Consider the following 113323-nt stretch of genomic DNA (forward strand, 5'->3'; position numbering starts at 1 on the left):
TGAAAACGGCTCGCTGATGGCCTCTTCACCTTTGAAGGCCAGCACCGAGAAGGGCTGGTCGTTGCCCATGAGGGTGAGCTCGAAGCGGGTTTGGCGGGTAAAGGTGGACATCCGAGGCTCCTCTGAAACAGAGGGCTGAACGCTACCGGATTAATCCAAGGATCACGTGTAGGACGATTCTGACTGTCTTAAAAGAAAAGGATCACCGTGTGGCTGGTTATTGTTCGCCGCGCTCCTGCGACGTCCAGCGATCAGCCGCCGCATGATCGCTGGCACGGCCCTCGACCCAACGCGGGCCTTCGGCCGTGTGTTCTTTTTTCCAGAACGGTGCACGGGTTTTCAGGTAGTCCATCACAAAAGCACATGCATCGAACGCCGCTTGACGATGGGCGCTGGCCACCCCGACAAACACAATGGGTTCTGCGGGTTGCAGTGCGCCTATGCGGTGCAGTACTTCGAGTTTGAGCAACGGCCAGCGTTGCCCGGCCTCAAGGACAATCTTGCCCAGCGCTTTTTCGGTCATGCCGGGGTAATGCTCCAGAAACATGCCCGCCACGTCGTGCCCGTCATTGAAGTCGCGCACATAGCCAACAAAGCTCACCACGGCGCCCACACCCGCGTTGGCGGCATGCAGGGCGTTGACCTCAGCCCCTGGATCGAATGCCGCAGACTGGACTCGAATAGCCATGTTCAGCCTCCCGTAACCGGCGGAAAGAACGCCACTGTGTCGCCGTCTGTCAAAGGTTCATCGAGCCTGCACAAATCTTCATTACGTGCACACATCAGGTTCGACTCAGCCAGAACACCCCACACGCTGCCGCGCTGCAACAGGTGCGAACGCAGCGCTTCAATGGACGAAAAAACACCCTCGATCTGTTCACGGTCCAGCCCCAGGGCTTCACGGTAACGGGCGAAATACATGACGTTGAGCTTCATGACGCATCGGCCTTGAAGTGCCCGCTCTTGCCGCCACGTTTCTCCAGCACCTGCACACTTTCAATGGTCATGCCGCGGTCCACGGCCTTGCACATGTCATACACGGTCAGTGCCGCGACACTGGCGGCCGTCAACGCTTCCATCTCTACGCCGGTCTGCCCCGAAAGCTTGCAGCGCGCCACAATCAACACGGCATCATTGCCTTGTGCGCTGAGTTCAACCTTGACCCCGGTCAGCATCAACGGATGGCACAGAGGAATCAGGTCAGAGGTTTTCTTGGCCGCTTGAATACCCGCGATACGGGCTACGGCGAATACGTCGCCTTTGGGGTGGCCGCCACTGACGATCATCTCCAGGGTTTCGGCACGCATGCGCACCACGGCTTGCGCCACCGCCTCGCGAAAGGTCACGGCTTTATCGGTGACATCCACCATGTGGGCGCGGCCTTGTGAATCCAAATGAGTCAGCACTGGGTTACTCCCTTCAAGTGCGCTGATTGTAAACCTGCCTCCACACGATGCGCACGCTCGATTGCCCGGCGGCCTGTAGGCCATAGGGTCCGAGGGCTACAGCCAGGCAATCGACCTCACGAATATCGCGCATTAGAACAAAGAATTGGCCCTGTTTTTATATTCGCCGTACAAGATTAAAAAAAAGGACGGCACGCACCATGAGTTTACTTGTATCCATTGCCTTAAGTTTGCTGGCGGGTTTTGCAGTGCCCTTGCAAGCCGGCACGAATGCCAAACTGGGCGTGTTATTAGGTCACCCTTTGTGGGCCACGGCCGTTTCATTGGTGGTCAGTTGCATTGCTGTAATGGTGGTCATGCTGATTTTCAAAGTGCCCCGCCCCACGATTGGCGCATTGCAAGAAGGGCCATGGTGGATTTGGTTTGGCGGTATTGCCGGTGTCTTGTATATCACCGCCGCCCTGATATTAGTGCCAAAGCTCGGTGCACTTAACTTCATCATGGCCGTCATTATCGGCCAGTTGACCATTTCTGTGATCATTGATTACTTCGGATTAGTGGGCTTACCCAAACAACCGCTCAATGTGCAAAAGATGATTGGCATCAGCGTTGTACTGGCCGGCTTTTTAATTGCGGTACGCAGTTAATTACCAACACGTGAAAACAGAAAAAGTTTATCCACCGGCCTCCCTCAGGGGTCGGCATTTAATAACAGTAATCACATTTAATAGGTGAGCAATGAGTTCTTTTACCGCGTATGACGCCATTGGCGATCGCTTTGAAGCGTTTACTGACACCGCCTCCCAACGTTCGGTGGAAACCGAAACGTTCTTTCATATGGTGGGCGATGTAAAAGGCAAGTCCGTTTTGGACCTGGCGTGCGGGTACGGTTATTTTGGCCGCGAGCTGTATCGCCAGGGCGCCTCTCGAGTGGTGGGTGTTGATATCTCGCCCTCAATGATCGAGCTGGCCCGCAAGGAGTCTGCGCGCAACAACGAAGCCATTGAATTTCACGTGGCCAACGTCTGCGAGATGCCGGTGATGGGGCAATTTGAGCGTGTCACCGCCGCCTGGCTATTCAACTACGCCCAGTCACCCGCCGAACTGGAAGCGATGTTCAAAGCCGTAGCTCGGAACATGCAGCCCGGCGGCAAGCTGATCGCCTACACCGTCGACCCGAGTTTCCGCCTTGAAGACGGTAACTTCACCCAGTACGGCGTCCATGTCAAAAGCGAAAACCCGCACGAAGGCGGATTTCGTTGCCCCTCTGAATTTGTGACCACACCACCGAGCGAATTCACTTTTTACCGTTGGAGCCACGAGGACTACGAACGGGCCATTCGCAAAGCAGGGTTCAGCGACTACCACTGGCAACGCCCGTTGATCTCCAAAACCAATCGCCAGAAATTCCCTGAAGGTTACTGGGGTGACTTTGAGCGCAACTGCTTGCAAACCGGTCTGGTCTGCACCCTCTGACACCCTTTTCATTTGTATTGGAGTTCCACGTGGCTAACACATCCAAGGCGTTCCCTCACTGGCCGGTGTTTGACGGCCCGTTGACAGCGCAAATGACTGATCGCCAATTAATGGGGCTGGGAACGCACTTCCAGTCCGGCCTCAATCTGGCCTTGCCCCTGGCCGAGTGGCAACAATTGACCCAGGCGCCAGCCAGTGTGCTGTGCCGTCGCGTGGAAGACCCACAATCGCCGTTGCCACTGCGATTGGCGGCCGGCCGCTACCTGGCCGAGACGATAGACCCGCGCCTGGATGTGCTTAACCCGCCGATGATCCGCATTGAAGGCGGCTGGATTGACACCGGGCTTGATGAAGCCAAGGTCGACAGCGTCATGGACAGAATGCAGGGGCTGGGCCTGGATCGCAGCTGGATCGAAAAGGAAGTGCCACGCCACACCGTGCAGTTGCAGCCCTACGCCATCGGCAAATACCCGGTCACCAACCTGGAATACAAAGCCTTTCTCGAAGATTCGCTGGAGCCGCGCATACCGGGTAACTGGGCGTTTGGCCAATTCCCGGTGGAGCGGTCGAATCACCCGGTATACGGCCTCAGTGCACAAGACGCGGACGCTTATGTGGCGTGGCTGAGCTTGCGTTCAGGTCGCACCTTCCGCCTGCCCACCGAAGCGGAATGGGAATTCGCTGGCGCCGGACCGGAGAACCTTGAGTTTCCATGGGGTGAGCAGTTTCTGCCGGAACACGCCAATACCGCCGAAATGGGCATTTTCAACACCACGCCAGTCGGCATGTTCCCGTTGGGCGCATCGCCATTCGGCTGCCTGGACATGGCAGGCAACGTTGAAGAATACGTGGCCGATGACTACGCGCCCTACCCTGGCGGCCAAGCCATCAGCGATGACCTGGTCACCGTGGTAGGCGCGCATCGCATCGCGCGCGGCGGCAGCTTTACACGGTTTCGCGACTTGGCACGCAATTGCCGTCGGCATGGCAAATACCCGCGCGAGATTTATGTCATGGGCTTCAGGCTCGCTGAAACGCTGTAACCATAACTAATAAAAAACCGTTAATTAGAAAGGAACTCTATGAACCCGCTGCGCGTTAGAAACCAGGTCGATATTCACCTGAATGAAACAGGTATCCCCGGTACGTTTTACAGCTTTACGGGGCTTGAGGCCGATAAGGAACATATTGTTATCAAATTGGGCCCGGCGTCGATCAACAGCCCACTGGTGCGTTTGCACTCTGAATGCCTGACCGGGGACGTCTTCAGTTCTCAGCGCTGCGATTGCGGCCCGCAATTATCCGAATCCATCGAACGCATGCACGAAGAAGGCGGTTATTTGATTTATCTGCGCCAGGAAGGCCGCGGAATTGGTTTATACGCCAAACTCGATGCCTATCGCCTGCAAGACACGGGCATGGACACGTTTGAAGCCAACCAACATTTGAACTTTGGTGAAGATGATCGCGACTTCACGGAAGCGGCCAATATGTTGAAAGCGCTAGGAGTGCAACATTGTCGGGTCATCACCAATAACCCGGAGAAAGTGATTGCCCTGCAAAACAATGGTGTGCAGGTGGATGACGTTATACCCACGGGTGTATTTCTGACCCAACACAACCGGCCTTATTTACAAGCCAAGATCAATAAAAAGAATCACCACATCAACTTGTTCAAATAAGTCCGCGCCTTAAAACACCCTCGATTTCTACCGCATGGGCATCGGCGCGCGGAATTTGCTGTGCTCGCCAGCCCCGGTAAACGGTCTGTTTTACATGAGTGGATGACGCACCTTTAAATAGTCAGGATGAATAAACATGAAGCACTTCGGCCCGATCAGCGGTATCGCCACGTTTAAAGATTTTTATGTCGCCACTGCCGGTTATGACAACCAAGTCATCCTCTGGGACGCCAAGACCAAAACCCCGATTCAGCGTGTGGTGCATGACCACCTCGCCAACCAGTGCGCGTTCAACCCCACCGGCACCCTGTTGGTCAGCGCCAGCAGTGACTACACGGCCCGCGTCTGGGAAGTACCGAGCCTGCGCATGAAAGCGGTGCTGATCGGCCACGATGACGACATCGAAATGGCCGCGTTCTCGCCGGACGGGCAAACCATCGCCACTTGCTCACGCGACCATACGCTGCGCATTTTCGACCTCAATGGCCGCACCTTGCGCATCCTCAAAGGCCACACCGCCGATGTCATTTCGGTGTGCTGGGCCGCTGACGGCGCCACGCTGGTCTCAAGCAGCGACGACGGCTCGATCCGCCGCTGGGACGCCATGACTGGCGCTCAACTGGAAATCATCGACCTGGGCGGGGTTGAAACCGACACCGTGGCCCTGTCGCGCGACGGCATCATTTTCGCTGGCGACGATGAAGGCAAAATCTCGTTGATCAGCGCGCAAGGCACGTTCCTGCAACCGGCCCACACCGCCGGTATCAAGCGCATCATCTGGGATGACACCCAGCGCCTGTTGATCAGTCTTAGCTATGACCGTTCCGTGATGCTCTGGCACCTGAACAGCCAGAACCGGCTGGAAAAAACCGCCGAAACCTCCCTGCCCAGCATTATCTGGCCGCGCAGCTGCGCCCTGCTCGGTACAGACCGTATTGCGTTCGTGACCTTCGGCTCAAGCTATGCGACCTGGAACTTCCGCACTCAGGTCTGGGATCTGGACGGCATCGAACCGGCCATCAGCCTGAACGCCGTGGCACTGGTCAACGATGACATCTTCAGCATCGGTGACGCGGGCATCCTGCACGTCAACGGTGTGGCCAACACCAAGGCTGGCAGCTTGTGCAACTTCCTGCTGCCGTTCGGCGACAGCGTGCTCACTGGCGGCCAGATGGGCACGGTATTCGACGCCCGCACCGGTCAAGCAATTTACCAGCACCGCTCACCCCTGAACTGCGGCACCACGTTCATCAAAGACGGTCAGTTGCACGCGGCCATCGGCACGTACACCGGTGAAGCGCTGATATTCAAACTGGATAATCAGCAGCCCGTCTTCCTCACAGAAGTGGCCATGCACGACAACGCCATCAAAGGCATTGCGGCCGACGAAACCTACATCTTCAGCGTCTGCGCCACCGCGGCAGCGGCGTTCTTCAACATAGATGACTTCACTGAACACACGTACCTGGACAAGGCGCACGACCGTATCTCCAACGGCTGTACGCAAATTGAGGGTGGATTCGCCAGCATCGGCCGCGACCTCAAACTGCGCCTGTGGCGCAATGGCGAGAGCGAAGTGTTCGAAACCCCGCACAACCATTCGATCAAGTGCATTGCAGTTTCCAAGGACCAGAACCTGATCGCCACCGGCAGCTACGGCGGCACCGTCGCCCTGTTTGATGTGCGCAGCGGCCAGTGGGAGAAGTTTGAAAAACCGACCGCCAGCGGGATCTCCTGCCTGACCCAGGCTGCTAACGGCAATGGCTTTCTGGCCAGCGCCTACGACGGCCGCATTTACCCGATCACGGCCAATGCAGGCAGGCCGCTGCTGTCATGACCTATTTCACCGAAGTCGACTTTCAGCACATGCAACACGCGCTGTCGTTGGCTGAGCGTGGCAGCCACTCCACATGGCCCAACCCCCGGGTGGGCTGTGTGATCGCTCACGGCAGTTGTGTGGTGGGTGAAGGTTGGCATCGGCGGGCCGGTGGCCCGCATGCCGAAGTGTTTGCGTTGCGTCAGGCGGGAGCCCTGAGCAAAGGGGCGACTGCCTACGTCACGCTGGAGCCGTGCAGCCACATTGGCCGCACGGGGGCCTGCCATCAGGCGTTGATCGAAAGCGGTGTCAGCAAAGTGATCGTCGCCCTTGAAGACCCGTTCAAACAGGTCAACGGTCAGGGGATTGCCGCGCTGAAAGCCGCCGGTATTGAGGTCAGGGTGGGGCTGATGCGCGAGGCCGCGAGTGAGTTGAACCGCGGCTTCCTGTCCAGCATCGAGCGCCAGCGTCCTTGGGTGCAGCTCAAAATGGGCATGAGCCTGGACGGACGCACAGCGCTGGGCAATGGCCGTTCGCAGTGGATCACGGGGCCCAAGTCGCGTGCCGATGTGCAGCAGTGGCGGGCCCGCAGTGCCGCCATCATCACTGGCAGCGGCACCGTGCTGGGGGATGATCCGCTGCTCACGGTACGCCAGCTCTCATCGCCCGAAGCCGTTGCGCCGCTGCGCGTGGTGCTCGACAGCGCCGCACGTGTACCGGCCTGTGCGCAGGTGTTTAACGGCAACGCACCGAGCCTGCGTGTGGTACACCACGACACGCCCCTGCCCGTGACTCAGCCCCCTGACGTGCTGCGCCTCCACGGCGATAGCGAAGGGCTCGACCTGCATGAACTGTTGAGTCAGCTCAGCCAGCGCGGGTTACACGACGTCATGGTCGAAGCAGGTCCGAGGCTGGCCGGGGCATTTCTCAACGCTGGTCTGGTGGACGAAGTATTGCTCTACATGGCACCCAAGCTGCTGGGCAATCTGGCACGGCCGTTGGTGCACATGCCGGAGCTGGTGCACCTTGAGCAAGCGCTGAACTTTACCCTGTTCGATGTCACGCAATTGGGTCAGGACCTGCGCCTGCGCTTGCGCCCGGCTCAGGTCGCGGGGGCCACATGAGCAACCACGTGCCGCACTTGCTCGCGCAGCCACATATGCGCTGGGTCTTCGCCGAAGCGGTTGTGCCAGATCTGCACAAACGGGAACGGCGGAATCGGCAACGGCGGGCTGAGGCTAACCAGCTCTTCGTCCAGCAGCGCGTTATGCAAGGTACGGGTGGCCACCGTGAGGATCAGATCGGTATTACTGATCATGCTCGGCGCCGTGCGCCAGTGCGGCACACTGACCGCGATGCGGCGCTGCAAGCCCTCGTCGCGCAGCAGGCGATCGATTTCACCGTTCGAACAGCCGTCCACCGAGACCGAGATATGCGGGCGCAGCAAGTAATTGTCCAAATCCAGCAAACCGCTGGCCGGCAACGTGCTGCGATCCAGCAGGCAGGAAAAGGTTTCTTCAAACAGCACTTCACTGGAGATGTCGGCACTGAGGTTAGGAAACACCCCCAGCGCCAGGTCGATCTTGCCTTGGGCAATTTGTTCGAACATGCCGTGGCGGCTGTCCTGGGTCACGACCAGCGTGGTGTTCGGCGCTTCGGCGCGCAGTTGCCGCAACAGCTTGGGCAATACAATCGCCGCGCCGTAATCGGACATCGCCAGGCGAAAGGTGCGATGAGAGTTGGCAGGCACAAAGTCAATCGACTTGCCGAGCAGGATTTCAATCTGGCTGAGGATTTCCTTGAGCGGTGCCTGAAGGTTTTGCGCCAGTGCACTGAGTACCACTTCGCTGCCCTGGCGGATCAGGATCGGGTCGTCGAGCAACACCCGCAGTTTACTCAGCGAGTGGCTGATGGCTGGCTGGCTCAAGTGCAGCCGTGCCCCGGTGCGGGTCACATGCTTTTCGGTCAGCAATGCGTCGAGCACCACTAACAGGTTCAAATCAATATTGCGCAGTAAAACCATGACCATCCTGTCATTCACAAATCCGGGAATACCTTCCCGATACGGAGCGCCCCATGCTTCAACTCAAACGGATTATTGAAACCGCTCTTTACGTGAAAGATCTTACAGCAGCAAAAGATTTTTACTACAAAACCCTCCATTTGGAGGTGATGGTTGAGAGCGACGTGTTGATCGCGTTTAACGTAGGCGATCTCAACACGCTGCTGCTGTTTAAGCGCGGGGCGTCACTTGAGACCAAATACCTGAGCGGCGGCGAAATCCCCCCGCACGATGCCCACGGCAGAATTCACGTGTGCTTCGCCATCGACGCCGACGACATGCCTCGCTGGAAACAAAACCTGGCCGACAGCGACGTGGCCATCGAAGGCCGCACGCAATGGCCCAAGGGCGGTTCGAGCATTTATTTCCGCGACCCGGACCATAACCTCGTCGAATTGCTCACGCCGGGCTGTTGGCCGATTTACTGATTGCATCTTTAAGGAAAAAGACCATGCCTCACGTCGTTGCAAAAACCCGTCCGCTGATCCGGCACAAAACCCTCTGGGCCCTGATTGCTCTGGTGCTTGCGGGCGTGGCATGGGCGGTGTGGCGTTGGCAACAACCTGCGGCGGCGGGGTATGTCGCGGCACCGGTAAAAGTGGCAGTGGCGCCGGTCAGTCGCCAGCCCTTCACCCGCTATCTGGAAGCCATCGGCGAGCTGGAAGCCGTGGAACAAGTCAGTGTCCCGGCCGAAATCGGCGGCCGTATCGTTGACCTGCCGATTGAGTCCGGGCAACGGGTTGAGCGCGGCCAGGTGCTGGTACGCCTCAACGATGCGCCGGAACGCGGGCAACAGGTGCGCCTGCAAGGTCAGGTGGACAACACCCGTGTGCGCCTTGATCGCCTGAAACAACTCATTCACTCCAACGCGGTGTCGCGCGAAGCCCTGGACGATGCCCAGGCCGAATACACCACCGCACGCGGGGCCTTGCAGGAACTCATGGCCCAGATTGAACAGCGCACCATTCGCGCGCCATTTGCCGGAACGCTGGGTATTCGCAAAGTGCACGTGGGCCAATATGTGAACCCCGGCGATACCCTGATTAACCTGATCGGTAACAAGGGGCTGTTCGTCAACTTCAGCGTGCCCGAACAAGCCTTGGCGCATTTCAAAACCGGCAGCCCCTTGCAGATTGAACTCGATGCCTTGCCCGGCCAAGCGGTCACGGCAGTGGTCAGCAGCGTCGACCCGTTTCTGGACCGCACCCGCACATTGAGTGTTCAAGCGCGCCTGCAAGCCCCCCCCGCGTCAGCACTGCCGCGCATGTTTGCGCGGGTGCGCCTGCCCCAGGCCATGCCGGAAAACACCTTGAGCCTGCCAGAAACCGCCGTCACCTACAGCGCCTATGGCGAAGACGTCTACGTGGTGCAACCGGCACATGATGAAAAAAGTGCGCCGACGGTACGCCGCGTGTCGGTCAAGACCGGCGAGCGCCGCGATGGATGGGTGGTGATCGAAAAAGGCCTGTCGGCCGATGATCAGGTCGTGACGTCGGGCCAGATCAAGCTCAGTGATGGCGTGAGCATCGAACCGGTAACCAGCACCGCTCTGGCCGCCGAACCAGGAGCGCAGAAGTGAAATTCACTGACATATTCGTCCACCGCCCGGTGCTCGCCCTGGTGGTCAGCCTGATGATCCTGCTGGCCGGACTCAAAGCCTGGATGGGCCTGCCCGTGCGCCAGTACCCGCTGCTGGAAAGCTCGGTGATTACCGTCAGCACCGATTACCCCGGTGCGCCCGCCGAGTTGATGCAAGGCTTCATCACCCAACCGATCAACCAGTCGCTGGCATCAGTGGAAGGCGTCGATTACGTCAGTTCATCGTCGGTGCAGGGCCACAGCGTGATTACCCTGCGCATGGCGCTCAACGAAGATTCGGCCAAGGCGCTCAGCGAAGTGATTGCCAAGGTCAATCAGGTCAAGTACCGCCTGCCCGAGCAAGCCTATGACCCGGTCATCGAGCGCTCGGCCGGGGACTCCACGGCTGTGGCCTATGTCGGTTTTTCCAGCGACACCCTGTCCGCCGCGGCCTTGACCGACTACCTCAGCCGCGTGGTGCAGCCGTTGTTTTCCACCATTGAAGGGGTGGCCAAGGTCGACACCTTTGGCGGCCAGCGCCTGGCCATGCGCCTGTGGCTCGACCCGCAGCGCATGGCGGGCCACGGCATCAATGCCGAACAGGTGGAACAGGCGATTCGTGCCAACAACTTCCAGGCCGCACCCGGGCAGATCAAAGGCCACTACGTGGTGTCCTCGATTCAGGTCAACAGCGACCTCAACACCCTCGATGAATTTCGCGACATGGTAATCAGCAACCGTGGCGACCACCTGCTGCGCCTGCGCGACATTGCCGAGATCGAACTGGGCTCCGCCGCCTATGAAACCAGCGCCCTGATGGACGCCAAACCCGCGGTTCATCTGGGCCTGTACGCCACGCCCAAAGGCAACCCGCTGCTGATCGTCGACGGCATCAAGCGCCTGCTCCCCGACATCCAGAAAACCCTGCCGCCCGGTGTCGACGTGGCGCTGGCGTTCGAGACGGCGCACTTTATCGAAGCCTCGATTCTGGAGGTGATCGAGACCCTGCTTGAGGCGATTCTGATCGTGGTGGTGATCATCTTTCTGTGCCTGGGCTCATGGCGCACGGTACTGATCCCGATCCTCAGCATCCCGTTGTCGATGCTCGGCGCGCTGGCACTGATGGCCATGTTCGGGTTCAGCATCAACCTGCTGACCTTGCTGGCCATGGTGCTGGCCATCGGTCTGGTGGTGGACGACGCCATTGTGGTGACCGAGAACATCCATCGCCACATCAAGGAAGGCCGGGCGCCGCTTGACGCTGCGTTGGTCGGTGCACGGGAAATCGCCTCGCCGGTCATCGCCATGACCATTACCCTGGCGGCGGTGTACATGCCCATTGGCTTGATGAACGGCCTCACCGGCGCGCTGTTCAAGGAGTTTGCCCTGACGCTCGCCGGAGCGGTGCTGGTCTCCGGCGTGATCGCACTGACCCTGACCCCCGTGATGTGCGCCAAACTCCTGCCCCCCGGTCAGAGTGAAGGGCGCATGAGCCTGTTGGCCGAGCACTTCTTTCATCGTCTGTCGCGGCTCTATCAACGTGGGCTGGTGCACTCGCTGCGCGCCCGCGGCGCGGTACTTGCGTTCGGCCTGCTGGTGCTGCTCAGCCTGCCGCTGCTGTACGGCCACGCGGACAAGGAACTGGCGCCCAATGAAGATCAGGGCAACCTGCTGCTGGCGATCAAATCCCCGCAGCACGCCAACCTCGATTTCGTCGAGCGCTACGCTTACCAACTGAGCGACCTGCTGGCCAACATTCCGGAAACCACCAGCACCTGGATCATCAACGGCACCGACGGCGTTGCAGCAAGCTTCGCCGGGATCAACTTCAGCGAATGGGGCCAGCGCGACCGCAGCGCGGCGCAGATCCAGAACGAGTTACAACAACAGGTGGACGCCGTGGAAGGCAACTCGATCTTTGTCTTCCAGATGCCGCCCCTGCCCGCCTCCACCGGTGGTTTGCCGGTGCAACTGGTGATTCGCAGCACCGAGGATTACCGCGCGCTGTATCAAACCATGCAGGACATCAAGCAACAGGCGCGGGCCAGCGGCCTGTTCGCGGTGGTCGACAGTGATCTGGATTTCAACAACCCGGTGACTGAAGTGCGCATCGACCGCAGCAAAGCCAACAGCCTCGGCATTCGTCTGCAAGACATCGCCAGCACACTGGCGGTGCTGGTGGGCGAAAACTACACCAACCGCTTTGGTTTGCAGGGCCGCTCCTACGACGTGATCCCGCAGACGCAAGCCGAACACCGCCTGACCCCGGACGCTCTCAACGGCTTCTACGTCAGCACCGACAGCGGCGTGCAAGTACCACTCTCGACCGTGGTCAGCCTGCACAGTGACATCCAGCCCAACCGCCTCAAACAGTTCAACCAGCAAAACTCGGCCACCTTTCAGGGCATCCCGGCCCCGGGCGTGAGCCTTGGCGAAGCAGTGGCTTTTCTGGCCAATCAGAGCGCGCAATTGCCCGCCAGTTTCAGCCACGACTGGCAATCGGACTCGCGGCAATTCATTCACGAAGGCAACGCGCTGATGCTGACCTTTGTGTTCGCCATCATCGTCATTTATATGGTGCTGGCCGCACAGTATGAGAGCCTGCGCGACCCGCTGATCATCCTGATTACCGTGCCCCTGTCGATCTGCGGCGCCCTGATCCCGCTGGCGCTGGGTTGGGCGACGCTCAACATCTACACACAAATCGGCCTGGTGACGCTGATCGGTCTGATCAGCAAGCACGGGATTCTGATGGTCGAGTTTGCGAACGAACTGCAACAGGCCAGCGGCTGCTCCCCAGCCCATGCCATCATCCGCTCGGCACGCATCCGCTTGCGCCCGATCCTGATGACCACCGCCGCCATGGTCGTGGGCCTGGTGCCGCTCCTGTTTGCCAGCGGCGCAGGGGCCAGCAGCCGATTCGGGTTGGGGATCGTCATTGTGGTGGGGATGGTCGTGGGCACGTTGTTCACGCTGTTTGTATTGCCGTCGATCTACACCCTGATCTCAAAACGGCACACAGCACCGGAGCCCTACGGGATATCGCTGGAAAAAGCCCCCTACGGCAGGCCTGAAACCCTGTAAAAAGCCTGCGAACCAGGGCCAGCCCGCGCTGGCCCACCACCGCCGCTACACAATCGACTCGATATCAAAATCGTAGGGCTTGCCGATGACGTAGCCGCCGACCAGCGCTGCGATGGCCTGATCATTAGGGTCGATCTCCGCGACGCCGCGCCGGGTGGCTGGGTAGGCCGACCGTTTCGCGACCTCCGCTTTACTTGGGACGGGGAGCTCGGCGGGTTCGCCTTTGAGGATGGCGATCAGGTCTTCGGTCGTGGCAGTGGCTTCGCTCAGCAGGGGCGCCAGCGGCAAGGCCTGGGCGGCTTTGACGGCGCTGGCCGTGTCTTTGCTGAAGGCGCGGATTGAGGTCAGCCCTTCAACCATGGGCAGGGCGCGGCGCGTCACGGTGTCAAACGCGCTGATGCTCGGGAAGCCCACTTTGCCGCGAAACACCGGGGTGCCGAGGGTCGGGATCATCAGCCCCATCAGAAAGCGCGGGTCATGGCGTTTGACGCTCAGGCCGATGCTGGCCACGGCCACCGCCACGCCCACCACGCGCTCAGTGGTCACCAGCAGCGTCAATTCATTGTTGGACTCGTTGTCGAAAAAAATGCCGCGGTAACGGAAGTAATCACTGAACAGCTCGCGTTCATTCAACTGCGCGTTCATGAACCAGGCGCGGGAGTCATGCACATGCTCATCAAACAGGCGGATGATCGGCAACACACGGTCGTTCAACGCCTTGCCATCATGACCAAACAGTTGCCCATAGCTGATCTCTCCATCCCTGCGCATATCGGCATAGTGCTGCGCTTCATCCTGCTCATTGGTCATGTAGACCAACCCGCCGAAAAACGTGTTGCCAAGCGTTCCAAAACTGATTATCTCGCTGAGGTTCAGGTTCCACTCCGGCACGTAGTCGCGTCGAAAATCGGCCATGGCATTGCGCAATTGCCGGTAATCAAGGGACGGTTCGTACACCTTGCTGGTGTTGAACCTCTGCACGGGCGTGGTCTTGCTGCGTTCCTCGTACTGCTTTTTGATGGCTTCGTTGGCTTTTTTTTCGGCCTGCTGGACCTCGGTCCAAACGGGAGCAGGCGCGCCCGCCAGCGCGGCAACATCTTCCTTGAGTTGCATGGCGTGCAACGCGTTGAAAGCATCGGCCTCGTCAGGGTTCATGTCTTTGGTCGGGCCATCCCTCATCACATCGCTGTAAGACTGCGTATCCGTGGCCCGGCCCTTGGCATAACGGCTGATCCGCCAACCGGTGATCAACCCCGCCTCGCGCCTCATCACCTCCTCCAGCGGACCATTGTCCATGGCATTGAGCCAGGTGTTGAAACGGGTGATGACGGTGGGGCCTACGTCGAATTCAAGATAAGTAGGGTCACTCATAACCAGCCAAGGTCGTTCTTTTTTTAACTTTTCAGTGAAGATTTTACTGGGGGCCTGCAACGGCGCCCCGACCTTATAGGCCTCGTCATACATGTGGTGCAAAGCAATCTGCGACACCACTTCATGCCCACCCTCCGACGCCCTCCCCTGATCGCCGGGCGGGTAACCGCCGCCCACATCGGAGTGCATGCCGGGGTAGATGTACTCCGCCGTGCCTGCGCGATAAGTGGACGGGCACATCGGATCGTCCGGGTCGGCTTTGCGCCGAATGGAATCCACCGGGAAGCAACTGCGCTGTTCATGGGCCGCCACCATGTGCACGCAATGCTCAAGGAAGGCCTCGTCATCGCTCAGGCGCAGGCTGCCATCGGCCCACCCCATGTGCCCGGCGGCAAAGGGCACCATATACGGTATCCCCACCGACGCCACGGTATCGAACAGGCCCATGAACACGATCTTGATGGGCAGGCCAGCGAACAGGTAGCACGTGCTGCCCTCCACCTCGACCTTGGTCAGGGCTTCCAGCCAGTTGGCAAACGTCCGCGCCTGGGCTGCGCCACGGGAAAAGCCATACACAAACAAACGCACGGCTTTTATTTCAGCAATGGTTTTAGACGTGTGTGCAGCGTCAATCTGGCTTTTGAGTTCGGCCAGCGGGGCGGCCAGTACTTCCTGGCGGCGGGTATAGCTGTTTTTGAAAAGCGAAACGCCGAGTAAGTCTTCGGTGAGGCTGGTGCCCATATCTTTAACAAGGTTGTAACTCTCTTTTATGGTCAGAGGTTTTTGGCCGCACGCTTTCTTTAGCGCATCAATCAAGCGAGTAATGCCCCAATTGATTCGATTCTCACCGCCAACCGCCGTTTTCAGGCCGTCACTGTTGGGTTCAAATTCATGTATTTCCTTGAACTCGGTCCCGACACCTTGCATGTAATAAGCATAAAACCCCTCTCGCCTCACCACTTCATCTTCAGTACGGCCCAAACTCGCGTGGTAAAGACGCGCCACATTGGTTGTGGTGGAAGGCGTGGCCAAACTGTCGGACGGCTCATGGTTGTTCGTACCGTCAAAACACAGGCTGATCGTCACAATTTTCATGCACGGGGCGCCCGCGTACGCGTGCCCCGCAGCCCAAGCCGCACTCATCGCTGCTTGCTCAAAACTATGGAAGGCCGCTTGTTGCTTTCGATAATTGCGCAACACATCACCCGGCGTTTTTGGCAGCAACCCGTCTTCCTTGAAATAAGGCGTAGGGCTCATAAATTCCGGAGCCGGTTTTTTGGAAGATGAATTCATGGTTGTGGACATGTGGCGGGCTCCTGCATTTTTTGAGGGAAGTGAAACGGATAATCAGGACGACCCGGATAAGTCGCCCCAGCAGAAACGGCTACTTGGTTACAAGGCAGGAAATGCACATTTACAATTCCTAAATCCTCGTACTGCGCAACCGGCACAACGGCACGATGATGGGTGTACTTCGCTTCATGCGCTCTGGCTGCTTTGCGCCAAGCATCAGAAAACGGTGGATCAGGCCAATTGACTGAGTCATACGGATTCGAATCCTTCTCCCACTCAACTACCACCGTCAGCCCGGGGTGCCATTTCACAGGCAGCGACGCGCAGCAATTCTGTTTGCCGCCGCCGCTATAAGGGCTGATGTTCGGTCCGCCGCCCCGATTCACAGAAAACCGGTTAATCGCCGCAGAGGTATGGCTATAACCCTCAATGGGTGCACCCAGACGCACGGGCTTTGGCGGTGTGCAGCCCTGCAACGAAAGACCGCTGACCAACGTCAGCCACAGGACTCGGATCAGGATTCTGGACATGTGGCGGGCTCCTGCATTTTTTGAGGAAATTGATAAGGGTAATTGGGCGTTCCGGGCATCATGAGCCCGGCGGTAACTACCACTTGGTTGCACGGCAAAAAGTGCACGTTCACGACTCGCAACCGTTCATACCGCGCAACAGGCACAACCGCACGATGATGGGTGTAACGCGTTTTGTGTTCTTCCATGCGTTTAGTCCACGCATCAGAAAATATCCGTTCAGGCCAGCGTCCATAGGCATACGGATCAGGATCCTTCTCCCACTCAACCACCACCGTCAGCCCGGGGTGCCATTTCACAGGCAGTGACGCGCAGCAATTCTGTTTGCCGCCGCCGCTGTAAGGGCTGATGTTCGGCCCGCCCGCCCCATTCACAGAAAACCGGTTAATCGCCGCCGAGGTATGGCTGTATCCCTCGATGGGTGCACCCAGACGCACGGGCTTTGGCGGGGTGCAGCCTTGCAGCGCCAGGTAGGTGATCGCCAGGATCCAGGCTGTGCGTGTCATGAGGTGGCCTCGTTGTCGCTGAGGCTCAGGGGACGCAGCTCACTCAGTGCACTGACGATGAAGGTTTCATGCTGCGGCTTTTCCAACTGCTGACGACTGAGGTCCAGGTGGATGCCCGTCAGACAACGAATCAGGGATTCATGGGAGGTGAACCCATAGTGAGGCGGCGTGCAGTCGTTGTTTTTGATCCATTGGAGGGCCGCGCTCACGGCGTGCAGGTGCTCGATCTGCGCGTTGCTCAGGGTCAGGCAGGTCAGGCCGTTGTGGCCTCTGGGGTTGATATCCAGGCCTGAGAGCGAGGCTTTTTTGCCATCGTGGTCGATCCAGTGCCAGCGGCACACAGGCCCGTGGAATGGCTTGAGTTGCTCAGGATCAAGCTGCTCACAAAAAGGCCTGAACAGGCGCGTGTCGTAGTAGCGCAACACACCGCTGTGGGTGCCTTTATTCCAGGTCGCTTGGGTGGCGCCACGCAAGTGCGCGGTCAGCTTGTCGAAGGGCCAGCGGCTGATCAGGGCCAGCACACCGAAGTGCGCGTGCACGGCAGTGAGCAAGTCAACCGCCGCCGCATACTGCGCTTGATTGCCCAGGGTAATGCGGACTAATGCAGGCCCCTGGTGGGCCAACGCCTGCTCCGGCGTGTGCTCAAATAGCCAGGCGAATTCCGGCTCAGGGGCCTGTTTCAGTAGCGGCAGTAACAGCAAGTCAGGCAGGACGGCACCGTTTAGCAGCAGATCCAGATGCTGGATGCCCGTCGTGCGCGCCTCGTCCATCAAGTAATGCAGCCAGTCTTTTGCGGTCAATATCATGGCTTTCTCTTCTCTTATTGTTTTTGCTACAGACGACTTAACGCGCGACCAACACCTCGGCCCTGGCCTGCGCGGCGAGCAAACAGTCGTGGCAGACCGGTTTAGGGGGAAAAGGCGTTTCAGGTTGCCCTGCCGCACGCGCTGCCGGATCACGCGACTGTTCTGGCAAAGAAGGGGCCGCCGATAACCCGAGCAGCCCTGGCAGCAACGGGGCGGCAGCCGTGCCGCTGGCAGGGGCTCCGCCGATTTGGATCGGTGTGCTGCTCAATATCCCCCCGCCGCCAATGACAATGTGTTCCCCGCCCGCTTTCAGGGTGAGGCTCGCGCCTGCGTCGAGAATCAGGTTGGCCCCGGCCTTGATGTGCACTTGCTGCCCGGCTTCGGCCACCAGCACTTGCCCCACACGGGTGTGGCTGCTGTTGGCGACGTGCAAGTAATCGTTGGCTTTGAGTTCGACTTTACGGTCGGCGGCCACCGTGCGGTGGTCTTCGCCCTCCAGCACCACGATGTTGTTGCCCATGATGGTTTCATGCCGCTCGTTACCGACCTCAAGGCGGCTGTCATGCTCGATCTTTTGTTGCATGTCGCGCTGGGCACGCAGGTAGATCAGCTCCCGGCCCGCCCGGTCTTCGAGGTGCAGTTCATTGAACCCGGTGCTGTTCGGTGAACTGCGACTGCGCAATACGGTGCGGGTTTTGTTGGCGGGCAAGGGATAAGGCACCGGGTTAAGGCTGTTGGCCAGGCAACCGCTCACCACAGGCTGATCCGGGTCGCCCTCAAGGAACGTGACCAGCACTTCCATGCCGACACGCGGGATCGTGACGCCGCCGTGGCTGCTGCCCGCCCAGCTGGAGGCTACGCGCAGCCAGTAGCTGGCCTTGTCATCCGCCTTGCCTTCGCGGTCCCAATGGAACTTGACCTTGATGCGCCCATGGGCATCGCAATAGATCTCTTCACCTGCCGGCCCGGTCACCAATGCGGTCTGGCTGCCCAGCACCCGGGGTTTGGGGTAAGCCTGTTTGGGGCGATAAAACACATCCCAAGGGGTGGCCAAAAAGGTGTTGCGATAGCCCTGTTCGAACGCGTCGGGTTCTGGGGCGCTGTCTTGGGTCATGTTTTCTTCCAGCACGTGCGGCTGATAACCCTGATGGTGAATTTCAGTGAGCAACCACAGGTCGTTCCACTCTTTGCGCGGGTGCTCGGTAAGGGAGAGGAAGTGCCCCGTGACCAGCGTCGGCTGATCGCTTTTGCCCTCGGCCTGACGGTAGTCGGCGCGATGGCGCTCAAGGGCGCGCTGGGTCAAGGGCTTGCCACGTTTTTGCTTTACGAACAGCCCTGGGTAGTCGTAGTCCTCCAGATCGGGCTGCGGGGTTTGCGCTTGCGGACGGTGGTCGGCTTCAATCTGAAAACCGGCTTTCTCGAAGTCGTAATCCCGGCGAGTAACGCGGCTGGGGCGGGTTTCAAAACGCACCTTGAACTGTTTGATCACAGGCTCATCCGCCACCATGCCGCTGCCCTGCACGTAGGCCGTGGGCTTGGGCAGTCGGGGGAAGACGGTCTGATTGTCACCGAACACCAGCAAGTGGGACTGTTCGCAATGCTGAAAGTGGTAGTGAATACCTTCTTCGTGACAGAGCCGCTGAATGAAGTGCAAGTCTGACTCGTCGTATTGAACGCAGTACTCACGCGGCGGGTAGCTGGCATTCAATTGAAACTGATAGGTATCGCTTTGAATACCGTGCTCTTCAAGTACGCTGGCAATGATCTGAGCCACGGTGCGCTGCTGAAAGATCCGCTGATTGGTGCGATGGCGCAGGTATGCCAAGTGGGGCACCAGCGTCAGGCTGTAACGGGTAAGGCGCTTGCCCGACTCGCCTTGTTCAATGCGATAAATCTGCCCGTGAATGCCGTTTCCATGGCGGTTGAACGCCAGAAATGCCTGCTGGTGGAGCAAGCGTTCAAGGTCAAGATCGGCGCGTTCGCTGACGAGCTCAACAATGATTGCAAAGGGTGAGCTGATCGTCTCCTGCCCATGAAATTTGAGGACACGCAGATCCTGATTGAGCCCTTTGATGGTGAGCGTAAATTGCGTTTCGTTGGCTGGGCTGAACATCCATTACTCCTCGGGTGAACACCTTAACGTTAGGAACGGCCACCCTCGTGTTGAACGAGGGTGGCCTTCAGGCAGCAGGTCGGTAGCAACCGACAGGCGAACACCCGGCATCGGAACCCAAACATCCCGACACTTTTTGGCTGAAGCCCAGCCCCGAGGACTGGTTTTCATCAGCGTCCTGACAGGTCGCGCCCAATGAATCTGCGGCACACGCAACGGCAGTCATTCGTCTGAGTCGCAGGCCCCGTGAAGGACGTGAAATCCGGCTTCGCCATGAACGTTCTCCTTGCTGAAAACAGGCACTTGAAAGGCCACAATGCCGGACAAGCGCTGAATCGATTAATCAAGGTTCGTGCCAGCTTTTAAGAATTCCTTTTAAAGCAAATACATAGCGAAACAGGTTTTTTGAGAGGGTGTTTTGGGGGCCAAAAACAGGGAAAAAGTGCGCAAGAAGTTGCGCAGTGCTGTGCAACTTCTTGCGCACTCCTCTACAGACCAATGGGAATGTGGGCCGTAGCAATGTATGCACAGGGTTATCCACAAAACAGTGCGCAACTTCTTGCGCACTTGACCATTTATCGCTAGCGGATTGGAGGGGTAGTTTTGAAACAAAACGGGCGGCCCATGGCCGCCCGATTCAGGGGTGAAAAGACAGGTTTACAAGTGCGATTCTGCGTACTCGGCAAGTATCGAACGAGGCACCCCTTGCAGGGCAATGTGAACACCGTTAGGGAAGTCTTTGAAACGCTCCGTCAGGTAGGTCAGGCCCGAACTGGTGGCCGACAGGTAGGGCGTATCAATCTGTGCCAGGTTGCCCAGGCACACCACTTTCGATCCCGCGCCTGCACGGGTAATGATGGTTTTCATCTGATGTGGCGTCAGGTTTTGACATTCGTCGATCAAGATCAGGCTTTGCTGGAAGCTACGGCCCCGGATGTAGTTCAGGGATTTGAACTGCAATGGCACCTTGCTCAGGATGTAGTCCACGCTGCCGTGGGTGCTTTCATCGTCCATGTGCAGCGCTTCCAGGTTGTCGGTGATCGCCCCCAGCCAAGGCTCCATTTTCTCGGCCTCGGTGCCGGGCAAGAAGCCGATCTCCTGATCCAGCCCTTGCACGCTGCGGGTACAAATGATCCGCCGATACCGCTTGCTGACCATGGTTTGCTCAATCGCTGCGGCCAGCGCAAGGATGGTTTTACCCGAACCCGCCGCGCCCGAAAGGTTGACCAGGTGGATGTCAGGGTCAAGCAGTGCATACAACGCCAGCCCCTGGTAAATGTCACGCGGCTTGAGGCCCCAGGCCTCCTGATGAAGCAGGGGCTCCTGGTGCATGTCGAGAATCAGCAGGTGGTCCTTGCGCACCTCCTTGATCCAACCCACGAAGCCTTGTTCGTCGATGATGAATTCGTTGATATGGACCGAGGGCAGGTTTTCGATCAGTTGCACCTGATGCCACGTGCTACCGTGCCCCTGACGGGTTTCCACTTTGCTGACGCGGTCCCAGAACGAGCCGGTCATGGTGTGATAGCCGCGTGACAGCATCGACACGTCGTCCACCAACTGATCGGTGCTGTAATCTTCGGATTCAATCCCGCAGGCCCGGGCCTTGAGGCGCATGTTGATGTCTTTGGTGACCAGCACCACCTGAATCTCGGGCGAGCGGGCGTGCAAATCAATCAACTGGTTGATGATGATGTTGTCGTTAAGGGTTTCAGGCAGCAGCGCGTTGGGTTCTCGGCGCTTGTTCATCAGGATCGACAGAAAGCCTTTGGGGCCACTTTTGCCGCGCTGAATAGGCACGCCCTTTTCAACGTCTTCGGGCGATGCCACACCCAGTACCTGATCAATCAAACGAATGGCCTGACGGCATTCCGCTGCCACCAGTAATTTGCCGGTTTTGAGTTTGTCGAGCTCTTCGAGCACCGTCATGGGGATCGCGACGTGGTGCTCCTCGAAATTCAGCAACGCGTTGGGATCGTGAATCAGAACATTGGTATCGAGTACATAAAGGATTGGCTGGTTGGAGGAAGGCGTACGTCCGTGATCATCCATACTCGGTCACCTTTGTGGGAGCCATTCGACGCAATACCTCAACAGTGCTGCGCCTCGATATGACGGCCTGATCACCTGCCCGATGGTGTCCTGAAAAGACGCCACCTGTGTGGCAGGTTTCGGCGGTCTGTCTTCGTAATACTCCAAAACGTGTGACAAGAAAAAGTCTTTTTAGCGCGCAGGCATTATTTTTTCCTGAATGACGAATAGCCCTTGGCGCAATGCCAAACCGCTACTAGGCTTAGGAATTACCTGATATAGCGCCACCCTTTTCAGGCATCCAAATGGATGCCGCCCTGCACGTGCTGCAGCTCTCTGTGATCGACGCCAAACACGCCAAATCGACTATTGAGGCCATCGTCAAAGACGCTCTGGTTGCGCAGGTTGAATACTTGCGCGTGGGCAGCGACGTCGCACGTCGCCTTTTGCAAGCTCACCGCCCGCCTGTAGAGGCCGGCCTTTGCTGGCGTCTGCTACTTGCCGAAAGCTGTGCAATCTTCCCACCCGATGCCGCTCTGTGCCGTGGCTTTCATGAGCCAGGGCAAGGCGGTACGCACCTTGTTCTGTGTGTCATGGAAGGCAATCACACCGTGACGCCAGAGCAGCATCAGGCTTAACACCCGCTGCGCGGACTGCTCGGCACTCAAACTGGACGCCATGTCCTGCGAATCGATATCCCACAGCGCCACACGCAACCCCTGGGATTGAAAGAAAGGCCCGCTGTCTTCACGACGCTGCCCATAAGGCGGTCGAAACAAAGGCACATAACTGTCGGGCACTGCCCGCTTGACCAGCGCAGTGCTGCGCAGGATTGAATCTTGCCAATCGTTCCAATGGCTGTGCGAACGGTACTCCCACCCCTGAACGCCAACGCACTGCCCTTTATAGAGCGCTTGCAACTGCTGTTCGGACTGTTTGTTCAACCGTGCCTGCACGCTGTTGCCCAAGACAAAAAATGTCGCGCTGAGGGACTGTTTACGCAGGTAGTCGGTGAGCCAGTCCGTGCTGCCGGGCAGCTGGGTTGGGCCGCTGTCGAAGGACAACATGAACAGCCGGTCATTCATTGCCTGGCCATTGAGTTCATGCTCGCCGTAGAAGGCAATCTCACTGCCGGTCTGCGGGAACAGCGCGGCAAGACGCAACTGCTCGTCCAGGTAGTTGCGATGAAACTCGGCACTCGGCTCAGCCCATTTCACGTAGAACGAGTCATCAGCGATTTCAAATTTGCCCGCTTGCTCGCGCAGGCTGTCCATGCCGTCAACGTAATAACAGAACGATGCGTCCTGATCGCAGCTTTGCTGGGCCAGGTTGTAGTTGGCCAACAACCGTTGCCACATGCGCTGACGGACGGTATCAATCGCATCCATGTTGATGATCTTCAACCCCAGGCGCTGGCTGAGCGCACGTTCATCCAGTGTTTCACTGGTTAACAGCGCATGGGCGAAGGTGAGTATTTCTGCCCGCGAAGCCACATCGAACAGTGCCGGGCTGATTAACGACTCTGGCCACGTGCTGCGATCCAGCGTTGCTGGCTCATTGGGCGCCGCCACCGTGCTCAGGCACACCAGCCAGGCCGACAAGAAAAGAGCAATACGCACGAATCAATCCCCCTGTAAAAACTGTGCGCACTATAACCTGCTGCCCAACAAATGCCTGTTGATACTCGGCCACTGTCGTCGCTGCCAAGCCCTGCACGATTGCACCACTGCCCCTTCCTCTGCGGCATGCGCGTTCTATCGGCGTCATAGGTGGAGTCAAATCGCCCAACCCCCTAGAATCCCCCGACGCTTAAAGGAGACGACCCCATGCTGATGGTGATTTCACCCGCTAAAACCCTCGACTACGAGACGCCGCCGGCCACCCAGCGCTTTACCCAGCCGCACTACCTGGATCATTCGCAGGCGTTGATCGGCCAACTGCGCGAACTGAGCCCGCAGCAGATTGGCGAGCTGATGCACCTGTCCGACAAGCTGTCCGGCCTGAATGCCGCGCGCTTCGGCAGCTGGACACCTGCTTTCACCCCTGAAAACGCCAAACAAGCGTTGCTGGCATTCAAGGGCGATGTGTACACCGGCCTGAATGCCGTGGATTTCAGCGAGGCGGATTTTGATTACGCGCAAACCCATTTGCGCATGCTTTCAGGGCTATACGGGCTGCTGCGCCCGTTGGACCTGATGATGCCGTATCGCCTGGAGATGGGCACCAAACTGGCCAACGCCCGGGGCAAAGACCTGTACGCCTTCTGGGGCACGCGTATCAGCGAGTGGCTCAATGAGGCGCTGGCTGCCCAAGGCGATGATGTGCTGCTCAACCTGGCGTCCAATGAGTACTTTTCGGCGGTCAAGAAATCAGCCCTGAACGCGCGCATCATCAACACCGAATTCAAAGATTTGAAAAACGGACAGCACAAAATCATCAGTTTTTATGCCAAAAAAGCCCGCGGCATGATGAGCCGTTTCGTGATCAAGGAACGCATTAACACCCCCGAGCAGCTCAAGCAGTTCGATGCTCAGGGTTACTATTACAGCGCCGAACAATCCAAACCCGATCTGCTGGTTTTTTTACGCGACCACGCCCCCGAATAAATCCCGCCTTTTTGACGTTCCCCGGGCTAACCGGGGAGCGCACTGCGATGTGACCCCCTTCACACTCTGGCGCAAACAGCCAAATATTTGACGCCAAAACTACGTCTTGAAATCTCTATGAACATAAATTCACTCGACAGATGTGACTTTTTTTCATAGTGGCACCTAATTTATTTACCCATAGTGGCAATTAACTATCCCCGCCGATGAACGCCTTGTAACTAAAGGGTGAAACCTTAAGTGCTATCAATATGGAACCAGTGCCATCACTTTTCATTTTGTTAAATTTCGTTGAAAACGGGATGAACGGCCCGGAACTATGTCCGAGAGCACTGCTCATACAACCCGTAACGATTCTTACAGATTTGTGAGATATCACTTACACAGATAAAACCAACTTTCTGGTGTTATCCGTATTAACAAAGCCCAGGCAAAGGTGACTGAAGCAGAGCTATAACCCTTTGTTTTAAAAGGCTAAAAAAAAGAGAGCGCGCGGCGCCAGGCGCCCACCCAAGGCCGTCCCCATCATCTGACAGGCCTTACTGATAGTGATGAGTTGCACTTTAAATGTGCAACTTCCAACAACTTAAAACTTAACGATGCCTGCACACGGCATTACGGCTTTTATGTGCCGTAGTTCCGAGTGCGCCCACACTTTAAGTCCGGCTATTAAATGGCCTATACAAGACAGAGGTAATTGCGATGCGCATCAGCATATTTGGTTTGGGTTACGTTGGCGCAGTGTGCGCCGGTTGTTTGTCCGCCCGTGGTCACGAAGTGATCGGCGTAGATATCTCTCAGGACAAGATCGATCTGATCAACCTCGGCAAGTCGCCTATCGTGGAACCGGGCTTGGGCGAATTGCTTGCCCAGGGTATCCAGAATGGCCGCCTGCGAGGCACCACCAACTTTGCTTCGGCAATCCGCGAAAGCGACCTGTCGATGATCTGTGTCGGCACCCCGAGCAAGAAAAACGGCGACCTGGAACTCAACTACATCGAAGCCGTGTGCCGCGAAATCGGCGCCGTGTTGCGCGACAAGACCTCGCGTCACACCATCGTGGTTCGCAGCACCGTGCTGCCGGGCACCGTGAAGAACGTGGTCATTCCGATCCTTGAGGAGTGCTCGGGCAAGAAAGCCGGTGTCGATTTCGGCGTCGCGGTCAACCCGGAGTTCCTGCGAGAAAGCACCGCCATTGCCGACTACGATCAACCGCCTATGACCGTAATTGGCGAGTTCGATAAAGCCTCCGGTGACGTGTTGCAATCACTGTACGAAGAACTCGACGCACCGATCATCCGCAAGGACATCGAAGTCGCTGAGATGATCAAGTACACCTGCAACGTGTGGCATGCCACCAAAGTCACCTTCGCCAACGAAATCGGCAACATCGCCAAAGCCGTCGGCGTCGATGGCCGCGAAGTGATGGACGTGGTGTGCCAGGACAAAACCCTGAACCTGTCGCAGTACTACATGCGTCCGGGTTTTGCGTTCGGTGGCTCGTGCCTGCCTAAAGACGTGCGCGCACTGACCTACCGTGCCAGCTCGCTGGACGTAGAAGCGCCGCTGCTCAACTCGCTGATGCGCAGCAACGTGTCGCAAGTGCAAAACGCTTTCGACATCGTCGCCAGCCACGACAAACGCAAAGTCGCCCTGCTCGGTTTGAGCTTCAAGGCCGGCACCGACGACCTGCGCGAAAGCCCGCTGGTGGAACTGGCCGAAATGCTGATCGGCAAGGGTTTTGACCTGAGCATTTACGACACTAACGTCGAATACGCCCGTGTCCATGGTTCGAACAAAGACTACATCGAATCCAAAATCCCCCACGTGTCGTCCCTGCTCAACTCGGACTTCGACGCCGTGATTAACAACAGCGACGTCATCATCCTGGGCAACCGCGATGAGAAGTTCCGCGCGCTGGCCGAAACCGCGCCACATGGCAAACAGGTCATCGACCTGGTGGGCTTCATGTCCAAAGCCACCTGCACCGTCGGCCGTACCGAAGGCATTTGCTGGTAACAACAGCGCTATAGCCGCTGACGATTGAAACGGGCTGCGATCTTTGACACTTCGAAAGATCGCAGTCTGCGCCAGCGACTACACGCTCTGCGCATCACAGCCTCCATGCTCAAACGGAACCTCATTATGCTCAGGCTAAAACACGGCCTTCTCCAAGCCGCCGGTTGGCTGTTTTACCTCACGCTGTTGATGGGCCTCGCGCTGGCGTTGCCGACATCGACCTTCGACTCCGAGTCGAAAAACTTTATTTTCCTGATTGGCGCCGTGGGTATCTGGCGCTATTCAATGGGTGCCACGCACTTCCTGCGCGGCATGCTGTTTTTGTATGTGGTGTACCCGCACCTGCGACGCAAAGTTCGCAAGCTGGGCAAAGCAGCAGACCCGTCCCATGTGTTTTTGATGGTGACCAGTTTCCGTATCGACGCGCTGACAACGGCGCAGGTCTACAGTTCGGTCATTCGCGAAGCCATTGAATGCGGCTTGCCGACCACGGTCGTGTGCTCGCTGGTGGAGATGTCCGACGAGTTGCTAGTCAAGAGCATGTGGGAGCGTCTTAACCCGCCTGACCGCGTCAAACTCGACTTCGTGCGCATCGCCGGTACCGGCAAGCGTGACGGTCTGGCCTTTGGTTTCCGCGCCATCTCGCGGCACATGCCGGACAGCCGTGCCGTGGTTGCCGTGATCGACGGCGACACCGTGCTCGCCCCCGGCGTCGTGCGCAAAACCGTGCCCTGGTTCCAGCTGTTCGGCAATGTCGGCGGCCTGACCACCAACGAGTTCTGCGAAGTGCGCGGCGGTTACATCATGAGCGAGTGGCACAAGCTGCGCTTCGCCCAGCGCCACATCAACATGTGCTCCATGGCCTTGTCCAAGCGCGTGCTGACCATGACCGGGCGGATGTCGGTGTTCCGCGCCAACGTGGTCACTGACCCGGACTTCATTGCCGATGTGGAAAGCGATTCGTTGCAGCACTGGCGTCTGGGCCGCTTCAAGTTTTTGACCGGTGATGACAAGTCCAGCTGGTTCAGCCTGATGCGCCTGGGGTACGACACGTTCTACGTGCCGGACGCGGCCATTCACACCGTGGAACACCCGCCGGAAAAGAGCTTCATCAAGGCCAGCCGCAAACTGATGTTCCGCTGGTACGGCAACAACCTGCGGCAGAACGCCCGGGCGCTGGGGCTGGGTGTCAAGCGCCTCGGCCTGTTCACCAGCGTGGTGCTGTTTGACCAGCGTGTGTCGATGTGGACCTCGTTGCTGGGCCTGACCGTCGCGCTGATTGCCAGCTTCAAATACGGCATTACGTTCCTCATCGCCTACCTGCTGTGGATCGGTATTACGCGCCTGATTCTGACCCTGCTGCTGGCCTGCTCCGGCCACAGCATCGGCCCGGCCTACCCGCTGATTCTTTATTACAACCAGATTGTGGGTGCGCTGGTGAAGATCTACGTGTTCTTCCGCCTCGACCAACAATCCTGGACCCGTCAGGACACCAAATTGACCCGTGATCTGGCCAGCTTTCAACGTTGGTTCAACACCTGGTCGTCTCGAACCATGACCTTCTCGGCCGCCAGCATCTTTGTTGCCGTGCTGCTGACGATGGTCTGACCCGACTCGATCGAATTAACCAGGAACAAGACCTTATGAACTCTCAAGTAAACACCAACGTTGTCCACGAATCCGAAGCCCAGCGTCAGCACGCACGGGTCAAAATCCCGGCCAAGCTGCGTTTTCTCGGCAAAGACCGCACACCGATGGACGTCAGCATCATTGACCTGTCGGCCGGTGGCCTGAGCTTTTACGCCGCCAATCAAACACTCGCCGTGGGCGAAGTGCACAAGGGCCGCCTGCAGTTTGTGATCGACAACCTTGAGCTGGCGATGGACGTGGAGCTGCTGGTACGTAACGTTGACCGCCAGAGCGGACGCGTCGGCTGCCAATTCCAGAACCTCGATCAACAGGACATTTCCACCCTGCGCCACCTGATCACTTCGCACCTGAGCGGTGACATTGTGACCATGGGCGAAGTGCTCGCCACCCTGCAGCGCGACAACTTCACCAAAGCGCGTAAGGTCAAGGATGGCGGCAGCGGCATGACCCCGTTCGCACGCATGAAAGCCGTGGTGCTGAGTGCGGGCGTGTTTGTCGTCGGGCTGGTGGCCTTCGGTTTTATCGTCAAATCGGTCTACGGCCTGTACTTCGTCACCCACGCTCAGTCGGCGCTGGTCAGCGTGCCAGGCATGAACATCACCATGCCCCGCGATGGCACCGTGCAAAGCCTGGTTAAAGACGACAACCTGGCGGCCAATGGCGCGCCGATTGCGACGTTCAGCACCAGCATGCTGGATGTGCTCAAAGGCCATCTGGACGAAAACCAGTTGCAACCGGCCAATATCGAAACCCTGTTTGGCAAGCAAATGACCGGCACCCTGACCTCGCCGTGTGATTGCGTGGTGGCCGAGCAAGTGGTTGCCAATGGTCAATACGCCAGCAAGGGCGACGTGATCTTCAAATTGGTGCCGCGCACCAGCGAGGCCAACATTGCCGCACGCTTCAGCTATCGCCAGTTTGGCGATGTGCTGCCGGGTACCCGCGTGAACTTCCAAGTGGCGGGCGAAGACTATCAGCGCACCGGCAAGATCATCAGCAGCACCAGCCTGAACAGCGAGGACCTGTCCTCCGACATCCGCGTCCAGATCAAACCCGATGCCCCGCTGGACAGCGCCCTCGCCGGCCGCCCGGTTGAAGTGCGCAGCGATCGCGGTCCGTCGATGGACTGGCTGATCAGCAAAGCGTCGGCAGCAGGTCTGTAACCATGAAGAACGCCTTCCCTACGCTTTGCCTGCTGACCCTCGCCCTCGCTGGCTGCTCCGGCCTGCCCGATCAGCGTCTGGCCAATGAAGCGCTGAAAAATGGCGATACAGCCACCGCCCAGCGCAACTACCAGGCGCTGGCAGACTTGGGTTACACCGAGGCGCAGGTCGGCCTGGCCGATATCTGGATGGAAAGCCGCGACGCCGAACAGCTGAAAAAGGCCGAAGCCACCTACCGCGAAGCGGCGAAGACCTCGCCCCGCGCTCAAGCTCGTCTGGGTCGTCTGCTGGCCGCTAAACCCGGCGCCAGCGACGCCGAGTTGCACGAGGCGCAAGCCTTGCTGCAACAAGCGTTTGCCAGTGGCGACGCGAATAGCCTGACGCCGTTAGCGATGCTTTACCTGCAGCACCCGCAGAGCTTCCCCCAGATCAATGCCCAACAGCAGATCAGTCAGTGGCGCGCCGAAGGCTACCCGCAAGCCGGTCTGGCCCAAGTGGCGCTGTACCGCATCGAAGGCACCTACGATCAGCACCTGGATGAAGTCGAGTCCATCTGCCGAAATGCTTTGGCCACCACCGACAGTTGCTACGTCGAGCTGGCCACGGTGTACCAGAAACAAGGCAAAACCGAGCAACAGGCCGCGCTGATCCAACAACTGCAAAGCGCTTACAACCGAGGCACGGCCTCCGCGCAAAAAGTCGACGGCGTGGCCCGTGTTCTGGCCGACGCCAGCGTCGGCACGCCGGATCCCGAGACGGCCCGTTCGCTGCTGGAAAACATTGCCCCGGCCTACCCTGCCGCTTGGGTCAGCCTGGCGCAGTTGCTCTACGACTTCCCCGATCAGGGCGACGTAGCACAGTTGCAGCAATACCTGGACAACGGCCGCGCAGCCGACCAGCCGCGCGCCGAACTGTTGCTGGGCAAGCTGTATTACGACGGTAAATGGGTGATCCCCGACGCGCAAAAAGCTGAAGCGCATTTCCAGCGCGCCGTGGACAAGGAAGTGGCCGCTGACTACTACCTCGGCCAGCTTTACCGTCGCGGTTATCTGGGGCAGGTGTACCCGCAAAAAGCCCTCGACCATCTGCTTAAGGCGGCTCGTAACGGCCAGAACAGCGCCGACTTCGCCATCGCCCAGTTGTTCTCCCAGGGCAAGGGCACGCAGCCCAACGCCGTGAACGCCTATGTGTTCAGCCAACTGGCCAAGCTGCAAAACACCCCGCAAGCCAATGAACTGGCGGCCCAGCTCGACGAGCAACTGCCCGCCGATCAACGCGCTGCGGCTCAGCGCCTGCTGCAAAAAGAAAACGCCTTGCGCGCCACCCTGAGCCAGAACGCTCTGGCGGTACAGACGCTGGCCGACGAAAACGGCGAGGAAGCCCTATGACCCTGAATCCTTTTGTAAAAGCCGGGATCGGCCTGACCTTCGCCCTGTTGTGGTCATGCCCGACCCTGGCGGCGCTGACCGATGAGAAAAACTTCGGCCTTGAAACCAAGATCACCGCGCAATCGGAAGACGACCGCGACCTGGGTACCCGCAGCGGCGGCGACGTCAACGGCATCGGCCTTGACCTGCGCCCGTGGGTATACGGCGAACGCGGCAACTGGAGTGCGTACGCCATGGGGCAGGCAGTGACCTCCAGCGACATCATCGAAACCGACACCCTGCAACAGTCGGATACCGAACAAAACAGCAGCAGCGACGCTCGCAAACAGGACAAAAGCTACCTGGCCCTGCGCGAATTCTGGGTCGGCTACAAAGGCTTAACGGCCTACCCCGGCGAACAGCTCAAATTCGGTCGTCAACGCCTGCGCAATGACGATGGCACCTGGCGCGACACCAACATCGAAGCGCTGGCCTGGACATTTGATACCACCTTGCTCAAGGCCAACCTCGGCGCCGCCGAACGTTTCAGCGAATACCGCACCGACCTGACCGAGCTGGCACCGCAAGACAAGGACCGCCTGCACCTGTTCGGTGATATTTCGGCGCAGTGGACGCCCGGTCAATGGGTCGGCCTGCGCGCCCATCACACCCATGACGATGGTTCACTCAAGCATCAGGGCGAAGAAGTCGACGCGCTGGATAAAACCCAGAACGGTGACCTGACCTGGCTCGGCCTCGAAGCCAACAGCGACGCCTACAACTACCGCAACACCAACACTGTGAATTACTGGGCCAGCGTCACCGGCATGAGCGGCAAGCGCGACAAACTGGCCACCTCAAGCGTGGACGGTCGCAACATTGCCGGCGCTAAAGCCAATGACGACGTGGACGGCTGGGCCACTGATCTGGGGGTGCGTTTGCGCCTGGACCCGAACTGGCAAGTGGGCGCCGCCTATTCCCGCGCCAGCGCCAACTACCAGCAGACCGGGCTTGAGAGCAACCGCTCCAACTTCACCGGCACCCGCTCACGGGTACATCGCTTTGGTGAAGCGTTCCGGGGTGAGATGCAAAACATCCAGAGCGCCAGCCTGTTCGGTTCGTGGCAACTGCGCGACGAGTACGACGCCTCGCTGGTCTACCACAAATTCTGGCGCGTCGACGGCAACAAGCCGATCGGTGCCAGTGGCATCAATGCCGTGGAGAACAACGAAGACCCGACGGGCGGCCTGATTGCCAGCACCGCGCTGCCGATGATGGACGGCAAAAAAGACCTCGGTCAGGAAATGGACCTGGTGGTTACCAAATACTTCAAGCAAGGCCTGTTGCCCGCCGCGCTGAGCCAGTCCATCGATGAACCTTCGGCACTGGTGCGCTTTCGCGGCGGCGTATTCAAGCCGGGCGATGCCTACGGCAAAGGGGTGGATTCGTACATGCACCGCGCGTTCGTTGACGTGATCTGGCGCTTTTAATGACAACGCCAACGGGAGTGCGTGACATGAATCATCCTGCTTATATCAGCGCGATCAGCCTGCTGGCCGGCGCTCTGCTGCTGGCCAGTTCCACTGCGTTTGCCGCTGGCGAAGCGGTCAAGCCGACCGTGGCCAAAGAGCTGCAACACGCCAAAACCTATACCGTCAGCACGGCACCTGTCGCACCGCTGAACATCCCGAAACCGGCATTGCCCGACCTTTCGGGCTACACCGCCGAAGCCGCTGCGGCCAAGATCGTGCGCAGCACCGCGGGTAAAGTCAGCGTGCGGCGCATGATGCAAGAAGACGCGTTGAAGGACTTCATCGGCGGCGACAACAAAATGGCCGAGTGGGTGGTACGTCAGGGCGGCATCCCGCAGGCGATTTTCATCGACGACGGCTATGTGAACCTCAAAGACCTGACCAAGCGCCTGCCCAAGCAGTACTTCAGCGAGACCGCGCCAGGCGTGTACCTGGCGCGTTTGCCGATTGTGGTCGGGCACAAGGGCATTCTGGAAATCGACCACAGCACCCAAGAGCTGCGCCTGTCCCAGGAAGCCGGTTCGTTTCTGGTCAACGACGGCCAACTGTTCGTGCGTGACACCCAAGTCACCGGCTGGCGCGAAAAAGCCAATGGCCCCGCGACCTTTCGCGATGCCAAGGAGTTCCGCCCGTTCCTGCTGTCCTGGGGCGGCACCGAGACGTACATCATCAACACCAAAATGGCGAGCTTCGGCTACGCCAACAGCAAGTCGTACGGGGTGAGCATTTCCCAGTACACGCCCAACATGGCCAAAGTCATCAAGCGTGACGAGCCCACAGGCTGGATTGTCGGCTCCGAGTTTTCGGACATGTGGTACGGCTTCTACTGCTATGAAACCCGCGACTTCGTGGTCAAGGGCAACACCTACCGCGACAACGTCGTCTACGGCATCGACCCCCATGACCGATCTCACGGGCTGATCATTGCCGAGAACGATGTATTCGGCACCCAGCGCAAACACGGGATCATCATTTCCCGTGAAGTGAACGACAGCTTCATCTTCAACAACCGCAGCCATGACAACAAACTGTCGGGGCTGGTGATTGACCGTAACAGCGTCAACAACCTGATTGCCGACAACGAGATTTTTCAGAACCACACCGACGGCATCACCCTCTACGAGAGCGGCGACAACCTGCTGTGGGGCAACAAAGTCATCAACAACCGCCGTCACGGCATCCGCGTTCGCAACAGCGTGAACATCCGCCTGTACGAAAACATCGCCATGGCCAATGGCCTGACCGGCGTGTACGGCCACATCAAAGACCTGACCGACACCGACCGTGACATCGACCTCGACCCGTTCGACGCCGAAGTGTCTCTGATCATGGTCGGCGGCGAGCTGGCCGGTAATGGCAGCGGCCCGCTAGCGATCGATTCGCCGCTGAGCATCGAGCTGTACCGGGTGTCGATGCTGGCCCCGACCAAATCCAGCGGCATCAGCTTCAACGGCATTTTGGGTGAGCGCCAGGACGAAATACTCGACCTGATGGTGCGCCAGCAAAAAGCCGTGTTGATCGACCCCGTTGAACGCCAGACCGAATTGCGCAACTGAGGATGACTGTTATGCCCCCCCATCTGATCAAGATTTTGAGCCTGTCGGGCCTGACTGCTGCCATCCTCGGCGCAGCAGCCGGTGTGCAGGCGGACGAGATTCAGGCGCCTGCCTTCACGGCCCAAGCGTGCTGCAAGCTGTGCCCGGCTGCCCACGACGCGAAAAACTACACCACGCGCTATCAGCAGAACTTCACCACACTGGTGCAGGCCCAGGGCGACTGGCTGTTCCGCACCCAGGAAGACCTGCGTACTGAATTCGACACCACGCCTGCCGGCTACAAGCGCATGCAGCAGTTGCACGACGCCTTCAAAAGCAAGGGCGTGGAGCTGGTAGTGGTGTATCAGCCGACCCGCGGACTGGTCAATCGCAACAAATTGATGCCCGCCGAGCGCGACACATTCGACTACGACACGGCGCTGAAAAACTACCAGGCCATGCTCGGGCGCTTCGCCAAAATGGGCTATTACGTGCCCGATTTGTCCCCCCTGACCAATGAGCAGCAAGCCCACGACTTCTACTTCCGTGGTGACCAGCACTGGACCCCGTACGGGGCCGAGCGCACGGCGAAAATCGTGGCTGATACGGTGAAAAAAATCCCCGGTTTTGCCGACATCCCGCAGCGAGAATTCGAAACCAAAATCACCGGGCGCATGGGCAAGACCGGCACCCTGCACAACATGGCCGGGCAACTGTGTGGCACCAGTTACGCCGTGCAGTACATGGACCAGTTCAGCACCGAGCCCAAGGGCGAAGCCGCTGACGGCGACCTGTTCAGCGACGAGGCCAACCCGCAAATCACCCTGGTGGGCACCAGCCACAGCGGCAAGAACTACAACTTTGCCGGGTTCCTGGAGCAATACATCGGTGCCGACGTGCTGAACGTCGCCTTCCCTGGCGGTGGCCTGGAGGGCTCGATGTTGCAGTACCTGGGCAGCGATGAATTCCAGAAAACCCCGCCCAAGGTGCTGATCTGGGAATTTTCGCCGCTGTATCGCCTGGATCAGGAAACCATCTACCGCCAGATGATGGCCCTGCTCGACAACGGTTGCGAAGGCAAACCCGCGTTGATGAGCAGCAGCGCCACCCTCAAGCCGGGCAAGAACCAGATGCTGGTCAACAGCACCAACAAAGACCTGCGTAACGCCAACCACCAAATCGACATTCGCTTCGCCGACCCGTCGGTGAAAACCCTGCAAGCCACGCTCTGGTACATGAACGGTCGCCATGAAGATCTGAAGATCGACAAACCGACCACGTCCGACACAGACGGGCGTTTCGCCTTTGAACTGCGTACCGATGAAGACTGGGCCAGCCAGAACCTGCTGGCCATTGAGATTCAGGGCCCGGAAGACGCGGGTGACGCACAGAAAGTCGAAGCCAAAATCTGCAAACGCAACGTTTTCTCCCACCCTGCGCCGCTGAACGCGCAGGCCGGACGATGAGGTTTCTGATGCCCACTGCACCGATCAACCTGCGCACCTTGCTGGCGCCGACCCTCCTGGGGCTGGCGATGTTTGCCAGTACCGCCCACGCCGCCGCGCCCTTGCGCCCTCCCCAGGGCTATTACGCCCCGGTCGAAGCGTTCAAGACCGGCGATTTCAAAAACGACTGCGGTGCGATGCCCAAGCCGTACACCGACAAGCTGGAATTTCGCAGCAAGTACGAAGGCTCGGACAAAGCCCGCTCGACGCTGAACGTGGTTTCGGAAAAAGCATTTCGCGATGCAACCTCCGGCATCACCACCCTTGAGCGCGGCACCAGCAAGCGGGTGATGCAGTTCATGCGTGATGGCCGCCCGGAGCAACTCGAATGCACGCTCAGTTGGCTGACGGCCTGGGCGCAAGCCGATGCGCTAATGAGCAAGGACTTCAACCACACCGGCAAATCGATGCGCAAATGGGCGTTGGGCAGCATGGCCTCCTCGTACCTGCGCCTGAAATTCTCCGAGTCGCAGCCACTGGCCAAACATCCGCAGCAAGCCAAAGCGATCGAAGCCTGGTTCAGCAAAATGGCCGAACAGGTGGTCAGCGACTGGGACAACCTGCCGCTGGCTAAAACCAACAACCATTCGTACTGGGCCGCATGGTCAGTGATGGCCACGTCCATCGCCACCAATCGCCGTGACCTGTTCGACTGGTCGGTCAAAGAGTTCAAGGTCGGCGCCAATCAGGTCGACGCCCAGGGCTTTTTGCCCAACGAACTCAAGCGCCAGCAACGCGCCCTCGCCTATCACAACTACGCCCTGCCACCACTGGCGATGATCGCCAGTTTTGCGCTGGTCAATGGCGTGGACCTGCGCAACGAAAACAACGCGGCCCTCAAACGCTTGGGCGAGCGTGTGCTCAACGGCGTGAAAGACCCGCAAACGTTTGAAGCCAAAAACGGCAAAGCGCCGGACATGACCGATTTGAAAATCGACGCCAAATTCGCCTGGCTGGAGCCGTTTTGCACGCTCTACACCTGTACGCCCGAGGTGATCGACATGAAACGCGGGATGCAGCCGTTCAAGACCTTTCGTTTGGGCGGGGACCTGACCAAGGTCTACGACCCGGCGCACGAAAAAGGCTGAACGCGGCCCTCTCCTTCAGGCAGAGGGTTGGGGTGAGTGTCGATAGAACGGCACCCACGCTGGAATGAAACATATGCACCCTCCCCATTTTTTTCACGGGGGGGGTTGGGGGGGCTAAGCCCTTTATTGCTGGTCCACACGGAGAGGTCAGGATGGTTTTTTCATCCAATGTGTTCCTGTTTTTATTTTTGCCGGTGTTCCTCGGCTTGTATTACTTGAGCGGGCAACGCTATCGCAACCTGTTGCTGCTGGTTGCCAGCTACGTGTTCTATGCCTGGTGGCGCGTGGACTTTCTGGCCCTGTTCATCGGGGTCACGGTCTGGAACTACTGGATCGGTCTCAAGGTCGGTGCGGCCGGGGTTCGTACCAAGCCCGCGCAACGCTGGTTGCTGCTGGGCGTGGTGATTGACCTGGGGATTCTGGGCTACTTCAAGTACGCCAATTTCGGCGTCGACAGCATCAACGCGATGATGGGCTCGGTGGGTCTGGACCCGTTTATCCTGACCCACGTGCTGTTGCCGATCGGGATCTCGTTCTACATCTTCGAGTCCATCAGCTACATCATCGACGTGTACCGCGGCGACACCCCGGCCACCCGTAACCTGATCGACTTCGCGGCCTTCGTCGCCATCTTCCCGCACTTGATCGCCGGGCCCGTGCTGCGTTTTCGCGACCTGGCCGACCAGTTCAACAACCGCACACACACCCTCGACAAGTTCAGCGAGGGCGCCACACGGTTCATGCAGGGTTTCATCAAAAAAGTCTTCATCGCTGACACCCTGGCAGTGGTGGCCGATCATTGTTTTGCCTTGCAGAACCCGACCACAGGCGATGCCTGGCTCGGAGCGCTGGCCTACACCGCGCAACTGTATTTCGACTTCTCGGGGTACAGCGACATGGCCATCGGCCTGGGCTTGATGATGGGTTTCCGCTTCATGGAAAACTTCAAACAGCCGTACATCAGCCAGTCGATCACCGAGTTCTGGCGTCGCTGGCACATCAGCCTTTCCACCTGGCTGCGTGACTACCTCTACATCACCTTGGGCGGCAACCGCAAAGGCACGCTCATCACTTACCGCAACCTGTTTCTGACCATGTTGCTGGGCGGTCTGTGGCATGGCGCGAACATCACCTACATCGTGTGGGGCGCCTGGCACGGCATGTGGCTGGCGATTGAAAAAGCGCTGGGCATCAACACCACGCCGCGTGCGCTGAACCCGATCCGCTGGGCACTGACCTTCCTGCTGGTGGTCATGGGCTGGGTGATCTTCCGTGCCGAAAACCTGCACGTGGCCGGTCGCATGTACGGCGCCATGTTCAGTTTCGGGGAATGGTCGCTGTCGGAACTCAACCGCGCCAACCTCACCGGCCTGCAAGTGGCCACGCTGGTGGTGGCGTACCTGACGCTGGCGTTCTTTGGTCTGCGCGATCTGTACAGCACGCCCAAATCCACGCGCAAAACCGAGGCCGATGGCCCGGCGACCGCGCAACCGGGGCTGATCAAAGCCGTACCGGGCGACGCGCCGGACAGCCTGCACCTGCCGGGCTACACAGTGGGTGCGCAAGCCAGCGTGCAACCGGCGTACTGGGTAGCCGATTGGCCGCGCTACGCGATGCGCACCTTGATCGTGCTGCTGTTCATCGCCTCGATTCTCAAACTTTCGGCGCAAAGCTTCTCGCCGTTCCTGTACTTCCAGTTCTAAGGGGAGCCGACCATGAATCGAACATTACGCATCGTCTACGTCGCCTTTTTCTGCGCCTTGCTGCTGGGCCTGGGGCTGATTTCATTGCGCAGCTTTATGGGCTTCAACACCACGGACGACGCCACCGTGCTAAACGGGCGCTGGAGCAAAGCCGTCGAGACGCATTATGACGACGAGTTCCCGATCAAGCGTTTGGGCACCAACCTCTGGGCTGCGCTGGATTTCACCCTGTTCAACGAAGGCCGTCCCGGCGTGGTGCTGGGCCGTAACCAGTGGCTGTTCAGCGATGAAGAGTTCAAGCCCTGGCCCAACGCCGAGCAAAACGTGGCCGGTAACTACGCGCTGGTCGAAGGCGTGCGCCAAACCTTGAAGGCACACGGAGTGAAGTTGGTGATGGCTGTGGTGCCGTCCAAAGTGCGCCTGTACCCCGAGCACATGGGTGACGCACGTCCTGCCAGCATTCACGCCGATCTGTACCGCGACTTTCACGCGCAATTGGCCGCCAGCCAGATCATCGCTCCCGACTTGCTCGGCCCGCTGCAACAGGCCAAGCAAGGCGGTGCGCAAGTCTTCCTGCGTACTGACACGCACTGGACACCCGACGGCGCGCAGGTTGCGGCCCAGCAACTGGCGGCCGCGATTGGCAGCCAGTTCCCCCTGAGCGGTGAACCGCAACAGTTCGTAACCGAGGCCGAGAAAACCGAACAGCACAATGGCGACCTGGAGCGCTTCCTGCCCATGGACCCGCTGTTCAGCAACCTGATGCCGCCTTCCGAACCGCTGGAAAAACGCAGCACCCGGGCGGCCAATGATCAGGCAGACAGTGAAGACGCCTTGTTCGCTGACAGTGAAGTGCCCGTCACGCTGGTGGGCACCAGCTACAGCGCCAACCCGAACTGGAACTTCGTCGGTGCCCTGAAACAGGCCCTGCGCAGCGACGTGATCAACGATTCCAAAGACGGCCACGGGCCGATCCTGCCGATGCTCGCTTACCTCAAAAGCGATGCCTTCAAGAACACCCCGCCCCAAGTGCTGATCTGGGAGTTCCCCGAGCGTTACCTGCCGGTGGACAACGAGATCGGTGACGCCGATCCACAGTGGGTCGCGACCTTGAAAGAAGCGGGCGCACGCCAACCGCAACTTGCACAAAACACTGCGAAATCCGAGACGCCCAACCGGGCGCAACACTGAAAGAGAGGTTCGACTGATGACTATCAAAACCATGCCGTTCACACCTGCTCCACGTCGTCTCGCCAAATCACTCGCATTGATCGCGGGCATGAGCCTGCTGTCGCTGCAAGCCTGGGCCGGCGGTGATGCCGCGCTCTACGGCCCGACCGCACCGAAGGGCTCCAGCTTTGTGCGCATGTTCAACGCCAGCAACCAGCCCGTCAGCGCCACCGTTGGCAACACGGCCCTCAACGACGTTGCGGCGCAGGGCAGCAGTGATTTCAGCTTCCTGCCCCAGGGCGACTACAGCGCCAAAGTCGGTAGCCACAACCTGCCGGTCAAACTGAGCGCCGACCACTACTACACCTTGGTCAACACCAGCAGCGGCCAACCGCAACTGATCGAAGAGCCGCCGTTCAAGAACAAACAGAAATCCCTGGTACGGGTCCAGAACCTGACAGACAAGGCGCTGACGCTGAAAACCGCTGACGGCAAGACAGACGTGGTCAAGGCTGTGGCGGCCAAGGGCCGTGGCGAGCGTGAGATCAACCCGGTGAAAGTCAGCTTTGCGCTGTTCGAGGGCGACAAGAAGGTCAGCGATCTCAAGCCGGTTGCACTGGAACGCGGTGAAGCCGCAGTGCTGTACGTCACCGGCAGCGGTAGCAGCGTGTCACCGACGTGGGTCAAGCGCCCGGTTTCTACCCGTTAATTCGATTTTTTGCTCTGTGCAGGCGCGAGCGAGCCTCGCGCCATCAGACACACCTATTTCAGTTTTTGGAGAGACAACATGATTCCGGTAATTCTTTCAGGTGGTAGCGGTTCCCGTCTGTGGCCTTTGTCGCGCAAGCAGTTCCCCAAACAGTTCCTGGCACTGACCGGCGAGCAGACCCTGTTTCAGCAAACCCTGGAACGCCTGGTGTTTGACGGCATGGATGCACCGATTGTGGTGTGCAACAAGGAGCACCGTTTCATCGTCAACGAACAGTTGGCGAGCCGTCACCTGGACACCCAGCGCATCCTGATGGAACCGTTCGGCCGCAACACCGCGCCCGCCGTGGCCCTGACCGCAATGATGCTGATTAACGAAGGCCGCGACGAGTTGATGCTGGTGCTGCCGGCCGACCACGTGCTGGAAGATCAAAAAGCCCTGCAACGTGCCCTGGCGCTGGCCACCGTGGCCGCTGAACGCGGCGAAATGGTGCTGTTTGGTGTCCCTGCGCTCAAACCCGAGACCGGCTATGGCTACATCAAGTCCACCGCCGATGCCCTGCTGCCCGAAGGCGTGAGCCGTGTTGCCTCCTTTGTCGAAAAACCCGACGCCAAACGTGCTGCGGAATTCGTCAAAAGTGGCGGCTACTTCTGGAACAGCGGCATGTTCATGTTCCGCGCCAGCCGTTTCCTGGAAGAACTGAAAAAACATGATCCGGACATCTACGACACCTGCCTGCTGACCCTGGAACGCAGCCAACAAGACGCTGATACCGTGGACATCGACGACGCCACATTCGCCTGCTGCCCGGACAACTCCATCGACTACGCCGTGATGGAAAAAACCCAGCGCGCCTGCGTCGTGCCGCTGACTGCGGGCTGGAGCGATGTGGGTTGCTGGTCATCGCTATGGGATGTGAACGAGAAAGACGCCAACGGCAACGTCAGCAAAGGCGACGTGGTGATTCAGGACAGCACCAATTGCATGATCCACGGCAACGGCAAACTGGTGTCGGTGATTGGCCTGGATAACATCGTGGTGGTGGAAACCAAAGACGCCATGATGATTGCCCACAAAGACAAGGTTCAGGGCGTTAAACAGATGGTCAACACCTTGAACGCCCAAGGGCGCAGCGAAACCCAGAACCACTGCGAAGTGTACCGCCCGTGGGGTTCCTACGATTCGGTGGACATGGGCGGCCGTTTCCAGGTCAAGCACATCTCAGTCAAGCCCGGCGCCTGCCTGTCGCTGCAAATGCACCATCACCGCGCCGAACACTGGATCGTGGTGTCGGGCACGGCGGAAGTGACCTGTGACGAAAACGTGTTCTTGCTGACCGAAAACCAGTCCACGTATATCCCGATTGCCTCGGTGCACCGCCTGCGCAACCCAGGGAAAATCCCGCTGGAAATCATCGAGGTGCAGTCCGGCAGCTACCTGGGTGAAGACGATATCGAGCGCTTTGAAGATGTGTACGGCCGCTCGACCCCGGTAGAACGCGGGGTTTCGGTCAAGACGATTGCGCAGTAAACCGCTCTCCTGCACCCGTCATCTGTAGCCCGTGCCCAAGGCTGCGTTCAGGCACCGCTGCACTGCCTGACGCAGCCTGTGGCAACGGCTTTGTGAAACGGTCATTTACCTGTCTGATTCGCCATTCCCACCTAAGCTTCAGTAGGATGTCCCTCCACTCTTTGCGAGGCGAGCGTCATGCTTATCGGCGTTCTACTGATCATCACCTGGCTGGTCCTGCTGCTGCGCTACCCGTCCAAAGCCTTGCCGGTTTCACTGGCGGCGGTGGCCGGGCTGGCGATTGTGGCCGCTTCAGTCGCCTGGCTCGATCACCGGGAAGCCCAGCAACTGGCCCGCCTTGAGTTGCGCATGGTCTACGCCCCCGACCAATGCCCACCCGACCGTCCTCTGAGCCTGACCCTGCGCAACAGCAACGATGTGCCCTTGCTGGAACTGGGCTGGCGCGTGGCGGCTTATGCGCCCGGGGATAGCGTCAACCTTGCCGACAACCTGTACACCGCCCCGCGTTACCGTGGGCCGGGGGAACTGCTCGCGGGCGGCGTGTGGCAGGACTGCTTGCCGTTACCGCCCCTGCGCGCAGGTTATCGTGCGCAAACCCTGGAGTTTCGGGCCGAGCGCCTGCACGGCAAATTTTCCAACTGATCTTTAATCGTTGCGTTGAAGGACGTCTTGATGCCACTCGTTTTAATCACTGGCTGTTCCAGCGGCATTGGCCGCGCCCTCGCGGATGCCTACCAACACGCCGGTTATGAGGTGTGGGCCACGGCCCGCAAAACGGCCGATGTGACGCAGTTAAAAGCCGACGGTTTTGTCGCCGTACAACTGGATGTCAACGACAGCCTTGACGTTGACCGGCTGAGCAAACGCATCAAACAGCATGGCCAAGGCTTGGATGTGTTGATCAACAACGCTGGTTATGGCGCCATGGGCCCCGTGCTCGACGGTGGTGTGGCGGCACTGCAATTGCAATTTGAAACCAATGTTTTCTCGATGGTGGGCATGACGCAATCCCTGCTGGAGCTGCTGCGCAGCAACCGCGGGCTGGTGATCAATATCGGCAGTGTTTCGGGGGTGCTGGTGACGCCGTTTGCCGGGGCCTATTGCGCGTCGAAAGCGGCCGTACACGCCTTGAGCGAGGCCATGCGCATGGAGCTGGCGCCGCTGGGTGTGCAGGTGATGGAAGTGCAGCCCGGTGCCATCGACACACACTTTGCAAAAAACGCCAGCGCCTGCGCCGAAGTGCTGATTACCGAGGACTCACCGTGGTGGCCGATGCGTGAGGGGATTCGCGCCCGCGCCACGGCCTCCCAAGACAACCCTACCCCCGTGAACGAGTTTGCGCAGGTGGTTTTCAGGGCCAGCCAGAAACCCCGACCACCGGCCTTGTTGCGTTACGGTAACGGCAGCCGCGCCTTGCCACTGCTGGCAGCGCTGATCCCGCGCAGGTTGCTGCAAAAAATCCTTATGAAACGCTTCGGCCTGAGCACGCCTCGCGGCCTTTCATAAAGTCGATAAACACCCGCACCTTGAGCGGCAGGTGACGGGTGTCCGGGTACAGCGCATACACGCCTTGGGGGGTGAATTGCCAATCCGGCAACACGTGCACCAACCGGCCGCTTTGCAGGTCGTCTTCAATCAACCAGTCAGGCAAAATCGCCACACCCTGCCCGCTCAATGCAAATGCCCGCAGCACCGATGAGTTGTCCGCCTTGAGGCGCGCCTTGTCGGGGGCGGGTTCGTATGGCCGAACGGCACCGCTGCTGCGCGCCGTCACATGCAACTCCCCCACCCGCCCATGGGCCAGCCACGGGGTTTGCTCAAGCGCACCCACGCTGTCGATGGCCGGCTGAGTGCGCATAAAGCCCGGTGACGCCACTGGCAAAATCTCAAAGCGGCTCAACTGCACGGCACGATGGCTGGAGTCAAGAATGCGGCCCAGGCGCAGGGCTACGTCAAAGCGCTCGGAAATCAAATCAGCGTGGGTCGATGAGGTCGAGAGGTGCACATTGAGTTCGGGGTGCAGCGTGCGGAACGCCTCCAGCGCGGGCACCACTTTGGCCAGCGCATACTCCACCGTGGTGGTGACGCGCAGCGTGCCCTTGAGCTCTGTGTGCTCACTGCGGGCTTCGTCGATGGCCAACTGCGCCGCTTCCAGCATGCTCAGACACCGCACATAAAAGCGTTCACCAGCCTCCGTCAACGCCAGCCGCCGGGTGTTGCGGGTGAGCAACGTGACACCCAGCTCAGCCTCCAGTCGCTTGATAGTGAAGCTCACTACCGCTCGGGTCTGACCCAACAAATCGGCCGCTGCGGTTAGAGAGTCGGCTTCTACCACGGCTTTGAAGGTGTCGAAACGGTCAAGACTGACCACGCGAAATACCACCGATTGTCAAAATAATTTTGACAATCTAGCAGCGCTTACGCCGTTCCTCCAGCCACAAAAGACGCCTACTGTGCGGCCTCAAATCAAGGAGCCGGCCATGGCCTATCGCAACAAAATCGCCACCGTGTATTTGCTGGGCTTTGCGCTGGATCTGGTGAACATGTTTGCCGTGTCGATTGCCTACCCGCAAATCGGACTGGAGCTGCGGGCTTCGGTGGCGCAATTGGCCTGGATCGGCAACGCCTACATGCTGGGCCTGACCCTGATTATTCTGCCCAGTGTGTGGCTGGCAACGGTGGTGGGCGAAAAACGCCTGCTGCTGATTTCACTGGGGGTGTTTACGGCTGCGTCGTGGGCTGTGGCGCAAGCGACGTCGATTGAAACGCTGATGGGCTGGCGCCTGTTACAAGGGCTGGGTGGCGGTTTGTTGATCCCGGTGGGGCAAGCAATGGTGTACCGCGAGTTTCGCCCCCACGAACGGGCGCGGTTGACGTCGGTGATCCTGCTGGTGGCCCTGATGGTGCCTGCCCTGTCACCGGTGCTGGGCGGCTGGGCGGCTGGGTGGTTGAAGCGAAGTCATGGCGCTGGGTGTTTTACGCCAATCTGCCGCTGGCGCTGATTGCATTGGTACTGGCGCAGTGCTGGATCAGGCCCGGGAGTCAATCGGCCCGCACCGCACCGGTCAGGTTGGCGACCTTGGTGCACTTGCTCAAAAGCCCGCTGCTGCGTGTCGCGATGCTGACGTACCTGTGCATTCCGGGGATTTTCATTGGCACGCAGTTGGTGAGCATTCTGTATGTGCATCAGCTGGGTTACAGCCCAGCGCAAACTGGCGCGCTGATGCTGCCCTGGGCGTTGGCGTCCGCACTGGGCATTGCCCTGAGCCGTTACCGGTTCAATCGGTGGGGGCCCAAACCCTTGCTTGTGGCAGGCATGAGCGCGCAGGCACTTGGCATCGCCTTGTTGATCCACATGCAGGACGGCCCACTCTGGTTGCCCATGGCACTTTATGCACTGATGGGGTTTGGCGGCAGCCTGTGCAGCAGCACGGCACAGAACACGGCATTTATTGACGTACCCGCTGAACACATGGCCCACGCCAGCGCGTTATGGAACCTCAACCGGCAGTTGAGCTTCCTGCTCGGCCCGGCGCTGATGATGGCGCTGTTCGGTGCCTTGAGCACACTCACCTCGACGTCCCACGCCTTTGCCCTATGCTTTGGCATCGGTTGTGGATTGACGCTGGTGCCGCTCATTCCCGCTTTACGCCTTGATACCCCACGCGTGCTGGCCTTGCTGGCACCCTGACCCAAGAGAATGTGATGACTGAGTACACGCGCTACTTCGACCTTGTCAAAGAAACCCATGTTGAGATTGAAGGCTGGTTTTCCGGGCTCGAACCGGGGGTACTGCCAACATTGCTGGGACGTTTCTCACCGCAGTTTTCGATGATCACGCCCAGCGGCAATGCGCTCGACGTGAACAGTATGCAAGACCTGTTTGAACCGTTACGTGGTACCCGAGCGGAGCTGAAGATCACCGTCAGCGAATTCGAGGGCATTGCCTGTTACGCAGGCGGGGCGGTCATCCGTTATCGCGAAGTACAAGAAGAACCCAACGGCAAGCGGACCGACCGGCGGGCCACCGCCGTGTTTGAGCAAGACGCCAGCGGCGCTGTGCACTGGCGTCATTTGCATGAGACGTTTTGCGCGGGCTAATTCTTTAGTGCTCGGGATGCTCGTCAACGTCATCCTGTTGCACGATCACCGTGCAGGTGGTGCCGGCGGCGAGCAGGAAACCCTCGGGGATTTCGTCGATGTGGATACGCACCGGCACCCGCTGGGCCAGACGCACCCAGTTGAATGTCGGGTTAACGTCGGCCACCAGCTCGCGGCTTTCGGGGTTATCCCGGTCGTAGATGCCGCGCGAGATGCTTTCGACGTGGCCTTTGAGCACTTCGCCGCTCATCATTTGCAGTTCGGCTTTATCACCCACACGAATGTGCGGCAGTTTGGTTTCTTCGAAGAAGCCATACACCCAGAACGAGTCTTTATCGACCACCGCCATTTTCGGATCGCCGACCCGTGCGTAGTCGCCACGGTGCACATTCAGGTTGGTGACGTAACCATCGACCGTGGCCAGCACTTTGGTGCGCTTGAGGTTGAGCTGCGCGGCATCGAGCTGGGCCAGGGCATGCTGGTAATCGGCCAGGGCCGAATCAGCGATGTTGCTGGCGTCGTCACGGTTTTCCTTTGAGATCACCAGGTTGTCCATGTCCGCCCGGCGATGGGCGTTGAGCTTGCGCATCTCCCAGGTGGCCTTGCGCGAGGCAACGAGCGACTGGGCCTGTTTGACGGCAATTTCGTAATGCTCGGGGTCGATTTCCAACAGCACATCGCCCTTTTTCACCAACTGGTTGTCCTTGACCGGTACGTTGACCACGTACCCGTTAACATCGGCCGCGACGTTGATGATGTCGGCGCGCACCCGGCCATCGCGGGTCCACGGGGTATTCATGTAATGCACCCACAGGGTTCGGCCAATCCATATCGCAAGGGCCAAAACCAGCAAGGTGGCAAGCAGGCTGAAGAACTTTTTCATCGGATCGGTCTCAACGGTAAACAGTGAGCGCCATGGCGCCAAAAAGACAAGCAAACAGGCTCAGGCGCAACAACGCCGGGTGCCAGAAGAAGCGGTACAAGTCGTAGCCGGAAAACAGTCGGTCAAAGCCCCACGCCAACCCCGCCGCGATAAAAAACATCAGGGTCATGGTGGGCATATAGACGCCGTGGAAGGCGATTTCACGAGGCATGTTCAAGTCCTTGCGGCTGCGCGTATGCAGCCAGCGGCGATTGCGGATCCAGCAGTGAGGTACGAATGAAGTGCAGGTAACTTTGCACCCGGACCAACGCCGAAGTGTCGAAGTTGCGGGCAAACGGTTCATCGGTTGCCTGCACCCGGCCGATGGCATGGTCAACGGCGATCAGGGCGCGTTCCAGGTTGCTTTCGCCGGGGCTGATAAACAGGCGCACCAGCGCTCGGCCCATGACGCGGATCGCCTGTCGCCAGGGCTGAGATTCGGCGTACGCCGGGTGAACCGGCAAAATCGCTTGTTCTTTGCGCAATTCAATAATCGCGTGGCCCACTTCCAGCACCACAAACATCCAGCGCAGCAATGTGCGTTGCACTTGCGGCTGACCGGCGGCCAGGCCGTAGGCCTGATTCATCAGGTCGCGGGTGCGGCTTTCGAGACTGGAACTCAAGCCTTTTAACTTGCCACTGATGGCGTACACCACTTGCTCGCGCAAGTCTTGCTCCAGACGGCTCCATAACCAGCGGCTGTTGGGCGGCAGGATGATTGCGCCCGCTGCGGCGCAGACCAGCATGCCGATGACCATCGCGATGTAGTCGTTGATGAACTGGTACGGGTTATAGACGGTCAGGTTGTCCGGCACCGAGCCGGTACTGAAGAAAATCAGCAAGCCCAGCCCTACACCGGCGTAATTGGCGCGCGAGGTGAGAAAGGAGCCGAGCATGATGACCGGCGTCAACACCAGGCACAGCAACGGAAAACCGTCGACGTGGGGCAATACGAAGAACATTTCGAAAAAGCCCACTATCGCGCCGATGAACGTCCCGCAGGCCATTTGAAATGCCATGCGTTTGGGGTTCGGCGTCGCAGCAGACAGGCCCACCGTGGCTGCGGCAATCAGGGTCATGGTGGCGCCGCTGGGCCAGGCGGTCATCACCCAGTACGTGCCCAGCACCACCAGAATGAACGAGGCGCGGATGCCCGAGGCCGCCGCCGACCACCAGTTGGTTTGCGAAATAAACGGCTGGTCCCAGCGCTCCCGCTCGTGGGTGTGATCGGCCAGCGAGGCGTGGGTCAGCGCATAGCTGAGCATGTCGTCGACAAAGCGGTACAACAGCTCATACGCCGTGTTGAAGTCCAGGAAGTCCGAGGGGCTAGGGTCGGTCTCCAGAAATTTGACCCGCAGATTGCGTACGTGCTCCGGCAAACCGGCCTTGAACGCAGCCAGTTGTTCGGCCAGCACAGCGGCGTCCTTGTCGGTCAGCGAGCGGCCGCTGTAGGTGTCGAGCAACTGCGCCAGCAGCTCCAGCTCCGGTTCAATGGCTCCCACCACTTGCACCACGCCACGACTGCGCAGACGGGCCAGCAATTGGTGCAGCGCGTTGAAGCGCGTGGTGATGGCCATGAACTCGCTGTTAAGACGGCTCAGGCGGCCACTGCGACGGCGCATGTGCGGGTCTTCGAACACGGTCACGCTGCGCATGCCTTCAAGCCCGACACTTTCGCCGATGAAGCGCACGTTACTGGCTTCGTAGTCTTCCTGGGTCGACTGGCCGCGCAAGCCCTGCGCCACGAAACCGGCAAATACGCCGAAGCGCTGGTACAAGGCGTTGTGCATCGCCGCGCCTGCGGTTTTGGGCAGGATCGCGGCACTGATTACTGTTGAGCAAAGGATCCCGAGCGAGATTTCCAGCACCCGCCACACCGCGGCCATAAACGCGCCATCAGGGTGCGCCAGCGCGGGCAAGCCCACCATTGCAGCGGTGTAACCGGCCAGGACAAAGCCATAGGCGCGGAAGTTACGGCAGCGTGCGGCACCGGCCGAGCAGATGCCAACCCAGATCGCCATGGCCCCCAGAAACAACGCCGTGTTCTGGGCGAATAAGGCAATCAGCGCGACCATCACCGCCGAGCCGGTCAGGGTGCCTAAAAATCGATAAAAACTTTTGGCGAATACCTGACCACTTTGCGGTTGCATCACGATGAACACGGTGATCATTGCGGTACGCGGCTGCGGCAACTCCAGGCGCATGGCCAGCCACAGGGTCAAAAACGCTGCGACCAGCACTTTGAAAATATGCACCCAGGTCACGCCATCGCTGCGTGCCCAGTCAAAAAAGCCGCGGCGCCATTCCAGCGAATACAGCCAGCGCACCGGGGCGGGCAAATGGTTCATCTACAGGCTCTCAGAATTAGCCATCAGGGGTTTGGACGTCATGGGGTGCTAACGGTCATCAATGGTTGAAGATCGCCATCACCGCAGGCGGTTTGTCCGGGACGTAACGGTCGTCTTTGGGCACGTCGTTACCTGCCCCGAGGCCGCCACCCAACGCAGTCACCAGCTCGGCGTGAGCACTCAGGCGCGCGGCCTGAACCTGCTGCTGGATCTGTTGCTGTTTGAACAGCAGGGTTTGTGCGTTGAGCACGTTGAGGTAGTCGGTCAGGCCGCGCTGGAAAGCGACCATGGCGATGTCGTAGGTTTTCTGCGCCGCTTCAACCGACTCGGTGGCGAATGCTTGCTGTTTGTCCATCGACTCACGTTTGATCAACTGATCCGAAATGTTCTTGAGCGCAGTGACCAGCGTCTGGTTGTACTTGGCCACGGCCATGTCATAGCCGCCAGACGCAACGCCCAGTTCGGAGCGCAATCGGCCGCCATCGAAGATCGGCAGGGTGATGGCCGGGCCCACGTTGTAAGTGAGCTTTTTACCGGTCAGGAACTCCAGAGCCCCACCACCGGTGGCCATGAAACCGATGCTGCCGACCAAATCGACGTTAGGGTAAAAACCGGCATGGGCGACGTCAATACCGCGTGCTTGAGCGGCCACTTCCCAGCGGCTGGCGACCACATCAGGGCGTTGACCCAGCAATTGGGCCGGCAAGGCCGACGGCAATTTGAGTGCGGTGCCCAAGGCCAGTGTCGGGCGTTTCAAACGGGCGCCTTCGCCCGGACCTTTACCTGCCAATGCGGCCAACTGATTTCGGGTCAGGGCGATTTCTTCTTCTTGCGCATCGATCTGACGGTGAATCTCAGGCAATGGTGCTTGCGCCTGACTCACTTCGAAATGCGTGCCGATGCCGCCATCCAGACGCTTTTGCGCCAGATCGAGGATCTGCTCCTGTTGGTGCAGGGTCGATTCAATAATGTCGAGCTGGGCATAGTGCAGCGACAACTGGATATAGGCGCGCACCACGTTGTTCTGCAATTCAAGCTGGGCTTGACGAGCTTCTGCGGCACTCATGTGCGCCATGTCCACGGCCTGTTCGGTGGCATTGCTTTCGCGGCCCCACAAGTCGAGGGCAAAGCTAAAGCCCAGCGCCGCGTTGTTGTCCCAGGTAGTGGAATTGTCCAGCGCGCCCGGCCCATAGAATTGATCAGACGGCCAGTTATGGCGTTTGAGGGTCGACTCGCCATTGATTTGCAGCGACTCGGCAGACTCCGCCACACCCGCCATGGCCTTGGCCTGACGCACGCGAGCGGCCGCCATGGCCATGGTAGGACTGCCCTGCACCGCGAGGCTGATCCAGGCATCCAGTTGGGGGTCGCCATAGGCGTGCCACCATTGAGCCTTGGGCCAGTTTGCGTCTTTTGCGGCGGCTTGAATTGCCTCATCCGTGGCCAACGTATTGGCGGGCATCATTTGGCTTTTGGGGCCGATGCCACCGAAACCGATACAGCCGTTTAATGCTAACGATAAAGCCAGAACACTGAGGGCTTTAAGCTCTCTGCTGATGCGACGCGGCACTGCTGCAAATTCCTGCATGAGGGGGGGAGGAGGCTTGAGTCGGATAAGTCTATGGGTTGGCAGAGGCAACGATAAGCTGGCATAACTGTGAATCTTTATTACCGTTATCAGGATAATCCGTTGGTCGAATGCAGAACCCTCGGTAAACACTGAAACTTCATGTCACAATTTGTTGCTGTCTACGTTGTTGTTGTCCCTTTTATTGCCCTCTGAGAGCACCCCATGGACACCTTGCAAAACATGCGCGCGTTCAGTTGCGTGGCTGAAGCCGGAAGTTTTACGGCTGCAGCCGCCATGCTGGATACCACCACCGCCAACGTGTCGCGCGCGGTCTCGAACCTTGAGGCCCACCTGCAAACCCGACTGTTGAACCGCACCACCCGACGCATCGCCCTGACCGAAGCGGGTAAGCGGTATTTACTGCGTTGCGAGCAGATTCTGGCCTATGTAGAAGAAGCCGAAGCAGAAGCCAGCGACGCCCATTCGCGCCCTGCCGGGCAATTGAAAGTGCACACCATGACCGGCATCGGTCAGCACTTTGTGATCGACGCCATTGCGCGCTACCGCAAGACCCACCCGGACGTGACATTCGACCTGACCCTGGCCAATCGGGTGCCGGACTTGCTCAACGAAGGTTATGACGTGTCCATCGTGCTGGCCAGCGAGCTGCCGGACTCGGGTTTTGTGTCCCAGCGTTTGGGCATTACCTACAGCATCGTGTGCGCCTCACCGGGTTACGTGAAAGCCAACGGCACCGCGACCAAGCCCAGCGACCTGCTCAATCACGCCTGCCTGCGGTTGGTTAGCCCGGTCATTCCTCTGGATAAATGGGTGTTCGACGGCCCTGAAGGCCAGGAAATGGTGCTGATTAACACCTCACCGTTTTTGGTCAACTCGGCTGACGCGATGAAAACCGCGATCACCAGCGGCATGGGGGTTGGCGTATTGCCGGTGTACGCGGCTATCGACGGCCTTCGCAACGGCACGTTGGTGCGCATGCTGCCCAAGTACCGCTCGCAGGAACTGAACCTCTACGCCATCTACCCGTCGCGTCAGTACCTGGATGCGAAGATCAAAACCTGGGTCGAATACCTGCGCGGTTCACTGCCTGAAATTCTGACCGCGCATCAGACAGAGCTGGCGACTTATAGCTGAAAAGGGGTCTCCCGCCCCGGCCCTCTCCCCTGCGAGCGGGCCGGGGTGAGGTCTCCAGGCGCTGCAATATTCAGCCATGAATGTTAGCGTGCTCACCTTCCCGACAGCCGATGAGCCTTGTTCCGATGAGCCTTTCCAGCACAAAGAAAACCGTTCTCGCCTTCAGCCGCGTTACCCCCGAGATGATTGAGCGCCTGCAAGAGGATTTCAACGTCATCGCGCCCGATCCCACGCTGGGCGATATCAATGAACAGTTCAATCAGGCCCTGCCCCATGTGCACGGTTTAATCGGCGTCGGCCGCAAACTGGGTCGCAAGCAACTGGAAAACGCCGGGCAACTGGAGGTAGTGTCCAGCGTGTCGGTGGGTTACGACAATTACGACGTCGACTACCTCAATGAGCGTGGAGTCATGCTCACCAACACCCCGGACGTGCTCACCGAAAGCACTGCCGACTTGGGTTTCGCCCTGATCATGAGCAGCGCCCGCCGGGTCGCCGAGCTGGATGCCTGGACCAAGGCCGGCCACTGGAAAGCCAGTGTGCCCCCAGCCTTGTTCGGTTGCGATGTGCATGGCAAAACCCTGGGGATCGTGGGGATGGGCAACATCGGCGCCGCCGTGGCACGCCGAGGTCACTTCGGCTTCAACATGCCGATCATTTACAGCGGCAACAGCCGCAAGCCCGCGCTTGAGCAAGCGCTGGGCGCGCAATATCGCAGCCTGGAACAGTTGCTGGCCGAAGCCGACTTTGTGTGCCTGGTGGTGCCGTTGAGCGAGAAAACCCACCACCTGATCGGCCAGCGTGAATTGAAGCTCATGAAGCCAAGCGCGGTGTTGGTGAACATTTCCCGCGGCCCGGTGGTGGACGAAGCTGCGCTGGTCGAAGCCTTGCAAAACGGCACGATTCGCGGCGCCGGGCTGGACGTATATGAAAAAGAGCCACTCAGCGACTCGCCGCTGTTCCAGCTCAAAAACGCCGTCACCCTGCCCCATATCGGCTCCGCCACCCACGAAACCCGCGAAGCCATGGCCAATCGTGCAGTGGCCAACTTGCGCAGCGCGCTGCTTGGGGAACGTCCTCAAGATCTGGTCAACCCGCAGGTGTTCAAAGGCTGACGCCTCGCAGCTTCACGCCACTTTGGCCTGCAACACCGACGGTGCGGGCTTGCGGAACACCAGCACGTTGCCGAGCATCACCAGCACCAGGCCCATCAGGGCCGGTGCTGTCCACTGATAGCCTTCGGCAAAGGCCGACACATTCAGCGCCACCAACGGGAACAGCACCGTGCAATAGGCGGCGCGCTCCGGGCCCATGCGCCCTACCAGCGTCAAGTAAGCCGTAAAGCCGATCACCGATCCGGGAATCACCAGGTACAGCAACGAGCCGACATAGCGGGTGTTCCATTCCATGTCGAACGGGATGCCCCGTATCGCGCAGTACAGCGCCAGCATACTTGCCCCATAGAGCATCCCCCAGGCGTTGGTGGTCAGGGGTTTGAGGCCCGCCTTTTGTTGCAGGCTCGACAGCAGGTTGCCTGCCGAAAAACACATCGTCCCCAGCAAGGCCAGTCCCAACCCCAGCAAGGTGGCGGGCGTGGCCGTGTGCGCGCTCAGCTCGGGCCAGAACAGAAACCCCAAGCCCAGCATGCCCAACCCACCCCCCAGCAACACGTTGCGGGCGATTTTCTGCTTGAAGAAGATCCGCGCGTTTAACGCGTTCCATACCGTGGCCGTGGAAAACACCACCGCGATCAACCCCGTGGTCACCCATTGGCTGGCGGTCAAAAAACACAGGAAGTTCACGCAAAACAGGCACAGCCCCTGCGCGAGACAAATCAGGTGCCCGCGCCGGTTCATGACCTGCAATTTACGGCTGAGCAACAACAGCGCAAACAGCACCAACGCCGCCAGCCCAAAGCGATAAACGATGGATACCGGGATCGCCACGACGCCCAGTTGCAGCTTGAGGGCGATCCAGGTGGTGCCCCAGATCAATACGGTCAATAAGTACAGGGACAAGTTCATGGCGCACTCCTGAAAAAGGCGTTCAGTGTGCCGCCGCTTCGGTGGACGCACTTGCAGATTCTTGCGCTTTTGTTGTGCGGGGGCTGGCAGTGCGTACCCGCAGGAGTAGGATGCAAAACGTTGGAGAACTGACCATGCCTGCTTTCGATACCCTGCAAGTGTTTCAATCCATGAGCCGCTCGCCCAATGCTCGCCTTGAGCACAGTGCCGAGCTCGGTGACGGCATGGCCGCAGCCCTATGGACCAACCATCACGACGCCCGTGACTACGAAGCGCCGCCCCATCACACGTTGTCGTGCTACATCTCGGGTGGCACCGGTACGTTTCGCCGTGACCAGCCGGGCGCCAAGGGTGCGCCGGGCAAACTCTGCGTGTTGCCCGCCGAGCATGCTTCAGCCTGGGTAATCAACGGCGCAATTCGCCTGGCCCATGTGTACGTCAGTCAGGAGCAATTCGCACTCGGTTGCATGCGCTTACTGGACACGGAACCGCGCACCCTGCAATTGCGCGAGTTCACGTTTCTGGACGATGCTCAGCAGACTCAGCGCTTTCATCAATTGTTGAAACTCAACTGGGCCGAACCGGGGGAGCGCCTGCTGACCAGCAGCCTGGCCAATGAATTGCTCGATCACGCGGTACTGAGTCAGGTCGGGAGGCGCGACGGCTTGCAACTCAAGGGCGGGCTGGCAGCGTATCAACGTCGCCACCTGGTCGAAATCATCGAGCAGCAATTGGCCGAGCCGTTAAGCATCGGCCAACTGGCAGCGCAGTGCGCGTTGTCGCCCTATCACTTCGCGCGGATGTTTCGCGAAAGCTTCGGTGTCGCGCCGCACCAATACGTCTGCGCGAGACGGCTGAACCGGGCACAGGATTTACTGCGCCACAGCCCCCTGGCGCTGGGCGAGATTGCACTGGCCTGCGGTTTTGCCAGCGCCAGCCACTTCACCCATCGGTTCAAGCAAGCCCTGGGGGCAACGCCGGGGCAGTACCGCGCGGCGTTCAGGCCCTGAGGGATTAAAACGCCAGGGTGCTTGCCACCGAGATTTGCCGCGCGTCGCCCATGGAGACAAACGTGCGGCTCGCCGCCGAGGTGTAGTACGTGCGGTCGAAAAGGTTTTTGATGTTGAGTTGGAGTTTGACCTTTTGCCCTTCAACCCGGGTGTCGTAGGTGGCAAACGCGTCAGCCACGGTGTAACCCGGCAGATCAAAATCGTTGAGCGCATCCCCGGCCCGCTCGCCTACATAACGGGCACCGGCCCCCACGCGCAATTTATCGCCGCCCACGATCGTGCCAACGTCATACACCGCCGACAGCGAGCCGCTGTTTTTCGCCACATTTTGCAGGCGCATGCCTTTGTAAACCGGGTCCTTGGTGACTTCGGCATCGGTGTAGGCATAGCTGCCGATCAGGCTCCACTGCTCACTGAGCTGACCACTGACATCCAGTTCCAGCCCCCGCGAGCTAACTTCCCCGGCGGCTGAATACACAGTGTCTTCACCCACGGTGGTCGAAACCAGCACGTTGCGTTTTTTGATGTCATACAACGCCAGCGTGCCAGTGAGGCGCCCCGGCATATCGAGTTTGGCGCCCACTTCCCACGACTTGGCCTGCTCGGGCGCAATGGCCGAGTCCAGCACCACGCCACCGGTCAACGGGGCGATGGTGGAGTTGGGCTTGAATGACTCGGTGTAGCTGCCATAGAACGACAGCTCATCGGTGTAGCGGTACACCAGCCCGGCGCGCGGTATCCATTTTTGGCCGTTGGTGTCGGTGTTGGCCTTAAAGGGGCGGCCTTTGCCTGCCAGTTGGTCGTATTTCTGGAAACGACCGCCTGCGACGAAAATCCATTGGTCGGTGAGGTGAATCGAGTCCTGCAAGAACAGCGAGTCGCTGCGCAGCAGGTCTGTCTGATTGCTATCACTGGCGCTGACCGTGGTGCCAGCCACCTCTTTGCCGTACACCGGGTTGAGGTAGCTGAAGGGGTACTTGCTGTTCTGGCGGATCAGGTCGGCGCGATAAATCTTGCGGTACTCATCGTCCAGCCCGAAGACCAGATCGTGCTGCATCCCTGCGGCCTGTACCTTGCCTTGCAGGCTGACCGTGGCAAAACGGTCGGTGGTGATTGCACCCTGGGTGCCATCCATTTTGCGTGTCAGTGTGCCGGTCTTGGGGTCGACTGCCGTGACCCGCACCTGACTGGCGTCGTAGGTCTCTCGGTTCCAGCTGTAGCCGACGTGGGTTTTCCAGTCATCGTTGAGGTCGTGATCGACGTCGAGTCGATACAGGTCCGAGCGCCCTTCCATGTTGTTGAAGGGCTCGTCCAGGCGACGGGTGGCGGGGATGTCCAGCGGGTGATTGGTGGCCGGGTTAATGGCCGTCCCGCGGTCAAAGGGCGAGAGGAATTCGCGGTGTTCATAGGCCAGCAACACCTGGGTGTTATCGCCATACCACGCCAGCGAAGGCGCGATCAGCGTCTCGCGGTGCGTACCAAAATTGCGCCAGTAATCCTCGTCTTCGTGATCAACAATCATGCGATACGCCAGCCCTGACGCGCCCAGCGCGCCGGTACTGTCAAAGCTGCCACCGCTGCCATTCTTGCCCGACCCATAGGTCGAACCGCGCACAGTCAATGCGTTGGAGTGCTCCAGCTGCGGCTTTTTGCTCACCACGTTGACCACACCGCCGGGGTCTTGGATGCCATATAACAATGAGGCCGGGCCTTTGAGCACTTCGACCCGGTCCGCGGTGGCGTTCAGCGCCCGGCCCTGCACGACCGGCATGCCGTCGCGCATGATCGAACCGTCGCGGTTATCACCGAACCCGCGCTTCATCACCGAATCCTGGGTGCTGCCCAGCGTGTTGCCCTGGGTAATGCCGCTGATGTTATTCAGCGCATCATCCAGGTTGCGCGGCGCCTGATCGCGGATCACCTGTGCGGCCACCACGTTGACGGTTTGCGGGATCTCCATGCTGTCGCCCTGCCCGCGCATGACCGAGGTTACAGCTGGCGGCTGGTAGCTGGTGTCGTCCTGGGCCAACGAGGTGATGCTGGTGGCCCCGAGGTTCAAGGCCCCTGCGGTCGGCGCAGGTTCAAGGGCGAACGTGTGGGCATCGGTGCGGCGGGCATGCAAGCCCGAGTTGGCAAGCAGTTGTTGCAGCGCCTGTTCAGCACTCAGATTGCCCTTGATGGCTGGGGCATGCAGGCCATACGGCGCTTCGTCGGTGTACACCACGCTCAGGCCGGTCAGGCGGCTGAAGTCATTCAAGGCTTGCGGCAGGGGCTCTGCGGGCAGTTTGAACGCAAACTGCGCCTCGCTGCGGGGCGCCGGGGTATCAACCGCCATGGCCACACTCAACGGGCTTATCGCCAGACCAGTCATCAACAGCGCCGATGCGCCCAACCACTGTTTAACCGAACTGCGTTGCGCTGACGTTGCCTTGGACTTCATGTTCATGACCTGTGTGCCGACCTGATACGGAATGCGAATTTTTCGCATTTTCAAGCACTACACGGATGGGAAAAGGGTTTACCTCACCCTGGACTGAAAAAAATGTGCGAACGTTTGCCGCCGAGGACGGTGTTAACGCAATACGATCACTCGCCCAAACACTGTGTGCTGTTCAAACCCCAGCACACCTTGCAGCGAATTAAGTACCGCACGCGGATCATGGCTTGGGAAACTGCCGCTGATGCGGCGGTTGGCCAATTCGCTATTCAACAGCACGATCTGCCCCGGAAAATAACGCCGAAGGTCGGCCACCACGTCCGCCAACGGGGTTTTCGAATAAGTCAGCCAGCCCGACCGCCACCCCAGCCGAGCGTTGCTGTCGACGCCCTGGACAGCGCCTGACACCCCGGCGCCATAGGCCACCTGCTGATCGGCGCCGAGTATCTGCTGTGGCGCGTCTGGACTCGCCTTCACGGCCACGCGCCCGGACAACACGGTTACCTGCGCGCCTTCAGGTCGCAACCGCACCTCAAAGGCTGTGCCCAACACCCGCGCTTCGCCTTTATCGGCGTCCACGATAAAAGGCTCGCCCGTGTGGGTGACATGGAAAAACGCCACGCCTCGGCGCAATTGCACGTGGCGCTCACCCGCGCTGAAATTCACGGCAATGGCGCTGTCGGCATCCAGCGTGACCTGCGATTGGTCCGCCAGTGTGAGGGTACGAACCTGACCCGGCGCGCTGACATAATCAGCGCCCAGATCGTCCATCCAGCGCACAGGTTGCCATCCGGCGAATACCCCCACCATCAGCAGCAGGCAAGCGGCCACGGCCAGGCCACTGGACCATTGCCAGGCGCGACTGCGTTTGGATACGTTCATGGCCAACAAATAGCGCTGCATGGCCAGCGCCTCTTCCTCGGCCAACTGGCTGGCTGCCACTTCGCTCAACTCCCACACCACTTGCGCCTGCGCGTACGCCTCGGCATGGGCCGGGTCGGCGTGCAGCCAGCGGCTGAAGGTGGCCTGATCGCCACTGTCGGGCTGGTCGTGCAACACGCTCAACCATGCCAGCGCGGTGCGCTCTTGTTCGGGCGTCACCTCAATAGTGGAACGGTTCATCACGGCGCTGTCCCTGTCGGCGGCTCACGCAGGCTGGCCTTGCAGGCCTCAAGGGCGCGCATCATATGTTTTTCCACGGCGCTTTGGGACACACCCATGACCTTGGCGATCTCGGCATAGGTGCGGCCATGGATGCGGTTGAGTAAAAAAATATGCCGCGTGCGCTCCGGCAAACTGCGCAAGGCGGCTTCTACCTGGCGCAAGTCATTGCCCGCCTCAAGCGCAGCCTGCGGTTCGCAGCCCGAGCTGTCCGGGTCTTGCTGCCATTGCTGGTTGATCCGCCCGCGTGAGCCTTCGCTGCGCAAATGGTCGATGGCGATATTGCTCGCGCAACGCAGCAAGTAAGTGCCCAATTCCTCGACCTGCACCAGCGGGCGACGCCAAAAACGCACAAACAAATCCTGCACCAAGTCCGCCGCCGTGGCCCGACATCCCACGCGGCGACTGACCAAAGCTTCCATTTGCGGGCGCTGGGTGAGAAACACCTGAAGGAAATGCGCACGTCCATGGCGCGATTCGCTCTCGGGGCCTTCCTGATGTTGAGGAGGATTCATGGGCGTCGAAGGTGGGTTAAAAAGGAAAGCGATACTAATGATAAATATTCTCATATGCAAAAGCAGATGACTGATTTCATTCGGTTGCGCCACCGCCAGCGCCATTCAAAGGTGCGGTCTTGCAGGCAACTTCAGCACCGAACAAGCACGCGATGAGGGTAACGAGGCATTTAGCCTGCAACCGGCAAGCACGGCCGCTGCACCTGCAAGCATCGAGCTGGACGCCTCCACGGTCGTCGGCGGCGGGTTGGCCGAGGCAGCGCAAAGCGATGTGTTCGAACACCCCGGCAGCCACGACATGGCCATGAACGTCGCCATTCGTTGCGAAATGATTGAACAGCAGCAGACCAACCTGCTGACCAACGTCAAACACAAGGGCAAGTACGTGGGCGAACCGCGCACCCTGTACCTGCAGACATCTGTCGCATTTTGATATAAACCCGCAAAGGCCCGGCCAGCCGGGCCTTTGTTGCCGCCAAAGGCTGACGCCGATCACAAGGTGAGGTATTTGCTGAAAATAGTGCTTGAAATATTTGCTCATCGGCTCAAACACTGTAACTGAGCGATGACGATGAACCTTTGACCACTCGAGGCCGTCACAACTCACTCGAGCAAGCTGAAATAAGGGAAGCATTATGCAAATTAACGTCTTTTCCGATAAACACATCGACAGCGACAAACGCACTCAGGAATGGGTACAAGCAACTGTTGAGGCCACGCTCGAACGCCACGCGGAGGACCTGACTCGGGTCGAAGTGCACCTCAGTGACGAGAATGGCGGTAAGTCCGGTCCCAAAGACAAACGCTGCAAAATGGAAGCACGCCCAAAAGGTCATCAACCGATTTCCGTCTCCCAGGACGCTGATTCGCTGACGCAAGCAGTCGAAGGCGCTGCTGCAAAACTGGAGAACGCACTGGAACACCTGTTCGGCAAACTGCGTGGCAAGCATTCCCCAAAACTGGCCGTTGAAGGGTTTGAAGAAAAAGAACCCAAAGAAAGCGCTGACGATTTGCTTGAAGAAGAGTTTTTGGAGAAAGAAAAAGAACTCGACAAAATCAGCTGATCTAGCCAAAAGAACGCACTAAAAAAGGGCGGGCCTACTTCGGTAGGCCCGCCCTTTTTCGTGTGCCGCGTAGGGCGTTATAGCTCGCCTTTTTCGACTTCCGGGTGTTCACCGGAACCCGCACCGGTCTTGCGGTGCGGATTTTCGATCTTCACGGACGGGAACTGCGAAGAGGCGTACCTCACCACCAGAATCGCAAACGCCAGCAACAAGATCGCGCCCGTCAAATACACAACGCCCATGTCTGGCGGGTTGTGATGCGACACGTTGGAAATCAGCAATCGGGTCAACGCCGTGATCGCCACATAAATCAGAAACCGCACCGGCATGTGATTGGTCTTGAAGTAAATCCCGACCATTGCGCCCAGTTCGAGGTAGATAAACAGCAGCAGGATGTCATCAATGCTGATATTGCCCTTCTCCACCATCTGTAAAAATTCCATCACGGCTGCCCAGGCCGTCACCGCGCCAATAGCGAACAACGCCAGGTAATGGAAGGTTTCGACAAACAGGTTGCCCATCGACTCGGCCAGTTCATGGACCTGACGCCGTAGCTTTTCGGCTTTATTCACTCTCACGATGCAGCTCCTTGAAACGACTCGAACGGATAATCCGCGGTGCTTATGACATTTTCTGCATGCAGAAAAAAGGCCAGCACCGCGAATGAGAAGGTGGCCGGGCGCCATTAGGCACGTCCGGCCGGCGTATCACTCGCCAATTGCAGCTAGAGTAAAAAAGCCGCTATTCAAATGCTGGCGATTGGCTTATCCTTTTAGCTGTATATAAATACAGTAATCGCAAGACAACTTATCGTGAAGGCATATGAGGTGGTAAATGGCCGTCGAAGTGGTATACCGCAGCAGCCGAGATCTGGAGCGTTTGTTCATGGATAAAGCCGAAGCTGACCGTCATGACAAAATGCTGGAGCTGGCAGAGTTACTGGCTGAAGTACTGCAAAAAGCTGTGCCGTCCTTGAACGAACAGCAAGTCGAAGAAGCAGGCATCTACATGGCGAAAAATCGCGATATTTTTGCCAAAGCCTTCAAGAGCCAGCCAGACGCGTTGTCTGAGCTGCTGACCGACAGCGAGTAAACACCCGCAGCCGTCACCGGGCTCTCGCCATTGGGCAGAGCCCGACCTTGTGACGCGCCAGCAAGACGGTCATTCGCCGAACAACATTTTTTTCGCCAGTTGATCCGACACCCTTGCCGGTGAGCGTTTTTCGGCCTGAGCGTGGGCATAGATGCCGGTCAGTCGCTCGCTGATGCGCAGCAGTTGCTGGTTGATGGCTTCAGGTTGCGCCCCTTGATGGGTCAACGCCATGAAGATCAACCCACCCGAATTGATCACGTAATCCGGTGCATACAGAATGCCTCGGCGCTCCAGTTGGTCACCCACTTGCAAATTGGTCAGCTGGTTGTTGGCGCACCCCGCCACGGCCGAACAGCGCAGTTGCGCCACGCTGTGCCAGTTGAGCACACCGCCCAGCCCACACGGCGCAAGAATGTCGCACGGGGTACTGAGCAATGCTTCCGGGGCAACCGGATGCGCGCCCAGTTGATCCATGGCCAGTCGCACTTTGCCCGGGTCTGTGTCGCTGACCAAGAGCTCGGCGCCTGCTGCGTGCAGTTGTTCTGCAAGAGCAAAGCCGACCTTGCCCAAGCCCTGAATCGCCACCCGCAGCCCTTCAAGGTTGTCGCTGCCCAGTCGCCATGACGCCGTGCTGCGAATCCCCGCGAACACCCCCATCGCTGCATGAGGCGAAGGGTCGCCTGCCGCGGTGGTGCTGGTGACGTGCTGTGTGTATTGAGCGATGCAATCCATGTCCGCCGTTGATGTACCGCTGTCGATGGCCGTGATATAGCGCCCGTCCAGTTGTTCGACACAACGACCGAACGCCTCAAACAGGGCTGCGCGGCTTTCAACATGAGGGGCTCGCATAATGACGGCTTGGCCGCCGCCCGCAGCCAGCCCGGCCAGTACCGCCTTGTAACTCATGTCTTGAGCCAGGCGGACCGCATCGTTGATCGCACTTTCGTCATCGGGGTAAGCCAGATAACGGCAACCGCCCAGTGCAGGCCCCAATTGGCTGTTGTGAATGGCAATCACCGCTTTTAGCCCGGTGACAGGGTCGACACTAAGGTACAGCGACTCCAGACGAGCGCTTTGCATGAGAGCAAACATGTTCCAGCCCTCGAGAGGTGACAGGTAATGGCCAGTATAGGCGTCGCCTGAAATATCGTTGAAGTACGCAGGCATAAGCCCGAACAACCTGTGAGGTTTCGGGCATATGTTGCCGTGCTCAGACCGGGGTATCGGGCTGCCGTGACGGGTGCGCCTGGATGAACGCAGGGTGTTGGGCAGCCAGTCGTGCCACGCGCGCGATGCGGGGCAAATCTGCCAGCGACACACTAAAACGCTCGGCTGCATACACCTGTGGAATCAGGTACACATCCGCCAGACCCGGCTGCGGGCCAAAGCAAAAATCGCTGTCGCCAATCAATTGCTCGACGGCCGCCAACCCTGACGAGATCCAGTGAGTGATCCACTGCGTGACGTGCGCTTCATCTTGCTCCAAAGCCCGCAATTGATTGAGCACGCTGACGTTGTGCAACGGATGAATATCGCAGCCGATCACACTCGCCACGCCGCGTTCATGGGCGCGGGTGATCAGGTTGGCAGAGAGCAGCGGCGGCTGCGGATAACGCTCTTCGAGGTACTCGATGATTGCCGGGGATTGCGTCAGCACATCGCCCTCATCGGTGCGCAAGGCCGGTACGCGGCCTTGTGGATTGAGCTTCAGGTATTGAGGCTGCCGATGCTCACCGCCCCCGGCCGCGATCAGGTTGACCGCAACCGACTGATAATCCAGCCCCTTGAGCGCCAGCGCGATACGCACCCGATACGAGGACGTCGAGCGATAGTAGGTAAAGAGTTCCATGACTCGCTCCTTAACGCGCTGCGATCACCTTGCCACGGCATTCGCCAAAGCCGATCGGGGCAACACCTTCGCGCGTGCAACGGGCACGCAGAATAATTTCGTCGCCGTCTTCAAGGAATTTACGTACCTCACCCGAGGCTAATTCAACCGGGTTTTTTCCGCCCTCGGTGAGTTCCAGCAGGCTGCCCAATTGCGAGCGTTCAGGCCCCGACAGCGTGCCCGAACCAAACAAATCACCGGCTTGCAGTTGGCAACCGTTGACGCTGTGATGCGTCACCAACTGCGCGGCCGTCCAGTACATGTTCAGGGTATTGCTCAGTCCCAGGCGATGAGGTGCCAGGTTTTGCTCGCGCATGGCCTGTGTCAGCAGCAGCACTTCAAGTTCAATGTCGAGCGCGCCATGGGCCTGATCCTGCTCATCCAGCAGGTACGCCAGCGGCTGCGGATCTCCTGCAGGGCGTTTGGGCTGGGCACGGCGGAACGGCTCCAGCGCTTCAGCCGTCACTACCCACGGTGAAATGGAGGTAATGAAACTTTTCGACAGGAAGGGCCCCAACGGCTGATATTCCCACGCCTGAATGTCCCGGGCCGACCAGTCGTTGAGCAGACAGAAGCCAGCGATGTGTTCCCCCGCTTCACTCACTGGTATGGCATCGCCCATCTCATTGCCCTGGCCGATCCAGATGCCCAGCTCCAGTTCGTAATCCAGACGGGCACACGGGCCAAAGCTCGGCTCGCTCTGGCCGGCTGGCAAGGTCTGCCCTTTGGGACGACGCACCTCTGCGCCCGACGCGCGGATAGTGGAAGCTCGACCGTGATAACCAATCGGTACATATTTATAGTTGGGCAACAGCGGGTTATCGGGACGGAACAGCTTGCCGACGTTTTTCGCATGTTCGATGCCCACGTAAAAGTCGGTGTAGTCACCGATTCGGGCAGGCAGGTGCAGTTGGCAATCGGCAGCCAGAGGCAACAGTGTGGCGCTCTGCGCTTCGATTTTTCCACGCAAGGTGCTGCCTTCAACGAACAGTTCGAGCAAGCGCTCGCGCAGCGCGACCCGAGCATTGCGCCCCAATGCGAAGAAAGCATTCAACGTGCCGCCCAGGGTCGCCTCTACCGCCACCTTGGCGTGGCCTTCAAACAGACCGGCCGCCAGCCCCGCTTCCAGGTCCAGGATGTGATCGCCGATGGCAACGCCGCTGCGGGGCGTCGAACCGGCAAGGCTGAACACGCCCAACGGCAAGTTCTGCAACGGGAAATCGCTGTGCCCGTTGGCAGAGGCGATCCAGCTACGGGCAAGAGGGGACTGGGTCATGCTTATCTCCGATTCGGGGTGAAGGTGGCAGGCAAGGAGGCCCAGCACGCGTCGTATTGGGTTTGCAGTTGCGGGCATTCAAGGGCGTATCGGGTCGGACGCAACACTTGGCTGGTCTCGAACATGAAGGCCATGGTGTTATCAATTTTGCTCGGTTGCAGATCTGCCGCAATGGCTTTACTGCAGGTGTCGCCATCCGGGCCATGGGCGCTCATGCAACTGTGCAACGAGGCGCCGCCGGGCAGAAAGCCTTCAGCCTTGGCGTCATAGCTGCCTTGGATCAGGCCCATGAATTCATTCATCAGGTTGCGATGGAACCACGGTGGCCGGAAGGTGTTTTCAGCCACCATCCAGCGAGGCGGGAAGATCACAAAGTCGAGGTTGGCCAGGCCAGGAACGCTGGTGGGCGAGGTCAAAACCGTAAAAATAGACGGGTCGGGATGGTCGAAACTGACCGTACCGATGGTATTGAAACGGCGCAGGTCGTATTTGTACGGCACGTTGTTGCCGTGCCACGCCACCACGTTAAGTGGCGAATGATCCAGCTCACAGCCCCAAAGTTCGCCGAGAAACTTTTGCACCAGCAAAGTGGGTTGCTGACGGTCTTCGTAGTGGGCCACCGGACTCAGGAAGTCCCGCGGGTTGGCCAGACCATTGCTGCCAATCGGGCCCAGATCCGGGAGGCGCAACGGCGCCCCGTGGTTTTCAGCCACATACCCGCGTGCCTGTGCATCCAGCAACTCCACACGGAACTTCAGGCCGCGCGGAATAACAGCAATTTCCAACGGAGCCAGATCCAGCCGCCCTAATTCAGTGGCAATCCGCAGACGCCCTTGCTCAGGAACAATCAACCATTCGCCGTCAGCGTTGAAAAACACACGCTGCATCGAAACAGTGGCGCAATAGTTATAAATGCTGATGCCTGAAGGGTGTTCTGCCGCACTGTTGGCAACCATACCCACCAGACCGTCGATGAAATCCGTGGGTTCGTTGGGGATTGGCAGTGGGTTCCAGCGCAAGCGGTTGGGGGTCACCGGGCCGAGCGTGCGGCCCGTCAGTTGCCGCTCAAGCTTGCTGAATGCAGGGTGATTGGCAGACGGCTGGATGCGATACATCCACGTGCGTCGCGCTTCGCTGCGGGTCATGGTGAAGGCAGTGCCCGACAGTAATTCGGCGTACAGGCCGTAAGGGGCTTTTTGCGGGGAATTCTGGCCAACCGGCAAGGCGCCGGGCAATGCCTCACTGCAGAATTCGTTGCCGAACCCGGATTGATACTCAAGGGTCGACGAAGACGGTTCGAGGTTCATGGAGCCTCCAGAGTGGAGAAAGCAGTTAACTGCGCTCAGCTCTGAATCAGTGTGCGCACCGCTGCGTTATTTTTATCGTAATTCAATTACGCATAACGTAATTTGATTGCCGATAAGCGTCAAGCTATAAAGACGCCCATTCATCCCGAGATGTAAGCCATTCCATGGACAAGCCCCGTTCCAGCGCCGAGACCACAGGCAAGCAAAAAGTACGTTCCGCCGAAGTCGGGACCGACATTCTTAAAGCACTGGCCGAGTTGTCGCCCTCCACTTCGCTGTCGCGTCTGGCCGAGCATGTGCAGATGCCGGCGAGCAAAGTACATCGTTATTTGCAGGCGCTGATTGCCAGTGGATTTGCCGAGCAAAACGCCGCCACCAACCATTACGGTCTGGGGCGTGAAGCCTTGCGTGTGGGTCTGGCCGCGTTGAACAGCATGGATGTGGTGAAGGTCGCCACTGTTCCCCTGTCCGAACTGCGCGATGACTTGAACGAAACGTGCTTCCTGGCGGTGTGGGGGAATCAGGGAGCGACAGTGGTGCACATTGAGCCAGCGGTGCGTGCCGTCACTGTGGTCACTCAATTGGGGTCGGTACTGCCGCTTTTAAGCTCATCGACCGGTTTGGTGTTCAATGCGTTCCTGCCTGACCGCGAAACCCGAGAGTTGCGCGCACTGGAGCTCAGCAGTGAGCACCTGCACCCGCTGCAAGTACCTGAAACCTACGAGCAGATGTGCGAGACGATTCGTGAGCGCGGCCTGCATGTGGTTCACGGTTTGTTGATGCCGGGGGTCGATGCATTATCGGCGCCGGTTTTTAATGCAATGGGCAAGGTTGCCGCCGTGTTGACGGTGGTGGGCCCGGCGTCGCTGTTCCATCCAGACCAACAAGGCCCGGCGGCCAGCCGTGTATTGGCTGCCAGCCAGGCCATCAGTTGGCGGATGGGTTATCAGCAGCGCTGATACCCGCAGGGTTTACCTGCTCCACTGATATTTGGCTTCATCCAGCAGTTTGCGCATGATTTTTTCGATGTCATACAGCGAAGGCTTGCGGATGCGATCGGCTTCATCAAACGTCCAGGGCTTGGAGAAAGCCTGGGTCAGCCCCTGGACATAGGTGGGCTCACGGTCTTGTATCAAACACGCGATACCGACCTCGTAAAGGGATTCGCTGGAGACCAGTTCAAGTGTGACCGGATCGTCCACGATGTTGATAAACACCTCCCTGCAATCCAGACCATACCCTTCGAGTTGCTTGTTCAAAAAGGTTCGGATGCGATCATTTAACGCACTCAGCAATTGCAGTTTTTTAAAGTCATCAATAACGTAGTTCACAGTGTCACTCCTGTAACGGCCTCCCCCAGTGCTTTCGTCCTGACAACATCATTGTGTCAACACCTGTATTTTTTCAGCGAACTGCGGGGGGGGGGGATGAAAGGGAAAATTAGCTGTTCCAGTGTTCTTTGGCATGCGCCAGCAGCTCTTGCATAAGCGCTTCCACTTCACGAACAGACGGGCTGCTCACGCGAACAGCTTCGTCATAGACCCAATGCTTCGAGAAGCACCCGGTCACTGCGGTGTCGTGGATCTGAACGTTGCCCCATTCCAGTGTGTCATTGCCCAGGGCATTCAAGTCCTGACTGAACGTCACGACAGGCTCGGCGGCATTGCTGACGGTGGTGATGTAAACCTGCTGACTGTCTGTTCCGTGCGCTTCAAGCCTGGCATTCAGGAACTCACGTACGCGCGCATCGATTTCCTGGTTTGGCTTGAGGGTGAAGTCGACTTCAGCAGCATTTTTATCAATCGTGTTCAAGGTAAAACTCCTTTTATGACTACCTGCCCTTCAGCCTCATGCTGAAATTCGAAAGCAGGCAGAAACCTTTCGATGACTTATTAAATGCGATGTGCCACTGAGCCAGGCACTACATAGTTATTGGCGGGATGCTCGCAAAAAGTCCCAAGAGATCCGTGCTAGACAGCCGCATCAGGCATTTCACTATTGCTGAAGTTGTAACAGAGATTGTCTGAAAGCAGTCTTACTCCCGCTTCGCCGACACCTTATTCTTGCCCCCGGTTTCAGGCGCACTGCCGAAGCCCCACGGGTATTGAGTCGTGAAGATTCTGCCGACCGAATTCAGTCCCAGGCCTTACAGGTTTTGGGCACCCCAGGTTCACCCTGACGTTGATTTGTAGCTCCTTGATCGAACGTCTTCCTTGGCCGCTGTCTTTACAGCGGCCTTTTTTATGCGCGTTAAAAACAGTGCCACTGCGCTTGGGCAAGGTATTTACAACACCATCGTCAACAACGGTGCTGCGAAGAGATTGAGGATACCGGTGAGCACCATTACCAGTCCGGCGACAGAGCCTTCCTCGCTGCCCACCTCGCGAGCACGACTGACGCCCGCACCGTGGGCGCCAATGCCAAATAACGCACCACGCGCCAAACTGCTGCGCAGCGGCAACCACTTAAGCAGAATTCCGCCCAGCAACGCACCAAACACGCCCGTGAACATCACGAAGACAGCGGTCAATTCAGGCACGCCACCCAAGTCTTGAGCCAGCGGCATGGCAAACGGGGTGGTAATCGAGCGCGGCACCAACGACAGGGTCAGCGACGTGTCCAGCGCCAGCGCTTTGGCCAGCCAGAACGAGCTGCCAATAGACACCGCGCTGCCCGCCAGCATCCCCAGCAACAGCGCCACCCAGTGCTTGGCCAGCAACAAGCGCTGCTGCCAGATAGGAACGGCAAAGGCTACCGTGACCGGCCCCAGAACGAGCATCAGCCAATGGGTATTGCTGGAATATTCGGCGTAAGCCGTGTGCAGCGGCACCGCCACAGCGAGCAGCAAGGCAGGTACGAGGATCAGCGGCGACAATATGTAACGACCGGTGCGGCCATACAGCCAACGACTCAAGCCGTAGGTCGCCAGGGTTAGGAGCAGCCAGAACATCGGCATCCATTCAAATTTCATGGCGCAGCCTCCAGCGACACGCAGCCTCGACCGTAAACGCGGTGGCAATCATCACCAGCAACGTGCTGACACCGATCACCAGCAAAATACGCCAGCCTTCATCACGCACCAGTACCCCGTAATCGAGCAGGCTCATCAAGGCGGGAATAAAAAACAGCAGCATCTCGGCCATCAATACGCCTGCGCCCAGTTGCAGCGCGGCTGGCTTGACCCAGCCCAGCGCAAAGGCCAACAGCAACAACGCCATGCCCACAACACCACCGGGGATGGGGAGGTGCAACCACGCCGAAATCTGACAACCGAGAAAGTAGATAGCCAGCAATACGGCGATTTCGCTCACTAACCGACCCAAACGTTTTACATCGAAGCGTTTCATTTCGTTTCCATCCTGAACAGGCTTTCAGTGTAAGGACCCCTCTTCCATCTCGAAAACGAATTGTTAGACTGGCAGCCATTCCAAAAGGGAATTTCACGCATGGAACTCAAACAACTGCGCACTTTTATTGAAGTCGCCCGTGCGGGCGGGTTTACGCAGGCCGCTCACACGCTGCATATCAGTCAATCGGCCGTAAGCAAGCAAGTGGCGCAACTGGAGCACAACCTTGGCACGCCGCTGTTCGACCGCCTCGGTTCGCACGTTCGACTGACTGCAGCGGGCAATGTGGTGTTGCAACGGGCTAATGACATGCTGCGCCTGCAACAAGAGTTATTGAGCGAGCTGGACGACTTGAGCCACTTAGCCCGCGGCGAATTACGCCTGGGTCTGCCGTTATTGGGCAGCGATGCGTTGTTTGCCAACTTGTTTGCCGAATACCGACGCCGCTATCCCAACGTTCAGGTGCAATTGCTGGAGGGCGGCAGCCTGGTGGTTGAGCAGGCAGTGTTGAGCGGAGAGCTGGAACTGGGCGGCAGTTTGACGCCGAAGAACCCGAGCTTCGCCTACCAACCCTTTTGCGACGAGCCGCTGGACGCGTTATTGCCTGCCGATCACCCGTTGGCCGAAGGCGCAAGCGTGCGCCTGGAGCAATTGGCTGAGACGCCTTTTCTGCTCTATCAGCGCAGTTTTGTGTTGAACGACCGGTTACTGCAGGCCTGCCAGCAATTGGGATTTACCCCCAAAGAAGGCGGACGCAGCGGGCAGTCGGACTTTTTGGTGGCGCTGGTGGCGGCCGGCCAGGGGGTTGTGTTGCTACCCAGCGTGGTAGCACGCGGGCTGGTGCGCCCCGGCGTTGTGAGGCTAAAACTCATCGCGCCGCAGGACTTGCGATGGGACATCGCGTTCATCTGGCGCGACGGTGCGTATTTGTCTCGCGCAGCCCAAGCCTGGCTTGAGCTGCTGCGCGAACGACCGGTTACTGGGTCAGCGCGTTGATAAAAGCCTCAACCCAAGGCTCGCAGTCACTTTCCGGGGTCACGGTTTCGCTGGCGTCCAGACGCAACATTGGCTGAACTTCACGCACGCCCAACTCCATGAACAACTCGTTCATCAACTGACCGCCGCCACAGTAGGTATCGCCATAACTCTCATCACCGAGCGCGATCACGCCGCCCGGCAAACCTCGCCAGGCAGCCGGCAGTTGGTCACGAATGGCGTTGTATAACGGCGCCAGATTGTCCGGCAGCTCTCCCATGCCGGTGGTCGAGGTCACCGCCAACAAGGCGTCGGGCGCAAACGACTGGACATCGGCCAGGGTTGCGCGGGTATTGAAGTACACCTCGCACCGGGCATCGGTCAGTAATTGTTTGGCATGACGGGCAACTTCTTCTGCGGTGCCATACACCGAGCCACAAAGGATGGCGACTTTCATCAATCTGATCCTGTCACTGACTAAAAGCCCGGGATATTAGCAGGTGATGCCGCGTTTCGGTGATGGCACGTGGACAGCCCGTACCTTTGTCTTAGAATGCATGAGGCCTACTGGCGCATTTGTCCGGGAACAATTCACTCACTTTCAGAAGAGCTGCTTGATGATCAACGCACGTTTGCTGCAACGCATGGTTGATGCGTCCCAAGATGGCATTGTGGTAGCCGAGCTTGAAGGGGACGACACTATCCTGATTTACGCGAACAAAGCCTTTGAAACACTCACGGGCTACAGCAGTGACGAGGTCTTGTATCAGGATTGCCGATTTTTGCAGGCGGGTGATCGGGACCAAGTCGCCCTGCAAGTGATCCGCGATGCAATGGCCCGTGGCGAGCCGGTCCGTCAGCGGCTGCGCAATTACCGCAAAGATGGCACGCATTTCTGGAACGAGCTGTCGATCACCCCGGTTTTCAACGAAAGCGATCAACTGACGTACTTCATTGGGGTACAGAAGGATGTCTCTCAACAAGTGAAAGCTGAACAGCGTGTGGCGCAACTGGAAGCCGAGTTAACGGCCGTGCGCACGGAACTCGAAGCCCTGAAGGCGACGAGCGGCCTCAACAAAATGTAGAATCGATGGTCTGTTATAAACAGTTACGACTTTTATTCTCACGCTTTAGAGTTTCACCATGCCACACGATGCCCTTCTGACTCAGGACGAGTTGGATTTCATTCAGAACATGCATCAGAACCCGCTGCTCAATCAGCGGGACTCATCGTCGAGCCTGATGGTCAACGGTGTGGCACAAATACGCGATTTGCTCACGCGCCTAGCGGCTCACGAACACGTGACAATCCAGGCTCAAATCGCCAATCAGCACATGAGTTTTCCGCTGCGTCTGGTCGAGGATGAATTCCACGCTCAGCACCTGCAATTGGGTGCGCCCAGCATTTTCGAAGAGGGGCCGATGATTCGCCCCTGGCGTCTGACACTGGCTGAACCTGTTCCCTTAGAAAATGTACGCGGGCGCAGTGGTCAACTGTGGGTCAGTGAAGTGTCGTTCAAGGGAATGCTGATTGAGGTGCGCAATGGCAGTCGTCCACCGCGCCAGTTTTGCCAATGGTTCAGCCCCACCGGGTACGAACGCATTGCCGTGCGGGGCACGCTGGAACGCAAAACCGAGCTGGGCCAATACGCTTACCGCTTAAGCCAGCGTGATGAAGGTGAAACAGAACGCTTGCGTCAGTTCATCCTGCAACAACATCGTCTCGCCCACCCGGCCTTGCATGCTTAAGCTCACGCGCCTTTGAGATATGCATCCAGCCGCTGACTCATCACACCAGGGTCGCAGCCCAGACAACCGATCGACGAGTCCAGCAATTGGTCGTGTGCCAGCTCGGACGCTTCGCCCGCCAACCAGACCGCGCAATTGACGCCCTGCACCAGACGCAACAAACGCTCGACCCGCGAATAGCTCAGCGCCCGTGTGCCCAACAAGACCACGGCGTGGGGATTAACCTTTTCGCAAATCAACGACAACTCATTCAGGGGCTGGCCAATGGCTAATACCCGGATCGCCCGATCACCGCGGGCCAGCAACAGGGCGGTCACCAATAATTGCAGTTCGTGACACAGCTCCGGCACTGCCACCAGCACGACACACTGCGAGAGCGTGGCTGAGCCCTGCATGTTCAGGCGTTGCAAGACACGTCCGCGCAGAAAGCTGTCGAGCATCAGCCATTCACTGGTGCCGCCAAACTCGTCCTGCTGATTCAATAAACGCTGCCATAGCGGCATAAAAACATGGTTGAAAACAGCCTGCGGCGGATAGCTGGAAAAAATCTGGCCGTACAGACGCTCCAGCTCACGCTCATCAAATGCACTGAGCGCGTCACTGATGCGGGTTTGCCACTGTGCGTATTCATGCGCCTGCGGGGTGGCGTCAGGCGCATCAATCTCGGCCCGGCGGGCCAGCAATTCGCCCACTTTGCTGACGGAGACACCCCGTTCAATCCAGCCTTGAACCTGACGCACTGTCTCAATATCGGTCATTGAGTACAGTCGATGCCCACTTTCGGTGCGTTTTGGCTCTATCAAGCCATAACGTCGTTCCCAGGCACGCAGCGTGACCGGGTTGATACCGGTCAGTCGGGCAACCTCGCGGATCGGATATAGACCTTCGATGTTTGCATCAGCCTCAGTCATGACGGCAGGCTCACGCTCAATAATCACGGGCATGGGATGGGCCACGTTCATGGGAAAGAGGCGAGTCTAACGCGCATTCGCTGGCGTGCAAAATCGCTTGTATAGACGAATTCGGGAATGATCCTTGCTTAGTTGACATGCGGCCCACCACCCCGGCGCTGCGTTTTATGCCTGCCCTACCCGGACAGCATCAGTCCCATGGAGATACACAATGTCTACCTCCCCTGTCACCTTGATGGTTGCGCGCCGTGTCGCCAAAGGGCGCTATCAGGAATTGATTGCCTGGTTACACGAAGGCGAACAGTTGGCCACGGACTTCCCCGGCTATTTGGGATCGGGCGTGTTAGCCCCGCCGCCTGGCGACGACGAATTCCAAATCATTTTCCGTTTTGCCGACGAAGCCACCCTGCACGCGTGGGAACATTCTGTTTCGCGCAAATCCTGGCTGCTACGCGGCAGCGATCTGTTTGCCCATCCCCACGAGCACCGCGTCAGCGGCATCGATGGCTGGTTTGGCGCCGCCGGGCAACGTCCACCGCGCTGGAAGCAAGCGGTCGCCATCTGGCTCGCATTTTTCCCGGTCTCGCTGTTGTTCAACGCGGTGCTGAGCCCGTTATTGGGTGAGTTGAACCTGGTGCCCCGCGTGTTACTCAGCACATTGGCCCTGACGCCACTGATGGTTTATTGGTTCATTCCGCTGTCGACCCATCTGCTGGCTGGCTGGCTGCACCGCGCACCGGACAAGACTGTGCGCACCGTCGCCCCCGCCAATAGCCGCTGAGCCCGCGCCGCCAGAACAGGAGAGCCCCGGGCATGGCCGTTGCGCAGTGGACGCTGGTATAGTTTTGCCATTACGCCACTGCACACTCCTGTTCTCCTGACCCGAGCCTGCCATGCCTTCTCACTCAGCCCCCCTTTTAATCACGGGCGCCGGCCAGCGCATCGGCCTGCACTGTGCGCAGCAATTGTTGGCAGACGGTTATTCCGTGATCTTCAGCTATCGCACTGAAAAACCCGGCGTGCAGACCTTGCGCGATCTTGGGGCCACGGCGATACAGGCTGATTTTTCAACCGAGCACGGCATTCTCGCGTTCATCGAACAATTGAAAAGCCATACCGACACCCTGCGCGCCATTGTGCACAACGCATCGGCTTGGCTTCCAGAAAGCGATGACACTCAAATCAGCGATTTCACGCAGATGTTCAGCGTCCATATGCTCGCGCCCTACCTGATCAACCTGCACTGCAGTGAGCTGCTGGAACGCTCCACTCCCGCGGACATTGTGCACATCAGTGACGATGTCACGCGCAAGGGCAGCAGCAATCACATTGCTTATTGCGCCACGAAAGCCGGTCTCGACAGCCTGACCCTGTCATTCGCAGCTAAACTGGCGCCACGGATCAAAGTCAACGGCATCGCACCGGCGCTGTTGATGTTCAACCCGGACGATGACGCGACATACCGCACCAAAGCCCTGGCCAAGTCTGCGCTGGGGATCGAGCCTGGCGCGGAGGTTATTTATCAAAGCCTGCGTTATCTGCTGGACAACCCCTATGTCACCGGCACCACCCTGACCGTTAATGGCGGTCGGCATCTCAAATAAGCCGTCCTCGAGGAAGTATTTTAATGAGCACATCATTGCCTGAGCATTACCGCGAGATCCTGGTGGGTCTCGGTGAGGACCCTGACCGCGAAGGCTTGCTCGACACCCCGAAACGCGCCGCCAAGGCGATGCAATACCTGTGTCACGGCTACGGCCAGAGCCTTGAAGAGATCGTCAACGGCGCGCTCTTCGCCTCGGACAGCGATGAAATGGTGATCGTTGCCGACATCGAGCTGTACTCCTTATGCGAACACCACCTGTTGCCCTTTATCGGCAAGGCCCACGTCGCCTATATCCCGACTGGCAAAGTACTCGGTTTGTCGAAAGTCGCGCGCATTGTCGACATGTTCGCCAGGCGCCTGCAGATTCAGGAAAACCTGACACGGGAAATCGCCGATGCCATTCAAGGCATCACCCACGCTGCCGGGGTCGCGGTGGTCATTGAAGCCAAGCACATGTGCATGATGATGCGCGGCGTCGAAAAACAGAATTCAACCATGAACACGTCGGTCATGCTCGGCGCGTTTCGCGAGCCCAGTACCCGTACGGAGTTCTTGCAACTGATTGGACGGAGCAAGCCGTAATGCCACAACTACAGCCAGGAATGGCCCGTATTCGCGTCAAGGACCTGTGCCTGCGCACCTTCATTGGCATCAATGAAGACGAAATCCGCAACAAACAGGATGTGCTGATCAATCTCACCATCCTGTACGCGGCACAAGAAGCCGTGCGCGATAACGACATCGACCACGCGCTCAACTACCGCACCATCACCAAAGCGGTGATTGCCCACGTTGAAGAAAATCGCTTTGCCCTGCTGGAACGGCTGACCCAGGAATTACTGGATCTGGTGATGGCTAACACGGCGGTGTTGTATGCCGAAGTAGAAGTCGACAAACCGCATGCCCTGCGCTTTGCCGAATCGGTCTCGATTACCCTGGCGGCCAGCCGCTAAGCTGCCCCCCTTTTACACCCGGAGCTCCCAATGACTGACCAGGAACGCCTTGAACTCGAAGCAGCCGCCTTTCGCCGCCTCGTTGCCCACCTCGACAGCCGCAAAGATGTACAGAACATTGACCTGATGAACCTTTCGGGCTTTTGTCGCAACTGCCTGTCCAAGTGGTACAAGGCCGCAGCCGATGAGCGCCAGATCGAGCTGAGCCTGGATGACGCCCGCGAAGTGGTCTACGGCATGCCGTATGCCGAATGGAAAGCCCAGTACCAGAAAGAAGCTTCTGCCGAACAGGCGGCGGCGTTTGCCCAAGGAAAACAGCATGACTGATCTGAATACCCTGCGCGCCAGCCTGAACAGCGGCGAACATGTTTTTGCCGATACGTTGGCCTTCATCGCCGAGCATTACGATTACCAGCCACACGCATTCACCAACGGCGACGTGGAAAACGCCGCCGGGCAAAACGAAGGCTCGTGCAAAACATTGGGTCTGGCTTTACTCGAAGGGTTGAGCGATCAGGAAGCGCTGCTGGCATTTGGCGAACATTACCGCTGCGTACTGGCGACACCGGAAGGCAGCGATCACGGCAACATTCGCGCGTTGATCGCTCACGGTCTGGCCGGGGTGACATTCACTGCCCCGCCGCTGACGCACAAGGTTTAAACCGGGCGGCCTGACCCGAAGTACTGCGCCAGGCCGCTGTAACAAGTGGCCAGGTGATAGGGGGTGGTTGAGGGCATGTCTGCGCGGCTGACCCGACCTTGCGGGTCCAGGCACTCGTACCAGCCAGCGTCGTGCAAAAAATGCTGCTGCAACGCCTGCAACTGGCGTTGCAGACGCTCAATGCAACCGTGCCGCAGGGTGAGCGCTCGCACATACTCGGCCTGCGCCCAGATCCGTTGAGTGCCATCGCGCACTTGCCCGTCACTGCCCAGCATGCCGCACACCGCGCCGGTTTGTGCATCCACCCCAACCTGTTCGGCATAACCGAATGCGCGATCCAGCGAATCGTGCAGTGCTGTCGTGCGCAACAAAGGCGAAGACTGCAACAGGAAATACCATTCGAATTGATGCCCGGGCTCAAACCAGTTGTCCGCCGCACCGCAGGGTTTTTCCAGCATCACGCCGTGCCCGGGGGCAATAAAGCGTTTTTGCATGCCCTCGGCCAGCGCCAGCAACGCGGTGCGGGTGGGCACATCTTCACGCACCGAGAGCGTTGCCAAAAACCCTTCCGCCAAATGCATCAACGGGTTCTGCAGCGGTCCGCTGCCCAGCGTCGACCAATCCCGGTTCAAGCTGGCTTCATACAAACCGCTGCCATCGCTGAAACGCTCGGCCACGACCTTTAACGCTGCATTGAGCACCGATTCAACCAACGGCTCACGGACCTTGGCCCAGTAATGAGCACAGGCAAAAATGATGAAAGCGTGGGTATAAAGGTCTTTGCGCTGATCCAGCGGCGCGCCTTGCGGATCAATGCTGTAGAACCAGCCGCCGTGCTCGGCGTCATGAAAATGTTGCTGCAACGAGCGGAACAGCGCCGCTGCACGCTCGGCCGCGCCTGCAAATGCCGAGTCACCGATCAGGCTGGCAAACACGTACAGCTGACGGGCACAGGCCATGGCGCGATAACGCTGGGGCGCCAGGGGTTGATGTGCAGCGCTCAACGCTTCATAGGGCAGCGCCAGCTCGGCATTCCAGCCGGGGCCTTGCCACAACGGCACGATGACCTGACGAAAGTGCTGCTGCACGGCCGCAAACCGGGCAATCAGTTCGGGAGGAAAAACAGGGCTGGTTACATCGGGCATCGGCAAGATTCGTCACGGCTGGGGCGTTTGCGCGACATGATACACCCAAAGCTGGCCGGCACCGATGAGGGCGTTCCTTGCCACCCCGCGCTGCGCATAACGCCTCGCCCGTGCGGTTTTTAGTGCAACCGCGATTTTGCGCAGAAAGCTGCACAACCATTTTCGAATAAAGCCCCAATCCCACACGCCAACCCGCGCAGTAGAAGGCCTCGGGAGTCCCTGGCAAAAACGTGCTGGGCATTGCGCAACAACCTGCGCAATTTACCCGGCATTGAGCACCAGCCTGCACCCGGCCAGCAGGGGAATGTGCCGTTTTACAAGGGCCACAGGAGGGTTGGCATAAGTCTTGAGAGAGGCTGTCTTTTAACCGACGCGGGCGTCACACCTGCGGGAGCCTCAGACATGGCCAACAGCATCCCTCGCCGAAACCCCAACAACATCAACCGAAGCAGACTGGACGCCAAAGTAGCGCTTGGCGTATGCCCGCTTAGCAAGCCCACCTTGCAACTGGTGCCACTGCGTTACGGATTAGTGGACAACCTGGCGCTGGACCCCGCCGACGCCCTGCCCATGCCCTACCGCCTGAGCAGCCGCCCGCTTGGGGTACGGTTGCCCCGTGACGGCTGGTTGTATGTGATCGACAGTGACACAGGTGTGTTGTCTGAATACCGGCTACTTGACGGCCTGCTCACCCAATTGCTGCTACAGGGGACAACCGTCACGGACGATGAGCGCCAGACGTCAATCGGCCCGCCTCATTTGATTGTGTCCAGGCACAGCACTTTGTATGTCACGTATGCAGAGACGCAGTGGACGGCTAAACGATGCCGGCAAGTGCTCAACTCAGCCGAAGAACGCGCTCACTTTATGCAACCGGTGCATCTCGGCATGACGGACTGCCAAACGGGCGGTACACACGTGCTCACACCGCAAATGACCGAGCAATGGCTGGCCGAAGTGGCCACAGAGTCAGTGGCCTATCATCAGCAGCACCTTGGCCCGAACGCAACGCTGGCTGAACACGCGGCGTACACCGAACGACAGCGCCTGCTTGCCGAAGTCCCTGAACACGAGCGCCAGCCCTACCTGTGGGAGCAGCCCCGACGCTTCAAACCGATGTCCATGGGCACCCTGGCCAGCAGCGTGGCGCCGGGCTATCACTTTGACACCCTGTATTTGGTGCTGGATGACACGCTGGGCGTTTTACGTGACTTGGCCAACTATCAGGACGAAGTCGTAGGCTGGGTAACTGAATGGGCCAACGGTGGGGCGCAAAACGGGAACAACGAGCGTGATTACCTGTTGGGGTGTTACATCGAGTCCCTGACGTGGTTAGCCGAGTCGGACTGGCAAACATTCGCGGCCACCCTCGATGACCCGGCCATCCAGGCAATGCTGGAGGATTTCAAAAAACTGCCTGAGCCCGAGCGCGCGGTGACGGGCAAAGCGCTGCACGAGTACCTCAATCGCGGCGGACTGATGACGCCGCCCCCCAACACATCGACTCCAGCAGCCCTTGAAGCCCTGCGGCGCGACGCTGAGATAGATGCCCTTACGCTGCAAACGCCTACGCCGGAGCAACAATCGCTCGCGCTAAGAGCCATTGAACAGACCGATCGCCGTTATTACACACGTGAGCATTTTCGCGTAGCACCCACTGCTTTCGTCGAGAACCATTTCGAGGCGTTGATTACCCTGGGTAAAAAACGCAGTAGCGATACCCAGGATATTCTGTTTGGCGCACGGTTCGGCCAGCGAGGCGTGAACGAGCTCATCGACCGCCCAGCCATGGACCGCGAGCTACAGGCGCATCGTAACGGGCTTGAACGCTGGAACCGCTTGCTGGACAGCATCACCGCTGACCGCGTTGCCCTGATAACCCGCGGCGCCTTTCACAACGCCGCCTGGTACTTCGATGCCCAACAGGCGGCGCAAGTGGGTCACGCGTTCTCGCTTGAATACGCCTGTCTGAAAGATATTTGCCGCAGCGATGAAGCGTGCGACCAATTGCTGGCCTACATCGAGCGCAACCCGCAATTCTGTCGCCCGCTGTATTACACCTTGCCCTTTAGTGAACAAACGGCGTTGTGGGTTCAGTACGCCTTTTTATTTGCCAGCGGCATGGCCGTGTACAACAACTTGCCTGAGCAACTGGCGCGTCTGGACAGCCTGGAACGCGGTCGCCTGCCAGCGCTGGACGAGTTACCGGAAAGCACGCGCAACGTGGCCCATGCTGCACAACACGCCTGGAGCCCGGCCTTGAAACGCGGGTTGGAAACCCTCGCAGCCAGTTTTGACGGCATTGTCAAAGGCAACGCCATGCCAGACCTGGATCAATTGTTTCGCGACCTGCCACAAGCCTTGACCTTGCGCCTCTTGCAGGCCGCCAAAACTGAAGGAGCGACCTTTCACTTTGCCTCCAGGGCCGAGCGGGACAGCTTGCGTAAAACCCTGAGGGATGTCCTGGCGCTGCGCGACAGCCTGTTGAAACTCAAGCATGCGCGCCAGCAGGTCAACCGCGTTGACGGCCATCGCTCACTCAAATCCCAACAGCTACTTCACGAAATCAAAACCGTTCGAAGTCAACTGACCCAAGAAGAGGCCCGACTGGCCGCCAGCATCAGCCCCATCCCGGAACTGCCGGACGAGCATGCACGGCTCTTCGGATCGACACCTGCGCGTGCAGGCATGACCGTTATCTTCCCCCCCGAAGGCCGCCATCAGGTGGCCCGCTTAATGAGCAACTTTAAAGAAGGGGTTCGCCGTGCGCCGGTGATGAACGTCCTAGGGGACGGAGCGGCGCTGTTGTTGTTTGTGGCGCAGATGGTGAATTTGAATCAGATGCTTAAAGAGACATTTGGTGTTTCTCGGGAAGATCGTAAGTTTATGCCACTTGCCAGCTCTCTGGCAGCAACCAGTGCAAGTGGCTTTGCTGCTGCTCAAGGGATTTTTGATACGGCACTGAATGCTCAGATTAAAAATTTGAAAACCAGTTTAAGAGTGACCTCTGCAAGTCATTTACAAGTCACTCTGGGGAAGTTGCATGCTGGTTTGGGAACTGGGACGTATATTTTCGGCCTTATCTCAGCGGCAAATAGTTATAAGAGCTACCTCGGCAATTGGGTTGAATCCGTACGAAGCGGTAACCGAAGCGCTCAAAACGGTGCCGTAATACAGTTAATCAGTGCCAGCGGATTAGGCGCCAGCAATGCATATGGTCTCTTGAATAGTCTTGGCTCGTTACTCGACGTATCCAGGACAGCTCAAGGCCCAGCCCGAGCTGCCGCTTGGATAACATCCGGAGCTCGCCTTTCCCTTGTGTTTTACCGCTTCAGTCTTGTAGGAGGGCTGTTCACCCTGCTCGAACTGGCCGGGACCTGGCTGTTCAACCACTACAACACCAGCGCCCACGACCAGTGGCTTCAAAGTACACCGTGGGGGCTGGAAACAGACAAACAAAAGAACCTCAGCCTCGCCGGCTTTCAAAGTCACCTTCAAGCGCTACTGCAAGCCCCCTTCGTTCAAGTCGAGCGCCGTCCGGAACGCTCGTATTTGGCAGGCTGGTTCCCGGCCAATCAAGTCGGGGAGATCACCATCAATCTGCCCGGTTTAAGCCTGCAAGACTTTGAAGCGCCATTGGGCGGGCAGCCCCATCACGGGTTAAAGGTCGGGGCCCGGCGTTTTATCACGGTATTGGACGGGGGCAGACGCCCCAGAAAGTACGCGGAAGAACTCAGTGAACCGGTACAGGCCAGGCTGTTTCGTGTGGAAACGGGCGCACCTGTTACACCGGGGCTCAGGCTAAACCTGAGCTATCCGAATCACCCCGAACACATTAACGACAAGTTGCATGAAGAGCTGTTGCTTGAACTTCAGCTGAAATCTTTGGATGAACAGGGCCAACCGGTCGTGCGTTCGCACTTTATCCACTTGAACCCCTTTGAGGAGGGTCGCTATCCCTCAGCCGATCAATCGTTGCCCTCTCCTGCGTTGACATTGTTGACTGTCGACATTTGGGCATTAAAGGAAATCCCTAATGCCTGAATACCCAAACAAATCGCATTTGACCTCTGCGCCTGAATCGTTACGTCGGGCAGGTGATATCGAACCTTTCCTGACGGGTCGCAAGACATACCTGGCACCGTTACCTCTTCCTACGGACGCCCATCCGTACTGCCCGTATATCAGTGACATCAACGATGTGTATTTAGACTTTGGGGGCGGTAAACCCAATGTGCCCTCGTACCAGTTGTGGTTGGGAGCGCCATTTACGTTTGCCTGTTTCGTCGCTTTTGGTTTCCCGATGATCAGCGGATTTCTGGCAGTCCTGAACGACTTTTCTCCCGATCTGGTCAGGGAAGTAATAGAGGACGTTTTCTTCTTTAGCTGGCCCATAGCCATAATGATGTGGCTTTTCATAACCGCCATGTGCCTTTTCGTCTGGCTCAAAGCCCATAAACACTTCACCGAAGTCATCCCCACCCGCTCAACCGGCAACGGCGCGAAGTCTGTTTTACCCCCGCCGGGGCTACCGAGCCTTTGTTTGTGCCCTGGGAATCCCTCTGCGCGTGGGTGATTCAATCCCACAGCGCTACGCAATACGGCGTCACCCGCCAGTACGGCATGGGCATGGGCTTTGAACATGAGGGTGAATGGGTCACTCTGGAACTCCAGTGCGCCGGGTCGCAACTGGGCATCGCTCACTGGGAAGCGGTACGCGCTTATATGGAATACGAGCTGAATGACCTCAAGGCCATGCAGGACCCGCTGGGGCTGCAAGGGCCAAACGATCCGCCCCATGAAGGGCTGCACACGTTCCGCAATGCCCGGGCCGGCCTGCACCGGCGTTTGCGTGAGAAAGAGGTGGGTTGGGTGTATGCATTTTTCTGGTACCTGTACCACGTCATGACCTTCTGGACGTTGCCCAATCGCCTGGTCGAGTGGGAAATCAAACGCATCGAAAAAACCGGCCGCCGTGCCCTGCCTCAGGCCATGATCGACTGGTCGCAACCCGTGCCAATGGAACAACGGGGCAAGCCCAGCAACACGTTGGTGCGGCTCAGCGACAAGGTTCGCACCCTCATAAAGCAATACCCACGGCATGACATCACCGAGATTTTCGCTGAGGTATATCGCATAGAGCGGCAAGCGCCAGACAGGAGGTGAACGACTGGCCTTAACCTTCGCCTACAAAAATGCCCGCATCGTGAGAGGCGGGCATTGATGTAAACCGGGCTACAGGGGACTAAAGCCCCACTGCGCCCTGCTGTTCAGGCGGCAATCAGAAGTCGGCGTTCTGCAAGCCGTCCAGGTAACGCTCGGTGTCCAGTGCGGCCATGCAGCCTGCGCCAGCCGACGTAATGGCCTGACGGTACACGTGGTCTGCTACGTCACCAGCAGCAAACACGCCTTCGATGCTGGTCGCGGTGGCGTTACCTTCGCGGCCGCCCTGCACAACCAAGTAGCCATCTTTGAGTTCCAGCTGACCTTCGAACAACGAGGTGTTCGGGGTATGGCCAATGGCGATGAACACGCCGTCTACCTTGATTTCGTCAAAGCTGCCATCGTTGTTTTTCAGACGCGCGCCCGTCACGCCCATGTTGTCGCCCAGTACTTCGTCCAGGGTCGCGTTGAGCTTGAGCTCAATTTTGCCTTCGGCCACGCGGGCGTTGAGCTTATCGATCAGGATCTTCTCGGCGCGGAAGGTTTCACGACGGTGAATCAGCGTCACCTTGCTGGCGATATTGGCCAGGTACAGCGCTTCTTCAACAGCCGTGTTACCACCGCCTACAACGGCGACCGGCTTGTTGCGATAGAAGAAACCGTCGCACGTCGCGCACGCCGACACGCCTTTGCCCATGAAGGTTTCTTCGGACGGCAGGCCCAGGTAGCGAGCGCTGGCGCCGGTGGCGATGATCAGGGCGTCACAGGTGAACGTACCGCTGTCGCCTTTGAGGGTGAACGGCTTGTTCTTGAGGTCGACTTCGTTGATATGGTCGAACACGATCTCGGTTTCGAAGCGCTCGGCGTGCTCGCGCATACGCTCCATCAGCGCAGGACCGGTCAGGCCATGAACATCACCCGGCCAGTTGTCGACCTCAGTGGTGGTGGTCAATTGACCGCCCGCCTGCATGCCCGTAATCAGCAGTGGTTTGAGGTTGGCACGGGCCGCATAGACAGCAGCGCTGTAACCGGCAGGGCCGGAACCCAGAATAATCACTCGCGAATGACGTACTTCAGACATGACTCACTCCTATGACCGCCCGCATCAAACCGGGTCGGAACGCCGCTAGAACGGCTGGAATAAAAAGGGATCGCGAAGGTATACAGGCTAGACCTGAAACGCGTCGATCCTGAAAAATTGTGGGTGCAGCGTATCGAGGTGGCAGAGATTAAGGAAATACGGTTTAACAATCCAGCTCATAGCAGGTCTCAATGAGATCACTGGCGTCCTTGAGGCGCCTTTGTAACAGTTATTGTCGATCCCGAACCAAGGCTTTCGCGGCGTCTATAAAGCCGCTAAGGTCGCCCGGTTTTCCCACTGCCCGGAGCCCACTATGCCCGCCCCTGTTCTTTCTGGCCCGCACTACTTGCGCGAAGGCCTCAAGCTGGTACTTAGCCCTGGCCTGCGCGTGTTTGTGCTGTTGCCGCTGCTGATCAACCTGGTGCTGTTCGTCGGCCTGATCTACTTTGCCGGCCATCAGTTCAGCCTCTGGGTCGATACATTAATGCCCTCGCTGCCCGCCTGGCTGAGTTTTCTTAATTACGTGCTCTGGCCACTGTTCGTGGTGCTGGTGGCGTTGATGGTTTTTTTTACGTTCACCCTGCTGGCCAACATTATTGCCTCCCCGTTCAATGGCTTTTTGTCTGAGAAAGTTGAGGTCGTGGTGCGTGGCAGCGATGACTTTCCCGCGTTCAGTTGGGGCGAATTGATCGCCATGGTGCCACGCACGCTGGCTCGGGAAATGCGCAAATTGGGGTATTTCCTGCCTCGCGCCATTGCCTTGCTCATCCTGTCGTTTATCCCTGTATTGAACTTGATCGCCGCGCCCCTGTGGTTGGTATTCGGAATCTGGATGATGGCCATCCAATACATCGACTACCCGGCCGACAACCACAAGCTGGGCTGGAACGAGATGCTCGCCTGGCTGCGTGAAAAACGCTGGCAGAGCATGAGTTTTGGCGGGATTGTTTACCTGGTGTTGCTGATCCCGGTGGTCAACCTGCTGATGATGCCCGCCGCAGTGGCTGGCGCCACGCTGTTCTGGGTGCGCGAGCGCGGGGAAGAGGCACTTGAGCGCCGCTGACAGATTCATCAATCCATCATCACCGTGAAACATTGACGTCATGGCTCCACCCGACACTGGAGTCATGACCACTGCCCTTCGTATCACCCTTGTCACTGAAACCTTCCCACCCGAAATCAACGGCGTGGCCCATACCCTTGGCCATCTGTATGAAGGGCTGCGCGCGCTCAATCACCACGTGGAGCTGATTCGCCCGCGGCAAAGCGTGGACGGCAATCAGCGCAGTCATGAGCACTTGATGCTGTGCCGCGGCTGGCCTATCCCTCGCTACCCCGGCTTGCAATGGGGCATGACTTCAGCCCGGCGCTTGAACAAACGCTGGCAGCTACAGCGTCCGGACGTGGTGTACATCGCCACCGAAGGGCCGTTGGGGCTGAGTGCTTTGCGGGTGGCCAGACGCATGGGAATTGCCGTGGTCAGCGGTTTTCATACCAATTTCCAGCAGTACGCTCACCCGTACGGCTGGGGCTTCATCACGCGTGCCCTGACCCACTATTTACGCTGGTTTCATAACCGTTGCGCTCTGACGCTGGTGCCCAGTAGCAGCCAGCGTCTTGAGCTGGAACGCAGGCACTTTGAGCGCCTGCACCTGCTGAGTCGGGGGGTCGACAGCCGGCTCTTCAACCCGGCCAGACGCCAACATGCCTTGCGTCAAAGCTGGGGCCTGCGTGAAGGCGACATCGCGCTGCTGCATGTAGGACGGCTGGCCCCGGAAAAGAACCTCGGCGCGCTCAAGCGTTGTTTGCAGGTATTGGAAGCGCGTTACCCCTCGCGACGCTTCAAATTGATCATCGTCGGGGACGGCCCAAAACGGACCTCCCTCGAAGCATCGCTGCCCGAAGCCATTTTTTGCGGCATACAGTGCGGGGAGGCGCTGGCCGATCATTACGCCAGTGGTGATGTGTTTCTGTTTCCGAGCATGACCGAAACCTTTGGCAACGTGGTACTCGAAGCTCTGGCGTCAGGGCTGGGCGTGGTGGCGTATGACGAAGCCGCTGCGGGCTTGCACATCCGCCAGGGGTATAACGGCGTGCTGGCCATGACGGGGGATGAACATGCTTGGACGCAAGCCGCGTGCTGGCTGCTGGAAAACCCGGAAACCCTGCGAACAGTGCGCCTTAATGCGCGCCTGCATGCCAGTCGTCAGGGCTGGTCCACCATCATCAGGCAGTTTGAAGGGTTGCTGTACAGCGCGTGTAACCGTCAAACCGGCCCGCAAGCGATGCCGGTTCCCGTAACGGTGAAAAAAACGTTAAGCCAGGGCTTTTTCAATCGCCTGAATAACGCTGGGGTCGTCCGGTGGCGTTCGCGGGGAAAAGCGCGCCAATACGCGACCGTCCTTGCCCATCAGGAATTTTTCAAAGTTCCAGGTGATGTCGCCCGGAAATTCGGCCCCTTCGCCTGCCAGCAAGCGATAGAGCTGATGACGTTCAGGGCCATTGACATCAAGTTTGCTGCACATCGGGAAACTCACGCCGTAGTTCTGGCTACAGAACGCCTGAATCTCCTCCCCGGTGCCTGGCTCCTGACCGGCAAACTGGTTGCAGGGCACGCCCAGCACGCTGAATTTTTGGTTCCTGTAGTTCTGATACAGGTTTTCCAGCGCTGCGTACTGGGGTGTCAAGCCGCACTTGGAAGCCACGTTCACCACCAGCACGACGTTGCCCTTAAAGCTGGCCAGTGGCAGTTCCTTGCCGTCGAGGGCGTCCAGGGTAAGGCCGTGAAAAGCACTCATGACGGACTCCAAAATCTCGGGATCGGGTTCAGGCAATCGCTCCGGGTGCCGATCGCCATATGCTTTACAGATGAAAAAAGGCGCCCGCAGGCGCCCTTCTTTGGCTCGCTCGACAGAGCGTAGCAGCCATTATCAGTGCTGATGACCGCCTTCGCCGTGTACGTGGCCGTGAGCAACTTCTTCTTCGCTCGCATCACGAACAGCAACAACTTTCACTTTGAAGTTCAAACGCTGACCAGCCAACGGGTGGTTGCCGTCAACAGTCACGTCGTCGCCGTCCAGGTCACGGATGGTCACGATTTGCATCTGGCCGTCCGGCGCCGACGCGTGGAACTGCATGCCCACTTCCAGTTGGTCAACGCCTTCGAACATGCTGCTGCTCAACGTGCTGACCAGCTCGGCAGAGTACTCGCCGTAAGCGTCTTCAGGCTCTACGGAAACGTCCAGCTCGTCACCGACTGCTTTGCCTTCCAGGGCCTTTTCCAGGCCTGGAATGATGTTACCTGCGCCTTGCAGGTAAACCAGCGGCGCGCCACCGGCGGAGCTGTCGATGACCTCACCAGCGTCGTTGGTCAGGGTATAGTCGATGGAGACAGCCTTATTGGCGGCGATCGTCATGGGGCGAGACCTTTTGCAAAAAAATTGAGTGCGCCAGTTTAACCAAGCAAACGCTCGAAAGCGAACACAACAAAACACAACCAAGACCAACGGATAACTTTGAAAAGTTCAACAATCATTGGATGGCGACAGGATGAAGAGGCGCATTGGGTGGCCATACTGTCCTGTGGCCACACTCAACACCAGCGTCATCAACCGCCCTGGCAATCACGGGCCTGGGTGCTCGACCCCGAGCAGCGCCGCGCAAAAATAGGTCAGCCCTTTGCGTGTGGCTGGTGTGCTCAAGAGGCGGATAGCGCTAATCTTGGCAATTGATTCTGGCACATGACCCGTTCGACGGGCGTGCCCTTGCACTGCTCACGTCAGGAAGCTCGCATGCAAACTTTCTTTATTGCCCCCACTGATTTTGGTGTGGGCCTGACTTCTATCAGCCTCGGCCTGGTGCGCACCCTGGAGCGTGCCGGTCTGAAAGTCGGCTTTTTCAAGCCAATTGCCCAGCCGCACCCCGGCGATGTCGGCCCGGAGCGCTCGACCGAACTGGTAGCGCGCACCCATGGCCTGAAACCGCCGCAGCCGTTAGGGTTGGCGCACGTTGAGCGGATGCTGGGCGATGGCCAACTGGATGAACTGCTCGAAGAAATCATCACCCTCTATCAACAAGCGGCGGTCGGCAAAGACGTCCTGATCGTCGAAGGCATGGTCCCGACCCGCAGCGCCAGCTATGCCGCTCGGGTCAACTTGCATCTGGCCAAGAGCCTCGATGCAGAGGTGATTCTGGTCTCGGCCCCCGAAAATGAAGTGCTGACCGAACTCTCGGGCCGTGTCGAATTGCAGGCTCAACTGTTTGGCGGCCCCAAAGACCCGAAAGTCCTCGGTGTGATCCTGAACAAGGTACGCACTGACGAAAGCATGGAAGACTTCGCCGCGCGCCTTAAAGAACACTCGCCACTGCTGCGTACAGGCGACTTCAAGCTGTTGGGCTGCATCCCGTACCAGCCCGAGCTTAACGCGCCGCGTACCCGCGACGTGGCCGACTTGCTGGGCGCCCAGGTGCTCAATGCCGGGGACTACGAGACCCGGCGCATGTCAAAAATCATTTTGTGCGCCCGCACCGTGCTCAACACGCTGCAACTGCTCAAGCCCGGTGTGTTGGTGGTAACGCCCGGTGATCGCGACGACATCATTCTGGCTGTCAGCCTGGCAGCGATGAATGGCGTGCCACTGGCCGGATTGCTGCTGACCAGCGACACCCAACCCGACCCGCGCCTGATGGAGCTGTGCCGCGGTGCCCTGCAGGCGGGTCTACCCGTGCTGTCAGTCAGTACCGGTTCGTATGACACAGCCAATCGCCTGAACAACTTGAACAAGGAAATCCCGATTGATGACCGCGAGCGTGCGGAAATCATCACCGATTTCGTGGCCAGCCACCTGGATGCCAAGTGGCTGCACCAGCGTTGCGGCACACCGCGCGAAATGCGCCTGACCCCTGCCGTATTCCGCTATCAATTGATCCAGCGGGCCCAGCAAGTCAACAAACGTATCGTCTTGCCTGAGGGCAGCGAGCCATTAACCGTGCAGGCAGCGGCGATCTGTCAGGCGCGCGGCATTGCGCGCTGTGTTTTGCTGGCCAAGCCTGATGAAGTGCGGGCGGTGGCCAAGGCCCACGGGTTTGAACTGCCGGACGGGCTGGAAATACTCGACCCCGACGTAATTCGTGATCGGTATGTCGAGCCCATGGTCGCGCTGCGCAAAACCAAAAGCCTCAATGCCCCGATGGCTGAACAGCAGCTTGAAGACCCAGTCGTGATCGGCACCATGATGCTGGCGCTGGACGAAGTGGACGGTTTGGTCTCCGGGGTTATTCATTCCACCGCCAACACCATCCGCCCGGCCCTGCAACTGATCAAGACCGCGCCTGGCTGCACGCTGGTGTCGTCGGTGTTCTTCATGCTTTTCCCCGAGCAGGTACTGGTCTATGGCGACTGCGTAATGAACCCGCACCCGTCGGCGGCTGAACTGGCCGAAATCGCCCTGCAAAGCGCCGACTCTGCGGCTGCGTTCGGCATCACACCGCGGGTGGCGATGATCAGTTATTCCAGCGGCGACTCGGCCAGTGGTGAAGAGGTCGAAAAAGTCCGTGAAGCGACCCTGCTGGCGCACGAATCACAACACGCCCTGCTGATTGACGGGCCGTTGCAATACGACGCAGCAGCCAATGTGGAGGTGGCACGACAACTCGCCCCCAACAGCCAGGTGGCCGGACGTGCCACCGTGTTTGTGTTCCCGGACCTCAATACCGGCAACACCACCCACAAAGCCGTGCAACGCAGCGCTGATTGCGTCAGCCTCGGCCCCATGCTGCAAGGCCTGCGCAAACCGGTGAACGACCTTCCCCGCGGCGCCCAGGTCGACGACATTGTGTACACCATCGCCCTCACGGCGATTCAAGCCGCCAACCGACCTATGGATGTGTAAATGCTGGACTTCCTGCCTGCGCCGTTACGCGGCGTGATTGCTTCACTGCTGCTGGCGATCAACACCATCGTGTGCTGCACGCCGCTGTTCGTGGTGGCCATTTTCAAACTGTGCCTGCCCTTTGCAGCCGCCCAGCGCTGCACCGACTGGCTGATGCGCCATATCCACGAAGCGTGGGTCAGCAATAACAAACGCTGGATGGACCTGCTGGGCCATGCCCGCTGGCAGATCAAGGGGCTGGAGGGGCTCGATTATGAGCATTCGTACCTGGTGACCAGCAACCACCAGAGCTGGGTCGACATCATGGTCTTGCAATACGTGCTCAATAAACGCATCCGCCCGCTAAAGTTCTTCCTCAAGCAGGAACTGATCTGGGTGCCAGTGATTGGTCTGGCGTGGTGGGCGTTGGGTTTCCCGTTCATGAAACGCTACTCCAAGGCGTACCTGGCCAAACACCCCGAGAAAAAAGGCGCCGATCTGGCGACGACGCGCAAAACCTGTGCAAAGTTTAAAAACCAGCCGGTCGGGATTTTCAACTTTGTGGAAGGCACACGTTTCACCGAAGCCAAGCATGCCCAACAGCAATCCCCCTTTCGCTACCTGCTCAAGCCCAAGGCAGGCGGGATTGCCTTTGTGCTGGACGCCATGGGCGAGCAACTGAAATCCATCGTCAACGTGACCATTCATTACCCCGGCGGGCGCCCCGGTTACTGGGATCTGCTGTGCGGCAACGTGCGCGAGGTCGTGGTGGTGTTTGAAGAGTTGAGCATTCCGGCTGAGTTTCTGGGTCGTAACTACGATCAGGATGCCGAGTACAAATTGGCATTTCAGGGCTGGATCAACCAATTGTGGGAAGACAAAGACCGCCTGCTGGGCGAGTTGCATCGCGAATACCCCAAAGGCTGATTCGCAAGCAGATATACAAAAGCCCGCCACCGATCTCTCGGTAGCGGGCTTTTTCATTGCGGCTTAAATCGCGCCGCGTTGACGCAACAGGTCCAGTACCAACTTGACGCCTTCATCAACCGTCAACGCCTGCGTGTTAACCACCAGGTCTGCATCGAGCGGGACGTCATACGGGAAGGAGTCCCCCGGAATGTTGTCACCACCGGCGGCATACAAACCTTGCGGGTCACGTTCAGCGCATACCGCAGGTGACGCCTGCACATACACGGTAATCAGACGATCATCCCCGATCAACGCTTTAGCCTGATCACGGCCCTGTGCATCCGGTGCCACGAAAGCGGCCAGCGTCAGCAGACCCGCTTCGTTGAACTGGCGCGCCACATGCGCTGCACGGCGCCAGTTTTCGGTGCGCCCGGCGCGGTCCTGGGGCAGCCCTTTGTTCAGGTCATGGCGCAGGTTCTGGCCATCAAGCACAAATACCGCACGGCCCATGTCGAACAACTTGCGCTCAACGGCGTAGGCCAGGGTACTTTTACCCGCGCCCGACAACCCGCTGAACAACACGGTCGCCGGTTGCTGACCGAAACGTTGCGCACGCTCTTGAGTCGTCACGTGGGCCAGTTTGCCATGATGGCTTGAGCTGCCATGGCTGACCGGCTGGGCAACGATCATGCCTGCACCCACGGTGCCATTGGTCAGGCGATCAATGATGATGAAAGAGCCCGTGGTGCGGTTACTGTCGTAACCATCCAGCGCAATCGGTGCGTCGAGGCTGATCTTGACCTTGCCGATTTCGTTCAGTTGCAAAGCACTGGCCGGGCCTTCTTCCAGCGTGTTGACATCCACTTTGTTGACGATGCTCGCAATGGAACCCGGCACGTAGCTGGTCGCGCGCTTGATGTCGTATTTCTTGCCCGGCAGCATCGGCTCCTCGGCCATCCACACCAGCATGGCTTCAAAGTTGTCAGTCACCGGCGGTACGCTGTCGGCATGCACCAGCAAGTCGCCACGGGAGATGTCGATCTCGTCTTCCATGGTCAGCGTAATCGCCTGACCCGGCCCTGCGTGCTCCAGTTCACCTTCAAACGTGACGATGGATTTGACCCGGCTGCTCTTGCCCGATGGCAATACCATCACTTCATCGCCCTTGCGCACGATGCCGCTGGCCAGCGTACCGGCAAACCCACGGAAGTTCAGGTTTGGGCGGTTCACGTATTGCACCGGAAAGCGCAAGTCCGTCAGATTGCGGTCGGCCGCGACTTCGACAGTTTCAAGGATTTCCATCAACGATTGCCCGGTGTACCACGGCGAACGCTCGCTCTTGTTCACCACGTTGTCGCCTTTGAGGGCCGACATCGGTACGAAGTGCAGGCTGCTCGGCTTCATCTTCAAGCCTTCGGCAAACTTCAGGTAGTCCGCCTTGATCGACTCGAACACGCCTTGGTCAAACCCTTTGAGGTCCATCTTGTTGATGGCGACCACGATGTGTTTGATGCCCAACAACGACGCAATAAAACTGTGGCGGCGGGTCTGGGTCTGCACGCCGTAACGGGCATCCACCAAAATGATCGCCAGATCACAGGTCGACGCACCGGTGGCCATGTTACGGGTGTACTGCTCATGGCCCGGGGTGTCGGCAATGATGAATTTACGCTTGGCGGTGGAGAAGTAGCGATAGGCCACGTCAATGGTAATGCCCTGTTCGCGCTCGGCTTGCAGACCATCTACCAGCAAGGCCAAGTCGATGTCATCGCCCGTGGTGCCGCTTTTTTTCGAATCGCGGGTAATGGCTTCCAGATGATCTTCGTAGATCATCTTGGAGTCGTGCAGCAAGCGCCCGATCAGGGTGCTTTTGCCGTCATCGACGTTGCCGCAGGTCAGGAAGCGCAACATCTCTTTGCGTTCATGCTGGCCCAGGTAGGCGAGGATGTCCTCGCTGATCAAATCAGATACGTGCGACATGACAACCCCTTAGAAATAACCTTGACGTTTTTTATCTTCCATTGAGCCGGCGCCATCGTGATCGATGACTCGGCCCTGGCGCTCGGAAGTACGCGTCAGGAGCATTTCCTGGATGATGTCCGTCAGGCTTTCAGCCTCGGATTCCACCGCGCCGGTCAGCGGGTAGCAGCCCAGCGTACGAAAACGGACTTTTTTCTTGACGATGCGCGCCTTGTCTTCTTCAGACAAATGCTCAAGGATCCGCTCGTCATCAATCATGATCAGGGTGCCGTTCTTCTCGATGACTTCACGCTCGGCGGCGAAGTACAGCGGCACAATCGGAATGCCTTCGAGGTAGATGTACTGCCAGATATCGAGTTCGGTCCAGTTCGACAACGGGAAGACGCGGATCGATTCGCCTTTGTTCACGTTGCCGTTGTAGACGTTCCACAACTCGGGGCGCTGGTTCTTCGGGTCCCAGCGGTGTTTGCTGTCACGGAACGAATACACACGCTCTTTGGCGCGGGATTTTTCTTCGTCGCGGCGCGCGCCACCGAAGGCCGCATCAAAGCCGTACTTGTCGAGCGCCTGTTTCAGGCCCTCGGTTTTCATGATGTCAGTGTGCTTGGCACTGCCATGGGTAAACGGGTTGATGCCCTGCGCCACGCCGTCCGGGTTGACATGAGTGATCAAGTCCAGGCCCAACTCAGCGACCATCTTGTCGCGGAAGCGGTACATCTCCTGGAATTTCCACTGCGTGTCGACATGCATCACCGGAAACGGCAGCTTGCCAGGGAAAAACGCCTTGCGGGCAAGGTGCAGCATCACGGCGGAATCTTTACCGATCGAGTACAGCATTACCGGGTTATCGAACTCGGCAGCCACCTCGCGGATGATGTGGATGCTTTCCGCCTCCAGCTGTTTCAGGTGCGTCAGTTTGTCGACCATGGCTACTCACGAAAGCTATCTTATGAACGGCCTGCGGGCCGTGTTCGAGCGGAGAATGCTAGCACAGCACCTGCTTATATTGAGGGCGCCAACTAGATCGAAAAAGTCTAAGAATAGATCGCGGGGTTTGGGCTCAGCGCCACTGAAAAAGGGCTGCAGGCTGTCAGAAACCTGCAGGGTGTTGCAGCGGCCGCGCCTGTCAGTGAGCGGCTAGATCGGGTTGGGGCAATCGATGAACAGGTGCTCCAGGGCAAAACGTCGGGCGAGGTAATCACCCAGCGCTTGCACGCCATAACGCTCGGTCGCGTGATGCCCGGCGGCAATGAAGCTGATGTCGTTTTCACGGGCGCTGTGAAAGGTTTGCTCGGACGCTTCGCCGCTCAGGTACAGGTCAACGCCTGCCTGGACGGCTTGATCGATATAGCCCTGCCCGCCTCCAGTGCACCAGCCGACACGCCGAATCATTTGGCTGCCTTCTATCACCAGTGGTTCACGCCCCAGTACGTCTTGCACCCGTCTGGCAAAGTCCCGCGCCGTCATGGGCTCTGTCAACGAGCCCACCAGCCCTACCACTTTGGCATTATCGGGATCCAGCGGCCCTTCAACGGTGATGTCCAGTTGCCGCGCCAGTTGAACGTTGTTGCCCACGTCCGGGTGCAGGTCGAGCGGCAAGTGGTAGGCCAGCAAGCTGATGTCGTGCTTGAGCAAGGTTTTCAGACGTCGCTGCTTCATGCCGGTGACGCAAGGGTCTTCACCTTTCCAGAAGTAACCGTGATGCACCAGTATCAGGTCGGCCCCGGCCTCCACGGCCGCCTCCAGCAAGGCTTGACTGGCCGTCACGCCACTGACGATGCGCAGCACTTGCGGCCGCCCCTCAACCTGCAAGCCGTTGGGGCAGTAATCGCTGATTGCAGCGCAATTGAGGTATCGATTTGCTTCTTCGACCAGCGTGCTCAAGGCGACTGCCATAAAAGACTCCTAAATATAGCGTTCAGAGGCGCGCAGCCCTCGTATAATGGCCGCCATTATGGGCCGTCATGGTGGCTCTGCAACCTTCAGGACTTAGTTCAATGCTCAAGGCTTTGCGTTTCTTTGGCTGGCCACTGCTGGCCGGCGTTCTTATCGCTTTGCTGATTATTCAGCGCTACCCGCAATGGGTCGGGCTGCCGAGTCTGGACGTTAATCTGCAACAGGCGCCGCAAACCAATTATGCGCAGCAAGGACCGGTCACTTACGCCGATGCGGTGGTGCGCGCTGCGCCAGCCGTGGCCAACCTGTACACCACCAAGGTGGTGAACCGCAACGCCCGCCCCTTGTTTGAAGACCCGCAGTTCCGTCACTTTTTCGGCAACAACGCCCCCAAGCAAAAACGCATGGAATCGAGCCTCGGCTCGGCGGTATTGATGAGCCCCGAAGGGTATTTGCTCACCAATAACCACGTGGTGCTGAACGCCGACCAGATTGTTGTGGCCCTCAAGGATGGTCGCGAAACCTTGGCCCGGGTGATCGGTAGCGACCCGGAAACCGACCTGGCCGTGCTCAAGATTGATCTGAAAAACCTGCCTGCCATTACCATTGGTCGCTCCGACAGCCTGCGCATCGGTGACATTGCACTGGCAATCGGCAACCCGTTCGGGGTCGGCCAGACCACGACCATGGGCATCATCAGTGCCACCGGCCGGAACCAGCTGGGCCTGAACAACTACGAAGACTTCATCCAGACCGATGCAGCGATCAATCCGGGTAACTCCGGCGGCGCACTGGTGGACGCCAATGGCAACCTGACCGGCATCAACACGGCTATTTTCACCAAATCCGGCGGTTCCCAAGGCATCGGCTTTGCCATCCCGATCAATCTGGCGATGGAGGTCATGAAGTCGATCATCGAACACGGCCAAGTGATTCGTGGCTGGCTGGGGATTGAAGTGCAGCCGCTAACCCCGGACCTGGCCGAATCGTTCGGCCTGAGCGGTCGTCCGGGGATTGTCGTGGCGGGGATTTTCCGTGATGGCCCGGCGCAAAAAGCCGGCCTGCAATTGGGCGATGTGATCCTGAGCATCGATGGTGCACCCGCCAGCGATGGCCGTCGCTCAATGAACCAGGTGGCACGAATCAAGCCGTCGGAGAAAATCAGCATACAGGTGATGCGTAATGGCAAAGAGCTGAAACTGACTGCCGAAGTGGGCTTGCGTCCACCACAGGAACAGCCGCCACAGCAGGAATAAACACGCCCGCTGTTGCCGCTGCCCGGACGACTTCTGCGTCATGGGCAGCGGCAACACAGCGTGATTAAACGTCTGACAACCCTTCAATCAACGCCGCGTTCTGCTCCGGCGTGCCGATGGTGATGCGCAAGAACTGGTCGATCCGCAGTTGCTTGAAGTGACGCACGATCACACCTTGTAAACGCAACTTGGCGGCCAACGCCGCGGCATCGTGCTCCGGGTGGCGGGCGAAGATGAAGTTGGCCGCTGACGGCAGCACCTCAAAACCCAGCCCCTCAAGTTGCCCGACCAGTTGTTCACGGCTGTCAATGACGGCCTTGCAGGTCTGCTCGAAATACTCACGGTCCTCGAACGCTGCAGCCGCACCGACTATCGCCAGGCGGTCCAGCGGGTAGGAGTTGAAGCTGTTTTTGATGCGCTCCAGCGCCTCGATCAAGTCGGGATGCCCTACCGCGAGCCCTACCCGCAAACCTGCCAGCGAGCGGGATTTGGACAGGGTTTGGGTGACCAGCAGGTTCGGATAACGATCCACCAGGCTAATTGCTGTCTGCCCGCCAAAGTCGATGTAGGCTTCGTCGACCACCACCACCGAGTCAGGGTTGGCGTTGAGTATCTGCTCGATGGTTTCCAGCGCCAGCAGGCAACCCGTTGGCGCATTCGGGTTCGGGAAGATGATGCCGCCATTGGGTCTGGCGTAATCGGCTGGCTGGATCTGGAACTGTGCATCCAGCGCTACGGGCTCGAACTCAATGCCGTACAGCCCGCAATACACCGGATAAAAGCTGTAGCTGATGTCCGGAAACAACAACGGCTGGTCGTGCTGGAACAAGCCATTGAACACATGCGCCAGCACTTCATCCGAACCGTTGCCCAAAAAAACCTGATTGGCTTTCACCCCGTAATAGTCAGCCACCGCCTGCTTGAGCAGGTCGCTGTTCGGGTCCGGGTATAAACGCAGGTTGTCATTGATCTCGGCCTGCATCGCCGCGAGTGCTTTAGGCGAAGGGCCGTAAGGGTTTTCGTTGGTGTTGAGCTTGACCAGTCGGGTCAGTTTCGGCTGCTCGCCCGGCACGTAAGGCACCAGGTCTTTAACGAAAGAACTCCAGAATTTGCTCATGCTTATTGCCCCTTTTGATCGGCGATGATCCGGTACTCGGCACTGCGGGCGTGGCCGGTCAGCGACTCGCCACGGGCCAGTACCGAAGCCGTTTTGCCCAGCTCGGAGGCGCCTTGTTCAGAGCAGAAGATGATTGAGGAGCGCTTCTGGAAGTCATACACCCCCAACGGCGAAGAGAAGCGCGCCGTGCCCGAGGTGGGCAACACGTGGTTAGGACCGGCGCAGTAATCGCCCAGCGCTTCTGAGGTGTGACGGCCCATGAAGATTGCTCCGGCATGACGAATCTGCGGCAACCATGCTTGCGGATCAGCGACAGACAACTCCAGGTGTTCCGGGGCGATGCGATTGGCCACGTCGATGGCCTGCTGCATGTCGTCCACCAGAATCAACGCACCACGACCGTTGATTGAGGTATTGATGATCTCGGCGCGCTCCATGGTCGGCAACAGTTTGGCAATGCTAGCCGCCACCTTATCGAGGAACACGGCATCCGGGCTGACCAGAATCGCTTGCGCGTCTTCATCGTGCTCGGCCTGGGAGAACAGGTCCATGGCGATCCAGTCCGGGTCGGTCTGGCCGTCGCATACCACAAGAATCTCCGAAGGCCCGGCGATCATGTCGATGCCGACCTGACCAAACACGTGGCGCTTGGCAGTGGCGACATAAATGTTGCCCGGCCCGACGACCTTATCGACTTTCGGCACGCTTTCGGTGCCATAGGCCAGCGCTGCTACCGCCTGCGCCCCCCCGATGGTGAACACCCGGTCCACGCCGGCAATGCACGCGGCAGCCAGAACCAGTTCGTTGATCTCACCCCGCGGGGTCGGCACCACCATGACCACTTCGGTCACACCGGCCACCTTGGCCGGAATCGCATTCATCAACACCGACGACGGGTACGACGCCTTGCCGCCGGGCACATACAGCCCTGCACGGTCCAGCGGCGTGACTTTTTGCCCCAGCACCGTGCCGTCGGCTTCGGTGTAAGTCCAGGAGTCCTGCTTTTGCTTTTCGTGGTAGCTGCGCACGCGTTGGGCGGCTTTCTCCAGCGCCTCGCGTTGCTCGGCCGTGATGCGGGTCAAGGCCAGTTCCAGGCGCTCACGAGGCAAGATCAGGTCCGCCATCGAGGCCACTTCAAGGCCGTCGAAGCGTTGGGTGAACTCCACCAGCGCCGCGTCGCCACGCTCGCGCACAGCCTTGATGATGTCGAGCACGCGCTGGTTAACCGAGTCGTCAGACACACTTTCCCAGCTCAGCAGGTGATCCAGATGCTGCGCGAAATCCGGATCAGCAGCGTTGAGACGGCGAATTGCAGTGGGAGCGGTCATAGCGAGGGCCTCGGTAATTGGCGAATGCTTAGAAGTTAGGATGTTGCACAGCTCAGGCACCGCAAGACTACCAAGCCATCCGCGCGGGTACCTGAGATTTCTGGCTATTGCACGGATAGATGGGCGCGCCCGGGGACGCGCGGGTGAGTCAGCCGCGGTGTCGGGATTCCACTGCTTTGCGCAGGGTATCGATCAGGGCTTGAATGCGGGCGTGCTGCATTTTCATGGAAGCCTTGTTGACCACCAGACGGGAGCTGATGGCGGCAATGAAGTCCTGGGGTTCCAGGCCATTGGCGCGCAAGGTATTACCGGTATCGACCACGTCGATAATTTTGTCGGCGAGACCGATCAGCGGTGCCAGCTCCATGGAGCCGTACAGCTTGATGATGTCGACCTGACGGCCCTGTTCAGCGTAATAACGCTTGGCCACGTTGACGAACTTGGTCGCCACGCGCAGACGGCCTTTAGGCTCGACAGCACCTACGGCACCGGCAGTCATAAGTTTGCACTGGGCAATGCGCAGGTCCAGCGGCTCATACAGGCCCTGACCGCCGTACTCCATCAATACATCTTTACCGGCAACGCCAAGGTCAGCGGCACCGTGCTCAACGTAAGTCGGTACGTCAGTAGCACGAACGATCAGCAAACGTACGTCTGGCTGAGAGGTCGGGATGATCAGCTTGCGGCTCTTGTCCGGATTCTCGGTCGGCACGATACCCGCTTCAGCCAGAAGCGGCAGGGTGTCGTCAAGGATACGGCCCTTGGACAATGCAATGGTCAGCATGGGAAACGTAAGTCCTTATCAGGGTACTTATGCCCGGACGCAATCGGCGCCGGACAAACATCGAGCCTGATAATCAGGCTCGACTTGAACGATTCGAGGCCAGGTAAGGTAACGCGTCAAAACCGTTACGTCACCTGGCGGCTGGACACAGTCCGTGTGCCCCTGATGCCTGTTGCCAAAAACTAGCCCGGAACGCGGCGGATTTTGGCACCCAGCATTTGCAGTTTTTCTTCGATGCACTCGTAACCACGGTCTATGTGGTAGATGCGATCGATCAACGTATCGCCTTCGGCCACCAGTGCCGAAATCACCAGGCTGGCCGACGCACGCAGGTCGGTTGCCATCACCGGCGCGCCCTTGAGGGTTTCAGTGCCGGTCACGATGGCTGTGTTGCCTTCGACCTGGATCTTGGCGCCCATGCGGTGCAGCTCGTACACGTGCATGAAGCGGTTTTCGAAGATGGTCTCGATCACGGCGCCGGTGCCTTCAGCGATGGCGTTCAACGAGATGAACTGCGCCTGCATATCGGTCGGGAATGCCGGGTACGGAGCAGTGCGTACATTGACGGCCTTTGGACGCTTGCCGTGCATGTTCAGCTCGATCCAGTCTTCGCCGGTCGTGATCTCGGCGCCCGCTTCCTTGAGTTTCTCAAGCACGGCTTCGAGGATGGTCGGATCGGTGTCCTTGACCTTGACGCGGCCACCCGTAACGGCAGCAGCGACCAGGTAAGTACCGGTTTCAATACGGTCCGGCATCACGCGATAGGTCGCAGGGTGCAAACGCTCTACGCCATCAATGGTAATGGTGTCAGTGCCCGCACCGCTGACCTTGGCTCCCATGGCGTTCAGGAAGTTGGCCAGGTCGACCACTTCAGGCTCACGAGCCGCGTTTTGCAGAACGCTACGGCCTTTGGCCAGTGCTGCGGCCATCATGATGTTTTCAGTACCGGTCACGCTGACGGTATCGAAGAAGAAGCTGGCACCACGCAAGCCACCTTCCGGCGCCTTGGCCTTGATGTAACCGCCTTCAACGTCGATCACTGCACCCATGGCCTCAAGGCCGCGGATATGCAGATCTACCGGACGCGAGCCGATGGCGCAACCGCCAGGCAACGCCACTTCAGCTTCACCGAAACGGGCAACCATCGGGCCGAGTACCAGGATCGAGGCACGCATGGTTTTAACCAGCTCGTACGGGGCGATCAGGGTCTTGATCGTTCTCGGGTCGATTTCGACCGACAGCTTCTCATCGATCACCGGCTCAATGCCCATGCGGCCAAAGAGCTCGATCATGGTAGTGATGTCATGCAAATGCGGCAGGTTGGCCACCGTCACCGGGCCATCGCACAGTAGGGTCGCAGCCAGAATCGGCAAGGCAGAGTTTTTCGCCCCGGAAATGCGGATCTCGCCATCTAGACGGGCACCGCCGGTAATAATCAATTTATCCATAACAATCTCGACGCCAATGGGCTCAGGGGGCTCAGGTGCGCTCGGCCCAGGCCGCGCTGCTGAAGAATTTCATAGTGACCGCATGGATGCTGCCATCAGCGATCCACGGGTTTAAATGGGCATAGATGCTTTGTTGACGTTTCACCGGGCTCAAGGCCACCAGTTCGTCACTAATCACGTTCAGCTGAAAGTTGCAGCCTTCGCCCTCAACTTCTACCTGGGTTCCAGGCAGCTTTCCCTCAAGAAAGCTCTTCACTTCTACGGCCTGCATGCTCAACCTCAATCGGCGCCCAACGCGCGCGGGTCGGCCATCATACAAAAAAGCCCCGCGCCTGCGAACCCCGCTGAACAGGACTCTGACGGGGGGCTTCTCAATAAATGGCGATTAATGATGTGCCAACAGCTCGGTCAGGCCCGAAACCTGAGCGATTTCGCGCATGTCTTCGGGCATGGCACGAATGCTCAGTGGCTTGTTCAAGGCTTGTGCGTCTCGGATAAAGCATAGGAGTAACGACAAACCGACACTGCTGGATTTGGTGACTGCCGAGCAATCAACCACAAGGGATTTGGCCAGTGCTTTTTTGATCAGCGCCTGACCTTCCTTACGCAAGCGGGGGCCGGTCTGGTAGTCGAGCACGCCACTGAGGCGCAGTTCGCTTTCACCGGCCAGGGTCACGGCACCCTCACTCATTGGTCGATGGCCTTGTCAGTCTCTTTCTTGACCTTGGCCACTTCACCAGCCCAGTTATTAATGGTTTTATCCAGATCGTTGCCGTTTTTCTGCATGGCATCGGCAAACTGGTCACGGAACAGCTTGCCGATATTGATGCCATTGACGACCACGTTACGCACTTTCCACTCGCCGCCGACATTATGCAAGGTGTACGACAGCGGGTAAGTGGCGCCGTTATCGCCTTTAACAATCATGTCAACGCTGGTGCGATCGCCACTTTCATCCTTGGCAGGGCCAACGGTGATGCCCTGGTTTTTGAATTCCAGCAAGGCATTGCCGTAGAACTGCATCAGGCTGCGCTTGAAGTTCTCCTCGAAACGCTCCTTTTGTTCTGGCGTTGCCTTTCGCGAGTACTTCACGGTCATGATGCTATTGGCAATGCTCTTAACATCCACCGCAGGCCCGACAATAGTGTTCAGGGCATCGTAAAACTTGCTCGGGTCTTGCTTGTACTGCTCTTTATTGGCAGACAGGTCAGCCAGCAAACGCGTGGTGGTGTCTTGAACGATGTCGTGGGCCGATTGCCCCGGTGCTGCATTCGCCATCAGAGGAAGTGCGGCCGCCAAAACAACCAGCAGGCCACGGCGCAAGAGAGAAATCATCGAAACACTCCTTATTTGGCGTCTTTGCTAACGGTATTGAGCAGGAACTTGCCGATCAGGTCTTCCAGAACCAGAGACGACTGGGTGTCGTGAATAGTTCCACCGTCCTTGAGCAGTTCATCCTCCCCGCCCACGCTGATACCGATGTACTTCTCACCGAGCAGACCTGCCGTGAGGATAGACGCTGTCGAATCCACCGGAAGGTTATCCACCTTTTTTTCAATCTGCAGCGTGACGCGGGCCGTAAAGTTGTCGCGGTCCAGGTCGATCGCTGTGACCTTGCCGATAGTCACGCCCGCCATCGAGACCTTGGCGCGCACGGTCAGGCCGGCAATATTATCGAAGTAGGCATACAGCTTGTAGGTGTCACTGCTGGCGGTCGGGGACAGTCCACTGACCCGTAGGGCGAGCAACAGCAAAGCCAGGATGCCAGCCAGCAGGAACAGGCCGACACCGATTTCCATGGTGCGGTTTTGCATCAGAAATCTCCAAACATCAAGGCGGTCAAAATAAAGTCCAGCCCGAGTACAGCCAATGAGGCATACACCACGGTCTTGGTAGTGGCACGGCTGATCCCCTCTGAAGTGGGCTCGCAGTCATAACCTTGAAACACGGCAATCCAGGTCACTACAAAAGCAAACACGATGCTTTTGATGATCCCGTTAAGCACGTCACCGGTGAAGGTCACGCTGTTCTGCATGTTGGCCCAGTAGGAACCGTCGTAGACGCCCAACCAGTCCACCGCCACCCACGAACCACCCCAGATCCCGACCACGCTGAAAATCATTGCCAGCACCGGCAGGGAAATAAACCCGGCCCACAAACGTGGCGCAATGATGTATTTCAACGGGTCGACCCCAATCATTTCAAGGCTGGAGAGTTGTTCGGTCGATTTCATGTTGCCGATTTCGGCGGTCAGGGCAGACCCGGCGCGCCCGGCGAACAGCAATGCGGTCACGACCGGTCCCAACTCACGTAACAGGGTCAGGGCCACCATCTGCCCGACCGCCTGCTCTGAGCCGTAGCTGGACAGAATGCTGAAGCCTTGCAGCGCCAGCACCATGCCGATGAACACCCCGGACACCACGATGATCACCAGCGACATGACACCCACGGAATGCAGCTGTTTGAGCAACAGCCCGAAACCGCCGCCGATGCCGCCACGCCCCAGCAATGCGTGAAACAGGAAAATGGTCGAACGCCCCAGTACCGAGACAATGTCGATCCCGGCCCGGCCGAACAATCCGACGCGGTCGATAATTGATTGTTTGCGCATCAGCGCTTCCCCAGAAGATCGGTTCGGTAGTCCGACGCCGGAAAGTGAAACGGAACCGGACCGTCGGGATCGCCGTTCATGAACTGACGGATGCGCGGGTTATCGGCATTCATCAACTCGTCTGGCGTCCCCTGCCCCAGCACCTGACCATCGCCCACTACGTATAAATAGTCAGCAATGCTCGCTGTTTCGGCCAAATCGTGAGAAACCACAATGCTGGTGATGCCCAATGCGTCATTAAGCAGACGGATCAGACGCACCAAAACCCCCATGGCAATGGGATCCTGGCCGACAAACGGTTCGTCGTACATCAAGATTTGCGGGTCAAGCGCGATGGCCCGAGCCAGCGCTACACGACGTTTCATACCGCCGGACAGCTCATCCGGCATCAGGTCAATGGCGCCGCGCAACCCCACCGCCTGCAACTTGAGCAGCACGATGTCGCGGATCATTTCTTCCGGCAGCTCGGTATGCACGCGCAGCGGAAAGGCAACGTTTTCGAATACATCCAGATCGGTAAACAGTGCGCCGCTCTGAAACAGCACGCCCATATGCTTGCGGGCGTCGAACAGATCGCTGCGCGACAGTGTCGGCAGGTTTTGCCCATTGACCCACACTTCGCCGTTGCTGGGACGCAGTTGCATGCCCATCAAACGCAGAAGGGTGGTCTTGCCGCAGCCGGACGGCCCCATGATCCCCGTGACTTTGCCACGCGGGATACGAATATCGACGTTATTGAAAATGCTGCGCGAACCGCGCTTGAAGGAAACTCCCTTCAGCTCGACCGCGTAGGCGTTATCGGCACTCATCTAAACTCCTTGCGATGCAGCCTCTGCCTCTAACCGGACATCAAGCTTCTTTTCAAGAAGCGCGCGTTCCTTGAGCGGGCCGAACTGGCGGCGAACTATATCACTGCTGTTACTGACCGCCAAAGGCTGTAGGAGTGCCCATTCAGGTTCAGGACAGTGAAAAATGGGTAAATCATCCTAAAGTCCAGTAGTGCTTTGTTGCATGAGACAACAAAGCATGACGAACACACGTGAGGGAATTGCTCAGAACCGCTATAATCGCCGCCTTTTCTCAGGCTACCCGACTTCAAACATGAGCCAATCCAGCGACCTGATTCAATCTGCACAACGCACCATCCGCCTCGAACTGGAAGCTGTAGAAGATTTACTGCCCCGGATCGACGCTGATTTCGTACGCGCTTGCGAGATGATTCTAGCGAGCAAGGGTCGAGTCGTCGTGGTCGGCATGGGCAAGTCCGGGCATATCGGCAACAAAATTGCCGCGACCCTGGCCAGCACCGGCACCACGGCTTTCTTTGTTCACCCGGCCGAAGCCAGCCACGGCGACATGGGCATGATTACCCGCGACGACATCATTCTCGCGCTGTCGAATTCGGGCTCTACCGCCGAGATCGTCACTCTGCTCCCTCTTATTAAACGCCTCGGCATCCAGCTCATCAGCATGACCGGCAACCCCGAGTCACCGCTGGCCAAGGCTGCCGACGTCAGTCTGGATGCCCGCGTGGCCCAAGAAGCCTGCCCACTGAACCTGGCGCCTACTTCGTCGACCACCGCAACGCTGGTCCTTGGCGATGCACTGGCCATTGCCTTGCTCGAAGCCCGCGGGTTCACGGCTGAAGACTTCGCCTTCTCGCACCCCGGTGGAGCACTTGGCCGCCGTTTGCTGCTCAAAGTTGAAAACGTCATGCACTCGGGCGATGAGCTGCCGCAAGTGGTTCGCGGCACGTTGCTCAGAGATGCCCTGATGGAAATGACCCACAAGGGTCTGGGCATGACCGTTGTCACTGAACCAGATGGCAAACTGGCCGGCATCTTCACGGACGGCGACTTGCGCCGCACGCTGGATCGCGAAATCGACATCCGCAACGCGACCATCGACACGGTGATGACACCTCACGGCAAAACAGCCCGCGCCGACATGCTGGCCGCCGAAGCCCTTAAAATCATGGAAGACCATAAAATCAGCGCGCTGGTTGTCGTCGACAAGGACGACCGCCCTGTCGGCGCCTTGAACATGCACGATTTGTTGCGCGCAGGAGTGATGTAATGACCAGCGATTTGCTCAAACGCGGCAGAGCCATCAAGCTCGCCGTTTTCGACGTTGACGGCGTATTGACCGATGGCCGGTTGTACTTCCTGGAAGACGGCAGCGAGTTCAAGACCTTTAATACCCTCGACGGCCAGGGCATCAAGATGCTGATGGCAGCCGGCGTACAAACGGCAATCATCAGTGGTCGCAAGACACCAGTCGTTGAGCGTCGCGCGCAAAATCTGGGTATCGCGCACCTGTATCAGGGCCGCGAAGATAAATTGGTGGTATTGGACGAGCTTCTCGGCCAACTCAACCTAAGCTATGAACAGGTTGCCTATCTGGGCGACGACCTGCCGGATTTGCCGGTCATCCGTCGCGTAGGCCTTGGTATGGCTGTAGCCAACGCCGCCAGTTTCGTTCGCGAACATGCCCACGGCATTACCCAGGCACGCGGCGGTGAAGGCGCCGCACGTGAATTTTGCGAACTGATCCTGCGTGCCCAAGGCCGTCTGGATGCCGCTCACGCTGCCTACTTATAGAGCTTTTTATGCTGAGTAAAAAAATTCGCAACTTCCTGTTATTCGGCGTCATAGCGGCGCTGTTTGCAGCCGTGGGCTATTGGAATATCAGCCCGGAACGCTTCCTCGACAAACCTGCCGTAGCGGTGGATGAGCACGCAATCGACTATTACGCCATCAACGCTCATAGCCTTCAGTACCTGCCGGACGGCAAGCTCCAATACGAAATGACGTCCGACAAGGTTGAACACCTCAAGGCTTCCGAAGTGACGCTGCTGACCAACCCGGACCTGCAGATGTACCGCGGAACCACCTTTCCGTGGCACGTTCAAAGTGAGCGCGGCGAGGTTAATCCGGACGGCACGGAAGTCGAGCTGATCGACTCGGTACGGGTCGCCCGCACAGACGAACGCAACCGCGAGCTGATTATCACCAGCTCACGCATGACAGTATTCCCACAGAAGCAATATGCGCAGACCGAGCAAGCCGTTAGAATCGACGGCGCTGGCGGTGTGACCACTGCCAAGGGAATGAAAGCATATTTGAAAGACGGCAGGATGGACCTGCTGTCCAACGTAAGAGGACAGTATGAGTCTCGTTAAAACCCTCCCTTTATTGCTCAGCTTGAGCGCAGCACTGGGAAGCGTGAGCGCCTGGGCTCTGCCGAACGACACCGAACAGCCTATCCGTATTCAGGCTAACGAAGCGCAGCTGGATGACAAGAAAGGCGTCGCGACCTACAAAGGCGACGTCATCATCACGCAAGGCTCGATGAAAATCACCGGCAACACCGTCACGATCACCCGCAACGCTGCCGGTGAAATTGACGTTGTGACCTCGGTTGGCAACCTGGCCTACTTCGAACAACTGCAAAAAGCCACCGATCCGGTACCGGTCAAGGCCTACGCAGTGACCATTCAGTACCATGCACCGCAAAACCGCATCGTGCTGATCGACAAGGCCAAAGTGATCAACGATGGCAACACCACTGAAGGCGAGAAAATCGTCTATGACACAGTCAAACAAGTGGCCAACGCCGGTCGCGCCAACGGTAGCAGCGTGACTGCACCTCGTCCGCGCATCGACATGGTGATCCAGCCGAAGAAAAAAACTGACGCGAAGGCCCAGTAATGGCAACTCTTAAAGCCCAGCATTTGGCTAAAAGCTACAAGAGCCGTCAGGTGGTGCGCGATGTCAGCCTGTCGATCGACAGCGGACAGATCGTCGGCTTGCTCGGCCCTAACGGCGCGGGCAAGACCACCTGCTTCTACATGATTGTGGGCTTGGTGCAAGCGGATCAGGGTCGTGTACTGATCGACGATCTGGATGTCAGTCATCAACCGATGCACGGCCGCGCACGCGCCGGTATCGGTTACCTGCCGCAAGAAGCCTCGATTTTCCGCAAGCTTTCGGTCGCCGATAACATCATGGCGATTCTTGAGACACGCAAGGAACTCGACAAAGCAGGTCGTCGCAAGGAGCTGGAAAGCCTGTTGCAGGAATTCCACATCAACCATATCCGCGACAACCTGGGCATGAGCCTGTCGGGTGGTGAGCGTCGCCGGGTAGAAATCGCCCGCGCACTGGCTACCGCCCCCAAGTTCATTCTGCTCGATGAACCCTTTGCCGGTGTTGACCCCATCTCTGTGGGCGACATCAAGCAGATCATTCACCACCTCAAGGCCAAAGGCATTGGCGTGCTGATCACCGATCACAACGTCCGTGAAACACTCGATATTTGCGAAACGGCTTACATCGTAAACGACGGACAATTGATTGCTGAAGGCGACGCTGAAACGATTCTGGCCAACAAATTGGTGAGAGAAGTGTATCTGGGCAACGAGTTCCGCTTGTAAGCCCCTACGCCTAAAAATGCCTGACGGGCGTTTTCAATTTGCTCACGTCTTCCGGACGAATTGTAAACGCCTCTAGGCAAACGCTACGGTTTCAGGCATATAATTTGCTTATGTTTGGCGCTAACGCGCCCTTGTAGTGGATGGCGCCATGCGCGCCGGCGAATAAGGTGTTAAGCCCCTGCCATGAAACCATCGCTAGTCCTGAGAATGGGCCAGCAGCTGACAATGACACCTCAGCTGCAACAAGCCATACGCCTGCTCCAATTGTCGACCCTGGACCTGCAACAGGAAATCCAGGAGGCGCTGGAATCCAACCCGATGCTCGAACGCCAGGAAGAAGGCGAAGATTTCGACAACTCGGATCCATTGGCCGACAACATTGAGCAAAAACCCGCCAGTGACATTCAAGAACCCTCCTATCAGCAGGAGTCCGCAACCACTGTGGATAACCTGGAGGAAGGCGAATGGAACGACCGCATTCCCAACGAACTCCCCGTCGATACGGCTTGGGAAGACGTTTATCAGACCAGTGCCAGCAGCCTGCCCAGCAACGACGATGACGAGTGGGACTTCACCACCCGCACTTCGGCCGGTGAAAGCCTGCAAAGCCATTTGCTTTGGCAGTTGAACCTGGCGCCCATGTCGGACACCGATCGGCTTATTGGCGTTACCCTCATCGACTGCATCAATACGCAGGGCTACCTCGACGAAACCCTCGAGGAAATCCTCGAAGCCTTTGACCCGGAACTGGACATTGAGCTCGATGAAATCGAAGCCGTCCTGCACCGTATCCAGCAATTCGAACCGGCCGGCATTGGTGCCCGCAATCTGGGCGAATGCCTGCTGTTGCAACTGCGCCAACTGCCTGCAACAACGCCTTGGCTCGAAGACGCCAAGCGCTTGGTAACGGACTACATCGACCTGCTGGGCGCACGTGATTACAGCCAACTGATGCGCCGCATGAAGCTCAAGGAAGACGAACTGCGCCAGGTCATCGAGTTGGTGCAAAGCCTTAATCCGCGTCCGGGATCGCAAATTGAGTCCACAGAACCGGAATACGTTGTACCCGACGTCATCGTGCGCAAAGACAACGAACGCTGGCTCGTAGAGCTCAACCAGGAATCGGTACCGCGCCTGCGGGTCAATGCCCAGTACGCCGGTTTCGTGCGACGCGCCGACACCAGTGCCGACAACACGTTCATGCGCAACCAGTTACAAGAAGCGCGCTGGTTCATCAAAAGCCTGCAGAGCCGTAACGAAACCCTGATGAAAGTGGCAACACAAATTGTCGAGCATCAGCGCGGGTTTCTGGAGTACGGCGATGAGGCCATGAAGCCGCTTGTGTTGCACGACATTGCAGAAGCAGTCGGTATGCACGAATCGACCATTTCACGGGTCACCACACAGAAATTCATGCATACCCCACGCGGTATCTATGAACTCAAGTACTTTTTCTCCAGCCATGTAAGCACCTCCGAAGGCGGCGAATGCTCATCCACGGCGATCCGCGCGATCATCAAAAAACTGGTTGCGGCGGAAAATCAGAAAAAGCCGTTGAGTGACAGCAAGATCGCTGGTTTACTGGAGGCACAAGGTATTCAGGTAGCCCGTCGCACGGTCGCCAAGTACCGCGAATCCCTTGGGATTGCGCCTTCCAGCGAGCGTAAGCGTTTGATGTAAGCAACGGGCCACAGCGTTTCAGTGGCAGGCTTTCCGGCCTGCTACTTTATGCAATGGAATCAAAGGAGAAACTGTATGCAAGTCAACATCAGTGGACACCATGTGGAAGTGACCGCCCCCCTGCGCGCTTACATCGGCGAAAAACTGGACCGGCTGGAGCGTCATTTCGACAAAATCACCAACGTGACTGTGATTCTTACCGTCGAAAAGCTGCTGCACAAAATCGAAGCGACCCTGCATATACCCGTTGGGAAAGGTGAAGTCGTTGCAAATGCTGAGCATACAGATATGTACGCCGCCATCGACAACCTCGCCGACAAGCTTGATCGCCAACTGAAAAAGCATAAGGAAAAGACCGTCAGCCTCCTCCAGGGCGCGACTGGTCGTTAATACCCCATACCCATGATTCGACTTGAAAGCATCCTGACCCCCGGCCGTTCACACGTGAACGTGCCGGGTGGCAGTAAAAAGAAAGCCCTTGAATACATTGCCAACCTGATCAGTCGCGAAGTGCCTGGTCTAGAAATGCAGGATGTTTATGAAAGTCTGATTGCCCGTGAAAAACTGGGCTCTACCGGTTTTGGTAACGGCATTGCTATCCCACACTGTCGCCTCAAAGGCTGCGAGGCGCCTGTCAGCGCTTTGCTGCACCTTGACGCCCCCATAGATTTCGACGCCATCGATGGCGCGCCGGTCGACCTGTTGTTCGTATTGCTGGTGCCAGAAGCGGCCACCGATGCACACCTGGAACTGCTCAGGCAGATCGCCAGCATGCTCGATCGCAAAGATGTGCGCGAAAAACTGCGCAGTGCACCGAGCAACGAAGCGCTGTATCAGGTTGTTCTGGACGTACAGAACGGTCATTAATCATGCGCTTGATCATTGTCAGCGGACGCTCCGGCTCCGGTAAAAGCACCGCCCTCGCCGTCCTCGAAGACAACGGTTTCTATTGCATCGACAACTTGCCCGCCGGCTTGCTTCCCGAGCTGGCAGAGCGGGCGTTGATTCACACTGAACTCGCACAGCCGCTGGTGGCGGTCTCGATTGATGCGCGCAACCTGCCCAGCCATTTGTCGCGGTTTCCACAATTGCTCGAAGAAGTGCGCAACCGTCATATTCAATGTGACGTGTTGTACCTGGACGCAGACGAGGAAACCCTGTTCAAGCGTTTCTCCGAGACCCGCCGCAGGCACCCCCTGAGCAGCGCCAGCCGCTCGCTGGCAGAAGCCATCCGCGATGAAACAACGTTGCTGGGGCCCATCGTTGACCTCGCGGACCTTACGATTAACACCACCAATCTGAACCTGTATCAGCTGCGCGACACCATAAAGCTGCGCCTGCTGAACAAACCGGAGCCCGGTACGGCATTTCTGGTGGAGTCATTTGGTTTCAAGCGCGGGATGCCGGTGGATGCCGACCTCGTCTTCGACGTGCGTTGCCTGCCCAACCCCTACTGGAAACCCGAATTGCGCGAGCAATCGGGGCTTGATCAACCGGTAGCCGATTACTTGACCGCGCAGCCGGATGTTGAAGAGATGTTCCAGGATATTTCCAGCTATCTGCTGAAATGGTTGCCGCGTTTTGCCGCGAGCAATCGTGCTTATGTGACGATCGGTATCGGGTGCACCGGCGGGCATCACCGCTCGGTGTACCTCACTGAACGACTGGGCAAGTGCCTGCAAGAAACCCTGAAAAACGTCCAGGTTCGCCACCGCGACCTTACTTGAAAGGATCTACCCCGCGATGCCTGATCTGGAAATCGAAATCATCAACAAATTGGGCCTGCACGCTCGAGCATCTGCCAAGTTCGTCGGTGTTGCAGGTCGGTTTCCTTGTCAGGTGCGAGCCGGTCGCACACCAGAATCCATGGTCGATGGCAAAAGCATCATGGCCATGATGATGCTTGCCGCAGGTAAAGGCACCACCATTCATTTAAAGACCGAAGGCGAACAGGAGCAAGAAGCCATGGCTGCGCTGGTGGCCCTGATCAATAACTACTTTGATGAAGGCGAATAGCGGCTGACGCATAGCGCCGCAGCGATCTGACCGGGCCACGTTGATCTACCCCAGCGCGGTATCCATGACCATCATCACGCAGAACCCTATGCAGAGCCCAAGGCTCGCCAGTTTTTCGTGACCATTGCGCCGCGACTCTGGAATCACCTCTTGCGTCACTACAAGTAGCATCGCTCCTGCCGCCAGTGCCAGACCCAGCGGCAATAGAAGTTCGGCCAAGTTCACCAGCCAGGCACACAGTACGGCAAATACCGGCTCCACCAACCCGGACGCGGCACCGATCATGAACGCCCTGACCCGCGACATGCCCGCCCCGGCCAGCACCAAAGCAATCACCAACCCTTCTGGCACATCCTGCAACGCAATCCCCATCGCCAGGCTGTCAGCGTCCGGCATGCCGCCGCCCGCCGAAACGCCCACCGCCATACCTTCCGGAATGTTGTGCGCCACAATCGCGATCACAAACAGCCAAATGCGCGGTGCAATGACGGGCTCCCCCGGACGGCTGACGATAATCTCCGGCCCGGCACCCGACACTTTCAGGTCCACCAGAAACAAACACAGGGCGCCCAGCAAAATGCCCGCACAAACCAGCCCGCTGGATGCCCACGCAGACAACCCTAAACTTTCAGCTGCCGCAATGCCCGGCACAATCAACGAAAACGCCGTGGCCGCCAGCATGACCCCGGCACCAAAGCCCAATAAGGTATCGCTGACCGCCACCGGCATATTGCGAATCACCAACACCGGAACAGCGCCCAGCGCCGTGCCTAACGCGCACAAAGCCCCGCCTTGAAGGGCTCTGAGCATTTTGGGTTCGAGCCCCAGCCAGCCCAATCCTTCGGCCACCAACAGCGCAGTGCCCGCCAACAGCAACAACGTGCCGAGGGCATAGCGAAACAATCGCACGCCGCCGACCGCCAAAATTTGCGTGCCCATTTTCGCTTGAATCCTTGTGCGTAGCTTTAAACCATAGCTGCTTGATAGCGGCGCGCTACTTCAGGCCAATTAATGACCTCATAAAACGCATTGATGTACTCAGGCCGTCGGTTCTGGTAACGCAGGTAGTATGCGTGCTCCCACACATCCAGCCCCAGAATAGGGGTATTACCCTTCATCAGCGGGCTGTCCTGATTACCACTGCTTTCAATCACCAGGGTCTTCTGTCCAGTAACACTCAGCCAGGCCCAGCCGCTGCCAAAACGGGTCAGCGCGGCTTTGGTAAACGCATCTTTGAACGCTTCCAACCCACCCAACTGCTCATCAATGGCCTTGGCCAACGCGCCATCGGGTTTGCCACCGCCCTGCGGGCTCATGACCTCCCAGAACAACGCGTGGTTAGCATGACCGCCGCCTTGATTGATAACCGCTGCGCGCATGCTTTCAGGAAGCTGGTGCACGCTGGCCACCAGTTTTTCCACAGGCCACAGCGCCCACTCCGTGCCTTCCACGGCGGCATTGAGGTTGTTGATGTAAGTCTGATGATGTTTGGTGTGATGGATCTTCATGGTCTGCGCATCGATGTGCGGCTCAAGCGCGTCATAGGCGTAAGGCAGTGCAGGCAAGGTGTAAGTCATATCAATGAACTCCTGAAGGTTGGCCGCTGACCATTGAGAATGCGGGGCTGGATTGAGCAACGTTGCGCTTGAGCAACAGGGCTGAGCGTGGGTATTCGCCGTATTCACTGATGAAATTCAATAACTCGACATAGGTTTTGCTGCTCTGACGCAGCGCGGCTTCCCGCAGCTCAGGCTTGATGCGTGGGTTTTGGACGGTTTGCAGCAGCCGCTGATGAATCGAGCACAAGTACTCGACGCTCTCTTCCGGCTGATTAAGGCGTAAATGAACGTCCGCCAGGTTGTGATGGGAAATCACGCAAGCCGCCACTGCTTCGTCGGCGTCACTCCAGCGCTCAAACAACACTTGAGCCAGCGCCAGCGCTTGCAAGTAGTGTTCTCGCGCATCCACCAGCTCGCCTTCAGCGAAACAGCGATTGGCTCTTTCGATCGTGCGTTTCCAGTGTTCCATGTGCACCTCCAAAGCCGTGTCAGGGAGTCAGACACCGCCAGCGGTCAGCTTCTCGGGGTCTAGCAGGGCCTCAAGCTGGCTGCGAGACAGGTCGGTAAACTCAAGCGCCACATCAATCACCGGGCGCCCTTGCTTGTAGGCGGTCTTGGCAATTTCAGCGGCCTTTTCATAACCAATGATCGGATTCAGTGCAGTCACCAGAATCGGATTGCGCGACAAGGCTTCTTTGATTTTGGCTTCGTTGACCTTGAACGTGGCAATCGCCTTGTCGGCCAGTAAACGGCTCACATTGGTTAACAGCTCGATGCTACTGAGCAGGTTCTGAGCAATGACCGGCAGCATCACGTTCAGCTCAAAGTTACCGGACTGGCCCGCTACGGTAATCACCGCGTCATTACCGATGACTTGCGCGGCGACCATGGCAGTGGCTTCGGGAATCACCGGGTTAACCTTGCCCGGCATAATCGAAGAGCCCGGCTGCAACGCTTCCAGCTCAATTTCACCCAGCCCCGCCAGCGGACCCGAATTCATCCAGCGCAGGTCGTTGGCTATTTTCATCAACGAGACCGCTGTGGCCTTAAGCTGGCCCGATACCGATACAGCGGTGTCCTGAGAACCGATCAAGGCAAACAGATCCTTGCCGGGCGTGAACCGCACAGGCGTCAGGGCGCTGAGTTGCTGACAGAACAGCCCGGCAAATTGCGGATGCGCGTTGATCCCGGTGCCGACTGCCGTGCCGCCTTGCGCCAGTGATTGCAGCGCAGGTTGCAGGGCCTGCAAATGCCCGATATTGGCCTTGATCTGCTGCGCCCAACCATTGAGTACCTGACTCATGCGCACAGGCATGGCGTCCATCAGGTGAGTGCGCCCGGTTTTGACATGGCTGTGAACCTGCTGGGCCTTGTGCTCAATGACCTCCACCAGATGCGTCAGCGCGGGCAAAAGACGCTCATGCAGACCCAAAGCGGCACTGACGTGAAGGGTGGTCGGGATGATGTCGTTGCTGCTTTGGCCACAGTTGACGTGATCGTTCGGGTTGATCACTTCGCCCAGCACGCGGGTGGCCAGCGTGGCGATCACTTCATTGGCGTTCATGTTGGAGCTGGTGCCTGAACCGGTCTGAAAGATATCTACCGGAAAGTGCTCCATGAAATCGCCTGCCAGCAGGATCTG

111 protein-coding genes and 3 pseudogenes (1 of these 114 cut by a window edge) are annotated in these 113323 nt (G+C 58.5%); 61 read left to right on the forward strand and 53 right to left on the reverse strand.

Going from position 1 to position 113323, the window contains the following annotated elements; all coding sequences use genetic code 11:
* Nucleotides 1-217 precede the first annotated feature (217 nt).
* From moaE to moaC, 3 genes are read right to left on the reverse strand one after another with little or no spacing between them, the layout of a single operon-like run.
* Nucleotides 218-688, reverse strand: coding sequence for a molybdopterin synthase catalytic subunit MoaE (gene moaE / locus CJF39_RS06295; protein WP_094992634.1), 471 nt, complete (start codon nucleotides 686-688; stop codon nucleotides 218-220).
* A 2-nt stretch (nucleotides 689-690) separates the two neighbouring features.
* The gene (locus tag CJF39_RS06300) at nucleotides 691-936 is read right to left on the reverse strand and encodes a MoaD/ThiS family protein (protein ID WP_094992635.1); all 246 of its coding nucleotides are present in this window, start codon (nucleotides 934-936) and stop codon (nucleotides 691-693) included.
* Nucleotides 933-1406: a cyclic pyranopterin monophosphate synthase MoaC gene (gene moaC / locus CJF39_RS06305; protein ID WP_094992636.1), complete on the reverse strand. Its 474-nt coding sequence runs from the start codon at nucleotides 1404-1406 to the stop codon at nucleotides 933-935. Before moaC ends, CJF39_RS06300 begins: the two co-directional genes overlap by 4 nt.
* 200 nt (nucleotides 1407-1606) lie before the next feature.
* On the opposite strand from moaC, the gene CJF39_RS06310 reads away from it, so the two are divergent.
* From CJF39_RS06310 to ribD, 6 genes are all read left to right on the forward strand, one after another.
* Nucleotides 1607-2053, forward strand: a complete 447-nt coding sequence (locus CJF39_RS06310) for a DMT family transporter (RefSeq protein ID WP_094992637.1) — start codon at nucleotides 1607-1609, stop codon at nucleotides 2051-2053.
* A gap of 91 nt (nucleotides 2054-2144) precedes the next feature.
* A complete protein-coding gene (locus CJF39_RS06315) occupies nucleotides 2145-2882 on the forward strand; it encodes a class I SAM-dependent methyltransferase (RefSeq protein WP_094992638.1) in 738 nt (245 codons plus the stop codon).
* Between the two features lie 92 nt (nucleotides 2883-2974).
* Entirely contained in the window at nucleotides 2975-3925 is a 951-nt protein-coding gene (locus tag CJF39_RS06320) for a formylglycine-generating enzyme family protein (RefSeq protein ID WP_094992741.1), read from the forward strand.
* A gap of 39 nt (nucleotides 3926-3964) precedes the next feature.
* Nucleotides 3965-4564 (forward strand): GTP cyclohydrolase II, encoded by a 600-nt coding sequence (locus CJF39_RS06325; RefSeq protein WP_094992639.1) that lies wholly within the window; start codon nucleotides 3965-3967, stop codon nucleotides 4562-4564.
* Nucleotides 4565-4700: 136 nt separating this feature from the next.
* Entirely contained in the window at nucleotides 4701-6401 is a 1701-nt protein-coding gene (locus tag CJF39_RS06330; protein WP_094992640.1) for a WD40 repeat domain-containing protein, read from the forward strand.
* On the forward strand, nucleotides 6398-7504 hold the full coding sequence (ribD, locus tag CJF39_RS06335; protein ID WP_094992641.1) for a bifunctional diaminohydroxyphosphoribosylaminopyrimidine deaminase/5-amino-6-(5-phosphoribosylamino)uracil reductase RibD: 1107 nt from the start codon (nucleotides 6398-6400) through the stop codon (nucleotides 7502-7504). Before CJF39_RS06330 ends, ribD begins: the two co-directional genes overlap by 4 nt.
* Here the strand turns inward: ribD and CJF39_RS06340 are convergent.
* The gene (locus tag CJF39_RS06340; protein ID WP_094992642.1) at nucleotides 7483-8409 is read right to left on the reverse strand and encodes a LysR family transcriptional regulator; all 927 of its coding nucleotides are present in this window, start codon (nucleotides 8407-8409) and stop codon (nucleotides 7483-7485) included. The genes ribD and CJF39_RS06340 overlap by 22 nt on opposite strands.
* A 47-nt stretch (nucleotides 8410-8456) precedes the next feature.
* Between CJF39_RS06340 and CJF39_RS06345 the strand changes: the two genes are divergently transcribed.
* Genes CJF39_RS06345 through CJF39_RS06355 form a run of 3 tightly spaced genes read left to right on the forward strand, consistent with a single transcriptional unit; the run spans nucleotide 8457 to nucleotide 13104 of the window.
* Nucleotides 8457-8870, forward strand: a complete 414-nt coding sequence (locus tag CJF39_RS06345; protein ID WP_094992643.1) for a VOC family protein — start codon at nucleotides 8457-8459, stop codon at nucleotides 8868-8870.
* A gap of 23 nt (nucleotides 8871-8893) precedes the next feature.
* Nucleotides 8894-10021 (forward strand): efflux RND transporter periplasmic adaptor subunit, encoded by a 1128-nt coding sequence (locus CJF39_RS06350; protein WP_094992644.1) that lies wholly within the window; start codon nucleotides 8894-8896, stop codon nucleotides 10019-10021.
* Complete coding sequence (locus tag CJF39_RS06355; RefSeq protein ID WP_170942646.1) at nucleotides 10018-13104, forward strand: MexW/MexI family multidrug efflux RND transporter permease subunit; 3087 nt, start codon at nucleotides 10018-10020, stop codon at nucleotides 13102-13104. Before CJF39_RS06350 ends, CJF39_RS06355 begins: the two co-directional genes overlap by 4 nt.
* A 45-nt stretch (nucleotides 13105-13149) precedes the next feature.
* Here the strand turns inward: CJF39_RS06355 and CJF39_RS06360 are convergent, their stop codons facing one another.
* From CJF39_RS06360 to CJF39_RS06390, 8 genes are all read right to left on the reverse strand, one after another.
* The gene (locus CJF39_RS06360) at nucleotides 13150-15780 is read right to left on the reverse strand and encodes a T6SS phospholipase effector Tle1-like catalytic domain-containing protein (protein WP_094992645.1); all 2631 of its coding nucleotides are present in this window, start codon (nucleotides 15778-15780) and stop codon (nucleotides 13150-13152) included.
* The gene (locus tag CJF39_RS06365) at nucleotides 15765-16298 is read right to left on the reverse strand and encodes a DUF3304 domain-containing protein (RefSeq protein WP_094992646.1); all 534 of its coding nucleotides are present in this window, start codon (nucleotides 16296-16298) and stop codon (nucleotides 15765-15767) included. The genes CJF39_RS06360 and CJF39_RS06365 overlap by 16 nt, the downstream gene beginning before the upstream one ends.
* Nucleotides 16283-16804: a DUF3304 domain-containing protein gene (locus CJF39_RS06370; RefSeq protein ID WP_094992647.1), complete on the reverse strand. Its 522-nt coding sequence runs from the start codon at nucleotides 16802-16804 to the stop codon at nucleotides 16283-16285. Before CJF39_RS06370 ends, CJF39_RS06365 begins: the two co-directional genes overlap by 16 nt.
* Entirely contained in the window at nucleotides 16801-17610 is an 810-nt protein-coding gene (locus CJF39_RS06375; RefSeq protein WP_094992648.1) for a DUF4123 domain-containing protein, read from the reverse strand. The genes CJF39_RS06370 and CJF39_RS06375 overlap by 4 nt, the downstream gene beginning before the upstream one ends.
* 37 nt (nucleotides 17611-17647) lie before the next feature.
* On the reverse strand, nucleotides 17648-19723 hold the full coding sequence (locus CJF39_RS06380; RefSeq protein WP_094992649.1) for a type VI secretion system tip protein VgrG: 2076 nt from the start codon (nucleotides 19721-19723) through the stop codon (nucleotides 17648-17650).
* Nucleotides 19724-20380: 657 nt separating this feature from the next.
* Nucleotides 20381-21775: a PhoH family protein gene (locus CJF39_RS06385; RefSeq protein WP_094992650.1), complete on the reverse strand. Its 1395-nt coding sequence runs from the start codon at nucleotides 21773-21775 to the stop codon at nucleotides 20381-20383.
* Nucleotides 21776-22047: 272 nt separating this feature from the next.
* Nucleotides 22048-22212, reverse strand: a complete 165-nt coding sequence (locus tag CJF39_RS22965; RefSeq protein ID WP_170942647.1) for a hypothetical protein — start codon at nucleotides 22210-22212, stop codon at nucleotides 22048-22050.
* 36 nt (nucleotides 22213-22248) lie between these two features.
* On the reverse strand, nucleotides 22249-23373 hold the full coding sequence (locus tag CJF39_RS06390) for a polysaccharide deacetylase family protein (protein WP_094992651.1): 1125 nt from the start codon (nucleotides 23371-23373) through the stop codon (nucleotides 22249-22251).
* A gap of 207 nt (nucleotides 23374-23580) precedes the next feature.
* On the opposite strand from CJF39_RS06390, the gene yaaA reads away from it, so the two are divergent.
* The 15 genes from yaaA to CJF39_RS06470 all read left to right on the forward strand — a co-directional run bounded on the left by yaaA (nucleotide 23581) and on the right by CJF39_RS06470 (nucleotide 42837).
* Entirely contained in the window at nucleotides 23581-24360 is a 780-nt protein-coding gene (gene yaaA / locus CJF39_RS06395) for a peroxide stress protein YaaA (protein ID WP_094992652.1), read from the forward strand.
* A 702-nt stretch (nucleotides 24361-25062) separates the two neighbouring features.
* Complete coding sequence (locus CJF39_RS06400) at nucleotides 25063-26379, forward strand: nucleotide sugar dehydrogenase (protein WP_094992653.1); 1317 nt, start codon at nucleotides 25063-25065, stop codon at nucleotides 26377-26379.
* Nucleotides 26380-26505: 126 nt separating this feature from the next.
* On the forward strand, nucleotides 26506-27987 hold the full coding sequence (gene alg8, locus CJF39_RS06405) for a mannuronan synthase (protein ID WP_094992654.1): 1482 nt from the start codon (nucleotides 26506-26508) through the stop codon (nucleotides 27985-27987).
* 35 nt (nucleotides 27988-28022) lie between these two features.
* Nucleotides 28023-29192 carry an alginate biosynthesis protein Alg44 gene (locus CJF39_RS06415; protein ID WP_094992655.1) on the forward strand — a complete coding sequence of 390 codons (1170 nt, stop codon included), beginning with the start codon at nucleotides 28023-28025 and terminating at the stop codon, nucleotides 29190-29192.
* A gap of 2 nt (nucleotides 29193-29194) precedes the next feature.
* Complete coding sequence (gene algK, locus CJF39_RS06420; protein ID WP_094992656.1) at nucleotides 29195-30580, forward strand: alginate biosynthesis TPR repeat lipoprotein AlgK; 1386 nt, start codon at nucleotides 29195-29197, stop codon at nucleotides 30578-30580.
* A complete protein-coding gene (locus CJF39_RS06425) occupies nucleotides 30577-32049 on the forward strand; it encodes an alginate export family protein (RefSeq protein WP_094992657.1) in 1473 nt (490 codons plus the stop codon). The genes algK and CJF39_RS06425 overlap by 4 nt, the downstream gene beginning before the upstream one ends.
* 26 nt (nucleotides 32050-32075) lie before the next feature.
* Entirely contained in the window at nucleotides 32076-33647 is a 1572-nt protein-coding gene (gene algG / locus CJF39_RS06430) for a mannuronan 5-epimerase AlgG (RefSeq protein ID WP_070411709.1), read from the forward strand.
* 11 nt (nucleotides 33648-33658) lie between these two features.
* Complete coding sequence (locus CJF39_RS06435) at nucleotides 33659-35092, forward strand: alginate O-acetyltransferase (RefSeq protein ID WP_094992658.1); 1434 nt, start codon at nucleotides 33659-33661, stop codon at nucleotides 35090-35092.
* A gap of 8 nt (nucleotides 35093-35100) precedes the next feature.
* The gene (locus CJF39_RS06440) at nucleotides 35101-36219 is read left to right on the forward strand and encodes a mannuronate-specific alginate lyase (RefSeq protein WP_094992659.1); all 1119 of its coding nucleotides are present in this window, start codon (nucleotides 35101-35103) and stop codon (nucleotides 36217-36219) included.
* Nucleotides 36220-36371: 152 nt separating this feature from the next.
* Complete coding sequence (locus tag CJF39_RS06445; protein ID WP_094992660.1) at nucleotides 36372-37922, forward strand: MBOAT family O-acyltransferase; 1551 nt, start codon at nucleotides 36372-36374, stop codon at nucleotides 37920-37922.
* 12 nt (nucleotides 37923-37934) lie between these two features.
* Nucleotides 37935-39113, forward strand: a complete 1179-nt coding sequence (locus CJF39_RS06450; protein ID WP_094992661.1) for an alginate O-acetyltransferase — start codon at nucleotides 37935-37937, stop codon at nucleotides 39111-39113.
* Nucleotides 39114-39144: 31 nt separating this feature from the next.
* Nucleotides 39145-39801, forward strand: a complete 657-nt coding sequence (locus tag CJF39_RS06455; protein ID WP_094992742.1) for an alginate O-acetyltransferase AlgF — start codon at nucleotides 39145-39147, stop codon at nucleotides 39799-39801.
* Nucleotides 39802-39879: 78 nt separating this feature from the next.
* Complete coding sequence (locus CJF39_RS06460) at nucleotides 39880-41331, forward strand: mannose-1-phosphate guanylyltransferase/mannose-6-phosphate isomerase (protein WP_094992662.1); 1452 nt, start codon at nucleotides 39880-39882, stop codon at nucleotides 41329-41331.
* 177 nt (nucleotides 41332-41508) lie between these two features.
* Entirely contained in the window at nucleotides 41509-41973 is a 465-nt protein-coding gene (locus CJF39_RS06465; RefSeq protein ID WP_094992663.1) for a multidrug transporter, read from the forward strand.
* Between the two features lie 30 nt (nucleotides 41974-42003).
* On the forward strand, nucleotides 42004-42837 hold the full coding sequence (locus tag CJF39_RS06470; protein WP_094992664.1) for an SDR family oxidoreductase: 834 nt from the start codon (nucleotides 42004-42006) through the stop codon (nucleotides 42835-42837).
* Here the strand turns inward: CJF39_RS06470 and CJF39_RS06475 are convergent.
* The gene (locus CJF39_RS06475) at nucleotides 42794-43702 is read right to left on the reverse strand and encodes a LysR family transcriptional regulator (protein ID WP_094992743.1); all 909 of its coding nucleotides are present in this window, start codon (nucleotides 43700-43702) and stop codon (nucleotides 42794-42796) included. The two genes, CJF39_RS06470 and CJF39_RS06475, sit on opposite strands and share 44 nt — an antisense overlap.
* A gap of 109 nt (nucleotides 43703-43811) precedes the next feature.
* Here CJF39_RS06475 and CJF39_RS06480 point away from each other — a divergent pair.
* Nucleotides 43812-45022, forward strand: a pseudogene (locus CJF39_RS06480) (MFS transporter).
* 14 nt (nucleotides 45023-45036) lie between these two features.
* Nucleotides 45037-45432, forward strand: a complete 396-nt coding sequence (locus CJF39_RS06485) for a DUF4440 domain-containing protein (RefSeq protein WP_094992665.1) — start codon at nucleotides 45037-45039, stop codon at nucleotides 45430-45432.
* Nucleotides 45433-45436: 4 nt separating this feature from the next.
* Here the strand turns inward: CJF39_RS06485 and CJF39_RS06490 are convergent, their stop codons facing one another.
* From CJF39_RS06490 to CJF39_RS06505, 4 genes are read right to left on the reverse strand one after another with little or no spacing between them, the layout of a single operon-like run.
* Nucleotides 45437-46315, reverse strand: coding sequence for an efflux RND transporter periplasmic adaptor subunit (locus CJF39_RS06490; protein WP_094992666.1), 879 nt, complete (start codon nucleotides 46313-46315; stop codon nucleotides 45437-45439).
* 10 nt (nucleotides 46316-46325) lie between these two features.
* Entirely contained in the window at nucleotides 46326-46526 is a 201-nt protein-coding gene (locus tag CJF39_RS06495; RefSeq protein WP_016781859.1) for a DUF1656 domain-containing protein, read from the reverse strand.
* Nucleotides 46516-48702: an FUSC family protein gene (locus tag CJF39_RS06500; RefSeq protein WP_094992667.1), complete on the reverse strand. Its 2187-nt coding sequence runs from the start codon at nucleotides 48700-48702 to the stop codon at nucleotides 46516-46518. Before CJF39_RS06500 ends, CJF39_RS06495 begins: the two co-directional genes overlap by 11 nt.
* 58 nt (nucleotides 48703-48760) lie before the next feature.
* On the reverse strand, nucleotides 48761-50272 hold the full coding sequence (locus tag CJF39_RS06505; protein WP_094992744.1) for an efflux transporter outer membrane subunit: 1512 nt from the start codon (nucleotides 50270-50272) through the stop codon (nucleotides 48761-48763).
* 222 nt (nucleotides 50273-50494) lie between these two features.
* Between CJF39_RS06505 and CJF39_RS06510 the strand changes: the two genes are divergently transcribed.
* Together CJF39_RS06510 and CJF39_RS06515 are read left to right on the forward strand one after the other, a co-directional pair.
* Complete coding sequence (locus CJF39_RS06510; protein WP_048363216.1) at nucleotides 50495-51427, forward strand: LysR family transcriptional regulator; 933 nt, start codon at nucleotides 50495-50497, stop codon at nucleotides 51425-51427.
* Between the two features lie 125 nt (nucleotides 51428-51552).
* Nucleotides 51553-52542: a 2-hydroxyacid dehydrogenase gene (locus tag CJF39_RS06515; RefSeq protein WP_094992668.1), complete on the forward strand. Its 990-nt coding sequence runs from the start codon at nucleotides 51553-51555 to the stop codon at nucleotides 52540-52542.
* A 12-nt stretch (nucleotides 52543-52554) separates the two neighbouring features.
* Here CJF39_RS06515 and CJF39_RS06520 read toward each other — a convergent pair whose 3' ends face one another.
* The gene (locus CJF39_RS06520; protein ID WP_094992669.1) at nucleotides 52555-53451 is read right to left on the reverse strand and encodes a DMT family transporter; all 897 of its coding nucleotides are present in this window, start codon (nucleotides 53449-53451) and stop codon (nucleotides 52555-52557) included.
* Between the two features lie 134 nt (nucleotides 53452-53585).
* Here CJF39_RS06520 and CJF39_RS06525 point away from each other — a divergent pair, with 134 nt between their 5' ends.
* Nucleotides 53586-54461, forward strand: coding sequence for an AraC family transcriptional regulator (locus CJF39_RS06525; RefSeq protein ID WP_094992745.1), 876 nt, complete (start codon nucleotides 53586-53588; stop codon nucleotides 54459-54461).
* Between the two features lie 4 nt (nucleotides 54462-54465).
* Here the strand turns inward: CJF39_RS06525 and CJF39_RS06530 are convergent, their stop codons facing one another.
* From CJF39_RS06530 to CJF39_RS06540, 3 genes are all read right to left on the reverse strand, one after another.
* A complete protein-coding gene (locus CJF39_RS06530; RefSeq protein WP_094992746.1) occupies nucleotides 54466-56901 on the reverse strand; it encodes a TonB-dependent siderophore receptor in 2436 nt (811 codons plus the stop codon).
* Nucleotides 56902-57033: 132 nt separating this feature from the next.
* The gene (locus tag CJF39_RS06535; RefSeq protein ID WP_170942648.1) at nucleotides 57034-58020 is read right to left on the reverse strand and encodes a FecR family protein; all 987 of its coding nucleotides are present in this window, start codon (nucleotides 58018-58020) and stop codon (nucleotides 57034-57036) included.
* The gene (locus CJF39_RS06540; RefSeq protein ID WP_094992747.1) at nucleotides 58020-58574 is read right to left on the reverse strand and encodes an RNA polymerase sigma factor; all 555 of its coding nucleotides are present in this window, start codon (nucleotides 58572-58574) and stop codon (nucleotides 58020-58022) included. Before CJF39_RS06540 ends, CJF39_RS06535 begins: the two co-directional genes overlap by 1 nt.
* Before the next feature lie 247 nt (nucleotides 58575-58821).
* Here CJF39_RS06540 and CJF39_RS06545 point away from each other — a divergent pair, with 247 nt between their 5' ends.
* Both CJF39_RS06545 and CJF39_RS06550 read left to right on the forward strand, forming a co-directional pair.
* A complete protein-coding gene (locus CJF39_RS06545) occupies nucleotides 58822-59007 on the forward strand; it encodes a hypothetical protein (RefSeq protein WP_094992671.1) in 186 nt (61 codons plus the stop codon).
* A 202-nt stretch (nucleotides 59008-59209) separates the two neighbouring features.
* Nucleotides 59210-59638: an HPF/RaiA family ribosome-associated protein gene (locus CJF39_RS06550; RefSeq protein WP_094992672.1), complete on the forward strand. Its 429-nt coding sequence runs from the start codon at nucleotides 59210-59212 to the stop codon at nucleotides 59636-59638.
* Between the two features lie 77 nt (nucleotides 59639-59715).
* Here CJF39_RS06550 and CJF39_RS06555 read toward each other — a convergent pair whose 3' ends face one another.
* Nucleotides 59716-60216, reverse strand: coding sequence for a phosphate-starvation-inducible protein PsiE (locus tag CJF39_RS06555; protein ID WP_047273414.1), 501 nt, complete (start codon nucleotides 60214-60216; stop codon nucleotides 59716-59718).
* A gap of 256 nt (nucleotides 60217-60472) precedes the next feature.
* On the opposite strand from CJF39_RS06555, the gene CJF39_RS06560 reads away from it, so the two are divergent.
* Nucleotides 60473-60730, forward strand: a complete 258-nt coding sequence (locus CJF39_RS06560) for a YebG family protein (RefSeq protein WP_047273413.1) — start codon at nucleotides 60473-60475, stop codon at nucleotides 60728-60730.
* Nucleotides 60731-60799: 69 nt separating this feature from the next.
* On the opposite strand, the gene CJF39_RS06565 is transcribed toward CJF39_RS06560, so the two are convergent.
* The 4 genes from CJF39_RS06565 to hmgA all read right to left on the reverse strand — a co-directional run bounded on the left by CJF39_RS06565 (nucleotide 60800) and on the right by hmgA (nucleotide 65201).
* On the reverse strand, nucleotides 60800-61822 hold the full coding sequence (locus tag CJF39_RS06565) for a Glu/Leu/Phe/Val dehydrogenase family protein (protein ID WP_094992748.1): 1023 nt from the start codon (nucleotides 61820-61822) through the stop codon (nucleotides 60800-60802).
* A gap of 118 nt (nucleotides 61823-61940) precedes the next feature.
* Nucleotides 61941-62579 (reverse strand): maleylacetoacetate isomerase, encoded by a 639-nt coding sequence (maiA, locus tag CJF39_RS06570; protein ID WP_094992673.1) that lies wholly within the window; start codon nucleotides 62577-62579, stop codon nucleotides 61941-61943.
* Nucleotides 62580-62589: 10 nt separating this feature from the next.
* Nucleotides 62590-63894 carry a fumarylacetoacetase gene (gene fahA, locus CJF39_RS06575; RefSeq protein WP_094992674.1) on the reverse strand — a complete coding sequence of 435 codons (1305 nt, stop codon included), beginning with the start codon at nucleotides 63892-63894 and terminating at the stop codon, nucleotides 62590-62592.
* 2 nt (nucleotides 63895-63896) lie between these two features.
* Nucleotides 63897-65201, reverse strand: a complete 1305-nt coding sequence (gene hmgA / locus CJF39_RS06580; protein ID WP_094992675.1) for a homogentisate 1,2-dioxygenase — start codon at nucleotides 65199-65201, stop codon at nucleotides 63897-63899.
* 164 nt (nucleotides 65202-65365) lie between these two features.
* Between hmgA and CJF39_RS06585 the strand changes: the two genes are divergently transcribed.
* Entirely contained in the window at nucleotides 65366-66160 is a 795-nt protein-coding gene (locus CJF39_RS06585; protein WP_094992676.1) for an IclR family transcriptional regulator, read from the forward strand.
* Between the two features lie 12 nt (nucleotides 66161-66172).
* Here the strand turns inward: CJF39_RS06585 and CJF39_RS06590 are convergent, their stop codons facing one another.
* From CJF39_RS06590 to CJF39_RS06605, 4 genes are all read right to left on the reverse strand, one after another.
* Nucleotides 66173-66532, reverse strand: a complete 360-nt coding sequence (locus tag CJF39_RS06590; RefSeq protein ID WP_094992677.1) for a hypothetical protein — start codon at nucleotides 66530-66532, stop codon at nucleotides 66173-66175.
* A 109-nt stretch (nucleotides 66533-66641) separates the two neighbouring features.
* Complete coding sequence (locus CJF39_RS06595; RefSeq protein ID WP_094992678.1) at nucleotides 66642-67013, reverse strand: hypothetical protein; 372 nt, start codon at nucleotides 67011-67013, stop codon at nucleotides 66642-66644.
* A gap of 472 nt (nucleotides 67014-67485) precedes the next feature.
* Nucleotides 67486-68172: an LrgB family protein gene (locus tag CJF39_RS06600; protein ID WP_094992679.1), complete on the reverse strand. Its 687-nt coding sequence runs from the start codon at nucleotides 68170-68172 to the stop codon at nucleotides 67486-67488.
* A complete protein-coding gene (locus CJF39_RS06605; RefSeq protein WP_094992680.1) occupies nucleotides 68162-68548 on the reverse strand; it encodes a CidA/LrgA family protein in 387 nt (128 codons plus the stop codon). The genes CJF39_RS06600 and CJF39_RS06605 overlap by 11 nt, the downstream gene beginning before the upstream one ends.
* 99 nt (nucleotides 68549-68647) lie before the next feature.
* Between CJF39_RS06605 and CJF39_RS06610 the strand changes: the two genes are divergently transcribed.
* Entirely contained in the window at nucleotides 68648-69544 is an 897-nt protein-coding gene (locus CJF39_RS06610) for a LysR family transcriptional regulator (RefSeq protein ID WP_094992681.1), read from the forward strand.
* On the opposite strand, the gene CJF39_RS06615 is transcribed toward CJF39_RS06610, so the two are convergent.
* Nucleotides 69525-69980, reverse strand: a complete 456-nt coding sequence (locus tag CJF39_RS06615; protein WP_094992682.1) for a flavodoxin — start codon at nucleotides 69978-69980, stop codon at nucleotides 69525-69527. The genes CJF39_RS06610 and CJF39_RS06615 overlap by 20 nt on opposite strands.
* Nucleotides 69981-70140: 160 nt before the next feature.
* On the opposite strand from CJF39_RS06615, the gene CJF39_RS06620 reads away from it, so the two are divergent.
* Together CJF39_RS06620 and CJF39_RS06625 are read left to right on the forward strand one after the other, a co-directional pair.
* The gene (locus CJF39_RS06620; protein ID WP_094992683.1) at nucleotides 70141-70608 is read left to right on the forward strand and encodes a PAS domain-containing protein; all 468 of its coding nucleotides are present in this window, start codon (nucleotides 70141-70143) and stop codon (nucleotides 70606-70608) included.
* A gap of 58 nt (nucleotides 70609-70666) precedes the next feature.
* Nucleotides 70667-71272, forward strand: a complete 606-nt coding sequence (locus tag CJF39_RS06625) for a hypothetical protein (RefSeq protein WP_094992684.1) — start codon at nucleotides 70667-70669, stop codon at nucleotides 71270-71272.
* A gap of 2 nt (nucleotides 71273-71274) precedes the next feature.
* Here the strand turns inward: CJF39_RS06625 and CJF39_RS06630 are convergent, their stop codons facing one another.
* Nucleotides 71275-72216 (reverse strand): MerR family transcriptional regulator, encoded by a 942-nt coding sequence (locus tag CJF39_RS06630; RefSeq protein ID WP_249275326.1) that lies wholly within the window; start codon nucleotides 72214-72216, stop codon nucleotides 71275-71277.
* Between the two features lie 178 nt (nucleotides 72217-72394).
* Between CJF39_RS06630 and CJF39_RS06635 the strand changes: the two genes are divergently transcribed.
* From CJF39_RS06635 to CJF39_RS06660, 6 genes are all read left to right on the forward strand, one after another.
* Nucleotides 72395-72964: an antibiotic biosynthesis monooxygenase gene (locus tag CJF39_RS06635; protein WP_094992686.1), complete on the forward strand. Its 570-nt coding sequence runs from the start codon at nucleotides 72395-72397 to the stop codon at nucleotides 72962-72964.
* Between the two features lie 112 nt (nucleotides 72965-73076).
* Nucleotides 73077-73787, forward strand: coding sequence for a dihydromonapterin reductase (gene folM / locus CJF39_RS06640; protein WP_094992687.1), 711 nt, complete (start codon nucleotides 73077-73079; stop codon nucleotides 73785-73787).
* 23 nt (nucleotides 73788-73810) lie between these two features.
* Nucleotides 73811-74371, forward strand: coding sequence for a GTP cyclohydrolase I FolE (gene folE / locus CJF39_RS06645; protein WP_094992688.1), 561 nt, complete (start codon nucleotides 73811-73813; stop codon nucleotides 74369-74371).
* On the forward strand, nucleotides 74371-74742 hold the full coding sequence (folX, locus tag CJF39_RS06650; RefSeq protein WP_047273396.1) for a dihydroneopterin triphosphate 2'-epimerase: 372 nt from the start codon (nucleotides 74371-74373) through the stop codon (nucleotides 74740-74742). The genes folE and folX overlap by 1 nt, the downstream gene beginning before the upstream one ends.
* A gap of 30 nt (nucleotides 74743-74772) precedes the next feature.
* A complete protein-coding gene (locus CJF39_RS06655; RefSeq protein WP_094992689.1) occupies nucleotides 74773-75069 on the forward strand; it encodes a DUF1244 domain-containing protein in 297 nt (98 codons plus the stop codon).
* Nucleotides 75062-75403: a HopJ type III effector protein gene (locus CJF39_RS06660; RefSeq protein WP_094992690.1), complete on the forward strand. Its 342-nt coding sequence runs from the start codon at nucleotides 75062-75064 to the stop codon at nucleotides 75401-75403. Before CJF39_RS06655 ends, CJF39_RS06660 begins: the two co-directional genes overlap by 8 nt.
* Here CJF39_RS06660 and CJF39_RS06665 read toward each other — a convergent pair.
* The gene (locus CJF39_RS06665; RefSeq protein WP_094992691.1) at nucleotides 75400-76548 is read right to left on the reverse strand and encodes an AGE family epimerase/isomerase; all 1149 of its coding nucleotides are present in this window, start codon (nucleotides 76546-76548) and stop codon (nucleotides 75400-75402) included. The genes CJF39_RS06660 and CJF39_RS06665 overlap by 4 nt on opposite strands.
* Nucleotides 76549-76950: 402 nt before the next feature.
* Here CJF39_RS06665 and CJF39_RS06670 point away from each other — a divergent pair, with 402 nt between their 5' ends.
* From CJF39_RS06670 to CJF39_RS23275, 3 genes are read left to right on the forward strand one after another with little or no spacing between them, the layout of a single operon-like run.
* Nucleotides 76951-80592, forward strand: coding sequence for a toxin VasX (locus CJF39_RS06670; protein WP_249275327.1), 3642 nt, complete (start codon nucleotides 76951-76953; stop codon nucleotides 80590-80592).
* The gene (locus CJF39_RS23270; protein WP_249275328.1) at nucleotides 80585-81124 is read left to right on the forward strand and encodes a hypothetical protein; all 540 of its coding nucleotides are present in this window, start codon (nucleotides 80585-80587) and stop codon (nucleotides 81122-81124) included. Before CJF39_RS06670 ends, CJF39_RS23270 begins: the two co-directional genes overlap by 8 nt.
* Nucleotides 81094-81714 carry a hypothetical protein gene (locus CJF39_RS23275; protein ID WP_249275329.1) on the forward strand — a complete coding sequence of 207 codons (621 nt, stop codon included), beginning with the start codon at nucleotides 81094-81096 and terminating at the stop codon, nucleotides 81712-81714. The genes CJF39_RS23270 and CJF39_RS23275 overlap by 31 nt, the downstream gene beginning before the upstream one ends.
* A 115-nt stretch (nucleotides 81715-81829) precedes the next feature.
* Here the strand turns inward: CJF39_RS23275 and trxB are convergent, their stop codons facing one another.
* Entirely contained in the window at nucleotides 81830-82792 is a 963-nt protein-coding gene (gene trxB / locus CJF39_RS06680) for a thioredoxin-disulfide reductase (RefSeq protein ID WP_094992692.1), read from the reverse strand.
* Nucleotides 82793-83105: 313 nt separating this feature from the next.
* On the opposite strand from trxB, the gene cysZ reads away from it, so the two are divergent.
* Together cysZ and CJF39_RS06690 are read left to right on the forward strand one after the other, a co-directional pair.
* Nucleotides 83106-83855 carry a sulfate transporter CysZ gene (cysZ, locus tag CJF39_RS06685; protein ID WP_094992693.1) on the forward strand — a complete coding sequence of 250 codons (750 nt, stop codon included), beginning with the start codon at nucleotides 83106-83108 and terminating at the stop codon, nucleotides 83853-83855.
* Nucleotides 83856-83895: 40 nt separating this feature from the next.
* Nucleotides 83896-85062, forward strand: a pseudogene (locus CJF39_RS06690) (glycosyltransferase family 4 protein); the annotation flags it as partial.
* 45 nt (nucleotides 85063-85107) lie between these two features.
* On the opposite strand, the gene CJF39_RS06695 reads toward CJF39_RS06690, so the two are convergent.
* Nucleotides 85108-85590 (reverse strand): glutathione peroxidase, encoded by a 483-nt coding sequence (locus tag CJF39_RS06695; protein WP_094992750.1) that lies wholly within the window; start codon nucleotides 85588-85590, stop codon nucleotides 85108-85110.
* A 132-nt stretch (nucleotides 85591-85722) separates the two neighbouring features.
* Entirely contained in the window at nucleotides 85723-86208 is a 486-nt protein-coding gene (locus CJF39_RS06700; protein ID WP_094992694.1) for an FKBP-type peptidyl-prolyl cis-trans isomerase, read from the reverse strand.
* Between CJF39_RS06700 and CJF39_RS23540 the strand changes: the two are divergent.
* The 3 genes and pseudogenes from CJF39_RS23540 to CJF39_RS06715 all read left to right on the forward strand — a co-directional run bounded on the left by CJF39_RS23540 (nucleotide 86177) and on the right by CJF39_RS06715 (nucleotide 89589).
* A pseudogene (locus CJF39_RS23540) lies at nucleotides 86177-86523 on the forward strand (DUF3565 domain-containing protein). The gene CJF39_RS06700 and the pseudogene CJF39_RS23540 overlap by 32 nt on opposite strands.
* A gap of 60 nt (nucleotides 86524-86583) precedes the next feature.
* Nucleotides 86584-88683 carry a phosphate acetyltransferase gene (gene pta / locus CJF39_RS06710; protein ID WP_094992695.1) on the forward strand — a complete coding sequence of 700 codons (2100 nt, stop codon included), beginning with the start codon at nucleotides 86584-86586 and terminating at the stop codon, nucleotides 88681-88683.
* A complete protein-coding gene (locus tag CJF39_RS06715; protein ID WP_094992696.1) occupies nucleotides 88684-89589 on the forward strand; it encodes an acyltransferase in 906 nt (301 codons plus the stop codon).
* Nucleotides 89590-89652: 63 nt separating this feature from the next.
* On the opposite strand, the gene cysN is transcribed toward CJF39_RS06715, so the two are convergent.
* From cysN to CJF39_RS06730, 3 genes are all read right to left on the reverse strand, one after another.
* Nucleotides 89653-91551, reverse strand: a complete 1899-nt coding sequence (gene cysN / locus CJF39_RS06720; RefSeq protein ID WP_094992697.1) for a sulfate adenylyltransferase subunit CysN — start codon at nucleotides 91549-91551, stop codon at nucleotides 89653-89655.
* Nucleotides 91552-91560: 9 nt separating this feature from the next.
* Nucleotides 91561-92478, reverse strand: a complete 918-nt coding sequence (gene cysD, locus CJF39_RS06725; protein ID WP_094992698.1) for a sulfate adenylyltransferase subunit CysD — start codon at nucleotides 92476-92478, stop codon at nucleotides 91561-91563.
* 210 nt (nucleotides 92479-92688) lie between these two features.
* Complete coding sequence (locus CJF39_RS06730) at nucleotides 92689-93447, reverse strand: Nif3-like dinuclear metal center hexameric protein (RefSeq protein WP_094992699.1); 759 nt, start codon at nucleotides 93445-93447, stop codon at nucleotides 92689-92691.
* A 101-nt stretch (nucleotides 93448-93548) separates the two neighbouring features.
* Between CJF39_RS06730 and algW the strand changes: the two genes are divergently transcribed.
* Nucleotides 93549-94703, forward strand: coding sequence for a Do family serine endopeptidase AlgW (gene algW, locus CJF39_RS06735; protein WP_047273380.1), 1155 nt, complete (start codon nucleotides 93549-93551; stop codon nucleotides 94701-94703).
* 64 nt (nucleotides 94704-94767) lie between these two features.
* Here algW and hisC read toward each other — a convergent pair whose 3' ends face one another.
* From hisC to CJF39_RS06785, 10 genes are all read right to left on the reverse strand, one after another.
* Complete coding sequence (gene hisC / locus CJF39_RS06740; RefSeq protein WP_094992700.1) at nucleotides 94768-95820, reverse strand: histidinol-phosphate transaminase; 1053 nt, start codon at nucleotides 95818-95820, stop codon at nucleotides 94768-94770.
* A 2-nt stretch (nucleotides 95821-95822) separates the two neighbouring features.
* On the reverse strand, nucleotides 95823-97148 hold the full coding sequence (gene hisD / locus CJF39_RS06745; protein WP_094992701.1) for a histidinol dehydrogenase: 1326 nt from the start codon (nucleotides 97146-97148) through the stop codon (nucleotides 95823-95825).
* Between the two features lie 148 nt (nucleotides 97149-97296).
* Nucleotides 97297-97932: an ATP phosphoribosyltransferase gene (gene hisG, locus CJF39_RS06750; RefSeq protein ID WP_047273377.1), complete on the reverse strand. Its 636-nt coding sequence runs from the start codon at nucleotides 97930-97932 to the stop codon at nucleotides 97297-97299.
* Nucleotides 97933-98114: 182 nt separating this feature from the next.
* Entirely contained in the window at nucleotides 98115-99380 is a 1266-nt protein-coding gene (murA, locus tag CJF39_RS06755; RefSeq protein ID WP_094992702.1) for a UDP-N-acetylglucosamine 1-carboxyvinyltransferase, read from the reverse strand.
* 31 nt (nucleotides 99381-99411) lie between these two features.
* Nucleotides 99412-99651 carry a BolA family protein gene (locus CJF39_RS06760; RefSeq protein WP_003439919.1) on the reverse strand — a complete coding sequence of 80 codons (240 nt, stop codon included), beginning with the start codon at nucleotides 99649-99651 and terminating at the stop codon, nucleotides 99412-99414.
* Nucleotides 99652-99765: 114 nt separating this feature from the next.
* On the reverse strand, nucleotides 99766-100071 hold the full coding sequence (locus CJF39_RS06765; RefSeq protein ID WP_047273375.1) for an STAS domain-containing protein: 306 nt from the start codon (nucleotides 100069-100071) through the stop codon (nucleotides 99766-99768).
* Nucleotides 100068-100715 carry an MlaC/ttg2D family ABC transporter substrate-binding protein gene (locus tag CJF39_RS06770; RefSeq protein WP_094992703.1) on the reverse strand — a complete coding sequence of 216 codons (648 nt, stop codon included), beginning with the start codon at nucleotides 100713-100715 and terminating at the stop codon, nucleotides 100068-100070. The genes CJF39_RS06765 and CJF39_RS06770 overlap by 4 nt, the downstream gene beginning before the upstream one ends.
* A gap of 11 nt (nucleotides 100716-100726) precedes the next feature.
* A complete protein-coding gene (mlaD, locus tag CJF39_RS06775; RefSeq protein ID WP_094992704.1) occupies nucleotides 100727-101194 on the reverse strand; it encodes an outer membrane lipid asymmetry maintenance protein MlaD in 468 nt (155 codons plus the stop codon).
* Nucleotides 101194-101991: a lipid asymmetry maintenance ABC transporter permease subunit MlaE gene (mlaE, locus tag CJF39_RS06780; protein ID WP_094992705.1), complete on the reverse strand. Its 798-nt coding sequence runs from the start codon at nucleotides 101989-101991 to the stop codon at nucleotides 101194-101196. Before mlaE ends, mlaD begins: the two co-directional genes overlap by 1 nt.
* Nucleotides 101991-102800 carry an ATP-binding cassette domain-containing protein gene (locus CJF39_RS06785; protein WP_094992706.1) on the reverse strand — a complete coding sequence of 270 codons (810 nt, stop codon included), beginning with the start codon at nucleotides 102798-102800 and terminating at the stop codon, nucleotides 101991-101993. The genes mlaE and CJF39_RS06785 overlap by 1 nt, the downstream gene beginning before the upstream one ends.
* A gap of 292 nt (nucleotides 102801-103092) precedes the next feature.
* Here CJF39_RS06785 and CJF39_RS06790 point away from each other — a divergent pair, with 292 nt between their 5' ends.
* The 10 genes from CJF39_RS06790 to CJF39_RS06835 all read left to right on the forward strand — a co-directional run bounded on the left by CJF39_RS06790 (nucleotide 103093) and on the right by CJF39_RS06835 (nucleotide 110122).
* Nucleotides 103093-104067 (forward strand): KpsF/GutQ family sugar-phosphate isomerase, encoded by a 975-nt coding sequence (locus CJF39_RS06790; RefSeq protein ID WP_094992707.1) that lies wholly within the window; start codon nucleotides 103093-103095, stop codon nucleotides 104065-104067.
* Nucleotides 104067-104591, forward strand: a complete 525-nt coding sequence (locus tag CJF39_RS06795; protein WP_094992708.1) for a KdsC family phosphatase — start codon at nucleotides 104067-104069, stop codon at nucleotides 104589-104591. The genes CJF39_RS06790 and CJF39_RS06795 overlap by 1 nt, the downstream gene beginning before the upstream one ends.
* Nucleotides 104592-104599: 8 nt before the next feature.
* Nucleotides 104600-105172 carry an LPS export ABC transporter periplasmic protein LptC gene (gene lptC / locus CJF39_RS06800; protein ID WP_047273368.1) on the forward strand — a complete coding sequence of 191 codons (573 nt, stop codon included), beginning with the start codon at nucleotides 104600-104602 and terminating at the stop codon, nucleotides 105170-105172.
* On the forward strand, nucleotides 105159-105701 hold the full coding sequence (lptA, locus tag CJF39_RS06805) for a lipopolysaccharide transport periplasmic protein LptA (RefSeq protein WP_047292283.1): 543 nt from the start codon (nucleotides 105159-105161) through the stop codon (nucleotides 105699-105701). Before lptC ends, lptA begins: the two co-directional genes overlap by 14 nt.
* Complete coding sequence (lptB, locus tag CJF39_RS06810) at nucleotides 105701-106426, forward strand: LPS export ABC transporter ATP-binding protein (protein ID WP_047273366.1); 726 nt, start codon at nucleotides 105701-105703, stop codon at nucleotides 106424-106426. Before lptA ends, lptB begins: the two co-directional genes overlap by 1 nt.
* A gap of 183 nt (nucleotides 106427-106609) precedes the next feature.
* A complete protein-coding gene (locus CJF39_RS06815) occupies nucleotides 106610-108106 on the forward strand; it encodes an RNA polymerase factor sigma-54 (protein ID WP_094992709.1) in 1497 nt (498 codons plus the stop codon).
* Between the two features lie 75 nt (nucleotides 108107-108181).
* On the forward strand, nucleotides 108182-108496 hold the full coding sequence (hpf, locus tag CJF39_RS06820; RefSeq protein ID WP_094992710.1) for a ribosome hibernation-promoting factor, HPF/YfiA family: 315 nt from the start codon (nucleotides 108182-108184) through the stop codon (nucleotides 108494-108496).
* Between the two features lie 12 nt (nucleotides 108497-108508).
* Complete coding sequence (ptsN, locus tag CJF39_RS06825; protein ID WP_094992711.1) at nucleotides 108509-108973, forward strand: PTS IIA-like nitrogen regulatory protein PtsN; 465 nt, start codon at nucleotides 108509-108511, stop codon at nucleotides 108971-108973.
* Between the two features lie 2 nt (nucleotides 108974-108975).
* Nucleotides 108976-109833 carry an RNase adapter RapZ gene (gene rapZ, locus CJF39_RS06830; protein WP_094992712.1) on the forward strand — a complete coding sequence of 286 codons (858 nt, stop codon included), beginning with the start codon at nucleotides 108976-108978 and terminating at the stop codon, nucleotides 109831-109833.
* Between the two features lie 16 nt (nucleotides 109834-109849).
* Nucleotides 109850-110122 carry an HPr family phosphocarrier protein gene (locus CJF39_RS06835; RefSeq protein WP_094992713.1) on the forward strand — a complete coding sequence of 91 codons (273 nt, stop codon included), beginning with the start codon at nucleotides 109850-109852 and terminating at the stop codon, nucleotides 110120-110122.
* A 45-nt stretch (nucleotides 110123-110167) separates the two neighbouring features.
* On the opposite strand, the gene CJF39_RS06840 is transcribed toward CJF39_RS06835, so the two are convergent.
* The 4 genes in view from CJF39_RS06840 to CJF39_RS06855 are tightly spaced (at most 27 nt apart) and all read right to left on the reverse strand, a layout consistent with a single transcriptional unit that may run on beyond the window.
* On the reverse strand, nucleotides 110168-111061 hold the full coding sequence (locus CJF39_RS06840) for a ZIP family metal transporter (RefSeq protein WP_094992714.1): 894 nt from the start codon (nucleotides 111059-111061) through the stop codon (nucleotides 110168-110170).
* A gap of 26 nt (nucleotides 111062-111087) precedes the next feature.
* Nucleotides 111088-111699: a superoxide dismutase gene (locus tag CJF39_RS06845; protein WP_094992715.1), complete on the reverse strand. Its 612-nt coding sequence runs from the start codon at nucleotides 111697-111699 to the stop codon at nucleotides 111088-111090.
* A 1-nt stretch (nucleotide 111700) separates the two neighbouring features.
* Nucleotides 111701-112150 carry a hypothetical protein gene (locus CJF39_RS06850; RefSeq protein ID WP_094992716.1) on the reverse strand — a complete coding sequence of 150 codons (450 nt, stop codon included), beginning with the start codon at nucleotides 112148-112150 and terminating at the stop codon, nucleotides 111701-111703.
* A 27-nt stretch (nucleotides 112151-112177) separates the two neighbouring features.
* Nucleotides 112178-113323, reverse strand: partial view of a class II fumarate hydratase gene (locus tag CJF39_RS06855; RefSeq protein ID WP_094992717.1) — the 3' portion only. The gene runs 231 nt beyond the window's last position; the window shows 1146 of its 1377 coding nt (coding positions 232-1377); its start codon lies off the right edge, out of view; its stop codon occupies nucleotides 112178-112180.

The sequence above is a fragment of the Pseudomonas lundensis genome (assembly GCF_002269125.1).
Taxonomy (GTDB): domain Bacteria; phylum Pseudomonadota; class Gammaproteobacteria; order Pseudomonadales; family Pseudomonadaceae; genus Aquipseudomonas; species Aquipseudomonas lundensis_A.

Excerpts from the sequence above, each read along its gene's own strand:
- CJF39_RS06460 (WP_094992662.1), top strand. The coding sequence starts at position 39,880 with ATGATTCCGGTAATTCTTTCAGGTGGTAGCGGTTCCCGTCTGTGGCCT.
- pta (WP_094992695.1), top strand. The coding sequence starts at position 86,584 with ATGCAAACTTTCTTTATTGCCCCCACTGATTTTGGTGTGGGCCTGACT.
- CJF39_RS06605 (WP_094992680.1), bottom strand. The coding sequence starts at position 68,548 with ATGAAACGCTTCGATGTAAAACGTTTGGGTCGGTTAGTGAGCGAAATC.
- hmgA (WP_094992675.1), bottom strand. The coding sequence starts at position 65,201 with ATGAACCTCGAACCGTCTTCGTCGACCCTTGAGTATCAATCCGGGTTC.
- CJF39_RS06565 (WP_094992748.1), bottom strand. The coding sequence starts at position 61,822 with ATGTTTGCTCTCATGCAAAGCGCTCGTCTGGAGTCGCTGTACCTTAGT.
- CJF39_RS06610 (WP_094992681.1), top strand. The coding sequence starts at position 68,648 with ATGGAACTCAAACAACTGCGCACTTTTATTGAAGTCGCCCGTGCGGGC.
- alg8 (WP_094992654.1), top strand. The coding sequence starts at position 26,506 with ATGCTCAGGCTAAAACACGGCCTTCTCCAAGCCGCCGGTTGGCTGTTT.
- hpf (WP_094992710.1), top strand. The coding sequence starts at position 108,182 with ATGCAAGTCAACATCAGTGGACACCATGTGGAAGTGACCGCCCCCCTG.
- CJF39_RS06695 (WP_094992750.1), bottom strand. The coding sequence starts at position 85,590 with ATGAGTGCTTTTCACGGCCTTACCCTGGACGCCCTCGACGGCAAGGAA.
- CJF39_RS06560 (WP_047273413.1), top strand. The coding sequence starts at position 60,473 with ATGGCCGTCGAAGTGGTATACCGCAGCAGCCGAGATCTGGAGCGTTTG.
- CJF39_RS06525 (WP_094992745.1), top strand. The coding sequence starts at position 53,586 with ATGCCTGCTTTCGATACCCTGCAAGTGTTTCAATCCATGAGCCGCTCG.
- rapZ (WP_094992712.1), top strand. The coding sequence starts at position 108,976 with ATGCGCTTGATCATTGTCAGCGGACGCTCCGGCTCCGGTAAAAGCACC.
- trxB (WP_094992692.1), bottom strand. The coding sequence starts at position 82,792 with ATGTCTGAAGTACGTCATTCGCGAGTGATTATTCTGGGTTCCGGCCCT.
- CJF39_RS06630 (WP_249275326.1), bottom strand. The coding sequence starts at position 72,216 with ATGCCCGTGATTATTGAGCGTGAGCCTGCCGTCATGACTGAGGCTGAT.
- CJF39_RS06765 (WP_047273375.1), bottom strand. The coding sequence starts at position 100,071 with ATGAGTGAGGGTGCCGTGACCCTGGCCGGTGAAAGCGAACTGCGCCTC.
- maiA (WP_094992673.1), bottom strand. The coding sequence starts at position 62,579 with ATGGAACTCTTTACCTACTATCGCTCGACGTCCTCGTATCGGGTGCGT.
- CJF39_RS06485 (WP_094992665.1), top strand. The coding sequence starts at position 45,037 with ATGACTGAGTACACGCGCTACTTCGACCTTGTCAAAGAAACCCATGTT.
- CJF39_RS06760 (WP_003439919.1), bottom strand. The coding sequence starts at position 99,651 with ATGCAGGCCGTAGAAGTGAAGAGCTTTCTTGAGGGAAAGCTGCCTGGA.
- CJF39_RS06310 (WP_094992637.1), top strand. The coding sequence starts at position 1,607 with ATGAGTTTACTTGTATCCATTGCCTTAAGTTTGCTGGCGGGTTTTGCA.
- CJF39_RS06495 (WP_016781859.1), bottom strand. The coding sequence starts at position 46,526 with ATGCCTCGTGAAATCGCCTTCCACGGCGTCTATATGCCCACCATGACC.
- cysZ (WP_094992693.1), top strand. The coding sequence starts at position 83,106 with ATGCCCGCCCCTGTTCTTTCTGGCCCGCACTACTTGCGCGAAGGCCTC.
- CJF39_RS06365 (WP_094992646.1), bottom strand. The coding sequence starts at position 16,298 with ATGTCCAGAATCCTGATCCGAGTCCTGTGGCTGACGTTGGTCAGCGGT.
- CJF39_RS06850 (WP_094992716.1), bottom strand. The coding sequence starts at position 112,150 with ATGGAACACTGGAAACGCACGATCGAAAGAGCCAATCGCTGTTTCGCT.
- CJF39_RS06385 (WP_094992650.1), bottom strand. The coding sequence starts at position 21,775 with ATGGATGATCACGGACGTACGCCTTCCTCCAACCAGCCAATCCTTTAT.
- CJF39_RS06450 (WP_094992661.1), top strand. The coding sequence starts at position 37,935 with ATGAATCGAACATTACGCATCGTCTACGTCGCCTTTTTCTGCGCCTTG.
- CJF39_RS06345 (WP_094992643.1), top strand. The coding sequence starts at position 8,457 with ATGCTTCAACTCAAACGGATTATTGAAACCGCTCTTTACGTGAAAGAT.
- CJF39_RS06470 (WP_094992664.1), top strand. The coding sequence starts at position 42,004 with ATGCCACTCGTTTTAATCACTGGCTGTTCCAGCGGCATTGGCCGCGCC.
- hisD (WP_094992701.1), bottom strand. The coding sequence starts at position 97,148 with ATGACCGCTCCCACTGCAATTCGCCGTCTCAACGCTGCTGATCCGGAT.
- CJF39_RS06715 (WP_094992696.1), top strand. The coding sequence starts at position 88,684 with ATGCTGGACTTCCTGCCTGCGCCGTTACGCGGCGTGATTGCTTCACTG.
- hisC (WP_094992700.1), bottom strand. The coding sequence starts at position 95,820 with ATGAGCAAATTCTGGAGTTCTTTCGTTAAAGACCTGGTGCCTTACGTG.
- CJF39_RS06625 (WP_094992684.1), top strand. The coding sequence starts at position 70,667 with ATGCCACACGATGCCCTTCTGACTCAGGACGAGTTGGATTTCATTCAG.
- ribD (WP_094992641.1), top strand. The coding sequence starts at position 6,398 with ATGACCTATTTCACCGAAGTCGACTTTCAGCACATGCAACACGCGCTG.
- CJF39_RS06375 (WP_094992648.1), bottom strand. The coding sequence starts at position 17,610 with ATGATATTGACCGCAAAAGACTGGCTGCATTACTTGATGGACGAGGCG.
- CJF39_RS06315 (WP_094992638.1), top strand. The coding sequence starts at position 2,145 with ATGAGTTCTTTTACCGCGTATGACGCCATTGGCGATCGCTTTGAAGCG.
- CJF39_RS06350 (WP_094992644.1), top strand. The coding sequence starts at position 8,894 with ATGCCTCACGTCGTTGCAAAAACCCGTCCGCTGATCCGGCACAAAACC.
- CJF39_RS06535 (WP_170942648.1), bottom strand. The coding sequence starts at position 58,020 with ATGAACCGTTCCACTATTGAGGTGACGCCCGAACAAGAGCGCACCGCG.
- CJF39_RS06550 (WP_094992672.1), top strand. The coding sequence starts at position 59,210 with ATGCAAATTAACGTCTTTTCCGATAAACACATCGACAGCGACAAACGC.
- CJF39_RS06815 (WP_094992709.1), top strand. The coding sequence starts at position 106,610 with ATGAAACCATCGCTAGTCCTGAGAATGGGCCAGCAGCTGACAATGACA.
- CJF39_RS06440 (WP_094992659.1), top strand. The coding sequence starts at position 35,101 with ATGCCCACTGCACCGATCAACCTGCGCACCTTGCTGGCGCCGACCCTC.
- CJF39_RS06530 (WP_094992746.1), bottom strand. The coding sequence starts at position 56,901 with ATGAAGTCCAAGGCAACGTCAGCGCAACGCAGTTCGGTTAAACAGTGG.
- CJF39_RS06840 (WP_094992714.1), bottom strand. The coding sequence starts at position 111,061 with ATGGGCACGCAAATTTTGGCGGTCGGCGGCGTGCGATTGTTTCGCTAT.
- CJF39_RS06340 (WP_094992642.1), bottom strand. The coding sequence starts at position 8,409 with ATGGTCATGGTTTTACTGCGCAATATTGATTTGAACCTGTTAGTGGTG.
- folX (WP_047273396.1), top strand. The coding sequence starts at position 74,371 with ATGCCACAACTACAGCCAGGAATGGCCCGTATTCGCGTCAAGGACCTG.
- CJF39_RS06300 (WP_094992635.1), bottom strand. The coding sequence starts at position 936 with ATGAAGCTCAACGTCATGTATTTCGCCCGTTACCGTGAAGCCCTGGGG.
- mlaE (WP_094992705.1), bottom strand. The coding sequence starts at position 101,991 with ATGCGCAAACAATCAATTATCGACCGCGTCGGATTGTTCGGCCGGGCC.
- ptsN (WP_094992711.1), top strand. The coding sequence starts at position 108,509 with ATGATTCGACTTGAAAGCATCCTGACCCCCGGCCGTTCACACGTGAAC.
- algK (WP_094992656.1), top strand. The coding sequence starts at position 29,195 with ATGAAGAACGCCTTCCCTACGCTTTGCCTGCTGACCCTCGCCCTCGCT.
- CJF39_RS06600 (WP_094992679.1), bottom strand. The coding sequence starts at position 68,172 with ATGAAATTTGAATGGATGCCGATGTTCTGGCTGCTCCTAACCCTGGCG.
- CJF39_RS06540 (WP_094992747.1), bottom strand. The coding sequence starts at position 58,574 with ATGAATCCTCCTCAACATCAGGAAGGCCCCGAGAGCGAATCGCGCCAT.
- cysD (WP_094992698.1), bottom strand. The coding sequence starts at position 92,478 with ATGGTCGACAAACTGACGCACCTGAAACAGCTGGAGGCGGAAAGCATC.
- CJF39_RS06380 (WP_094992649.1), bottom strand. The coding sequence starts at position 19,723 with ATGTTCAGCCCAGCCAACGAAACGCAATTTACGCTCACCATCAAAGGG.
- CJF39_RS06510 (WP_048363216.1), top strand. The coding sequence starts at position 50,495 with ATGGACACCTTGCAAAACATGCGCGCGTTCAGTTGCGTGGCTGAAGCC.
- CJF39_RS06660 (WP_094992690.1), top strand. The coding sequence starts at position 75,062 with ATGACTGATCTGAATACCCTGCGCGCCAGCCTGAACAGCGGCGAACAT.
- lptC (WP_047273368.1), top strand. The coding sequence starts at position 104,600 with ATGCTGAGTAAAAAAATTCGCAACTTCCTGTTATTCGGCGTCATAGCG.
- mlaD (WP_094992704.1), bottom strand. The coding sequence starts at position 101,194 with ATGCAAAACCGCACCATGGAAATCGGTGTCGGCCTGTTCCTGCTGGCT.
- CJF39_RS06620 (WP_094992683.1), top strand. The coding sequence starts at position 70,141 with ATGATCAACGCACGTTTGCTGCAACGCATGGTTGATGCGTCCCAAGAT.
- yaaA (WP_094992652.1), top strand. The coding sequence starts at position 23,581 with ATGCTGATGGTGATTTCACCCGCTAAAACCCTCGACTACGAGACGCCG.
- moaE (WP_094992634.1), bottom strand. The coding sequence starts at position 688 with ATGGCTATTCGAGTCCAGTCTGCGGCATTCGATCCAGGGGCTGAGGTC.
- CJF39_RS06790 (WP_094992707.1), top strand. The coding sequence starts at position 103,093 with ATGAGCCAATCCAGCGACCTGATTCAATCTGCACAACGCACCATCCGC.
- CJF39_RS06795 (WP_094992708.1), top strand. The coding sequence starts at position 104,067 with ATGACCAGCGATTTGCTCAAACGCGGCAGAGCCATCAAGCTCGCCGTT.
- murA (WP_094992702.1), bottom strand. The coding sequence starts at position 99,380 with ATGGATAAATTGATTATTACCGGCGGTGCCCGTCTAGATGGCGAGATC.
- folE (WP_094992688.1), top strand. The coding sequence starts at position 73,811 with ATGAGCACATCATTGCCTGAGCATTACCGCGAGATCCTGGTGGGTCTC.
- CJF39_RS06370 (WP_094992647.1), bottom strand. The coding sequence starts at position 16,804 with ATGACACGCACAGCCTGGATCCTGGCGATCACCTACCTGGCGCTGCAA.
- CJF39_RS06730 (WP_094992699.1), bottom strand. The coding sequence starts at position 93,447 with ATGGCAGTCGCCTTGAGCACGCTGGTCGAAGAAGCAAATCGATACCTC.
- CJF39_RS06785 (WP_094992706.1), bottom strand. The coding sequence starts at position 102,800 with ATGAGTGCCGATAACGCCTACGCGGTCGAGCTGAAGGGAGTTTCCTTC.
- cysN (WP_094992697.1), bottom strand. The coding sequence starts at position 91,551 with ATGTCGCACGTATCTGATTTGATCAGCGAGGACATCCTCGCCTACCTG.
- CJF39_RS06500 (WP_094992667.1), bottom strand. The coding sequence starts at position 48,702 with ATGAACCATTTGCCCGCCCCGGTGCGCTGGCTGTATTCGCTGGAATGG.
- lptA (WP_047292283.1), top strand. The coding sequence starts at position 105,159 with ATGAGTCTCGTTAAAACCCTCCCTTTATTGCTCAGCTTGAGCGCAGCA.
- CJF39_RS06835 (WP_094992713.1), top strand. The coding sequence starts at position 109,850 with ATGCCTGATCTGGAAATCGAAATCATCAACAAATTGGGCCTGCACGCT.
- CJF39_RS06700 (WP_094992694.1), bottom strand. The coding sequence starts at position 86,208 with ATGACGATCGCCGCCAATAAGGCTGTCTCCATCGACTATACCCTGACC.
- CJF39_RS06635 (WP_094992686.1), top strand. The coding sequence starts at position 72,395 with ATGTCTACCTCCCCTGTCACCTTGATGGTTGCGCGCCGTGTCGCCAAA.
- CJF39_RS06515 (WP_094992668.1), top strand. The coding sequence starts at position 51,553 with ATGAGCCTTTCCAGCACAAAGAAAACCGTTCTCGCCTTCAGCCGCGTT.
- hisG (WP_047273377.1), bottom strand. The coding sequence starts at position 97,932 with ATGCTGACCATTGCATTGTCCAAGGGCCGTATCCTTGACGACACCCTG.
- CJF39_RS06325 (WP_094992639.1), top strand. The coding sequence starts at position 3,965 with ATGAACCCGCTGCGCGTTAGAAACCAGGTCGATATTCACCTGAATGAA.
- CJF39_RS06520 (WP_094992669.1), bottom strand. The coding sequence starts at position 53,451 with ATGAACTTGTCCCTGTACTTATTGACCGTATTGATCTGGGGCACCACC.
- CJF39_RS06615 (WP_094992682.1), bottom strand. The coding sequence starts at position 69,980 with ATGAAAGTCGCCATCCTTTGTGGCTCGGTGTATGGCACCGCAGAAGAA.
- algW (WP_047273380.1), top strand. The coding sequence starts at position 93,549 with ATGCTCAAGGCTTTGCGTTTCTTTGGCTGGCCACTGCTGGCCGGCGTT.
- CJF39_RS06360 (WP_094992645.1), bottom strand. The coding sequence starts at position 15,780 with ATGTCCACAACCATGAATTCATCTTCCAAAAAACCGGCTCCGGAATTT.
- algG (WP_070411709.1), top strand. The coding sequence starts at position 32,076 with ATGAATCATCCTGCTTATATCAGCGCGATCAGCCTGCTGGCCGGCGCT.
- CJF39_RS06655 (WP_094992689.1), top strand. The coding sequence starts at position 74,773 with ATGACTGACCAGGAACGCCTTGAACTCGAAGCAGCCGCCTTTCGCCGC.
- CJF39_RS23270 (WP_249275328.1), top strand. The coding sequence starts at position 80,585 with ATGCCTGAATACCCAAACAAATCGCATTTGACCTCTGCGCCTGAATCG.
- lptB (WP_047273366.1), top strand. The coding sequence starts at position 105,701 with ATGGCAACTCTTAAAGCCCAGCATTTGGCTAAAAGCTACAAGAGCCGT.
- CJF39_RS06445 (WP_094992660.1), top strand. The coding sequence starts at position 36,372 with ATGGTTTTTTCATCCAATGTGTTCCTGTTTTTATTTTTGCCGGTGTTC.
- CJF39_RS06770 (WP_094992703.1), bottom strand. The coding sequence starts at position 100,715 with ATGATTTCTCTCTTGCGCCGTGGCCTGCTGGTTGTTTTGGCGGCCGCA.
- CJF39_RS06670 (WP_249275327.1), top strand. The coding sequence starts at position 76,951 with ATGGCCAACAGCATCCCTCGCCGAAACCCCAACAACATCAACCGAAGC.
- CJF39_RS06435 (WP_094992658.1), top strand. The coding sequence starts at position 33,659 with ATGCCCCCCCATCTGATCAAGATTTTGAGCCTGTCGGGCCTGACTGCT.
- folM (WP_094992687.1), top strand. The coding sequence starts at position 73,077 with ATGCCTTCTCACTCAGCCCCCCTTTTAATCACGGGCGCCGGCCAGCGC.
- CJF39_RS06415 (WP_094992655.1), top strand. The coding sequence starts at position 28,023 with ATGAACTCTCAAGTAAACACCAACGTTGTCCACGAATCCGAAGCCCAG.
- CJF39_RS06330 (WP_094992640.1), top strand. The coding sequence starts at position 4,701 with ATGAAGCACTTCGGCCCGATCAGCGGTATCGCCACGTTTAAAGATTTT.
- CJF39_RS06585 (WP_094992676.1), top strand. The coding sequence starts at position 65,366 with ATGGACAAGCCCCGTTCCAGCGCCGAGACCACAGGCAAGCAAAAAGTA.
- CJF39_RS06665 (WP_094992691.1), bottom strand. The coding sequence starts at position 76,548 with ATGCCCGATGTAACCAGCCCTGTTTTTCCTCCCGAACTGATTGCCCGG.
- CJF39_RS06465 (WP_094992663.1), top strand. The coding sequence starts at position 41,509 with ATGCTTATCGGCGTTCTACTGATCATCACCTGGCTGGTCCTGCTGCTG.
- CJF39_RS06845 (WP_094992715.1), bottom strand. The coding sequence starts at position 111,699 with ATGACTTACACCTTGCCTGCACTGCCTTACGCCTATGACGCGCTTGAG.
- CJF39_RS06455 (WP_094992742.1), top strand. The coding sequence starts at position 39,145 with ATGCCGTTCACACCTGCTCCACGTCGTCTCGCCAAATCACTCGCATTG.
- CJF39_RS06320 (WP_094992741.1), top strand. The coding sequence starts at position 2,975 with ATGACTGATCGCCAATTAATGGGGCTGGGAACGCACTTCCAGTCCGGC.
- CJF39_RS06425 (WP_094992657.1), top strand. The coding sequence starts at position 30,577 with ATGACCCTGAATCCTTTTGTAAAAGCCGGGATCGGCCTGACCTTCGCC.
- CJF39_RS06400 (WP_094992653.1), top strand. The coding sequence starts at position 25,063 with ATGCGCATCAGCATATTTGGTTTGGGTTACGTTGGCGCAGTGTGCGCC.
- fahA (WP_094992674.1), bottom strand. The coding sequence starts at position 63,894 with ATGACCCAGTCCCCTCTTGCCCGTAGCTGGATCGCCTCTGCCAACGGG.
- CJF39_RS06490 (WP_094992666.1), bottom strand. The coding sequence starts at position 46,315 with ATGAAAAAGTTCTTCAGCCTGCTTGCCACCTTGCTGGTTTTGGCCCTT.